The organism is Moheibacter stercoris (assembly GCF_040545805.1).
Taxonomy (GTDB): Bacteria; Bacteroidota; Bacteroidia; order Flavobacteriales; family Weeksellaceae; genus Moheibacter; species Moheibacter stercoris.
On sequence record NZ_JBEPMO010000001.1, the window covers coordinates 230,686 to 346,028 of the forward strand.

General features: G+C 36.3%; 98 protein-coding genes and 1 tRNA gene (2 of these 99 only partly in view). 58 read left to right on the plus strand and 41 right to left on the minus strand.

Annotation, left to right across the window (positions count from 1 at the left end):
• From ABID46_RS01045 to ABID46_RS01055, 3 genes are all read left to right on the plus strand, one after another.
• Nucleotides 1-1,058, plus strand: the 3' portion of a protein-coding gene (locus tag ABID46_RS01045; protein ID WP_354505886.1) for a M16 family metallopeptidase. It extends 256 nt beyond the left edge of the window; only the last 1,058 of its 1,314 coding nucleotides appear in the window; its start codon lies beyond the left edge, outside the window; its stop codon occupies nucleotides 1,056-1,058.
• Nucleotides 1,059-1,084: 26 nt separating this feature from the next.
• A complete protein-coding gene (locus tag ABID46_RS01050) occupies nucleotides 1,085-3,124 on the plus strand; it encodes a M16 family metallopeptidase (RefSeq protein WP_354505889.1) in 2,040 nt (679 codons plus the stop codon).
• 133 nt (nucleotides 3,125-3,257) lie between these two features.
• Nucleotides 3,258-5,330, plus strand: a complete 2,073-nt coding sequence (locus ABID46_RS01055) for a T9SS type A sorting domain-containing protein (protein WP_354505892.1) — start codon at nucleotides 3,258-3,260, stop codon at nucleotides 5,328-5,330.
• Nucleotides 5,331-5,387: 57 nt separating this feature from the next.
• On the opposite strand, the gene ABID46_RS01060 is transcribed toward ABID46_RS01055, so the two are convergent.
• The 4 genes from ABID46_RS01060 to ABID46_RS01075 form a co-directional block, all read right to left on the minus strand.
• Nucleotides 5,388-7,514 carry a S9 family peptidase gene (locus ABID46_RS01060; RefSeq protein WP_354505894.1) on the minus strand — a complete coding sequence of 709 codons (2,127 nt, stop codon included), beginning with the start codon at nucleotides 7,512-7,514 and terminating at the stop codon, nucleotides 5,388-5,390.
• Between the two features lie 12 nt (nucleotides 7,515-7,526).
• Nucleotides 7,527-7,877 (minus strand): arsenate reductase family protein, encoded by a 351-nt coding sequence (locus ABID46_RS01065; RefSeq protein WP_354505897.1) that lies wholly within the window; start codon nucleotides 7,875-7,877, stop codon nucleotides 7,527-7,529.
• Between the two features lie 73 nt (nucleotides 7,878-7,950).
• Entirely contained in the window at nucleotides 7,951-8,196 is a 246-nt protein-coding gene (locus tag ABID46_RS01070; protein ID WP_354505900.1) for a hypothetical protein, read from the minus strand.
• A 376-nt stretch (nucleotides 8,197-8,572) separates the two neighbouring features.
• Nucleotides 8,573-8,833, minus strand: coding sequence for a hypothetical protein (locus tag ABID46_RS01075; protein ID WP_354505903.1), 261 nt, complete (start codon nucleotides 8,831-8,833; stop codon nucleotides 8,573-8,575).
• A gap of 276 nt (nucleotides 8,834-9,109) precedes the next feature.
• Between ABID46_RS01075 and ABID46_RS01080 the strand changes: the two genes are divergently transcribed.
• Nucleotides 9,110-10,810, plus strand: coding sequence for a helix-turn-helix domain-containing protein (locus tag ABID46_RS01080; protein ID WP_354505906.1), 1,701 nt, complete (start codon nucleotides 9,110-9,112; stop codon nucleotides 10,808-10,810).
• 5 nt (nucleotides 10,811-10,815) lie between these two features.
• Here the strand turns inward: ABID46_RS01080 and ABID46_RS01085 are convergent, their stop codons facing one another.
• Nucleotides 10,816-11,553: a head GIN domain-containing protein gene (locus ABID46_RS01085; protein WP_354505908.1), complete on the minus strand. Its 738-nt coding sequence runs from the start codon at nucleotides 11,551-11,553 to the stop codon at nucleotides 10,816-10,818.
• A gap of 10 nt (nucleotides 11,554-11,563) precedes the next feature.
• On the minus strand, nucleotides 11,564-12,664 hold the full coding sequence (locus ABID46_RS01090) for an acyloxyacyl hydrolase (RefSeq protein ID WP_354505911.1): 1,101 nt from the start codon (nucleotides 12,662-12,664) through the stop codon (nucleotides 11,564-11,566).
• A gap of 61 nt (nucleotides 12,665-12,725) precedes the next feature.
• Here ABID46_RS01090 and ABID46_RS01095 point away from each other — a divergent pair, with 61 nt between their 5' ends.
• Together ABID46_RS01095 and ABID46_RS01100 are read left to right on the plus strand one after the other, a co-directional pair.
• On the plus strand, nucleotides 12,726-13,886 hold the full coding sequence (locus ABID46_RS01095) for a cystathionine gamma-synthase (RefSeq protein ID WP_354505914.1): 1,161 nt from the start codon (nucleotides 12,726-12,728) through the stop codon (nucleotides 13,884-13,886).
• Nucleotides 13,887-13,895: 9 nt separating this feature from the next.
• Entirely contained in the window at nucleotides 13,896-14,741 is an 846-nt protein-coding gene (locus ABID46_RS01100; RefSeq protein WP_354505917.1) for a GNAT family N-acetyltransferase, read from the plus strand.
• 8 nt (nucleotides 14,742-14,749) lie between these two features.
• Here the strand turns inward: ABID46_RS01100 and ABID46_RS01105 are convergent, their stop codons facing one another.
• Complete coding sequence (locus tag ABID46_RS01105) at nucleotides 14,750-15,709, minus strand: Gfo/Idh/MocA family protein (RefSeq protein WP_354505919.1); 960 nt, start codon at nucleotides 15,707-15,709, stop codon at nucleotides 14,750-14,752.
• Nucleotides 15,710-15,856: 147 nt separating this feature from the next.
• Between ABID46_RS01105 and ABID46_RS01110 the strand changes: the two genes are divergently transcribed.
• Genes ABID46_RS01110 through ABID46_RS01120 form a run of 3 tightly spaced genes read left to right on the plus strand, consistent with a single transcriptional unit; the run spans nucleotide 15,857 to nucleotide 21,903 of the window.
• A complete protein-coding gene (locus tag ABID46_RS01110; RefSeq protein ID WP_354505922.1) occupies nucleotides 15,857-19,492 on the plus strand; it encodes an MMPL family transporter in 3,636 nt (1,211 codons plus the stop codon).
• A complete protein-coding gene (locus ABID46_RS01115; RefSeq protein WP_354505925.1) occupies nucleotides 19,476-21,032 on the plus strand; it encodes a phytoene desaturase family protein in 1,557 nt (518 codons plus the stop codon). The genes ABID46_RS01110 and ABID46_RS01115 overlap by 17 nt, the downstream gene beginning before the upstream one ends.
• Nucleotides 21,016-21,903, plus strand: a complete 888-nt coding sequence (locus ABID46_RS01120) for a cupin-like domain-containing protein (RefSeq protein ID WP_354505928.1) — start codon at nucleotides 21,016-21,018, stop codon at nucleotides 21,901-21,903. Before ABID46_RS01115 ends, ABID46_RS01120 begins: the two co-directional genes overlap by 17 nt.
• On the opposite strand, the gene ABID46_RS01125 is transcribed toward ABID46_RS01120, so the two are convergent.
• Together ABID46_RS01125 and ABID46_RS01130 are read right to left on the minus strand one after the other, a co-directional pair.
• Entirely contained in the window at nucleotides 21,900-22,985 is a 1,086-nt protein-coding gene (locus ABID46_RS01125; RefSeq protein WP_354505931.1) for a mannose-1-phosphate guanylyltransferase, read from the minus strand. The genes ABID46_RS01120 and ABID46_RS01125 overlap by 4 nt on opposite strands.
• On the minus strand, nucleotides 22,982-23,578 hold the full coding sequence (locus tag ABID46_RS01130) for a SprT-like domain-containing protein (RefSeq protein ID WP_354505934.1): 597 nt from the start codon (nucleotides 23,576-23,578) through the stop codon (nucleotides 22,982-22,984). The genes ABID46_RS01125 and ABID46_RS01130 overlap by 4 nt, the downstream gene beginning before the upstream one ends.
• A gap of 51 nt (nucleotides 23,579-23,629) precedes the next feature.
• On the opposite strand from ABID46_RS01130, the gene ABID46_RS01135 reads away from it, so the two are divergent.
• From ABID46_RS01135 to recO, 14 genes are all read left to right on the plus strand, one after another.
• A complete protein-coding gene (locus ABID46_RS01135) occupies nucleotides 23,630-24,379 on the plus strand; it encodes an MlaE family ABC transporter permease (protein WP_354505937.1) in 750 nt (249 codons plus the stop codon).
• On the plus strand, nucleotides 24,379-25,164 hold the full coding sequence (locus ABID46_RS01140) for an ABC transporter ATP-binding protein (protein WP_354505940.1): 786 nt from the start codon (nucleotides 24,379-24,381) through the stop codon (nucleotides 25,162-25,164). The genes ABID46_RS01135 and ABID46_RS01140 overlap by 1 nt, the downstream gene beginning before the upstream one ends.
• A gap of 17 nt (nucleotides 25,165-25,181) precedes the next feature.
• Nucleotides 25,182-25,787, plus strand: a complete 606-nt coding sequence (locus ABID46_RS01145; protein WP_354505943.1) for an outer membrane beta-barrel protein — start codon at nucleotides 25,182-25,184, stop codon at nucleotides 25,785-25,787.
• Between the two features lie 128 nt (nucleotides 25,788-25,915).
• Nucleotides 25,916-26,626: a tetratricopeptide repeat protein gene (locus tag ABID46_RS01150; protein WP_354505946.1), complete on the plus strand. Its 711-nt coding sequence runs from the start codon at nucleotides 25,916-25,918 to the stop codon at nucleotides 26,624-26,626.
• Nucleotides 26,610-27,098 (plus strand): 6,7-dimethyl-8-ribityllumazine synthase, encoded by a 489-nt coding sequence (gene ribH / locus ABID46_RS01155; RefSeq protein ID WP_354505949.1) that lies wholly within the window; start codon nucleotides 26,610-26,612, stop codon nucleotides 27,096-27,098. The genes ABID46_RS01150 and ribH overlap by 17 nt, the downstream gene beginning before the upstream one ends.
• A gap of 64 nt (nucleotides 27,099-27,162) precedes the next feature.
• Nucleotides 27,163-28,947, plus strand: a complete 1,785-nt coding sequence (gene mutL, locus ABID46_RS01160) for a DNA mismatch repair endonuclease MutL (protein WP_354505952.1) — start codon at nucleotides 27,163-27,165, stop codon at nucleotides 28,945-28,947.
• Between the two features lie 3 nt (nucleotides 28,948-28,950).
• The gene (locus tag ABID46_RS01165) at nucleotides 28,951-29,703 is read left to right on the plus strand and encodes a rhomboid family intramembrane serine protease (protein ID WP_354505955.1); all 753 of its coding nucleotides are present in this window, start codon (nucleotides 28,951-28,953) and stop codon (nucleotides 29,701-29,703) included.
• A gap of 1 nt (nucleotide 29,704) precedes the next feature.
• Nucleotides 29,705-30,559, plus strand: a complete 855-nt coding sequence (locus tag ABID46_RS01170) for a rhomboid family intramembrane serine protease (RefSeq protein ID WP_354505958.1) — start codon at nucleotides 29,705-29,707, stop codon at nucleotides 30,557-30,559.
• Nucleotides 30,552-31,580, plus strand: a complete 1,029-nt coding sequence (locus ABID46_RS01175; RefSeq protein WP_354505961.1) for an endonuclease/exonuclease/phosphatase family protein — start codon at nucleotides 30,552-30,554, stop codon at nucleotides 31,578-31,580. Before ABID46_RS01170 ends, ABID46_RS01175 begins: the two co-directional genes overlap by 8 nt.
• 32 nt (nucleotides 31,581-31,612) lie before the next feature.
• Nucleotides 31,613-33,154 carry a helicase HerA-like domain-containing protein gene (locus ABID46_RS01180; protein WP_354505964.1) on the plus strand — a complete coding sequence of 514 codons (1,542 nt, stop codon included), beginning with the start codon at nucleotides 31,613-31,615 and terminating at the stop codon, nucleotides 33,152-33,154.
• A complete protein-coding gene (locus ABID46_RS01185; RefSeq protein ID WP_354505967.1) occupies nucleotides 33,155-34,507 on the plus strand; it encodes an exonuclease domain-containing protein in 1,353 nt (450 codons plus the stop codon). It abuts the gene before it with no gap.
• A 19-nt stretch (nucleotides 34,508-34,526) separates the two neighbouring features.
• Nucleotides 34,527-35,240 carry an LOG family protein gene (locus tag ABID46_RS01190; protein ID WP_354505970.1) on the plus strand — a complete coding sequence of 238 codons (714 nt, stop codon included), beginning with the start codon at nucleotides 34,527-34,529 and terminating at the stop codon, nucleotides 35,238-35,240.
• A 54-nt stretch (nucleotides 35,241-35,294) separates the two neighbouring features.
• Complete coding sequence (porZ, locus tag ABID46_RS01195; protein WP_354505973.1) at nucleotides 35,295-37,562, plus strand: type IX secretion system anionic LPS delivery protein PorZ; 2,268 nt, start codon at nucleotides 35,295-35,297, stop codon at nucleotides 37,560-37,562.
• A complete protein-coding gene (gene recO / locus ABID46_RS01200; protein ID WP_354505977.1) occupies nucleotides 37,562-38,275 on the plus strand; it encodes a DNA repair protein RecO in 714 nt (237 codons plus the stop codon). The genes porZ and recO overlap by 1 nt, the downstream gene beginning before the upstream one ends.
• Before the next feature lie 64 nt (nucleotides 38,276-38,339).
• Here recO and ABID46_RS01205 read toward each other — a convergent pair whose 3' ends face one another.
• Entirely contained in the window at nucleotides 38,340-39,113 is a 774-nt protein-coding gene (locus ABID46_RS01205) for a TrmH family RNA methyltransferase (protein ID WP_354505979.1), read from the minus strand.
• A gap of 1 nt (nucleotide 39,114) precedes the next feature.
• Nucleotides 39,115-40,122 (minus strand): aspartate-semialdehyde dehydrogenase, encoded by a 1,008-nt coding sequence (locus ABID46_RS01210; RefSeq protein WP_354505981.1) that lies wholly within the window; start codon nucleotides 40,120-40,122, stop codon nucleotides 39,115-39,117.
• Nucleotides 40,123-40,215: 93 nt separating this feature from the next.
• Between ABID46_RS01210 and ABID46_RS01215 the strand changes: the two genes are divergently transcribed.
• The 6 genes from ABID46_RS01215 (at nucleotide 40,216) to ABID46_RS01240 (ending at nucleotide 46,958) form a co-directional block, all read left to right on the plus strand.
• Nucleotides 40,216-42,414: a patatin-like phospholipase family protein gene (locus tag ABID46_RS01215; RefSeq protein ID WP_354505983.1), complete on the plus strand. Its 2,199-nt coding sequence runs from the start codon at nucleotides 40,216-40,218 to the stop codon at nucleotides 42,412-42,414.
• Nucleotides 42,415-42,423: 9 nt separating this feature from the next.
• Nucleotides 42,424-42,864, plus strand: coding sequence for an rRNA maturation RNase YbeY (gene ybeY / locus ABID46_RS01220; protein ID WP_354505986.1), 441 nt, complete (start codon nucleotides 42,424-42,426; stop codon nucleotides 42,862-42,864).
• A gap of 17 nt (nucleotides 42,865-42,881) precedes the next feature.
• Nucleotides 42,882-44,750 (plus strand): tRNA uridine-5-carboxymethylaminomethyl(34) synthesis enzyme MnmG, encoded by a 1,869-nt coding sequence (gene mnmG / locus ABID46_RS01225; RefSeq protein WP_354505989.1) that lies wholly within the window; start codon nucleotides 42,882-42,884, stop codon nucleotides 44,748-44,750.
• 24 nt (nucleotides 44,751-44,774) lie between these two features.
• Entirely contained in the window at nucleotides 44,775-45,638 is an 864-nt protein-coding gene (locus ABID46_RS01230; RefSeq protein ID WP_354505992.1) for a class I SAM-dependent methyltransferase, read from the plus strand.
• Nucleotides 45,639-45,765: 127 nt separating this feature from the next.
• Nucleotides 45,766-46,242 (plus strand): lipocalin family protein, encoded by a 477-nt coding sequence (locus ABID46_RS01235; RefSeq protein WP_354505995.1) that lies wholly within the window; start codon nucleotides 45,766-45,768, stop codon nucleotides 46,240-46,242.
• 26 nt (nucleotides 46,243-46,268) lie between these two features.
• Nucleotides 46,269-46,958, plus strand: a complete 690-nt coding sequence (locus ABID46_RS01240; RefSeq protein WP_354505998.1) for a YiaD family glycine zipper/OmpA-like lipoprotein — start codon at nucleotides 46,269-46,271, stop codon at nucleotides 46,956-46,958.
• Nucleotides 46,959-47,236: 278 nt separating this feature from the next.
• On the opposite strand, the gene ABID46_RS01245 is transcribed toward ABID46_RS01240, so the two are convergent.
• Together ABID46_RS01245 and ABID46_RS01250 are read right to left on the minus strand one after the other, a co-directional pair.
• Nucleotides 47,237-47,602: a GIY-YIG nuclease family protein gene (locus tag ABID46_RS01245; protein WP_354506391.1), complete on the minus strand. Its 366-nt coding sequence runs from the start codon at nucleotides 47,600-47,602 to the stop codon at nucleotides 47,237-47,239.
• Entirely contained in the window at nucleotides 47,572-47,847 is a 276-nt protein-coding gene (locus ABID46_RS01250; protein WP_354506001.1) for a GIY-YIG nuclease family protein, read from the minus strand. Before ABID46_RS01250 ends, ABID46_RS01245 begins: the two co-directional genes overlap by 31 nt.
• Nucleotides 47,848-48,035: 188 nt before the next feature.
• On the opposite strand from ABID46_RS01250, the gene ABID46_RS01255 reads away from it, so the two are divergent.
• From ABID46_RS01255 to ABID46_RS01295, 9 genes are all read left to right on the plus strand, one after another.
• Nucleotides 48,036-49,292 carry a tyrosine-type recombinase/integrase gene (locus ABID46_RS01255; RefSeq protein WP_354506004.1) on the plus strand — a complete coding sequence of 419 codons (1,257 nt, stop codon included), beginning with the start codon at nucleotides 48,036-48,038 and terminating at the stop codon, nucleotides 49,290-49,292.
• Nucleotides 49,293-49,304: 12 nt separating this feature from the next.
• A complete protein-coding gene (locus tag ABID46_RS01260) occupies nucleotides 49,305-50,018 on the plus strand; it encodes a hypothetical protein (protein ID WP_354506007.1) in 714 nt (237 codons plus the stop codon).
• An 81-nt stretch (nucleotides 50,019-50,099) separates the two neighbouring features.
• Nucleotides 50,100-50,381, plus strand: a complete 282-nt coding sequence (locus ABID46_RS01265; protein ID WP_354506010.1) for a helix-turn-helix domain-containing protein — start codon at nucleotides 50,100-50,102, stop codon at nucleotides 50,379-50,381.
• Nucleotides 50,382-50,385: 4 nt separating this feature from the next.
• Nucleotides 50,386-50,703 carry a hypothetical protein gene (locus tag ABID46_RS01270; RefSeq protein ID WP_354506013.1) on the plus strand — a complete coding sequence of 106 codons (318 nt, stop codon included), beginning with the start codon at nucleotides 50,386-50,388 and terminating at the stop codon, nucleotides 50,701-50,703.
• On the plus strand, nucleotides 50,696-52,264 hold the full coding sequence (locus ABID46_RS01275; protein WP_354506016.1) for a phage/plasmid primase, P4 family: 1,569 nt from the start codon (nucleotides 50,696-50,698) through the stop codon (nucleotides 52,262-52,264). The genes ABID46_RS01270 and ABID46_RS01275 overlap by 8 nt, the downstream gene beginning before the upstream one ends.
• A 22-nt stretch (nucleotides 52,265-52,286) precedes the next feature.
• Entirely contained in the window at nucleotides 52,287-53,738 is a 1,452-nt protein-coding gene (locus ABID46_RS01280; protein ID WP_354506020.1) for a DUF6965 family protein, read from the plus strand.
• Between the two features lie 210 nt (nucleotides 53,739-53,948).
• Complete coding sequence (locus ABID46_RS01285; protein WP_354506023.1) at nucleotides 53,949-54,572, plus strand: hypothetical protein; 624 nt, start codon at nucleotides 53,949-53,951, stop codon at nucleotides 54,570-54,572.
• 15 nt (nucleotides 54,573-54,587) lie between these two features.
• Nucleotides 54,588-54,863 (plus strand): hypothetical protein, encoded by a 276-nt coding sequence (locus ABID46_RS01290; protein WP_354506026.1) that lies wholly within the window; start codon nucleotides 54,588-54,590, stop codon nucleotides 54,861-54,863.
• Nucleotides 54,860-55,123, plus strand: coding sequence for a hypothetical protein (locus ABID46_RS01295; protein WP_354506029.1), 264 nt, complete (start codon nucleotides 54,860-54,862; stop codon nucleotides 55,121-55,123). Before ABID46_RS01290 ends, ABID46_RS01295 begins: the two co-directional genes overlap by 4 nt.
• Nucleotides 55,124-55,490: 367 nt before the next feature.
• Here the strand turns inward: ABID46_RS01295 and ABID46_RS01300 are convergent.
• A tRNA-Ala gene (locus tag ABID46_RS01300) sits at nucleotides 55,491-55,564 on the minus strand.
• A gap of 93 nt (nucleotides 55,565-55,657) precedes the next feature.
• Complete coding sequence (locus ABID46_RS01305; protein ID WP_354506032.1) at nucleotides 55,658-56,599, minus strand: 2-hydroxyacid dehydrogenase; 942 nt, start codon at nucleotides 56,597-56,599, stop codon at nucleotides 55,658-55,660.
• A 50-nt stretch (nucleotides 56,600-56,649) separates the two neighbouring features.
• On the opposite strand from ABID46_RS01305, the gene ABID46_RS01310 reads away from it, so the two are divergent.
• From ABID46_RS01310 to ABID46_RS01330, 5 genes are read left to right on the plus strand one after another with little or no spacing between them, the layout of a single operon-like run.
• Complete coding sequence (locus tag ABID46_RS01310; RefSeq protein WP_354506035.1) at nucleotides 56,650-57,075, plus strand: SufE family protein; 426 nt, start codon at nucleotides 56,650-56,652, stop codon at nucleotides 57,073-57,075.
• 12 nt (nucleotides 57,076-57,087) lie between these two features.
• Nucleotides 57,088-58,980 (plus strand): monovalent cation:proton antiporter-2 (CPA2) family protein, encoded by a 1,893-nt coding sequence (locus tag ABID46_RS01315; protein WP_354506038.1) that lies wholly within the window; start codon nucleotides 57,088-57,090, stop codon nucleotides 58,978-58,980.
• A complete protein-coding gene (locus ABID46_RS01320; RefSeq protein ID WP_354506041.1) occupies nucleotides 58,977-59,981 on the plus strand; it encodes a glycosyltransferase family 9 protein in 1,005 nt (334 codons plus the stop codon). The genes ABID46_RS01315 and ABID46_RS01320 overlap by 4 nt, the downstream gene beginning before the upstream one ends.
• A 3-nt stretch (nucleotides 59,982-59,984) precedes the next feature.
• Nucleotides 59,985-60,521, plus strand: coding sequence for a Crp/Fnr family transcriptional regulator (locus tag ABID46_RS01325; protein WP_354506044.1), 537 nt, complete (start codon nucleotides 59,985-59,987; stop codon nucleotides 60,519-60,521).
• Nucleotides 60,522-60,576: 55 nt separating this feature from the next.
• Nucleotides 60,577-61,122, plus strand: a complete 546-nt coding sequence (locus ABID46_RS01330) for a DinB family protein (RefSeq protein WP_354506047.1) — start codon at nucleotides 60,577-60,579, stop codon at nucleotides 61,120-61,122.
• On the opposite strand, the gene ABID46_RS01335 is transcribed toward ABID46_RS01330, so the two are convergent.
• The 3 genes from ABID46_RS01335 to rpiB form a co-directional block, all read right to left on the minus strand.
• A complete protein-coding gene (locus ABID46_RS01335) occupies nucleotides 61,111-61,797 on the minus strand; it encodes a LysE family translocator (protein ID WP_354506050.1) in 687 nt (228 codons plus the stop codon). The genes ABID46_RS01330 and ABID46_RS01335 overlap by 12 nt on opposite strands.
• Before the next feature lie 22 nt (nucleotides 61,798-61,819).
• On the minus strand, nucleotides 61,820-63,973 hold the full coding sequence (gene rnr / locus ABID46_RS01340; RefSeq protein ID WP_354506053.1) for a ribonuclease R: 2,154 nt from the start codon (nucleotides 63,971-63,973) through the stop codon (nucleotides 61,820-61,822).
• Between the two features lie 199 nt (nucleotides 63,974-64,172).
• On the minus strand, nucleotides 64,173-64,604 hold the full coding sequence (gene rpiB / locus ABID46_RS01345) for a ribose 5-phosphate isomerase B (protein WP_354506056.1): 432 nt from the start codon (nucleotides 64,602-64,604) through the stop codon (nucleotides 64,173-64,175).
• A gap of 518 nt (nucleotides 64,605-65,122) precedes the next feature.
• Between rpiB and ABID46_RS01350 the strand changes: the two genes are divergently transcribed.
• On the plus strand, nucleotides 65,123-66,313 hold the full coding sequence (locus ABID46_RS01350) for a phosphoglycerate kinase (RefSeq protein WP_354506059.1): 1,191 nt from the start codon (nucleotides 65,123-65,125) through the stop codon (nucleotides 66,311-66,313).
• A gap of 47 nt (nucleotides 66,314-66,360) precedes the next feature.
• On the opposite strand, the gene ABID46_RS01355 is transcribed toward ABID46_RS01350, so the two are convergent.
• Nucleotides 66,361-67,854: a hypothetical protein gene (locus tag ABID46_RS01355; protein ID WP_354506062.1), complete on the minus strand. Its 1,494-nt coding sequence runs from the start codon at nucleotides 67,852-67,854 to the stop codon at nucleotides 66,361-66,363.
• A 131-nt stretch (nucleotides 67,855-67,985) separates the two neighbouring features.
• Here ABID46_RS01355 and yiaA point away from each other — a divergent pair, with 131 nt between their 5' ends.
• The gene (gene yiaA / locus ABID46_RS01360; protein ID WP_354506065.1) at nucleotides 67,986-68,459 is read left to right on the plus strand and encodes an inner membrane protein YiaA; all 474 of its coding nucleotides are present in this window, start codon (nucleotides 67,986-67,988) and stop codon (nucleotides 68,457-68,459) included.
• Nucleotides 68,460-68,506: 47 nt separating this feature from the next.
• Here yiaA and gmk read toward each other — a convergent pair whose 3' ends face one another.
• From gmk to ABID46_RS01380, 4 genes are all read right to left on the minus strand, one after another.
• Nucleotides 68,507-69,076, minus strand: a complete 570-nt coding sequence (gene gmk / locus ABID46_RS01365) for a guanylate kinase (protein WP_354506068.1) — start codon at nucleotides 69,074-69,076, stop codon at nucleotides 68,507-68,509.
• A 190-nt stretch (nucleotides 69,077-69,266) separates the two neighbouring features.
• Entirely contained in the window at nucleotides 69,267-70,127 is an 861-nt protein-coding gene (locus ABID46_RS01370; protein WP_354506071.1) for a YicC/YloC family endoribonuclease, read from the minus strand.
• A 38-nt stretch (nucleotides 70,128-70,165) separates the two neighbouring features.
• Nucleotides 70,166-71,389, minus strand: a complete 1,224-nt coding sequence (gene hutI, locus ABID46_RS01375; RefSeq protein ID WP_354506074.1) for an imidazolonepropionase — start codon at nucleotides 71,387-71,389, stop codon at nucleotides 70,166-70,168.
• Between the two features lie 91 nt (nucleotides 71,390-71,480).
• Nucleotides 71,481-72,143 carry a YceI family protein gene (locus tag ABID46_RS01380; protein ID WP_354506077.1) on the minus strand — a complete coding sequence of 221 codons (663 nt, stop codon included), beginning with the start codon at nucleotides 72,141-72,143 and terminating at the stop codon, nucleotides 71,481-71,483.
• 129 nt (nucleotides 72,144-72,272) lie between these two features.
• Between ABID46_RS01380 and ABID46_RS01385 the strand changes: the two genes are divergently transcribed.
• Nucleotides 72,273-73,247, plus strand: coding sequence for an ABC transporter ATP-binding protein (locus ABID46_RS01385; protein WP_354506080.1), 975 nt, complete (start codon nucleotides 72,273-72,275; stop codon nucleotides 73,245-73,247).
• A gap of 2 nt (nucleotides 73,248-73,249) precedes the next feature.
• Here the strand turns inward: ABID46_RS01385 and ABID46_RS01390 are convergent, their stop codons facing one another.
• The 5 genes from ABID46_RS01390 to ABID46_RS01410 all read right to left on the minus strand — a co-directional run bounded on the left by ABID46_RS01390 (nucleotide 73,250) and on the right by ABID46_RS01410 (nucleotide 77,629).
• Nucleotides 73,250-73,954: a tRNA1(Val) (adenine(37)-N6)-methyltransferase gene (locus ABID46_RS01390; protein ID WP_354506083.1), complete on the minus strand. Its 705-nt coding sequence runs from the start codon at nucleotides 73,952-73,954 to the stop codon at nucleotides 73,250-73,252.
• Nucleotides 73,935-75,380 (minus strand): sensor histidine kinase, encoded by a 1,446-nt coding sequence (locus ABID46_RS01395; protein WP_354506086.1) that lies wholly within the window; start codon nucleotides 75,378-75,380, stop codon nucleotides 73,935-73,937. The genes ABID46_RS01390 and ABID46_RS01395 overlap by 20 nt, the downstream gene beginning before the upstream one ends.
• A gap of 7 nt (nucleotides 75,381-75,387) precedes the next feature.
• Complete coding sequence (locus ABID46_RS01400; RefSeq protein ID WP_354506089.1) at nucleotides 75,388-75,975, minus strand: riboflavin synthase; 588 nt, start codon at nucleotides 75,973-75,975, stop codon at nucleotides 75,388-75,390.
• Nucleotides 75,976-75,983: 8 nt separating this feature from the next.
• Nucleotides 75,984-77,138: a M20/M25/M40 family metallo-hydrolase gene (locus ABID46_RS01405; RefSeq protein WP_354506092.1), complete on the minus strand. Its 1,155-nt coding sequence runs from the start codon at nucleotides 77,136-77,138 to the stop codon at nucleotides 75,984-75,986.
• An 80-nt stretch (nucleotides 77,139-77,218) separates the two neighbouring features.
• Nucleotides 77,219-77,629: a BrxA/BrxB family bacilliredoxin gene (locus tag ABID46_RS01410; protein ID WP_354506094.1), complete on the minus strand. Its 411-nt coding sequence runs from the start codon at nucleotides 77,627-77,629 to the stop codon at nucleotides 77,219-77,221.
• A gap of 96 nt (nucleotides 77,630-77,725) precedes the next feature.
• Between ABID46_RS01410 and rnpA the strand changes: the two genes are divergently transcribed.
• Nucleotides 77,726-78,106, plus strand: a complete 381-nt coding sequence (gene rnpA / locus ABID46_RS01415) for a ribonuclease P protein component (protein WP_354506096.1) — start codon at nucleotides 77,726-77,728, stop codon at nucleotides 78,104-78,106.
• Here the strand turns inward: rnpA and ABID46_RS01420 are convergent.
• The 11 genes from ABID46_RS01420 to ABID46_RS01470 form a co-directional block, all read right to left on the minus strand.
• Nucleotides 78,045-78,260: a hypothetical protein gene (locus tag ABID46_RS01420; RefSeq protein WP_354506397.1), complete on the minus strand. Its 216-nt coding sequence runs from the start codon at nucleotides 78,258-78,260 to the stop codon at nucleotides 78,045-78,047. The two genes, rnpA and ABID46_RS01420, sit on opposite strands and share 62 nt — an antisense overlap.
• A 56-nt stretch (nucleotides 78,261-78,316) precedes the next feature.
• Nucleotides 78,317-78,916: a MarC family protein gene (locus ABID46_RS01425; RefSeq protein WP_354506099.1), complete on the minus strand. Its 600-nt coding sequence runs from the start codon at nucleotides 78,914-78,916 to the stop codon at nucleotides 78,317-78,319.
• Between the two features lie 171 nt (nucleotides 78,917-79,087).
• Nucleotides 79,088-80,845, minus strand: a complete 1,758-nt coding sequence (locus ABID46_RS01430; protein ID WP_354506102.1) for a BatD family protein — start codon at nucleotides 80,843-80,845, stop codon at nucleotides 79,088-79,090.
• Complete coding sequence (locus ABID46_RS01435; protein WP_354506105.1) at nucleotides 80,845-81,678, minus strand: tetratricopeptide repeat protein; 834 nt, start codon at nucleotides 81,676-81,678, stop codon at nucleotides 80,845-80,847. The genes ABID46_RS01430 and ABID46_RS01435 overlap by 1 nt, the downstream gene beginning before the upstream one ends.
• A gap of 18 nt (nucleotides 81,679-81,696) precedes the next feature.
• Nucleotides 81,697-82,707, minus strand: coding sequence for a VWA domain-containing protein (locus ABID46_RS01440; protein ID WP_354506108.1), 1,011 nt, complete (start codon nucleotides 82,705-82,707; stop codon nucleotides 81,697-81,699).
• Nucleotides 82,707-83,726, minus strand: coding sequence for a vWA domain-containing protein (locus ABID46_RS01445; protein ID WP_354506111.1), 1,020 nt, complete (start codon nucleotides 83,724-83,726; stop codon nucleotides 82,707-82,709). Before ABID46_RS01445 ends, ABID46_RS01440 begins: the two co-directional genes overlap by 1 nt.
• Nucleotides 83,723-84,736 carry a hypothetical protein gene (locus ABID46_RS01450; RefSeq protein ID WP_354506114.1) on the minus strand — a complete coding sequence of 338 codons (1,014 nt, stop codon included), beginning with the start codon at nucleotides 84,734-84,736 and terminating at the stop codon, nucleotides 83,723-83,725. Before ABID46_RS01450 ends, ABID46_RS01445 begins: the two co-directional genes overlap by 4 nt.
• Nucleotides 84,733-85,608 carry a DUF58 domain-containing protein gene (locus ABID46_RS01455; protein ID WP_354506117.1) on the minus strand — a complete coding sequence of 292 codons (876 nt, stop codon included), beginning with the start codon at nucleotides 85,606-85,608 and terminating at the stop codon, nucleotides 84,733-84,735. Before ABID46_RS01455 ends, ABID46_RS01450 begins: the two co-directional genes overlap by 4 nt.
• 41 nt (nucleotides 85,609-85,649) lie before the next feature.
• Nucleotides 85,650-86,654, minus strand: coding sequence for an AAA family ATPase (locus tag ABID46_RS01460; protein WP_354506120.1), 1,005 nt, complete (start codon nucleotides 86,652-86,654; stop codon nucleotides 85,650-85,652).
• Nucleotides 86,655-86,750: 96 nt separating this feature from the next.
• On the minus strand, nucleotides 86,751-88,505 hold the full coding sequence (locus ABID46_RS01465; protein ID WP_354506123.1) for a hypothetical protein: 1,755 nt from the start codon (nucleotides 88,503-88,505) through the stop codon (nucleotides 86,751-86,753).
• A 10-nt stretch (nucleotides 88,506-88,515) separates the two neighbouring features.
• Nucleotides 88,516-89,673, minus strand: a complete 1,158-nt coding sequence (locus tag ABID46_RS01470; protein WP_354506126.1) for an ABC transporter ATP-binding protein — start codon at nucleotides 89,671-89,673, stop codon at nucleotides 88,516-88,518.
• Between the two features lie 105 nt (nucleotides 89,674-89,778).
• Here ABID46_RS01470 and ABID46_RS01475 point away from each other — a divergent pair, with 105 nt between their 5' ends.
• The 7 genes from ABID46_RS01475 (at nucleotide 89,779) to ABID46_RS01505 (ending at nucleotide 109,771) form a co-directional block, all read left to right on the plus strand.
• Nucleotides 89,779-91,230: a helix-turn-helix domain-containing protein gene (locus ABID46_RS01475; protein ID WP_354506129.1), complete on the plus strand. Its 1,452-nt coding sequence runs from the start codon at nucleotides 89,779-89,781 to the stop codon at nucleotides 91,228-91,230.
• A complete protein-coding gene (locus ABID46_RS01480; RefSeq protein ID WP_354506132.1) occupies nucleotides 91,223-92,350 on the plus strand; it encodes a tetratricopeptide repeat protein in 1,128 nt (375 codons plus the stop codon). Before ABID46_RS01475 ends, ABID46_RS01480 begins: the two co-directional genes overlap by 8 nt.
• A gap of 169 nt (nucleotides 92,351-92,519) precedes the next feature.
• The gene (locus ABID46_RS01485; protein WP_354506135.1) at nucleotides 92,520-95,066 is read left to right on the plus strand and encodes a GEVED domain-containing protein; all 2,547 of its coding nucleotides are present in this window, start codon (nucleotides 92,520-92,522) and stop codon (nucleotides 95,064-95,066) included.
• A gap of 256 nt (nucleotides 95,067-95,322) precedes the next feature.
• Nucleotides 95,323-97,461 (plus strand): T9SS-dependent choice-of-anchor J family protein, encoded by a 2,139-nt coding sequence (locus tag ABID46_RS01490; RefSeq protein ID WP_354506138.1) that lies wholly within the window; start codon nucleotides 95,323-95,325, stop codon nucleotides 97,459-97,461.
• 131 nt (nucleotides 97,462-97,592) lie between these two features.
• The gene (locus ABID46_RS01495) at nucleotides 97,593-100,184 is read left to right on the plus strand and encodes a GEVED domain-containing protein (RefSeq protein WP_354506141.1); all 2,592 of its coding nucleotides are present in this window, start codon (nucleotides 97,593-97,595) and stop codon (nucleotides 100,182-100,184) included.
• 307 nt (nucleotides 100,185-100,491) lie between these two features.
• A complete protein-coding gene (locus tag ABID46_RS01500; protein WP_354506144.1) occupies nucleotides 100,492-102,360 on the plus strand; it encodes a GEVED domain-containing protein in 1,869 nt (622 codons plus the stop codon).
• A 370-nt stretch (nucleotides 102,361-102,730) separates the two neighbouring features.
• Nucleotides 102,731-109,771: a GEVED domain-containing protein gene (locus ABID46_RS01505; protein WP_354506149.1), complete on the plus strand. Its 7,041-nt coding sequence runs from the start codon at nucleotides 102,731-102,733 to the stop codon at nucleotides 109,769-109,771.
• Nucleotides 109,772-109,925: 154 nt separating this feature from the next.
• Here the strand turns inward: ABID46_RS01505 and ABID46_RS01510 are convergent, their stop codons facing one another.
• On the minus strand, nucleotides 109,926-110,456 hold the full coding sequence (locus ABID46_RS01510; RefSeq protein ID WP_354506152.1) for a TlpA family protein disulfide reductase: 531 nt from the start codon (nucleotides 110,454-110,456) through the stop codon (nucleotides 109,926-109,928).
• Between the two features lie 117 nt (nucleotides 110,457-110,573).
• Here ABID46_RS01510 and gltX point away from each other — a divergent pair, with 117 nt between their 5' ends.
• The 4 genes from gltX to ABID46_RS01530 all read left to right on the plus strand — a co-directional run bounded on the left by gltX (nucleotide 110,574) and on the right by ABID46_RS01530 (nucleotide 114,637).
• The gene (gene gltX / locus ABID46_RS01515; protein WP_354506155.1) at nucleotides 110,574-112,082 is read left to right on the plus strand and encodes a glutamate--tRNA ligase; all 1,509 of its coding nucleotides are present in this window, start codon (nucleotides 110,574-110,576) and stop codon (nucleotides 112,080-112,082) included.
• A gap of 68 nt (nucleotides 112,083-112,150) precedes the next feature.
• On the plus strand, nucleotides 112,151-113,296 hold the full coding sequence (locus tag ABID46_RS01520; protein ID WP_354506158.1) for an AI-2E family transporter: 1,146 nt from the start codon (nucleotides 112,151-112,153) through the stop codon (nucleotides 113,294-113,296).
• A 9-nt stretch (nucleotides 113,297-113,305) separates the two neighbouring features.
• Entirely contained in the window at nucleotides 113,306-113,818 is a 513-nt protein-coding gene (locus ABID46_RS01525) for a DUF6973 domain-containing protein (protein WP_354506161.1), read from the plus strand.
• A 231-nt stretch (nucleotides 113,819-114,049) separates the two neighbouring features.
• Nucleotides 114,050-114,637, plus strand: a complete 588-nt coding sequence (locus tag ABID46_RS01530; RefSeq protein WP_354506164.1) for a Crp/Fnr family transcriptional regulator — start codon at nucleotides 114,050-114,052, stop codon at nucleotides 114,635-114,637.
• On the opposite strand, the gene ABID46_RS01535 is transcribed toward ABID46_RS01530, so the two are convergent.
• On the minus strand, nucleotides 114,634-115,343 hold the final stretch of the coding sequence (locus ABID46_RS01535) for an ATP-binding cassette domain-containing protein (protein ID WP_354506167.1). Its footprint extends 1,177 nt past the window's final position; only the last 710 of its 1,887 coding nucleotides appear in the window; the start codon falls outside the window, past its right edge; its stop codon occupies nucleotides 114,634-114,636. The genes ABID46_RS01530 and ABID46_RS01535 overlap by 4 nt on opposite strands.

The following is a 115,343-nucleotide window of genomic DNA, read 5'->3' on the forward strand; positions in this document are numbered from 1 at the left end:
AATGGTTCAAAATCGTTTCAAGTAACGGAGGAAAAAACAACGCCAATACAAGCGATGATAGAACTTATTACTACGAAGTATTCCCGTCCAACAATTTACAATTGGGATTGTGGATGGAATCTGAGCGTTTCATGCATCCTGTCATCAACCAAATTGGAGTTGATACACAAAATGAAGTTGTAAAGGAAGAAAAACGTTTACGCGTTGACAATCAACCTTATGGGAATTTATTGAAAGCGGTAAAAGAAAAAATGTTTACCAATCACCCTTACCGTTGGACAACAATTGGGGAAATGGAACATTTAGATGCTGCTACTTTGGAAGAATTCCAAGATTTCTTTAAGAAGTTTTATGTAACCAAAAACGCAGTTTTGGTCGTTGCTGGAGACTTCCAAAAAGACCAAGCCAAAAAATGGATTGCAGATTATTTTGGGCCAATCCCAGCGGGTGAAGCACCTAAAAAACTTCAGTATGAAGAAGCGCCAATAACCAAAGAAATTCATGCCACTTGGGAAGATCCAAACGTTCAAATCCCAATGTTGGTAAGTGCGTACCGTACGCCTTCCATGAAAACGCGTGAAGCTCGAGTTTTGGACATGATTTCCACTATTTTGAGTGACGGAAAAAGCTCTCGTTTGTACAAACGTTTGGTTGACCAAGAGAAAAAAGCATTGGAAGTAGCCACTTTTAACTTCTCTCAAGAAGATTATGGAACCTACTTTATCTATGCTTTGCCTGTAGGTGAAACGCCTATGAGTGATTTGTCTAAAGCTTTTTCGGAAGAAATCAAAAAGATTCAAACGGAATTGATTTCAGAAAGAGAATTGGAAATGATCTTGAACAAATTTGAAAACGATTATGTGAATTCAAATGCAAATGTAGAAGGAGTAGCGCACAACTTAGCGACCTACTATTTGTTGTACAAAGACGTGAATTTGATTAACAATGAATTGGATATCATTCGTTCTGTAACCCGCGAAGAAATTCGTGATGTCGCAAGAAAATACTTGAACGATAACCAGAGATTGTTGTTAGAATACGGTCCTGAAAAAAAATAATCGCATAATCCTACAAAAAAATGACAATGAAAAATTTAGTATATCTATTCATTATGGTGTTTTTAGCTACTGGAGTAAATGCACAAATAGACAGATCGCAGCCTAAACCAGGACCTGCGCCAAAAGTAAACTTGGGAAAACCTCAAACTTTTGAATTGGCAAATGGCTTGAAAGTGATGGTGGTTGAAAACCATAAACTTCCTCGCGTTACCATGACGTTAAGTTTGGACAATCCTCCATTTCCAGAAGGAAATAAAAAAGGAATTGACGACTTAACAGGTGCTTTGATCGGAAACGGAACAAGCAAAATTTCTAAAGAGAAATTTCAAGAAGAAGTTGACTTTATGGGAGCTAGAGTGAATTTCCGTTCTTCTGGAGCTTCCGCTTCAACTTTAAGCCGATATTTCCCAAGAGTTATGGAATTAATGGCTCAAGGAGCAATTGACCCTAATTTTACACAAACTGATTTCGACACAGAAGTCGCTCGTTTTCTTGACGGATTAAAAGCGGAAGAAAAAAGTGTTGCTGCCAATGCACAACGCGTAGAAAACGTTTTGGTTTTTGGAAAAAATCACCCTGCGGGAGAATATACCACTGAGGAACGTTTGAAAGGTTTGACGTTGGCTGATGTAAAAGCGCATTATGCAAATTATTTCGTTCCAAACAATGCCTATTTAATTGTAATGGGCGATGTGAAATTCAACGAAGTAAAAAAATTGGTCGAAAAGAATTTCAACAATTGGAAAAAAGGAACCCTTCCTGCTTCTAAATATGAAGATCCAAAACCTTTGGCTAAAGCCGAAATTAATTTTGTGGATATGCCCAATGCCGTTCAATCTGAAATTGCTATTTTGGGATTGTCCAATTTGAAAATGACAGACAAAGATTATTTTGCAGCTATTATTGCGAACCAAATTTATGGGGGTGATTTCAACAGTTATTTGAACATGAATTTACGTGAAGCGAACGGATGGACCTATGGCGCTCGTTCAAGCATTAGAGGAAACAAATACGTTGGGAAATTCAAAGCGAATTCTCAAGTTCGTAACGAAGTTACCGATAGCGCAGTTGTGGAAGCAATGAAAGAATTGAATAGAATTCGTACCGAAAAAGTAACCGCAGAAATGTTGGCTACTGTAAAAGCTTCTTTAATTGGAAATTTCGTGATGGATGCAGAAAAACCAGAAGTAATAGCTCGTCAAGCTTTGTTGACCCAAACACAAGGTTTACCTGCTGATTTTTACGAAACCTATATCCAAAAAATCAATGCAGTAACGGCTGATGATGTTCAAAAAGCAGCGCAAAAATATTTCTCTTACGACAATGCGCGTATTTTGGTAGTAGGAAAAGCTGCAGAAGTTTTACCAGCCTTGGAGAAATTACCATATACAATCAATTATTTTGATCGTTTCGGAAATCCAACTGCAAAACCAGAACAAAAGAAAGTGGACGCTAGCGTAACAGTTCAATCGGTTTTTGACAAATACATTGCAGCAATTGGTGGAGACAAAACCAAAGCAGTTAAAACGATCGTTGCCAATTATGCTGGAGAAATCCAAGGAATGAAATTGAACATCAAAACCATCAATACCGTTGAAGGAAAAAGCGTTTTGGATGTAACGATGATGGGACAATCCATGCAAAAAGTTGTTTTCAATGGTAAAACCGGATATTCTGTTACACAAGGACAGAAATCTGAGATGAAAGCAGAAGAAATTGCAGATCAACAATACGATGCGCAACCTTTTGCAGAATTGACGTTGGCTAAGAAAGCTGGAGTAAAAGTTGGAGGAATTGAAAACTTCAATGGAAAAGAAGCTTATGTAATTGTCGATGGGAAAAAGAAATATTTCTACGATGTTGCAAGCGGATTGAAATTAGGTTCTTCTGCAGAAGTAGAAGCTCAAGGACAAAAAATGGTTCAAACTTCTATTTACGATGGATACAAAGAAGTTCAAGGAGTGAAAATTCCTGAAAAATTGATATTGAATATGGGAATGGATGTAACCTTTACATTGGTTGATGCAAAAATCAACGAAGGTGTTACAGACGCTGATTTCCAATAAAATTTAAATCGTTCTAAAAACTTATAAAGCACTCGGGATTACTCGAGTGCTTTTTTTTTTACTATAATTAACTTAAAATTAGTTTCTAAGAAACTTTTATAATATTAGTAATATTAGCATTTAAATAAAAAAAATGAAAAAATATTGTTTACTATTACCAATTTTCTGCGGATCTCTTTTACATGCTCAATGGAATTTCGTCACGCCTTTGAAACAATTAGGTGAAATCACCCATTTAGAAACCACCCCAAATGGACGTTTGTATATTATGGATCGGTACCGAGATTACATCGCGAGTACAGAAGATGGAGAGGTTTGGAAAAAAAATTACCAAGGAAGTGATTTTAGGGACTTACAATTCTTGGACAACGACCAAGGTTTTATTTTGAAAGACAATCGACTTCTGGTTAGTTCCAATCGCTTTTTACCTGGATCTATCAATGAATATTCGTTTAACCATCCTACAGGTCTAGCGCTTCATTTCCTAAATGAAGATATCGGTTTTATTAGCTGTACAAGTGGTGGAGTAAGAAAAACACTTGACGGTGGACAAACTTTTACCAGCATTTCAACAACTTCTACAACTGAAAATCTTAATGATATTTTCTTCATCGACGAACATATAGGGTTCGTTTGTGGAAACCAAGGTAATATTTACAAAACTGAAAATCAAGGTGATTCTTGGACAATTGTAGCAAATCACACTACACAATTTAAAAAAATATATTTTATAGATAGTCAGATAGGATTTGCAATAGGATCTGCACGTTTATTCAAAACAAACGACCAGGGTCAAAGTTGGGAATTGGCTTTAAGCAACTCAGATAACCCAAATTTCTATGGAGTAAATGATGTAAAATATTATCAAAATAAAATTCTCGTCTCCACAGATTCCGGTCGTATTTTTAGTAGTTCAGATAATGGCGAAAATTGGTCTGAACATAGTGTATTCACTAGTGGTACTACAAAATGTCTTGGAATTGGAGAACTTGATGGTAAAATTCTTGTAGGTGTTAGTGGCAATATTTCGGGAGTGAAAATCTTTCAATCAACAGATCTAAATAACTGGACTGTATTTGAGGATTCGGTCCGACCAACAGCTTTGCAAGATGTATCATTTTCCGATGAAAACAGAGGTGTCGCTGTCGGTGTGTTTGATCCTGCAAGACACGCCAACGGAAGCGGAATTTTAACGACCACTGACGGAGGTTTAACTTGGGAAGATACCTCATGGAATACCAATACCAATTCTTTTAAAGCCGTTGATATGAGTTCAAATGGACATGGAATTGTAGTAGGCCACTCGTCTAATTCCAATTATTCCTATACCTACGATTACGGCCAAAATTGGTATGCACTCAACACCCAACCTTTTACTTCTTTAAGCGATGTCTATTTGAAAGCAAATGGTGATTTTATCGTAGGAACTGATCCTGGTGGAGGAGTGAACGATGGTTTGATTCTTAAAACCTCATCCGGTTGGACACAATTCGATGAAATGAAACAAATTGTCAAAATTGAATTTTATACAGACGAATTAGGATTTGCAGGAAGTAAATACGGCGATTTATGGAAAACAATTGATGGTGGAAATTCATGGACAGAATTAACCAATTTCCCAACCAATAACGAAATTACGCGAATAGATATACTAGACCCTAACACAATTCTAGTGGCTTCCAATGGATTTTATTTGTCAGAGGATGGAGGAATTACTTGGAACGCTACTTCCTATCCTTATCCATTCGAATTTCACTATTTCGATAACTTAAATGGTTTTGGTTTTGATGATGAAGGGCTTTTGAAAACGAGCGATGGTGGAGATACATGGGAATTAATTCTTCCTCAGTCAGAATTATGGGGAGCAGGCGATTCAAAAAAGAAATATTATTTCGAAGATAAAATCATCAGCATCGGTAACAATTCAGACATTTCGATACTAAACATTCCCAATCAAATGGCGGTTTCAGAAGTTTCTACTTCCCCTCGTCTTTTAGTCGTTCCCAATCCAGTAGGTGCATATTTGGGCTTTTCTTCTTCAAAGGTTGATTTATCCAATGTTCAAATTTATAATCTATTGGGTCAAATTCAGAAGGTTAGCCTATCAAATAATCAAGTGAATGTTTCTTCTTTGTCTCCCGGAATATATTTTATTAAAGTCAATTTTGAAGGCAAAAGAATTTCAAAACGATTCATTAAAAAATAAAAAGATAGAAAAAAAGCCTGTTAATATTGCTAACAGGCTTTTCTATAACTACACGTTTTACTTCTTCAAATGCAAATCAAAGTAATCGGTCACTTTTTGCATCAAATGAACACGGTCTTTCCCACGAACATTGTGCTCATAACCCGGATACACAAAATAATCTACTTGAACTCCTTCTGAAACCGCATTTCGTAAGAAATCAATGGAATGTTGCCAAACCACAACCGGATCATCTGTTCCGTGGATTAACAATAATTTCCCTTTCAAGTTTTTGGTTTTATCCATCAAATTATTTTTCGAATACCCTTCTTTATTGGTTTCAGGCGAGTCCATATAGCGTTCGCCATACATCACTTCGTACAAACTCCAATCCATCACCGGTCCACCCGCAACGCCGGCTTGGAAAACGTCGGGTTTCATCAACATAAAGGAAGTCGTCATAAATCCGCCGTAACTCCATCCGTGAATTCCCATTCGCGAAGCATCCACAAAGGATTTCGATTTCAAGAATTCTACACCTTTCATTTGATCGGCCATTTCCACTTCACCTAAATTTCTGAAAATCGCTTGTTCGAATTCCAATCCGCGATTCGAAGAACCTCTTCCGTCCATCACCCAAACCACGTATCCATTTTGCGCCATATAATCGTACCAAAGATTTCCACTCGCTGGGAATCGATTCAAATTCATCTGTGCGTGCGGTCCATTGTACAAATACACAATTACCGGATATTTTTTCGATGCATCAAAATCAGTCGGATAAATTAATTTTCCATACAAATCGGTTCCGTCATCGGCTTTCAAGGTTACATTTTCAACTTTCGGCATTTGGTGCGCAGCCAACGGATTTTTAGCCGTCAACAAATTCTTTTTGAATTTTCCATCGGTTGAAAACACATCGATTTTACGTGGCGTCGTTTCGTTGCTCCAAACATCCAACACATAAGTTCCCAAATCGTTGGCCATTGCATTGTGGTAACCAGCATCGCTATCCAAACGATTGATTTTCCCGTTGGTCCAATTCACGCTGTACACGTGTTTTTCCATCGCTCCATCTTTGGTGGATGTGATGATCAATTCTTTCTTTTTGTCGTTTTTCGCCAAAATATCGTTCACCAACCAATTTCCTTTTGTGATTTGGTTGATTAATTTTCCATTTACATCATAACGATACAAATGCATAAATCCGTCGCGTTGGCTCCACCAAACGAATTCCTTTTCGTTCAAGAAATACAATTCGTTCTGAGGTTCAACATATTTTGGATGGGTTTCTTCGAATAAAGTTTTGATAAAATTCCCCGATTGAACATCGTATTGATTCAATTTCAAATGATTTTGATCGCGGTTCAAAACACCCACAAAAATTGATTTTTCATCGGGCGCCCAAGTCACCGAAGTCAAATATTGATCTTTCGGACCTTCCACATTTAAAAATATGGTTGATTTCGTTGTTGGATTGTAAACGCCCAAGGTTACTTGATGCGAAGTTCTTCCTGCAAACGGATATTTGATGTTTTTGTTTACCGCTGGAGTTGTGGACCAATTCACAATCGGATAATCCTCAACCATCGATTGATCCATTCGGTAAAAAGCCACGAAATTTCCTTTTGGAGAAAAGAAAACGCCTTTGTGGATCCCGAATTCTTCTCGGTGAACGGTTTGACCAACTACAATATTTTCACTTCCATCTTTTGTGATTTGGTGCGTCGAATTGGAATTCAAATCCACCAAAAACAAATTATGATCGGCTACATACGCGAATTTTTTACCTGTTGAATCGAATTCTTGGTAAACAAGATTTTCGGGTAATTTCACAAGAGGCGTCGCATTATTTACCTGGAAATTGTATTTGTACAATTCGTTTTCAACTTGAAAATAAGCTTCGTTGGCATTCATCCAACTCATGAAAGGAACCGCTTTCGGAGATAATTCGCCCAAATCAGCCGGACGCAAAATCGTATCGACCTTCATCGAAGGCAAACTCGTTTTGATCAAAGCATTTCCGTAGGAAGTTTTCACCGATTGGGTGAATGCATTTTGTCCTGGAATGAATTGAGTTTGCGAAAGAGATTCAATTCGCAGATTGGTTCCCAAGCCCAAAACGGCTTCTTCCATCGTAAATTTTTTGTTTTGTGAGAAGCCAAATTGACCTACCAAAACAATTCCTATTAGTATTTTATTCATTTATTACGTGTATTAATTGTTTAAATGTAAGGCTAAATCTTCCAAATTCTTCTTTTCATTTCCGATGAAAATTTGGGAACCGTCGATTACTACAGGACGTTTTAGAAAAGTATAATCACTCAAAATGTAGTTTTGGTAATCGGCTTCAGTAAGGGTTTGGTCTTTTAGGCCTAATTCTTTGTATTTTTTGGCTTTTCTGGAAAACAATGCTTCGTAACTTCCAGAAAGGGATTTCATTTTGTCTAATTCTTCGGGAGAAATTGCTTGAGATTTGATTTCGCGTTTTTCAAAATCTGAAAAATCAAGGCTTTTCATGATGCGTTTACAAGTGTCGCAAGTTTGGAGAAAATATATTTTTTTCATGGTTTAAAAATAACAAAATCGCTGCAATTTCTCAATTTGCAGCGATTTTAAAACTCTCTCTACTTTACTAAAACTAACTAATTGTTTTTGTCGATTTAAATAATATAAAAAAACTAATAATCATCGAAAATATATAGGCAAATAAGTGGTATCCAATTTTATTGTCATTGATGAATAAATACCCCCTTGAAAACCCTAAACTCTTAAATTGATCCAAACTTACAATCTCAATTAATAAATTGACAATTAAGAAAATAATGGTCATGATCAAGGTGATGCTCACGGATTCATTGATTTTGTATTTGGTTGAGTATTTCATTATTTCATTAAATTTTATTCTAAATTATCCTAAGGTTTATTGTTTTCGCATAGATGAATAATAAAAGGTGAAGGAAAAAGAAAGTTCAAGATGTCTTTAATACTTGTTGTAAAATGAAAATTCTAAGTGATACTAAATTTGCCCTAACTGTATCTAATTTGTGTTTTAAAGATCGTTGATAACGACAATCTTGTGATTGAGACTCCCAGTGAGTGATTATTTTTAGGATTCTTAATCCTTCACCTTTTTATTAATGTTTAAAATTTCAATTATGTACTTGATTCTAAATGAATCTCTTTCAAGAGACGTTTCCGTCCTAAAACTCACTGATTTTGATGTATTTTCCCTTTCCTATCAGCGTAATTATGTCTTTGTATTATCTACCAATTGAATTATCATTTGTTGGAGCTGGTTTTGCACCATTTCCTCCAATTTGTTTTGGTGGTGGATCATCTCCATTTTGAACATCCATGTCTGGTTCTGAATAATTGAAGGTATTTTCTACAGCTTCTCTATTTTCAAAATGTGCATCGTTTTGCCCCTTCAACGTTGCCTCTTGTAAAAACTCTGCATCGTCGTCTTGATGACAACTAACAGCAAAAAGAGATAGAATAATAAATGCTAAAAAATTTTTCATAGTGCTAATTTTATAATTTGATGAAATGTTCTCAAAATTAATTTTTTATATCTTGCGACAATATTTGTTGCTAAATTTTCTTCAAATGTATTTTCGTGAAGTCACGAAAGCAAATTTTTGACCTGCAGATATTTAAAACGTAGCTGCGGATTTATAAATTTGCACAGAATCAAAACCCACTTAACCTGTTTGTTTACAATCATTTAAATCAAGTGAAATTGATGTTAAAATGGAAATATGCAAAATTTCAAAAACAGTGTTTTATATTTCAAAATCATGCAGAAATTAAGGTTTTTAATCCTATTTATTTTCATTTTCAATCCAATTTTTCTGTATTGTCAACAAGCAGACTCTTTAAGTTCGATGCCAAATCGGTACTTAGTTGCCAAGTTAGACAGCCTTCAATTTGACAAAAACAACCCAATGGTCTGGGTATATTTGGGTGCTTACATCAAAAATGCCAAAATAAAAGAAGATTATAAAACACTTTTTTACGGATATAGAACAGCTGTTTTTCATTCTGAAGGTGACACCAAATTAGCCTATTCTGACAGCGCCCTTATGTCAGCAAAAAAAATAAACGATTCTGATTTTATTGGACAAGCTTATTATTTAAAAGGTCATATTTTCTACGAAAAGCGCGAATATAAGAATACACTCGATAATTATTTGTTGGCCAATGAAATTTTAAGTACTTCCAAAGATCATTTTACCATCCACCAAGTGAATTACGGAATTGCTGTGGTTAAATCCTATTTAGGATATTATTCAGATGCGCTACCTTTGTTACAAGCTTCAGCGGAGTATTTTCATAATCATAAATCGGCCGATGGAAATTTGTACTACATAAGATGTCTTTTTAGAAAAGGCGAAATCTACCAAAACATGGGAAATTTCGCAAAAGCCAAAGAAGTGAATTTGTTGGGTTTACAAGAATCCATTAAGTATGAAGAGAAAATTCAAGAACAATATTTCAACTTAGCAATTGGAGTCGATGAATTCAACGATAAAAATTATGCATTAAGCATTAAAAATATCGAAAAAGCTCTTCCTACCATGCAAGAAAACAGCTATTTTGAAATGGAGGGTAAGGCTTATTTCTATTTAGCAAAATCTTACCTTGAACTTAAACAAGAAGAAAAAGCGCTTGCCAATTTTGAAATGATTGATAGCCTATTTGTAAAACACAATTATTTAAATCAACAACTTCGTGGTACTTATGAATGGCTTATTGATCATTATAAATTAACATCCAACAAAGACAAACAGCTTTACTACATCAATCAATTATTAAAAGTTGACCAAGTAAATGCTGCCAATAATCAATATTTGGTTCATAAAATCAACAAGGATTATGATACCCAACGTTTGATCAAGGAAAAGGAACAATTGGAAAAAAATTTCTCCAATTGGCGTTATTACGCAATTGGCTTACTGATATTGTTTTTGTTAATCACTCTTTTGTATTTTCATAAATTCAGAAAATCACAACAATACAACCAAAAATTGCACCTTCAATACCAAGAATTATTGCGAAAAAACAGAGAAGAAAGAATTTCGGATAGTCAAAATTTAGATAGTCCTAAAAAAGTGGTAAAAGAAATCCCAGAAAATATTGTGGAAGATTTGCTCAATCGATTGGAGAAATTTGAAAACAATCAAGAATTTTTGAATCGAAATATTGACCTTAAATCTCTCGCAGACAAATTCAAAACCAACACAACTTATCTGTCCAAAGTTGTCAATACCTACAAAAAACGAAATTTCAATAGTTACGTCAACAAATTACGCATCAATTACATGATTGAACTCTTGAAAAAGGAACCGAAATACAGAAACTATACAATCGAAGCCTTGAGTGAAATTGCCGGATTTACCTCATCTCGCCATTTTTCGGATACCTTCCATGCGGAAACGGGTTTAAGGCCAACCTATTTCTTGGAAAAAATTCAAAAAGAGGAGAAAATATCTTTGTAATTCGTTTAGGGATAAACGATATGCCCCGTGTACATTTGTTCGACTTCCACAATAGGAGGCAGATTTTTTAAGACTAAATTTCCCGTACTCATAATCTTTCCTGAAATTTTTTCTACTGGAAACACTATCATATCATTGGTCGAACGATGATAAACCGAAATTTCTTTTGCCCTAAAATTTCCTGCTTCCAAACGGCCATTGGAACCCCAAAAGCTTACTTCTAACAAATCCGTGGTTCCTTTTATTTTGAAGACAGAGGAAATATTATCGTTGATTATCAATTTTTGATTCTGAATCTCCATTTCAAACAAACTTGCAGGTGTGTCTTCCACAATTCCAGATTCCAAAATCAATTCGGGATAGGTCAAAATTCCTTCTGAGCGAATGGAATATTGAGAGGACGAATAGATCTTTTCCAAAACGGGTGTCGAAACAAAAACTTTGGCAGTATGATAATTTCGAAGCATTTCACATCCGCTTTGGTTGCTAATTTTCAATTCCCCTTCAACCACTTCCAATTCAATATCATCCATCAAATTTTTTCCTGCTGTTACCCGAATGATTTGTTCTGGACTTTCCTTTACAATCAATTCGATACCTGTCGAAATGGAAATTTTGGAAAAATCCTCAACCCAAACTTCTTGGGTTTGAATCTTACCCTCTTTTTTGAAACAGTCTGTTCCTTCATCTGAACAACTCATCAAACAAAGTAAAAACAATAGGCTAACAAATAATTTGTACATGTTAATTGGTTTAAAATCGGATTCCTACAGAAAAATCCATCGATTCAGCTTTGGAAAAATGGGTTTTCAAGCCCGTTCCAGCAAATAAATTTCGATAGAAATAATACTTTAAGCCCAAATGCTGATACAAAGCAGTATGCGACTTATAATCATCGTAAATATAGGCGCCTAATTGCGCTTCAAAAGAAAGCCTATTGATGAACAATTCATATCCGGCAAATAAACCCAAACGTTTTGAGTCCGTATCGGCATCAATTCCTTTTTCTGGAAACGAAATGGCCATCATTTTGATTTCCTTCTCCAACATCCTTGACAAGAAAACATCCAATCCCAATTGAAAAGCACTCGAACGGGAAATTCGTTTGTCAAGATGAGCCGAAATATTGAGAAACGGATATTGGCCACTTCCAATAATATGGCTTTCATGAACACCCGAACGAACTGCAAGATTATAGCGGATTGGTTCTGTATATGCAGAGTCTTTGTTCACTCGTGGATGATAAGTTCTTTCGTTTTTGTGATCAAAGGTATAAGTCAATCCGATATTGGCTCCAACCGTATTGGCGCTTGTATTGGGTGTTTTGATCGTTCCGTTGGAGTGGTGAATCAAAAACAATCCTGACTTCAATCCCAATCCTTCCCAAATATTTTCCTTTTGGTAATTCAACATGAAAAAACTTGCCGGCATAAAATGCGAACCAAAAGCAGCGTTTCGGTAGTTTTTTTCTTTGTCATAGGGATTGGTATTGTAAGCCACGCCCTGCCCTATTTTCAATTGAAGATTTCGGTTCAGAAAATAAAAACTATAATGTCCATACAATCCATATAAATCTCCTAAGGTTTCATTTTTATTATTTTGGTAATGAAACGTCACGCCAAAATCGGGATAATTCATTCTCGATTCCCATTCCTCATTTCCAAAGGTCTTTTGGTTGGCCGAAATAAAAATCCCTTCTGGATGTTCGGTGATTAAATGCCTGATTTTTTCACTATGCGGCAAAATACTTCCATAGTAATAATTGACATCTACCGAATATTGGGTAGGTGTTTCTTGCGAAAGGATCAAACCGCCAATCGATAGAAAAATCAAGAAGGTAATCTGTTTCAACATAATAAATTGGGCTCAAAAATAAGACAAAACTTAAAAAGGCAGTATGTTTGCATAGACAATAATGACATCAAAAAATATCGAAATGAAATTCAATACAAAAACCATCCACGGCAATCAACAACATGACCCAAGTACAGGAGCAGTGATGATGCCGATTTATCAAACCTCAACCTATGTTCAATCAAGCCCTGGAGTTCACAAAGGATATGAATATTCCAGAGGTGCAAACCCAACAAGAACTGCGTTGGAAAATGCATTGGCAAGTATTGAAAATGGGACGCATGGTTTTGCTTTTGGATCGGGATTAGCCGCAACGGACTCTGTGATGAAATTGATGAATCCTGGAGATGAAATCATTGCAATGGATGATTTGTATGGTGGTTCTTATCGAATGTTTACCCGAATTTATCAACGTTACGGATTGAAATTTGAGTTTGTGGACATGACAGACGTTTCCAATATCGAACAAAAAATTACCGAGAAAACGAAGTTGATTTGGGTCGAAACTCCAACCAATCCCTTGATGAAAATTGCCGATATTCAAGCGATTTGTGAATTGGCAAAAGGAAAAGGAATTTTGGTTGCGGTAGACAATACATTTGCCTCTCCTTATTTGCAAAATCCATTGGATTTGGGAGCCGATATCGTGATGCACTCTGCTACGAAATATTTGGGGGGACACTCTGATGTTGTTGCAGGTGCTTTGGTCGTGAAAGATGAAGAATTAGCCGAAAAAGTTCATTTCCAATTGTTTGCAGGAGGAGGAATTTTAGGTCCTCAAGATTCTTACTTGGTTTTAAGAGGAATCAAAACCTTGCATGTGCGTATGCAACGTCATTGTGAAAATGGGAAAAAAGTGGTTGAATTTTTACAAAATCATCCTAAAATCGGACATGTGTACTATCCAGGATTGGAATCTCACCCAAATCATGAAGTAGCCAAAAAACAAATGCGTGATTTTGGAGGAATGGTCTCTTTTACCTTCAAATCTGGTAACGCTGAGGAGGCAAAAAAATTCTTGGAATATGTACGTGTATTCACCTTAGCGGAAAGTTTAGGAGGAGTTGAATCTCTTGCCAACCATCCAGCGACGATGACGCATGCTTCGATCCCTGCCGATGTACGTGCGAAAAATGGAATCACCGATGATTTGGTCCGTTTAAGTGTTGGTATTGAAGACATTGACGATTTATTGGCAGACTTAGAAAATGCGCTTAACTAAAATAACTATATGGTTGAAATCAAAAATTTAAAGGGAATTTCCACTTCCCAAATTTTAGAAATTTTTAATGAATCATTTTCCGATTATTTGGTTCCAATGAACTTAAATTTGGACCAATTGGAATCAAAACTATATACAGAAAACATCAATTGGGATTTCTCAATTGGTGTTTTTTTGGATCAAAATTTAGTAGGATTTATTCTCCATTTTGATGATTTCGAAAATGGAAAAAAGGTTCTATACAATGGCGGAACAGGCGTTATTCCCTCTCAAAGAGGAAATCGTTGGACGCAAAAAATGTATGATCAATTTCTTCCGATTTTACATGAAAACGGAATAGAAGAAATTGTTTTGGAAGTGCTCGCAGAAAACGAAAAAGCCGTAAAAGCCTACCAAAAAACAGGATTTGAAACGGAACGAATTGTCAAATGTTTCAAAGGTCCAATTCCAAAAGATCTACAAGAAAATAAAGAAATTGAAATTCAGGAAATTTCCACTCCAAAATGGGATACTTTTCAATCCTTTTGGGATGTTTTACCAACTTGGCAGAATACTCCATCGGTTTTGGATAGAACGTCAACAAAAAAGATTCTTGGTGCCTATTTAGAAGGAAAACTTGTCGGTTATTTGGCATTTAACCCAACAACCAAACGTTTGAATCAATTGGCTGTTGATCCACATCACCGAAGAAAATACATTGCAGAAACTCTGTTAGGTCATGCTGGAAAAGATGAAACTGCGGATTTTGTGGTGCTCAATGTCGATGAAGATGCGGTTGGACTCATTTCACTTTTGAACAAAATGAATTGGACCAATACAGTAGATCAATTGGAAATGCGTTTGAAAACGAAATAATCAGTTTTTTAACGTGCAATTTCGTGCGCTCCTTCAATAAATTCGACCAAACGAACAGCATATTTACCATCCAAAGCAGAAGCTCTATTAGTTTCTAAAGCCGAGACGATTTCTTCAATCGCTTTCGGATGGAAATTTCGTGTTTCAGTAGAATGATTGGATTCAGAATCGATTGCTTCTACATTGAAGAATTTGACTTCATTCAAATATTGATCTCCGATTTCGATGGTTCCTTTTTCAGCCAAAATTTCAATTCCACTTTTGAAATTTCGTTCATAAGTAGACGTTGTAAAAATCATACTCCCAACGGCTTCATCTGCTTGAAAATCCAATTTTCCACTATCGGCAAACTCGGTAATTCCTTGATGGTTAAAATTATAGAATTTCGCATTAGTACATTTGGTTTCCTCAAACCAATAATTGACAATGTCGATAAAATGCGAAAATTGCGTAAACAAAACGCCACCATCCATCGCATTGCTTCCATGCCATTCTCTAGTGTTGTAATAATTTTTATTTCGGTTCCAATAGCAATGGATATTCACCATATAGATTTTTCCCAAGGCTTTGTTTTCCATCAATTCTTTAACCCAACGAACAGGTGGTGAAAACCTCAATTGCATGGAAGAAAAAACGCGTTTTCCTGTCGCTTCTGCTACTTCCAAAATTTCTTTTGCATCTTGGGAATTCAAAGCGATCGGCTTTTCAATCAACACATGCTTCCCTCCTTTTAGACATTGAATTGCATGTTGTTTGTGCAGTCCATTTGGCGTCGCAATCACGACTACATCGGTTTGAGCATCTTTCTCTAAAAATTCTTCCAAAGACGAATAAAAAACGGTGTTGGATTCATCTGAAGAACTAGCAACATCAATGATCGAAATCAATTGAGCACCTTCTGTATCTTCAATCGCTTGTTTGTGGACTTTGCCAATATGGCCGTTGCCTAATAGAGAAAAATATAGCATTTGTTGATTTTAATAGCTTAAAATTCCGTGAAATTTCAGCAAATATACTCGTATCTGGAAAATTGAAAGTAGTCAATTTGCCCAAACTTTCAATTCCCTCGGAAAACTTCAATTTTATATCTTTGTTTGAATTTGATACACTAAGAATTGGAATCGTTTTTCATCAAGGTCTACCATCAACTGAAAAAGCAGAAAGTTCTGTTTTTTTCGGTTTGCTTATTGGTATTTGTATTGTTGGGCTACTGGGCTTCGCGGATGAAGTTCGAGGAAGACATTTCCAAATTGATTCCTTCCAATGAAAATTCGGAAATCGTTTCAAGGGTTTTACAAAATGTCAATTTTGCCGATAAAATTCTCTTCAACATTCAAAGCGATTCTCAAAATAACCTAGAAGCACTTCAAGCCTATACAGATTCAGTTGCTTCGAAGTTTCAAGACGATCCCAATGTAGCAAAATTACAAGCCAAATTTGATGAAAATCAACTGATGGAATTGATGAATTTCGTCTCGTTTAACCTTCCCTATTATTTAGATGAGGCAGATTATGCGCAAATTGATTCTCTTTTACAACCCGATTCAGTAAGTGAAAAATTGGAAGAAGCCTATTCCAACATCCTATCGCCATCGGGATTTGTGACCACCCAAATGATTCGCGAAGATCCTTTTGGAATTAATTTCCTTGGACTGAAAAAATTTCAACATCTACAAGCTGCCGACGGATTTGCCATTGAAAACGGATATCTCACCCATGAAAATGGAAAAAATATCTTTCTGTTTCTAACGCCAAAATCAGGTGCCAATGAAACGGCCAACAATGCAACATTGGTTGAGAAAATAGAACGAACGATTCAAGAATTGAATCAGGAATTTGCGCAACAAACCATCCATGCAGAATTTTTTGGCTCAACGCCTGTTTCAGTTGCCAATGCCAAACGAATCAAGTCTGACATCATTTTGACTTTGTCCATTTCCTTGATTTTGTTGTTTGCTTTGTTTCTGTATTTCTACCGTAAACCTCACATTCCACTAATTATTCTTGTTCCAGCCATCTTTGGAAGTTTACTAGGAATGGTTGTTTTGTACTTTTTAAAGGGAACTATTTCAGCGATTTCCATAGGAATTGGATCTGTTTTATTGGGATTAACCTTGGATTATTCCCTGCATATTTTGAGTCATTACCGAAGCACGGGAGATGTCTCCAAATTGTTTAGAAGTACGGTGAAACCCTTGTTGATCTGCGCCATTTTCACCGCAGCCGATTTTTTGGTTTTGTTGTTTTTGAAATCAGATGTTTTAAAAGATTTGGGTGTTTTCGCCGCAGTGAGTGTTTTGGGTGCTGCCGTTTTTGCGTTGATTTTCATTCCTCAAGTTTATTCGCCCAACAAAGAATTACAAGTCAAACAAAATACCATTATCGATCGATTGGCGGCTTATGATTTTAGTCGAAATAAAATCTTCATGGCCATTTCCATTCTTTTAATTCTCATCAGTCTTTTCACTTATCGTCAAGTCGGATTTGAAAATGATTTGAATAAGTTGAATTATATGCCAGAGCAACTAAAAATGGCAGAGAAGAATTTGGACGAATTGAATAATTATTCGGCAAAATCCATCTATTTGGCTTCTTATGGAAAAGATTACGACGAAGCTTTGGAGGCGAATTCTGAGTTGTTTCAAAACTTGCAACAAGAAGAAAAAAACAAAGAAATTTTAAACTTTAGTTCCATTGGCGGAATTCTTTTATCGGAAAAAGAACAAGAAGAAAAAATTGCGAAATGGAAAGAATTTTGGAATGAAACAAGAATTGAAAACCTACGAAATCAACTAATTTCAGAAGGCAGGAAATATGGGTTTAAAGAACACACTTTCCTCCCATTTTATGCGAAATTGGAAGAATCTTATCATCCCTACAATCTGGCAGAAAATGAGGTTTTGAATAATCTGTTTCTCAACGAATTTGTCAAAGAAGAAAACGGATTGGTGACCATAACTTCAGTTTTGAAAACCGACCAACCCAATTTGGAACAACTCATCAAGAAATTTTCCTCGATAGACAATACCTTGGTCATTGACCGAAAACACCTTCAAGAAACCTTTTTGGCCAATTTGGAAACCGATTTCAACAAATTATTTTTCATTTCTTCTATCGTTGTTTTCCTCATTTTGTTTCTCTTTTTCCGATCGGTTGAATTAACCTTGATCACGAACTTACCGATTTTTGCGGGCTGGTTTGCGACACTCGGTATGATGGGACTATTTGGACTAGATTTCAATGCGTTTAATATTATCATTACCACCTTAATTTTTGGTTTGGGAGTGGATTATTCCATATTCGTCACAAGAGGATTAATTGAAAAATACACCTATGGAAAAGATGAAATGCCTGCATTTCGATCGGGAATCATCATGTCGGCCTTGGCAACGATTTTATGCTTTGGCGTTTTGGTATTTGCCAAACATCCTGCGATTTATTCGATTTCATGGATTCCGATTATCGGATTATTGGTTGTCGTTTTGATGTCGTTCACGCTTCAGCCTTGGCTCTTCCGATTTTTCATTCAAAAACCACAAGACAACGGAAATACACCACGAACAATTTTCAATATCTTGATGACGTTCTTGACGTTCGGTTATTTCTTTGTGGTCGGATTTATTCTCAACATCTTGGCTCAATTACTCATACCGATTATACCGATTAGCCAAAAGAAAAAACTTCAGGTATTTCATTCGGTCATGCAGAAATATTTCTGGGGATTGATTCATGGAACGCCTTTTATTCCGATTGAAGAAATTGGAAAAGAAAATTTGGATTTCAAAACGCCCAAAATCATCATCGCCAATCATACATCCCAATTGGATACACCCACGATGGGAATGTTGAGTAAAAAAGCCATTTTCATGGTCAATAACCGTGTTTTACAATCGAAATTCTTTGGGAAAGCGATACAAATGGCGGGATTTTATACCTCATCTGAAGATTACGAAACGGGAACCAAAAAAATGGAAGAAAAGATAAAAGATGGCTATTCCATCATCATTTTTCCAGAAGGAACACGTTCCAAAACTTCTGCCATACAGCGTTTCCACAAAGGAGCTTTTTATTTGGCTGAACAATTGAAACTAGACATTCAACCGGTCCTTATCAGAGGAAATGCCGATTTGTTGCCCAAAGAAGACAATATCCTTAAAACAGGGAAAATGACCTTGGAATATTTGCCCATAATCCGTCATGATGATCCTAGTTTTGGAGAGAATTATTCACATAGAACCAAACGAATTGGTCAATATTTCAAGGAAAAATTCATTGAGTTAAAACGTAAAACCGAAGACGAAAACTACTTCAAAAAGAAGTTATTGTATAATTATATTTACAAGCCTCGATACATTCAAAAGTCTGCTCTGGCTGAATTTGAGCAATACAAATCGATCTATCATCAGATTTTATCTATTGTTCCGATTGAATCAAAAATCTTCCATTTTGGGTCGGGATATGGGGTTTTGGGCTTTTTGCTTGTGTACGATTCTGCGAAACGAACGGTTGCCGGATGGGACGAAGATTCTGATAAAGTTCAAATTGCACAAAACAGTTTTACCGTCAATCGATTTGCCATTTATTTTGTCAAAGAAGTTCCCACTTATTTCAAACAGTTTGGTCATATCATTTTACAAAATTCGAAAGAATATGATCGATTCAAATCTTTCTGTAATTTAGAGGAGTGGGAAGAGATTTTCGACCAGAAAGAAATCAAAATTTTGAAACGAAAAGATGCAAGAAGATTTTGATATAATCGTCATGGGAAGTGGACTTGGTGGTCTTGTCTGTGCCAATATTTTGGCGCGCGAAGGCCTCAAAGTTTTGGTCTTGGAAAAAAACCAACAATTTGGCGGAAATCTACAAACTTTTTCACGCGAGAAAACCATTTTTGATACGGGTGTACATTACATCGGTGGATTGGATCAAGGTCAAAATTTGCACAAATATTTTCATTATTTGGGAATTGCTGACAAATTGAAATTGCAACGAATGGATCTTGACGGTTTTGATTGGGTAAGTTTCGATGAAGATGAGAAGGAATATCCCTATGCGCAAGGAAAAGAGAATTTTATTGCACAATTGGCTCAGTATTTTCCAGAGGAAAGAAAGGCAATTGAAGAATATGTGCATAAAATGGAAGAAATCTGCAATAGTTTTCCGATGTATCATTTAGAAACGGGCGAAAATGCTATTTCCAATGAATCCTTGATGGCGCTGAAGGCTTCTGAAGTCATCCAAAATCTTACACCAAATCCAAAATTGCAAGCCGTTTTAGCGGGAACCAACTTTTTGTATGCGGGCGTTGCCGACAAAACACCCTTTTATGTCCACGCATTATCCATTAATTCTTACATTGAAAGTGCTTGGCGTTGTTTGGGCGGAGGAAGTCAAATTTCGAAATTATTGATTCGAGAAATTCGAAATTTAGGCGGAAAGGTTCTTAAACATAAAAAAATTGTTTCGATCCAAACCGATTCCGAAGGTGAAATTCAATGGATTGAAACGGCAGATGGCGAAAAATTTAAAGGCAAAACCTACATTTCCAATATAGATCCAAAGAAAACTTTGGAAATGATTCAGGGATTTTCGATTCGGAAATCCTACAAAAAACGAATCATGGAATCGGAAGATACCATCTCCTCCTTCAGTTTGTACATAACCTTAAAACCGAATTGTTTTCCATATGCGAAACGGAACAACTACCATTTCAAAGATTTGTCAAAAGTTTGGGATGGAATCCATTACCAAGAAGAAAATTGGCCAGAAGGCTATATGATTTCCATGAGTGCTAAAACCGATCAGGATGAATGGGCAGATGGAATCAGTGTCTTGACGTATATGCGATTTGAAGACGTTCAAAAATGGGAAAATACATTCAATACGGTAGTAGAAAAAGACTTTCGTGGCGAGGAATACGAAGAATTCAAAGCAGAAAAAACCGAAAAATTACTTGTTGAACTGGAGAAAAAATTCCCAAACATACGCGAATGCATCCAATCGACCTATGTCGCGACACCTTTGACGTATCGCGACTATATTGGTAGCACAAGCGGTTGTATGTACGGTTTTGCAAAAGATGCACAATTTCCACTCAAAAATTATTTATCCACCAAAACCAAAATCAAAAATTTATATTTAACGGGCCAAAGCATCAGCATGCATGGAATTTTGGGCGTCACCATCAGTGCAATTCTAACTTGTTCTGAATTAATTGGCAAACAATATTTACTCAAGAAAATCAATCAAGAATATTCCAAATTAAATCTATCCAATGAACAAACCAAATAATACTTTTGATCTAATTGAAGTTGAAAAAGTAAAAGGAATTTCAAAACAGGAATTCATTGAGAAATACTACAAAAAGAAGAAACCCGTATTGATTGAGGGTTTAACCGATTCTTGGAACGACAAATGGCGATTTGATTACATCAAAGAAATTGCAGGTGAGCAAATCGTTCCTTTGTATACGAGTGAACCAACCAAAGGCAAGAAAAATTCATTGGATCCTGTTGCCAAAATGAAAATGAGCGAATACATTGATTTGCTTAGAACGCAACCCACAGATTTGAGGATTTTCTTTTATATGGTCAAAGATAATTTGCCTCAACTATTGAAAGATTTTGAATTTCCAGACATAGGACTTCCCTATTTCAAACGAATTCCTGCCTTGTTTTTTGGGGGTCAAGGCGCCAAAGTTTTCATGCATTACGACATCGATTTGGGCGACAATCTCCACATCCATTTTGAAGGTCGTAAACGTGTTCTTTTATTTGGCCCCGACCAAAATACCAATCTTTACAAAGTTCCGTTTTCGATTTGCAATTTGGAAAGCATTGATATGTCCAATCCCGATTTTGAAAAATATCCGGCATTGAAAAATGCCAAAGGTTTGGTTGCCAACATGAATCATGGCGATGCGCTTTACATTCCTGGCGAATGGTGGCATTTTATCACCTATGTCGATGGTAGTTTTTCTATGTCCTTACGCAGTTTACCTCAAGACCCAAGAAGGTTTGCCGGAATGTTGTACAATGTCTTTTTTATGCGCCATGTCGATTTTTGGATTCGCAAAATTAAAGGTCAAAAATGGATTGATTACAAAGACAAATGGGCCTATAACCGTACCCATAAAAAATTAGGAATCAACAAACGAGCTTAGACAAACTTTTCTCCTTTGTTCAATTTCAAATCACTGACAAATGCTTTGATGGCTTGATCTTTATCCATTGGGCAAATCAACAATGCTTTTTTGGTGTCAACAACAATGTAATTTTCCAATCCGTCGACGATAATCGCTTTATTTTGAGTGGTGTAAATCAAGGAATCATTGGTGTTGTAGGAGATGATATGTTTCCCTCTTTTCACATTTTGATCTTCCAATTTTTCGGAATTTTCATACAAGGATTTCCAAGTACCCAAATCGGACCAACCAAATGAGGATGGAATGACAAAAACATTATTGGCCTTTTCCAAAATCCCGTTGTCAATGGAAATCATTTGAACAGTCGAATAAATTTCTTTTACTTCTTTTTTGCCTTCTTCTGTCAAAAGCGAAGTTTGTATGTGGTCAAAAGACTCATACATTTCGGGTAAATATTTTTGAAACGAATGAAGAATGGATTTGGCTTTCCAAATAAAAATTCCTGCATTCCACAAAAAATCCCCAGATTTCACAAAAGCCTCAGCAAGTTCAATCCCAGGCTTTTCTGTAAAAGTTTTCACCTTTTTGATTTCGGATTTGTTCTTTGCGTCAGTTAAGTATTGAATATACCCATAACCCGTATCAGGTCGTGTTGGCTGAATTCCCAAGGTTACCAATACTTCTTCCTTTTCGGCTTGGTTTAGCGCCAATTCAATTTTTTGAACAAAAACAGTTTCATCCAGAATCACATGATCAGAAGGAGCTACCACAATATTGGCTTCTGGATTGATTTCATGAATTAATTTCGCCGCATACAAATTACAGGGAGCAGTATTCATTCCACTCGGCTCCGCAATGACTTGCGAAGCTGAAATTTCTGGAAGTTGTTCCAAGGTCAAGGATACATATTCTTCCAAGGTGACAACATAGATTTGTTCAAGAGGAATAAATTTTTTCAATCGATCAAAGGTTTGTTGAAGAAAGGTTCTTCCCGTTCCTAAAATATCGTGAAATTGTTTGGGATATTCGGTTGTACTCAATGGCCAAAATCGGCTTCCAATTCCGCCCGCCATGATGACTCCAAAGTAATTCTTGTTCATTCTGCTAAAATTTCATCTACAATTGCTTGTCCATTGACCCAATACATTTTTCCTGTAGGGATCTCTTTGCAAATATACCGTATTTTTCGCTTGGCGCCTTTTTCAAAAATCCTTTTTCCCAATCGAAATTTTTGATTATCCTTTAAATTTTCAACCAAATATCCGATTTGTTCCTCTTCCATAAATAACAATTGTCTCAAATTTTTATCGGCAGCCATACTTGCTTTTGGATTTCGAGCATGTTTGAGAATAAGCGGTTGTAATTCGTCCGAATATACACCAAGTGATTCAACCAACAATTGTCCAAAAGTTTGCTTCCATTCCACTCCATGAGATTTCACGTTATGAGAATAAGTAGAACGAACCAAAAGATGGGCAATTTCGTGTGTCAAAACAAAAAAGAAAGCTTCAGGTTTAAGATCTCGGTTGATGGTTATTTGATGAGATTTCGTTTCCCGTAGGAATTTATAATCGCCTAATTTTGATTTTCGATTGGACTTAATTTTAATTATTACGGGTTTGGTTTCCAGCCATTGGTATAAAAATTGAGAAGCATTTTCTGGTAAAAATTTTTCTAACGGACTTAGATTCATTTGGGAAAGTTAATAAAGTTCCTCTGAAAAAAAAGCCTAATTTTGCACCGTATGTTAAAATTACTTGGATTTATCGGGTCCTATTTTTTGTTCCTGAAAAAAGTATTTAAAAAGCCTCAAGGCGCCAAAGTTTTTCGCAATTTGATTATGCGTGAAATCTATGACTTGGGGATGAGTTCCGTTGGATTGGTTGCCTTCATCTCTCTATTTATGGGAGCTGTAACAGCTATTCAGATGGCACAAAACTTTCAAGGAGCCGACATTCCTGTTCCCAATTATTACATTTCCTATGCAACCAAAGTCGTCTTGATTTTGGAGTTTTCACCAACCATTATTTCCTTGATTTTAGCGGGGAAAGTTGGATCTTATATCGCATCCAGTATCGGAACTATGCGTGTTACAGAGCAAATTGACGCTTTGGACGTGATGGGAATCAATGCGCCTTCGTTTTTGGTGATGCCCAAAATTATAGCTGCCGTTTTTTTCAATCCAATTTTGATCATGATCAGTATCGGAATGGGATTGATTGGTGGATATTTAATTGGAGAAGCAACCCAAATGTGGACACAATCTGACTATATTCAAGGTCTTCAAATGCCGATGGCAACCAAGCTTTTCGTCTATACATTTGTAAAAACCATTTGTTTTGCTTTTGTCATTGCAACCGTTCCAGCTTATTATGGCTACCATGTCAAAGGAGGTTCATTGGAAGTTGGTAGATCGAGTACAGCAGCCGTTGTTTGGACGTCAGTTATTTTGATCATCTTAAACTTAGTACTAACCCAAACCATTTTGAGCTAATGATTGAGATTAAGAACTTAAAAAAGCAGTTCGAAGATATAGAAGTGCTCAAAGGAATTTCCACCGTTTTCGAAACTGGGAAAACCAATTTGATCATCGGTCAATCGGGTTCTGGAAAAACAGTTATGTTGAAATGTTTGACAGGCTTGATTACGCCAACTTCGGGTGAGGTTTTGTTTGACGGAGAAGATACTACCAAATTCAATTACGAAGAAAGACAACGCCTACGAGGTGAAATTGGAACCGTATTCCAAGGAAGTGCATTATTTGATTCCATGACGGTTTTGGAAAATGTTCGCTTTCCATTGGAAATGTTTTCAAAACTTTCCATGCGTGAAATGAACAAGCGTGCGGAAGAAGTTTTGGACCGAGTGAATTTGACCAAAGAAGCCATGAAAAAGTATCCATCTGAAATTTCGGGAGGAATGCAAAAAAGGGTAGCCATAGCACGAGCTGTGGTGAACAAACCCAAATATTTATTTGCCGACGAACCCAATTCTGGATTGGACCCAAAAACCTCTATGGTGATTGACCAATTGTTACACGAATTAACTGTTGAATACAATACAACAACCATTATCAATACCCATGATATGAATTCCGTAATGGAAATTGGAGAGAATATTTTGTTCTTGAAAAATGGATTCAAAGAATGGGAAGGAGATAAAAACGAAATTTTAACGGCAGATAATGAAGCGGTGATTGATTTCGTTTATTCATCTAAACTTTTCACCAAATTACGTGAAGTTTTATTGGTTGAAAAAGCAAACAAAAACACGAAATAAATAAATTTAAATAGATAATGAAAAAATTATTTTTAGTAGGATTTTCATTTTTCGCCATGAATGCAATGGCGCAAAACATCAACTTCGGTTTAAAAGCTGGTTTGGTCTTCAACGCTGACAAAGGAGCTGTAAAAGCATTCAATGGAGTGATTGAAGAAAAAGGAAAAGGTTCTGTTGGATACCAAGGAGGAGCCATGGTTCGCATCAAAGCAGGTGGATTATACGTTCAACCCGAATTGTTGTATACAGCTTTCAAAAATGAATTTGAAGATGGTGGTGAAACAATCGATGTGAAAAAAAGTCGTTTGGACATTCCAGTAAACGTTGGGAAAACATTTGCAATGGGATTGGTACAAGTTCAAACAGGTCCCGTATTTTCTTTGAATTTTGAAGATACCATCGATTCAGACGGAATTAACTTTCCAGATGCAGATGATCGCGATAAAATCAGTTTAGGATGGCAAATTGGTACCGGAGTCAACATCAAAAACTTAAACGTTGACTTACGTTATGAGTTTGGATTAGGAAAAACTGTATCCAAATATGTCATCAGTGAATTTGGCGAATTTCAAACAGAAAATCGCTCCAATATGTTGAATCTTTCCGTGGGTTATTTCTTTTAATCACTCCGAAATATAAACTTCTTAATCCTCAATTTGTTGAAAAACATCTTGGGGATTTTTATTTTTTTAAGGGAATTTGGGCGAAATGCTAAAAAGTTCTATTTTTGCAGACTTGAAATTAACACGAAATGGCGAAAACCAATAAAAAACAAGAATACACTACAGAAAAAGTTCTTGATAGTTTAAATGAAACAGCATACAAAGCTGAAAATTTCTTTGAAAAATATTCCAAAATCATCATTGGGGTTTTAGGCGCATTGACCATCATCGCAATTGGATATTTTATCTATTTAAAAACGGTTTTAGAACCAAAATCTGAAAAAGCATTCATCGAAATGGCTCAGGCCGATGAATATTTCAAACAAGATTCTGTCTTATTGGCGTTGAAAGGTAGCCCTGGAAGTTTCCAAGGATACGAGCAAATCGTGGATAATTACGGTGGAACGAAAGGAGGGAACATCGCTCGTTACAAAGCGGGAGTTGCTTACTATCGTTTGGGTGATTATGCTTCAGCAGTAGCAAGTTTAGAAAAATTCTCAACCGATGATGAGATTTTAAATGCTCAAAAAAATGGGATGATTGGAAATGCATTGGTGGAATCAGGAAAATTAAACGAGGCACTTCCTTACTATGTGAAAGCTGCAGAAGGAACCAATGTTGAAGTAATCGAAACCATGTATTACACAAAAGCAGGTAAATTGGCAATCCAATTGGGTCAAGATGCTGACGCCTTGAAATATTTCCAAGTTTTGGCGAACAAATATCCAAACGCTGGAAATGGTGAAGTAGACAAATTTGTAGAAAGATTAAATTACGCAACAGGTGGCAACGGAAAATAAAAACCTATCTGTTTACGATAAAACAAAATTACCCAATGCCGGAGCGTACCGTTTCGGCATTGTTGTTTCTCAATGGAACGATGATGTAACGCATGGCTTACAAAAAGGTGCTATTGACGCTTTACTTGATCTAGGAGCGAAGGAAGAAAACATTTCGAACTTTGAGGTGCCAGGAAGTTTTGAGTTGATTTACGGCGCTAATCAGCTTTGCAAGTCAGGGAAATTTGATGCGGTGATTGTCATCGGATGTGTCATTCGTGGCGAAACAGCTCATTTTGATTATGTTTGCCAAGGTGTCACCCAAGGAATTAAAGACCTCAACGTTCAACAAGATATTCCCGTAATTTTCTGTGTATTGACCGACGAGAACAAACAACAATCTTTGGATCGTTCGGGTGGAGCACATGGAAACAAAGGAACCGAAGCAGGCGTTACAGCTGTGGTTATGGCCGATTTCCGTCAAAAAATCTGATTCTTTTAAAAAGAATATCGCTTCTATTTTTTCCTTTTTCGGAGTTCGATTACCTTTGTAGATTATGATTTCTACAGGTGATGTGATACAATTGTTGCCCGACCACGTGGCGAACCAAATTGCAGCAGGCGAGGTGGTTCAGCGTCCGGCTTCCATTGTAAAAGAGTTGATTGAGAATGCAGTAGATGCAGGAGCTACCGAAATTGATTTAATTGTCAAAGATGCAGGTCGAACTTTGGTTCAAGTCATTGACAATGGTTCGGGAATGAGTGTTACCGATTTACGACTGGCGTTTGAACGTCACGCAACTTCCAAAATTCGAACAACCGAAGACATTTTTCAAATTCAAACCAAAGGTTTTCGAGGTGAAGCATTGGCTTCCATAGCGGCAGTAGCGCAAATTGATGCTGTCACCAAAACCGATTCGGAAGAAGTTGGAAACCGATTAATTATCGAAGGAGGTCAAGTTCGTGACCAATTACCCGCAGCACATCCTAGAGGAACTTCTTTGTCGGTGAAAAATTTGTTTTACAATGTTCCCGCGAGACGAAATTTCCTCAAATCCAATCAAGTAGAACTTCGTCATATCCAAGAAGAATTCTTGCGTGTTGCCTTGGCGCATGAAAAAATTTCCTTCCGATTTTTCCACAACGATGCAGAAGTCTACATCTTAAAATCGGGGAATTTAAAACAACGAATTGTTCAGATTTTTGGGCGTAAAATTGAGGCTCAATTGGTTCCGATTTCAGAAGAAACAGAAATCGTGAAAATTTCTGGTTTTGTCGGAAAACCCGAATCAGCCAAAAAACAAAGAGGCGAGCAGTATTTCTTTGTCAACAACCGATTCATCAAGTCGCCGTATTTGCACAAAGCAATTACCGAAGCATTTGAAAATTTATTGCCCAATCAATACGTTCCTTCATACTTTTTGTATTTGGAAATTGATCCTTCCAAAATCGACATCAACATACATCCGACAAAAACGGAAATCAAATTCGAAGACGAATACGCCATTTTCGCCGTTTTACGATCGGCAGTAAAGCATTCTTTGGGACAATTCAACATCATGCCTTCCTTGGATTTCGATCAAAATCCAGATTGGGCATTTATACCGTCGGCACCTAAAAATGGCTCTATCAAAGTGCCTGAAATCCGTGTTGACAAAGACTATAATCCGTTTGAGACCAAACCAACTCCATCACAAATTCGTCCTGTTCACGAATTTTATCAGTCTTTTACCGAATTTGAAACCGAAAACAACCATCCGGAATTTTTGTTAAATCAAGAGGAAATTGCTTTTCAAGAACAAGCGGTCATGCAATGGATGAACAAATATTTGGTGACGCAACACCAAGGAGAATTATTGATCATCGATCAGAATCGCGCACATCAATTGGTCATTTTTGAGAAATTGAAACAAAATGGAACTGGAAATGCCTTGAGCCAACGCTTGTTGTTTCCAGTAGAAATTTTGTCCAATGAAACCGAAATTCAATTGCTCAAAAACATAGAAATGGATTTGGTGAAATTTGGTTTTGATGTTGAGTTTCATGGTGAAATTATCTCTGTCAATGCCTTGCCAACCGAGGTTGATACTGAAAAAGTTCCAGAGATTTTTACTGATTTCTTACACGAATTGGAAACGCATGATCAAGTGCAATTCGATGTAGAAATTTCCAAAATTATCGCGAAAAACACAGCGATTCGCAAAGGTGAAGCCTTAATGCCCGAGCAAGCCAAACATTTGGCACAGCAATTGTTGCACTTGCCCGAGCCCAACTTTTCTCCCTACGGGAAACCCATATTTGTCCAATTACAAGAAGTAGAAATTTCGAAAAAATTAAAATAAACTATGTTCAATCAGCCCATTCCCGCCATCACAAAAAATTTATTGATCATCAATGGATTGTTCTTTTTAGCCGCTTTGGTGTTTGGTTCAAGAGGAATCGATTTGGGTGGAATTTTAGGTGCGTTTTATCCAGAATCTGTCAATTTTAGACCTTGGCAAATCATCACGCATATGTTTATGCATGCGCCTTTTCCCAATCTTTCGCATATTTTGTTCAATATGTTTGCCTTGTGGATGTTTGGGTCAACAGTAGAACAAACTTTGGGAGCTAAAAAGTTCTTAATCCTTTATTTTGCAGCAGGTTTGGGGTCTTTTATCTTATTCAATTTCACCAATTATTTACAAATTCAAAACTTAAAAGAAGTAGTTGAATCTTCAGGAGTAAATGTGTCTGCGTTTATCCAAACTTTGGTATACAATTCGTCCAGCATTCCAATGCCTAACACTTCCAATCCCCAAGCTGTAAACGAATTAGCAGCTTATTATTTAACGCCAATGGTCGGAGCTTCGGGTGCTATTTATGGAATTTTGGTAGCTTTTGGTGTTTTGTATCCCAATGCCAAATTGGCTTTGTTGTTTTTTCCTGTTCCTGTTAAAGCGAAATATTTTATTCCAATTATGATTGCCTTGGAGTTCTTCTTGGCTATTCAAAATTATGCTTGGAACCCTATTGCACACTTTGCCCATATTGGAGGTGCAATCATCGGATTCATCTTAGTTCGAGCGTGGAAGAAAAATTTACATAGAACCTGGTAATATGAAAGAGATTGTAAATCAATTAAAAACTCAATTTAAAACAGGTGATATTAGCATCAAACTTATTTTCATCTGTGTAGGAATATTTATTTTAACAGCCCTTATCAATTTAATCGCATTTGACAAAACACAGTTTTCCATAAGTGAGTTCTTTGCGGCCAAAGCCAATTTAGATGATTTTTTCCGTCAGCCTTGGGGAATTTTTACCTATTCAATATTTCATGGAAATCTTTGGCATTTGCTTCTCAACATGTTGATGATCTTTTTTGTTGGAAAATTGTTTTTACGCTATTTCAGAGGAGAAGATTTCTTAACTTTTTACCTCTTTGGATCCATTTTAGGAGCAATTTTTTTTATGGGATTTGCACCGATATTTGATTACGGAAAATCACTTGTTGGTGCTTCTGCTGGGATTTATGCCATCTTCTTTGCATTGGTTGCCTATATACCTAAAACCAAAGTTCAATTGATGTTTTTGAACTTCAATATACCACTGGATTATGTTGGGTATGCTTTAATTGGATTTGACATTTTGATGATCCTTACAGACAATACCAATGTTGGAGGACATGTTTCGCACTTAGGTGGAGCTGCATTTGGATTTTTGTACATGAAACAATTTGAGAAAGGAAATGATTTTCTAGGAAAATTCATACGATCCTTATTCAGCAAAAAGAAATTAAAAGTCGAGAAAGGAAGAAAAACACCTCCTCGAGATGATTATGAGTTCAACGCGCAAAAGGTCGCCAAACAACAAGAAATCGACAAAATTCTGGATAAAATTTCACGTTCCGGATACGAAAGTTTAAGCAAAGTAGAGAAAGACATTCTATTTAAAGCGGGAAAAAATGGGTAGAAAAATGTTCCAATTGAAGGGCTTTGACACGGTGTTTTTTATGTCGCATATGCTGTTTTTGCTTGTCTGTTATAGCATTTATTTAGCGCCACATATTGCACCGTCAACTTTTCCTTATTTGGGCATCATTCCCATTGTTTATCCGATTCTTATTTTCCTCAACCTCTTGATGATTTTCATCTTATTTTGGAGAAGAACGTCTTATGCCATTTTGTTTTTATTGATGTCCATTGGTCTCTATTTTCCCTTAAATAAAACCTATCAGTTTTTTGGTAAAACACCCAATTTGGAATCCAATTTCAAAATTATCACTTGGAACGCACAGTATTTAAGGGAACCTGGTGCAAATGAATTCTTTGCCAAAGAACAACCCGATGTATTGATCATGCAAGAAGTCTACACCAAAAATGAGGGTTTCAAGGAATTAAAGTCAGAAGTGTTTTCAACTTATTACCACGAAAACAATCAATTAACCCAAATCTTCAGCAAATATCCCATTATCGAATTTCAACAAATTTTATCGGCTGAAAACAACAATGTAGCCTGTGCTTTTTATGCTGATTTAGATGTGGAAGATGATACCATCCGTATTGTCAATGTCTATTTAGAATCCATGTTCATCGACAAAAAATTGGTTCAACAAAGCGTGGAAAATTTTGAACAAACCGAAGAAAAATCCAAAATTATTGGAGGCAAATTGGCCAAAGGATTTCTATTGCATGAGAAACAACTCAAACAAATCCTTCCATTTGTGCAACGATCCAAACATCCTGTGATTTTTGGAGGTGACTTAAATGCCGTTCCCAATTCTTATGAATACCAACAAATTTCGTATTATTTAAATGATGCTTTTTATGCTGTTGGAAAAGGATCTGGAACAAGCTTTCACGATTTTAACTATCCGATGAGATTGGATTATTTATTTCACTCCGAAGAAATTCAGCCTGTGAAAGTTGAGGTCAAAAAGGACCAAAAATTATCCGATCATTACCCGATTATTGGGCATTTCAAATTACCTTAAAATTGTATCTTTGAATCAAATCACAAAAATCTATGTCAAATAGAGAAGAATTTATTCAGGAAATTCAAAATTCCTATCAGTATAAAGGAGACAAAATAATATTAGGAAAAGCAAAATTGGACGGTGAAGTTGTCAACGAAGCCGAAATTTCCATTGCGCTTAAAACCCTAAATCGTCACGGTTTAATTGCCGGAGCAACCGGAACCGGTAAAACCAAAACCCTACAAATTTTGGCTGAACAATTATCTGCCAAAGGAGTTCCGTCTTTGTTAATGGACATCAAAGGAGATTTAAGTGGAATCGCGATGCCAGGTAAGGCAGATGACAAAGGAATTCAAGAAAGACAAACTTTACTAGGATTGAATTACCAACCCGAAGGTTCGCCCGTTGAATTGTTGAGTTTGAGTCATGAAAAAGGAGCGAGGCTTCGTGCGACTGTAACGGAGTTTGGGCCGATTTTGTTCAGTAAAATTCTTGAATTAAACGAAACCCAAACGAGCATTATATCCATCATTTTCAAATATTGCGACGACAAAGGATTGCCATTGGTAGACTTGATGGACATGCGAAAAGTTCTCCAATTCGTCAGTGAAAATCCAGAAGGAAAAAAAGAATTGACCACACATTATGGTACAATTTCACCTGCATCTTTGGGAACGATTTTACGAAAAATTGTAGCATTGGAACAACAAGGCGCAACTCAATTTTTTGGGGAACCATCCTTTGATGTAAACGACCTGATGCAAGTGAAAAATGGGCGAGGAGTGGTCAATGTGATCCGATTAACTGATATCCAAAGTAAGCCCAATTTATTTTCAACTTTCATGTTGAGTTTGTTGGCTGAAATTTATGATACATTACCGGAAGCGGGTGATTTGGACAAGCCAAAATTGACCATTTTCATAGACGAAGCACATTTGATTTTCAATGAAGCGAGCAAAGCTTTGTTGGATCAAATTGAAACCATGGTAAAATTAATCCGTTCAAAAGGCGTTGGATTGTTTTTTTGTACTCAAGTGCCAGGAGATGTTCCCGATGCGGTTTTGAGTCAATTAGGGTTGAAAATTCAGCATGCCTTGAGAGGTTTTACAGCAAAAGACCGCAAACAAATTCAAAAAGCCGTTGAGAATTATCCGATTTCCAAATTTTATCAAGCAGACGAAGTCATCACTCAGCTAGGAATTGGTGAAGCATTTGTGACAGCATTAAACGAAAAAGGAATCCCAACGCCTTTGGCCTATACCCATATGCGTTCACCCAATTCTCGCATGGACGTCTTGACCGATGGTGAAATTCTAGCCTTGGTGAGTGGCTCTCAATTGGTAAGCAAATATGCCAATGACATCGACAAAGAATCGGCGTTTGAAATTTTGTCTCGCAAAATGGAAGAATCAGCTGCTGTAGCTGCTTCAACAGCAAATGAAAAACCTACTACCAAGACTACGAGCAGATCGAGAAAAGAAAAATCTACGATCGAAACTATTTTAACTGATTCTACTACGAAAAGTTTTATCCGCACAATTGGAAATCATTTAATTAGAGGATTTTTTGGTTCGCTAAAGAAAAAAAGATAGGTGTACGCAATTTTAGACATAGAAGCCACAGGAGGCAAAAAAGGGGAGGAGGACATCATCGAGGTGGCGATCTATCGTTTTGATGGAAAGAAAATTACCGACCAATTAATTTCTTTGGTGAAACCCGATCGAAAGATCGATGCCTATGTTCAAAAATTGACACAAATCACACCCAAAATGGTGAAAACGGCACCCAAATTTGCGGAATTGGCCAAGAGAATTATCGAAATAACTGATGGTGCCATATTGGTCGGACACAATGTGGATTTTGACTACAGGATGTTGAAACAGGAATTCAAAAAATTTGGGTATAGTTATTATCGAGAAACCATTGATACCGTACCCTTAAGTGAAAAATATTTTCCCGAAGCTGCTTCCTATTCTCTTGGTAAATTAACCAAAGAATTGGGAATTCCTATTTCTGACCGCCATCGAGCAGCAGGTGACGCAAGAGCAACTTTGGAATTGTTCAAACTATTGCTAGACAAGGATTATCATAAAAATATTGTCAAAAAGGAAAACAAAAAAAACGAATCTACGAGTACCAAATTTTTATCGTATTACGAAGAATTACCGAATTCCATCGGGATTTATTATGTTTTTGATAAAAATAAAAATGTCATTTTTTTATCAAAAGCTACCAATTTGGCGTTGAATGTCCGCAAGATGTTGATGGGCAAATCCAATTTGAGCAATAAAATCAGGATGGGAATTGATTCTATTAAATATCAAGTAACTGGAAATGAATTGATTTCATGGATCAAAGAAAATCATGAAATCAAACGATTAAAACCGTCCTTAAACGAAACCAATCGAAAAATTGAATTTCCATATGGGCTCTATATTGAAATCAAAAATGGCTATAAAGCACTGATTTTACAACGATTTCGGAAACAAGAAAATGGAGCAATCATCAAATTCACTTCTTTAAGTTTAGGACAAAAATTGCTTTCCTTGATTACAGAAGAATTTGAGCTATGTCCAAAACTAAATGAAATATCCAAAACCGAAAAATGCCTCAGTTATGAAGTAGGAGAGTGTTTTGGTGCTTGTGAAGGCATTGAACCTGTACAAGAATACAATTCTAGAGTGGACCAATTCATGGAAAAAATTCAACTAGAAGGTAAAAGTTTTTTGATTATTGGAAGCGGACGAGACATTGGAGAAAGTTCTTTTGTTTGGGTTGAAAATGGAGAAACCCAAGGATACGGATATTACGAATTGAATCATCAAATCAAAGGATTGAAACGAATCAAAGAACGGATGATTCCCATTGAAAATGATCCCGATATTAACCAAATGATCAAAGGTTTTTTGTTTACAGAAAAATACAAGGACCTGATTAATTTATAACCAACTCAAGAGAGAAAAAATGACTGAAAACGAAGAAAACGACCGAATAAGAGAGAAATTTAATCCTAAAAGTTGGAACGAAGTCAAGTCCAACGATTCTTGGGCATTGTTCAAAATCATGTCCGAATTTGTTGTCGGATATGAAACCATGGCCAAAGTGGGTCCAAGTGTTTCGATCTTTGGCTCTGCGCGTACACAACCCGATTCTGAATATTATCAAATGGCAGAAGAAATCGCCTATCAATTAACCCAAATTGGATTTGGAGTTATCACTGGAGGCGGTCCTGGAATCATGGAAGCTGCCAATAAAGGGGCGAGAAGAGGAAAAGGAAAATCTGCTGGAATTGGGATCAGACTTCCATTTGAAACCGGATTAAACACCTATGTTGACAATGATTACAGCATGAACTTTGACTATTTCTTTGCGCGCAAAGTTATGTTTGTAAAATACGCCCAAGGTTTCATCGTTTTGCCCGGTGGATTGGGTACACTTGATGAATTATTTGAAGCATTGACTTTAATACAAACTCATAAAACAGGGCGTTTCCCAATTGTTTTGGTCGGTACCAAATTTTGGTCAGGCTTGATTGATTGGTTAAAAGAAACCGTTTTAAAAGAAGGCAATATTTCTGATAAAGATTTTGATTTATACCGATTGGTGGACACACCAGAAGAAGCAGTTGGTCATATCAAAGCATTTTACGATAAATACATGGTTAAACAAAACTTCTAGCGCTTCGATACTAAACAGATAGAAAAAGCGTTGGTTCAAAAATAGGATCCTACAATGGCTGCACAACAAATATGGCGTCAAATGAATTTGGTAAACTTTTTTACTCTATTACTTATAGGTATTTTTATTCATGCCCAAAACACGAACTTGAGATGGAATGATCATTTTTCCTATTCAAGTATTCATCATATTTGGGAAATCCATGACCAAATCATTTGTAGCGCAGACAATGGCTTATTTAGTTATAGTCCATCTTCAGGTGAAATTCAAAAAATTTCAAAAGTCAATGATTTGAATGATGTAGGAATATCGGCTTTTCATTATAATCCAGAATTGGATATTTTAATGGTTGGCTACGAAAGTGGAGAAATGGATATGTTGGGACCAGATGAAAACCATAATCTTCTAGAAATTCCATTGCATCAAGCTTATACAGGCAGCAAACGCGTAAACCATTTATCTTCCGCTGGTTCTACAGCGATTATTTCTGGCGAATTCGGATTGGCTTCCTTTAGTTTAGAAAATTTTGAATTCCTGGAAACAACTTATTTTTCTGTTGCTGGAGTTTATTTTGGGGTGAAAGAAACTGCTATTCTCAACAATGTTATTTATGCGGCTAGCGACAGAGGTATTTATACGCATGAATTGAATGAGTTCATTGCGAATTTTGTGTCTTGGAATCAGGAAACTGCGATTCCAAATTCAGAATTTCAGCAAATTGTTTCATTTCAAGGAAATATTTTCGCTTCCACTGGAGATAATGTATATCGCTACGATGGAAATAACTGGACGATGTTTGGAAACTTTCCCAATTTAAGAGATATCACAACCAATGGAAATACACTAAGTTTTACCACTCCACAAAATGTGATAACCTACAACGAATCCTTCGCTGTCATTGATAACGTAGGTTTTGAGCATCCAATTAGAACAGGATTAAAAATAGGAACAACTACGTACGGAGGATCTTTAGAATTTGGTTTGCTAAACGGTCAAAACAGCATCATGCCAGACGGACCATTTGACAATAAATCTTGGAAGGTAACAGCTTTCAAGCAAAACCTTTGGATTGCACCAGGTGGAATGGTCAACTATAACAATGTTCAACAAAATAAGAACGGTTTTTACCACTTCGATGGAACCATCTGGAACCATGTAAAATCTGAAACTTTATTCGACGCAAAAGATATCCTCGATGTTGAAGTGAATCCAAACAACATCAAAGAAGTTTTTGCTTCTCCTTGGTTTGAATACACCAGTTGGCCTGCAGACCCTTCTAAACGTATTGGAATTATCCGTGTGGAAGACAATATAGGTCAAGAAAACATTATCAATACCAATAACACTCCGAATGGTTTTTGGCGAGTTGGAGGTTCAACTTTTGATGAATCTGGAAATTTATGGGTGGGACAATCCTTTGTGGGCGAAGAAGGATTAACCGTAATGAATAAAAGAAATCCCAATGGGGGATGGCAATCTATTAACTTAAACGCTATGACTTCAGATGCAGGAGCTAGAAAACCAGTGGTGTATCAAGATCATGCCTTTATGGCTTTGCCAAGATCGGGTGGAGTTAAAGTCACCAATATGACCAATAGTTATTCAATAACTGCCAATTCGAATTCAGGTAATTTACCATCCAACAACGTTCTAAGTGTTGCCATTGACAAAGATGGTTTTTTATGGATTGGAACCGAACTTGGATTGCGTATCCTTTATAATCCATTGGAAACCATCACGCAAGATTTCTTTCAAGCAGAACCGATTATCATTGAACAAAACGGAATTCCTGAAGCATTATTTACAGATGTTCAAATCAACGATATTGAAGTTGATGAATCCAATCAAAAGTGGATTGCAACCTCAACAAGTGGTGTTTACTGCGTTTCGGAAGATGGAACAGAAACGAAATACCATTTTACGACAGCCAATTCACCATTGCCTTCCAATAGCGTCAATGATATTGAAGCAGATCCTTCAACAGGAATCGTATATTTTGCCACCGAAAAAGGAGTGGTTTCCTTTCAAAGTGATGCGATAGAAGGAGGAGAATCTTTTGGTGATGTTTATGCTTATCCAAATCCCGTTCGACCTGGATTTACTGGAAATGTTGTCATCCGTGGTTTACCCAATGATGCAGATGTTCGCATTGTGGATGTGGTTGGAAACCTACTTTACAGAACCAAAGCATCTGGAGGATCAGCGGTTTGGGATACGAAAAATTCCAAAGGAAAACTTGTGGCATCTGGTGTCTACTTAGTGCTTATGACCAACCGAGATGCCTCGGAATCGAAACAAACCAAAATAGCTATCATCCGATAATGCTTGTCAGAACACCGGCAATCGTTTTGTCCTCGCATAAATATGGAGATTCGGCTCGAATTGTAAAATTTTATACGGCTTCGGTTGGAATTAAATCCTTTATTGCCAAAGGAGCTTATTCCAAAAAAAATCGTCAAAATTCCTTGTTCATTCCCTTGAATCAAGTGGAACTAATTTACGACGATCGACAAAAAAAGTCTTTAGATTTTTTTCGTGAGGCGAAACAAATTGCACATTACAAAGATTTATCGAGTTCGCCTTTTAAAATGACCATTGCACTTTTCATTGCCGAAATGTTGAATTTGGTTTTGCAAGAAGAAGAAGCCAATCAATCACTATTTGCTTTCCTTTCTGAAAGTCTTTTGGTATTCGATGACAAGGAGGATGTCTTTTCCGATTTTCATTTATGGTTTTTATTAAACCTTACGAAATATTTAGGATTTTATCCAAACATTCAAAACGGAGCGAAATATTTTGATCTCCAGGAAGGAATTTCTTCTCATGAAATTCCAACAGGATCTTATATTGCCCAAGATGATTTGATTTTGTTTGAAAAACTGATGAATTTGAATTTTCTAACCCAAACTGAAAATCAATTTAGTAAAAGCCAAAGAAATTCGATTTTGAACACGATTTTGAAGTACTACGAAGCTCATATTTTCGATTTCCGACACCCAAAATCGCTGGAGGTCTTAGTTCACGTTTTTGAATAAATCTTTCGGGAAATTTAATTTATGAAGGTCATTTTTTGGGTTAAAATGACAAATTTTTCAAAATTCAAGATTTTTGACGAACGGCTTCGTAAATACAAATGGCCGCCGCATTACTAACATTTAAGGAATCAACTTTTCCCTTCATCGGAATTTTAATTAAATAATCAGAATTCTCAGCCCAAAAATCACTCAATCCAAAAGCTTCAGTTCCCAAAACTATGGCAGAACTTTTTTGAAAATTTACCTCATACAAATTTTTGGTGTCATCTCTTAAAAAAGTAGAAAAGATTTGAACCTTATTTTTCTTCAACCAATCGACCAATTCATTTTTATCAGCCGAAAGAAATTGATTCGTGAAAATTGTTCCAACACTACTTCTAATAACATTCGGATTGTAAAAATCGACCAAAGCATCACATACCACCAAAAGATCAACCCCAGCGCCATCGCAAGTTCTCAAAACAGCACCTAAATTTCCTGGTTTTTCCACCGCCTCCAAAATAACGATCAAGGCATTTTCCGGAAGCTGTATATCAGTCAAAGATTTCGATTGACTTTTGTATACTCCTATGATTCCACCTGTTGTTCCACGATACGCAATTTTCTCAAATAGGGTAGGAGTGACATGAAATTCGTTTCCATTGGGAATCTTATACGAATTTAAAAACAATTCTTCGCAAACATAGCATTCAACCAATTGAAAACCAGCTTCCAAAGCCATTTCGTTTTCTTGAATTCCTTCCACCACAAATAATCCTTGCTTTTTGCGTTCTCTGGATTTTTCTTGAAGCTTCAATAAATTCTTAATTCGTGGATTTTGAATACTTTCAATGACCATTTTAGGCTGTAATAGAAGATTTGATTAAATTTTGAGTCACCAAATATTCCGCAATTTGAACAGCATTCGTCGCTGCACCTTTTCGTAAATTATCGGCTACAATCCACATATTGACAGAGTTAGCTTGAGAAAAATCTCGTCTTATTCTTCCAACAAATACCTCATCTTTTCCTTCTGCAAACAATGGCATTGGATACGTATTGGTATCGGGATTGTCTTGTAAGGTAACTCCATGTGTTTCATGCAAAACTTTTCGTAACTCAGATTCATCATAGGCTTGATGAAATTCGATATTGACCGATTCCGAATGACCGCCTTGAACGGGAACTCTTACAGCAGTTGCAGTTAAAGCAATACTACGATCATCCAAAATTTTCTGGGTTTCACGCGTTAATTTTAATTCTTCCTTGGTATATCCGCTTTCTTCAAAAACATCACAATGTGGTAAAGCATTTTTGAAAATTGGATAAGGATATTTCATTTTTGGTTGGGTTCCTTCAATCTCGCCATTTAATTGATCAACCGCTTCTTTCCCTGTTCCCGTAACGGATTGATAGGTTGAAACAACAACGCGTTTGATGTCATATTTTTGATGCAATGGATGTAAAACCATCACCAATTGAATCGTAGAACAATTAGGATTCGCAATAATTTTATCAGAATCCTTCAAAATATTCGCATTGATTTCTGGTACAATCAAAGGAATATTGGGTTCCATACGCCAAGCAGATGAATTATCAATAACCGTTGTACCTACTTTGGCAAATTCTGGAGCCCATTGTTTTGATGTATCTCCACCAGCTGAAAACAAAGCAATTTCAGGACGTGAACTTATGGCGTCCTGCATCGATTGAATTTTGTATTCATTTCCTTTAAACAAAATAGTTTTTCCAACCGATTTTTCTGAAGCTACAGGAATTAATTCCGAAATGGGAAAATTTCTTTCTGCCAAAACTTCCAACATCACTTTACCAACCATTCCAGTTGCGCCTATAACTGCTACTTTCATTTCAAATTTTTTATCAAAAATAGAACATTTCCACTAATCTGATCAAAGATTTTAACCGATATAAATCATTGTGTTGTTGTACATTTGTGAAATATGAAACGATTACTTTCAGCACTTACCATACTATTTATATTATTTCCATTCTTCTTGACTTATGCTCAAAAGTCACGACCCAAAGTCGGCGTTGTGTTGAGTGGGGGAGGAGCCAAAGGCTATGCTCACATTGGAGCTTTGAAAAAAATCGAAGAAGCGGGAATTAAAATTGACTTTATTGGTGGAACTAGTATTGGCGCCATTGTAGGTGGTTTATATGCCTCTGGTTATTCTGCTGATGAATTAGAAGAAATCATGTATTCATTGGACTTAACGAGTATGATTATGAATGAAAAATCGCGCAGGGAATTGCCCTTTTTTGACAAATCCTATCGCGAAAAATACATTTTAGAATTGCCTTTTGATAATTTCAAGTTGGGATTACCCAATGCTATTTCTAGTGGGCAAGGTACCGTAGATGAATTAACCTATTTGTTTCGGCATGTCCATGATATTACAGATTTCAACAAACTTCCAATTCCATTTGTCTGTATTGCTACAAAATTAAGCAACGGAGAAGCTGTGGTTTTTCGAAACGGATATTTACCTCAAGTTGTTTTGGCTAGTGGTGCTTATCCAACCCTTTTAGAGCCCGTCATAATCAATGGTGAAAAATACATCGATGGCGGTGTCCGCAATAATTTTCCCGTACAGGAAGTAATTGATATGGGTGCAGACATTATCATTGGTGTTGACTTACAAGAAGGGCTACTAGAAGATGAAGAATTGAACTCCGCAACCAAAGTAATTGAACAAATTATATCTTATGGAATTAATGAAAAATCTGTAATACAAGCCGAAAAAGTAGATCTAACGATAAAACCCAATATCGAAGGATTTTCAGTTACAAGTTTTGATTTAAAGGATGAAATTATAGAATCTGGGAGACTTGCTGCTGATTTGGTCATGGATGATTTGATTAAAATTGCGCAATTGCAAGGAAATGTTCCAATCGAACACGAGCCCGTAAAATCCTCTGAATTTATATTGATCACAGATTTAGAGATCAATGGTCTGGAAACCTTTACTCGAGGATATTTAAAAGGAAAGTTAGCCCTTGATCCACCTCAATTAGCGAGTTATTCGCAAATCAGAGATGGTATAAAATCTCTTTATTCTTCGGGTAATTTCAATAAAATATATTATCGAGTCAAAGAAAATGAAGAAGGCCATAAAACGCTTTCACTCGTTGTTCGAGAAAATCCTTCTAGACAAAGTTTAAAATTTGGGTTACATTATGATGATTTATTCAAAACTGGATTGCTTATAAACTTTACCAAACGTCATTTATTTTTTGATAACTCGACGTTCTCTGCGGATTTAATTCTAGGAGATTTTCCACGTTACAATGTCAATTATTATATTGACAATGGTATTTATCCTAGCATTGGACTGTATTCGGGGTTCAAACAATTTGATGAAGAAACACAACTAAGAACCTTTAGTGATGTTTATGGAGATGCTGCTTTTGAATACAAATTCAATGAATTTATCAACCGCTTTTATGTGCAATCAACCCTATTTGAAAAGTATGCTATTGGAGGAGGTTTGGAACATCAATATTTGGATATTAAAACGAATAATTTACCCACGAGCGACCCCAATCGTCGGATTGAAGACAATTATTATTTGAGCACTTATGGTTTTGTCAAAGCTGACAATCTAGACAATCCCAATTTTCCAACGAAGGGAATTAAATTGGATGGGATTTTCAAGTATATTTTCAGCTCCAATAATGATAATTTTAATGAAACATCATTGATAACTTTGGATTTCGAAGCCAATAAAGACATCAGAAAATGGTTATCAATAAAAGGATTTGGTTCTTTTGGAACGTATTTTAGCAATTATCCGCCCGTATCTCAAAAATTTCAATTAGGTGGATATATTGAACAAGAATTCATGAATTATACACGATTTTATGGATTACCATTTTTGACCGATTCAGGCGATAATAAATTAGTAATTGGGGGAAGTTTGCAAGCAAAATTTTTGCGCAATCACTATGTTTCCACTTTTGCAAATTTCGCCAATGTGGTGGACAATTTTGACGAACTAAATATCATCAAGTACCAATATACCGGATTTGGATTGGGCTACGGATATGATTCACCTTTAGGGCCAATAATTGGGCTATGGACCTATTCTCCACAGACAAAAATCGGATTATTCAATGTATCTCTCGGTTTTTGGTTTTAAATTTGCAAAATGATTTCATTTTTTTACGAATCGGACTTTAAATTAAAGCAAGCCAAGTGGTGGAAAGAAAAACTTCAAGAAGTTGTCAAAGCTGAAAACCACGAAACGGAAGAGGTAAATTACATCTTTTGTGACGATGAATATTTGCTGCAAATCAATCAAGATTTTTTGCAACACGACTATTATACCGATGTAATCGGATTTCAATATTCAGAAGACGGCCCTCTTGTGGGAGACATTTACATCAGTGTAGAGCGAATTCAAGACAATGCCGAAACCAATGGTGTAAGCTTCGAAAATGAGTTAGCTCGGGTGATGATTCATGGTATTTTGCATTTCATGGGCTACAAAGACAAAAGCCCAGAAGAGGAAGAAAAAATGAGAAAAGGGGAAGAAAAATATTTGCCTTTTTTTGCCAAATATCCAAATGTTCCACGTGGAACATTTTAAATAAAACTTGAAAATATATGTTTCAAACAGCGTATGATGTGATTGTTGTAGGGGGTGGACACGCCGGAGCAGAGGCTGCAGCAGCAGCAGCAAACCTTGGATCCAAAACTTTATTGGTCACCATGAATTTGCAAGCAATTGGACAGATGTCTTGCAACCCTGCTATGGGAGGAATCGCCAAAGGACAAATAGTTCGCGAAATAGACGCATTAGGAGGAATGTCGGGGATTATCACCGACAAAACCATGATCCAGTTCAAAATGTTGAACATGTCCAAAGGTCCGGCCATGTGGAGCCCTAGAGCGCAATCAGATCGTATGCGTTTTGCAGAAGAATGGCGTTTAAGCCTTGAACGAAACCACAACGTAGATTTCTTCCAAGATATGGTTTCGGGCCTTCTAATTGAAAATAACAAAGTCGTAGGAGTCAAAACTGGAATGGGAATGACCATTCGTTCCAAAGCGGTTGTTTTAACCAATGGAACCTTTTTAAATGGCTTGATTCACGTTGGTGAAAAGCAATTTGGTGGAGGTAGAATGGGAGAGAAGCAAGCTACTGGAATCACCGAACAATTAACATCGATTGGTTTTGAATCTGGAAGAATGAAAACAGGTACACCGCCACGTGTAGATGGTAGATCTTTGGATTTTTCCAAAATGGAAGAACAAGCTGGAGACGAAAATCCAGGGAAATTCTCTTATACACAAACACCAAAATTAACCAAACAGAGAAGCTGCTACATCACCTATACCAATCAAAATGTTCACGATTCTTTACGTGAAGGATTTGACAGATCACCCATGTTTAATGGCGCAATTCAAAGTACGGGGCCAAGATATTGTCCTTCAATTGAAGATAAAATCAACCGATTTGCAGAGCGTGAACGTCACCAAATTTTTGCGGAACCAGAAGGCTGGGATACGATCGAATATTACGTTAATGGATTCTCAACTTCTTTACCAGATGATGTGCAAGCCAAAGCGATTCGCATGATTCCAGGCTTCGAAAATGCCAAAATTTTTCGACCTGGATATGCCATCGAATACGATTATTTTCCACCAACCCAATTGAAGCATACATTGGAAACGAAATTAATCGACAACTTGTATTTTGCAGGCCAAATCAATGGAACAACCGGATACGAAGAAGCGGCGAGTCAAGGGTTAATGGCTGGAATCAATGCTCACTTAAAAATTCACGAAAAAGATCCTTTTATTTTACAGCGAAATGATGCCTATATCGGAGTTCTAATTGATGATTTGATTACCAAAGGAACAGAAGAACCTTATAGAATGTTTACCTCAAGAGCTGAGTATAGAATTCTTTTACGACAAGATAATGCGGATGAACGATTAACGCCTCTGTCACATGCCATAGGTTTATCAACTGAAGATCGCATGAAACGATTGGAAGAAAAATATACCAAAGCTGCCCAAATGGTAGAGCATTTGGAAACGACTTCTATATTACCCAATCAAATCAATCCAACCATTGAAGAAAGAGGAGGAAGTCCTTTGAATCAAAGTGTAAAAATGGTCAATGTTTTAACTCGACCAGAAGTACAATTGAGCGACATTACGAAGTTAGAATCCATTCAAGATTATATCTCTCAAAACGAATTAGACGAAGAAGAATTGGAACAAGTAGAAGTCCAAGTAAAATACAAAGGTTATATACGCAAAGAAAAAGACAATGCTGACAAATTAAAACGACTTGAAAACTTACGAATTCCAAAAGATTTTGATTATTCACAAGTAAAATCCATATCAACAGAAGCTCGTCAAAAATTTGAAAAAATCAGACCAGAAACAATTGCACAAGCCTCTCGGATTAGTGGAGTTTCACCATCGGATATCAGCATCCTTTTAATTTTTATGGGTCGATAATTATTTTATGTTCCACGTGAAACAATGATAGAAAATCTTGAAAATAAAAAGGTTTCAGCAAAATCTACACTTCGTGTAAAAGATTATTTTTTAACGAATGAAGAATTTGACTTAGTTCCTCATTCCCAATATGGATTTTTAAAAACTCAACCTCAACCCAAAAATTTAGATCGGTATTATGAAAGTGAAAACTATATTTCCCATACAGATTCTCAAAAAAATTGGTTTGATAAACTTTATCAGTTTTTAAAAAACTATAACATTCGCTATAAACTCAATTTGCTTCCCAAAGACACCAAAACGATATTGGATTTTGGATGTGGGACAGGAGAATTTTTAGCTCATGCACAAAAAAGAAACTTGACTGTTTTTGGAATTGAACCCAATCCAACTGCTCTAAAAATTGCCCAAACAAAATTGGGTAATAATAAAATTAGGGACATAGGTATTGAGGAAATTTCAGAACAATTTGATGTCATTACTTTGTGGCATGTTTTGGAACATATACCCGATTTGGAAAATTTTATTCCTGAATTAATTTCCAAATTAAAGCCCGATGGAAAATTATTCATAGCGGTTCCCAATTACCAAAGTTATGATGCTTCTTTCTACAAAAATCATTGGGCAGCATATGACGTTCCAAGACACCTTTGGCATTTTTCTCCAAATTCAATGCAAAGGCTGTTTTCGGATTTTGGTATGAAAATTGAAAAAACTTATCCGCTTTGGTTGGACAGCTACTATGTAAGTTTGTTATCAGAAAAGTACAAAAAAAGCCAACAACCCTTAGGATTGCTAAGAGCCATAGTTATTGGAACAATTTCTAATTTACGTGGAATTCGTTCCAAAAATTACTCTTCAGTCATCTATGAGATAGGCAAAAAATGATTTTAAAGGCTTTTATTGAACGATTTTCTATTTAAATGAACAAAGACATTGGAAAACTCGAGAAATTGCCTTAAAATCAAAATATATTGGTCAAATTTTAATACATTTAAATCAAAATAAACAAACTATGAAAAATCTTGTTATAGGTATGTTTACAATTGGAATGATTTTCACCTCTTGTAACAACACAAAAGTTTTAGCAGATAATGAAAAATTGATGCGTGGAGATTGGACCATCACCGATGTTTCAATTGATGGGATCAATGAGTCCTATGTAGATATCACCGTTTTTGATCAGGCAAAATCTCAATGTTTCGAAGGTAGTTCTTGGCATTTGGTTCAAAACAATGCGACAGGAAATTATTCATTAAATGGAGGAGGAGATTGTCCAAATGAAACAACAAAAATCAAATGGTTTGTAACCGAATCTAACGGACAATATTATTTCAACTTCAAGAAAATATATGAAGGCGAAAGACCAAAAAATGTGGTTGACGGATATAAAATGCGTGTAGCATCAAACACTGGATCTTCTTTAATTTTGGAGCAAGAATTAATGTTTGAAGGAAAACCTATCAGTGTTTTCTATACTTTCTCAAAATAATAGCTATTAACTGTAAAATAAACAAAATGAAAAATAAAGTAACTGTATTGGCATTATCAGCCGGATTATTATTGGGTAGCTGTGAAGCAATTCAAAACACAAATCATACCCAAAGAGGAGCAGCAGTAGGAGCAACTTCTGGAGCTGTAATTGGAGGTGTTTTAGGCAACAATGTCGGCAAAGGAGATAATGCAGTTTTAGGTGCAATTGCTGGAGCTGTAATTGGAGGTGTTGCAGGAGGTTTGATTGGAAACCGAATGGATAAACAAGCAGAAAAAATTGAAAATACTTTACCAGGAGCAGAAGTTGTCAGGACTGCTGAAGGTATTCAAGTAATCTTAGACGAACAATCAGATGTTCGTTTTGAATACGACAAATCGGATTTAACGGCTCAAGCGAAAGCTAATTTGGACAAATTAATCCCAGTATTCAATGAATATCCAGATACGGATATCTTAGTTGTTGGATTTACCGATAGCAAAGGTTCTGATGCTTACAACCAAGGATTGTCTGAAAGAAGAGCGAGTTCTGTTGTCGCGTATTTAAAAGCGAAAGGAATCAATTCTTCCCGTTTAAAATCTATTGGTCAAGGGGAAACCAATCCAAGAGGTGATAACAATACCGAAGCAGGTAGAGCGCAAAATCGTCGTGTAGAATTTGGTATTACCGCAAATGACAAAATGATTGAAGACGCTAAAAACGAAGCAGGTCAATAAATTGAATCATGTTTATAATTTAAAAAGGCGATCCTATTGATCGCCTTTTTTATACTAAAAATTTTAATTAATTGTATTTCAATAGTTAAACAATCAAATTATTTCTAATTTACTTATGTTCCTTAGCTGAAAATTAGCTCATTCTAAAATGAACTAATCCGTTTTGGGTTTCAGCTCTATTTTGATTTAAAATGAAGTTTTCCAAAGTACTTGCAGAATTTCGGGCAAAAAAATACACCTTCAAAAAGAAGATGTATAAGTGGAGAAGATGGTCCCGATTATTCGGGAGAACCCAAGACCTTCCCAATCAAATATTCAATGTATTTTCGACTTTTATTGGATTTTATTTCCCTTTCTCTTGATAAAGATTTCTTCCTACTTGAAAATTCCTCTTGGTAAACCAATTTCCAATCTTTCGATGATTTTGTATAAGGACTACGGGAATTCAAATGATCTTCCATGCGCTTAGTTAAATCTTGGGTTTGACCCACATAGTATTTATCTAAACTTTTTGAATATAGGATGTATACATAAAAATCGGGGACATTGTGGAGAAGATGGTCCCGATTATTCGGGAGAACCCACGACCTTCCCGAAGCAAGTTCGGGACGCTCTAGCCCTTCCCAATCAAATATTCCATGTATTTTCGACTTTCATTGGATTTTATTTCCCTTTCTCTTGATAAAGATTTCTTCCTACTTGAAAATTCCTCTTGGTAAACCAATTTCCAATCTTTCGATGATTTTGTATAAGGACTACGGGAATTCAAATGATCTTCCATGCGCTTAGTTAAATCTTGGGTTTGACCCACATAGTATTTATCTAAACTTTTTGAATATAGGATGTATACGTAAAAATCGGGGACATTGTGGAGAAGATGGGAGCACAATGATAGAAAACAAATAAACTTACTTCAAATTAAAAACCTAATTTATTGCTGATTTATAGGCTTTTATAGTATTATTGTTTACTACTTCATTTTAATAGTTTGATTTAAATTGATTTTTTGTGTGCATTTCTTTAGATAATTGCACACGGTTTTGTATTTTTGTGTAGTTCAATATCAAATTACACAAAATGGCTACTGTTACATTTTCTTACCGTTCAAAAAAAGATACTACATTTTTAGAAGCAAGATTATCTTATCGTATAACAGGCAACCCCAACCCGATAAGTTTTTACACCCGTTCAAAAATAGAAGTTTCAAAAGATTTTTGGAGCGACTATGCCAAAAACACAAAGTTTAAAGATGTGGATAAAATCAATCTTAAAAAAGAGATTGACGACCACACCCACGATTTAAAGAATTACATTCTTGATGAATTTGACAAAACCGATTTAAGTCAAATAAACAAAGATTGGTTTAAAAACATTGTGCATCTCTATTACAACCCACCTCAACCCGAACCCGAAATAAAGGACACCAAACCCACCAATCTAATTGAGTACATTGATTTTTATCTTGATTATAGGAAGCACGAAATAAGACCAACGTCAATAAAGAAATACAACGTTATCAAACATAAGTTGGAGCGTATGCAGTCCGACCGCAAAAAACTGATTTTAATAGCAGATATAGACGAAAGTTTTAAAAATGAATTTGTAGAATACCAAAAAAATAACGGTTACTCACAAAACACCATCCAAAGAGAATTGGGTATTATAAAAACCTTTTGCAAACACGCCCGATATTTAGGACTTGAAACAAGCCCACAGCTGGACGGATTAAGGCTGGATAAAGCAAAAGCCGAAAAAATTTATCTGACTTTTGAGGAACTGGAGGCAATAGAAAATCAAATCTTTGAAAACGACTACTTAGACAATGCCCGTGATTGGTTAATCATTTCGTGTTATACAGGGCAAAGGGTTTCAGACTTTTTGAGGTTTAAAAAGGATATGATACGCATAGAAAATGGTAAAAGCCTTTTGGAGTTCACGCAAAAGAAAACAGGCAAGGTTATGACTGTACCTCTTCATCGAAAGGTTTTGCAGATACTGGAAAAGAGAAACGGAGAATTTCCACGTCAAATAAGCGACCAACGATATAATGAGTACATAAAAGAAGTATGCCAACTTGCAGGACTTGACCAACCAACGCAAGGCGGTAAACAGGAAACCACCGAACACGGTATAAGGAAAGTATCGGGCAAATATCCAAAATGGGAGCTTGTAACCTCACACATTGGCAGACGTTCGTTTGCTACTAATTTTTATGGAAGAATTCCAACCACTTATTTGATTTACATAACTGGACACAGTAGCGAAGCGATGTTCTTAAACTACATAGGTAAGAGCAACAAAGATTTGGCAATGGAAATAAGTAACTATTTTTAAAATTAAGAGCAAATGAATAATTATTATAACGAACTTTCACAGTTAAGTATTTTAGAGCAGGAAATTAACCGATTTGCAACCTCTTTACAAAACAAAAAGGCAGGTTGCTTTATTCATAGATTTGAAGAGTTGTTGAATGTGTTGCCAAATGAATTTCGTAACCAAGTCAATTTCAGAAATAAAATACAGGACTACATTAAAAAATCTAATTACGAAAAAGATGTAAAAGATTATGTTTTACAAGTGTTTTTATCTTTTTTTGAACCTATTGAAATTAAAGTACCAAACTCATTAAAAAATGTAGTTGAAGAGAATGAAAGCTATAATAAAGCTATGATTGAGGGGTATTTGAATTTTGAGAAAGCAATGATAGAACACCACAAAGAAATATCTTATACCTCTCCACCCGAAACCGATAAGCCCGATGAGGTTACAAAAGAATTGCATAACCATATCTTTAAAGGCAATGCGTTTGAAGTGTTTGAAAAGTATCATAACAATAAATCGTTAGCAGAAAATAGCAGAACGGATTTAAACCTATTATTTCAATTATTTAAAAATGATAATCTTTTTGTTGAAACCGTTGAGCTAAAGCATTACATACAATGGTTAAATAAAACTTACGGTTATGGATTAACGGAATTAAAAAAAGTTGATATAAATTCAAGACCAAACATACAAAGAACAAACGATTACAAAGAGTATAAAAGAACGACCTTAAAATAACCTTGAAATAGGTCAAACTATACCGCACCACAGGTCAAACCCCGTCCAACCTTTGCGATGTAATTAAAAAACATTGCAAAAATGACAAATTCAATTTTACTTCAAAATGTAAGCCCCGAAGCATTAGCTGACATAATCAAAGAGGGCGTTAAAAGTCAATTAGAGGACTTTAAAAAGAACTTACAAACTCACAACCCAGATGAGTTGTTGACCCGTGAAGAAACTTGTAAATTTCTTCAAATCGACAGTTCCACCCTTTGGCATTGGACAAACAAAGGAAAGGTTACCGCTTACGGAATTGGAAACCGCAGGTATTACAAAAAAGCGGAATTACTGGATTGTTTAAAACCCTTAAAAAAATAGAGCGATGAGTACGGGAAATACACAACGCTCAAATATTCTTTTTGCAGGGAATAAGAGCAAAGGTAAGCATTTTCAAGCGCAAATGAAAAGGGTATTTGTAGCCCTTTACAGACAGCCTAAAACTATGTTAATGGTTTCTATTGAAACAGGCATTTTGAGGGCTAATATTTGCCGTTACGTTGCTGAATGGGAAAAAGAAAACCTTATTTGTATAGTACGGAAAGGCATTTGCCCAATTTCAAAACACCGTGCAGGGTTTTACACCACCAACCCCGATTTGTTCCCTATTGTTGAACCTTCAAATACTAAAGGCAATGAGTAGAGCAATACCGACAAACATTTGGGACAATGAGGATTTGAACCCAATTACAGCGGACGTAATACAAAACCACGTTGAGGAACTAAAAAGCAAAAGCGAAGCAACCCCACACGCTGAAATATTAAACCAACTTATTGAACAGTTTGAGCCGTTGGATTTTGAAGTATTGGCGTTCCCACAGGCTGAAAAGTTACGGGAACAACTGAGAAAAGGAGAACCCGGAAGCGAACAGGCAAAGGATATACAAAAGCAGTTGGATAAACTGAAATTAAACCTTAAACATTATTTGGTTTTATCAATTGAAAACGCCTTACAGTTTGCTGAAAAAAACCGTTGGGGCTTGTGTAAAAACCACGATTTTATTTACCTGTACAACGGTACGTTTTGGGCTGAAATTGACAAAGAAACATTCCAAAAGTTTTTAGGCGAAGCAGCCGAACAAATGGGCGTTGCTAAGTTTTCAGCAAGGTTTTACCAATTTAGGGAACAGCTATTTAAACAGTTCCTTGCAACGGCATATTTACCCACACCCGAAAGCAATAAAGATACGGTACTGATTAACCTACAAAACGGAACATTTGAAATAAGCCCACAGGGTACGAATTTAAAACCGTTTGACCGTTCGGACTTCATTACCTACCAATTACCATTTGAATACAACCCACAGGCAAAAGCACCATTATTTGAAGCGTATTTAAACAAGGTATTGCCCGACCCTGAACGCCAAAGGGTATTGGCTGAATATTTAGGCTTTGTATTCATTAAGCACGGGAGCAATGCACTAAAAGAGGAAAAAGCCTTAATACTGTACGGTACTGGAGCAAATGGGAAAAGCGTATTTTTTGAAGTAGTAAACGCCTTATTGGGAACTGATAATGTAAGCAGTTATTCATTACAGAGCCTTACAAATGATAACGGGTATTTTCGAGCGAAGTTGGCTAATAAGTTGGTAAACTATGCAAGTGAAATAAACGGCAATTTGGAAGCCTCAATATTCAAACAATTGGTTTCAGGCGAACCCGTTGAAGCCCGTTTACCTTATGGGCAACCATTCATTTTGAAACAGTACGCAAAACTAATTTTCAATTGTAATGAATTACCCAAAGACGTTGAACATACAAACGCCTATTTCAGACGGTTTTTAATTATTCCTTTTGATGTTACCATACCACCACACGAACAGGATAAAAACCTACATACAAAGATTATTGAAAAGGAACTTTCAGGCGTATTCAATTGGGTATTGCAAGGGCTTAACAGATTACTGGAGCAAAAGAAGTTTTCAGATTGTGAAGCAGCCCAACAAGCCGTTGAACAATACAAAATTGAAAGTAACAGCGTACAGATGTTTTTGAATGAAAACGAATACAAAGGAAGCCCGACAAATTACAGATTGATTAAAGACCTGTACCCGGAATATAGAGCCTTTTGTATTGATGACGGAATGACACCTTTCAAAAAGACCAATTTCATAAAACAGTTACGGGCTTTGAGTTTGGTTGTAGATAGGGTTTCACAAAACCAATTAGCGGCATTTATTGAAGCACCGGGACTAAGTTTTTAACGCAAATAAAAAGGTTTTTTCAATGAGTAACTTTAGTAACTTTAGTAACCAACCCCACCGATACAGTTTAGAAAAAGGCAGTAAAAAACACCATTGCCCCGACTGTAATAAAAAGACGTTTGTACTGTACATTGATACAGAAACAGGCGACTATTTACCCGAACAGTACGGACGTTGCGACCGTGAAAGTAAATGTTCGTACCACCTCAACCCATATTTGGACGGGTACGCAAAAGCAATTTGGGAGCAGGAACAAAAAGTTACTGGAGTTACTAAAGTTACTGTTCTAAAACAAAAATATTTTCGCACTCAATCCAAACCACAGCCCACACCTGAACCCGTATTTTTTGACTTTGATACATTCAAACAAACATTACAGCCCGAACGCTATGAAAAGAACACGTTTATACAGAACCTATTTTACAGGGTGCAATTTCCCTTTGAAGTTGATGAGGTCACAAAGGTTATTCAGTTGTACCGATTGGGTACGGTTGCAAATGGTTACAGAGCAGGGGCAAATACTTTTCCTTTTATTGATACAAAGGGCAATGTAAGAGCCGTTCAGGTAAAACAATTTGACGAACAAAACCACACCACAGGCACGGACTTTTTACACTCAATAATTGAAAAACACCACACCCGAAACAATAAGCCGTTGCCTGAATGGCTGGAAGCCTACATAAAACAAGACAAGCGTATAACGTGCCTATTTGGGGAGCACCTTTTGAGCAAATACCCAAACAATCCCGTTGCATTGGTAGAAGCACCAAAAACAGCCGTTTACGGTACGTTGTATTTTGGTTTGCCTGAAACACCTGAAAGCCTTATTTGGTTAGCGGTTTACAATAAAAGCAGTTTTTCATTTGACAAGCTGAAAGCATTACAAGGGCGTTTTGTTTATGTATTTCCCGACCTTTCAAAAGACGGAAACACGTTCAAAGAATGGGAAACTAAAGCCAAAGAATATGAAAGCCGTTTGCCGGGAACACGTTTTATATTTTCAGACTTACTGGAGCGGAAAGCAACACCCCAACAAAGGGAACAAGGGGCGGACATTGCAGACGTGTTAATTTTAAGAGATTGGCGAGATTTTAGGAAACAACCTATTCAGAAACAACCACCACAGCTCGAACCTGAAAAAGTTACTAAAGTTACTAAAGTTACCCACCAACAAAACATTATTTTTTCACACGTTGAACCATTGCCAAAAGTTGAGGTATTCCAACCTAAACCAATAAGAGAAAAGCCTGAAAGTTGGAGCAATGATATTGCAGAACTTGAAAGCTACTTTGCGGGTATTGAGCTACCAACCCAACCCGTAAAGCTGAACAGGTGCAGCACAATAACGGATTGTTCACTATTCATTGAAAGCCACTTTGCCGCCGTGAAAGCGAACAACGGCAAACGAACATTTTTACCGCACCTGAACCGATTGCAGGAATTAAAACAAACATTAACCATAAATTCAAATTGATTAAGAGTGGAAAACCTAATTAAAATAGCACCCCGATTAAACAAATTAACGGTCATCAAGTTAGCAGAGTATTTCCGACTATGCGAACGAGGGTTTGTATTTTCGAAAGAAGAATTTTGGGAGTTTATCGGAGCAGAGGAATGCCGAGAAATAGGCAGGGAGATATTTTTAGAAAAGCATAAAAATTAATTAATTATAAATTTTATTAAAATGAGTACAAAAAAAGTATTGGTATTTGAAAACAAGGTTAAAATTCAGAATCTTGAAAAGGAAGTTTTGACAGCAACGGACAAACTAAACGAATTTACGGAATTGGTCGCAAAGATTATCAATCGGGATATGACCGATGATGAACTTCAAGAATTAAATCGGAGCGGAAAAAACTTTGCGTTAAACGAATTGAAGAAAGATTTTCCTTTCCCGAAAGCGGAGGACGAATTTAATTTAAACGCTATGGGTTTGATAGCTGAATTTAGGCAACTTGAGCGATTTGAAAAGACGCACGGCAAAGAATGGCGACAGTTTGAATTTAAAGCCAAGAACGGCAAATTTGAACCTGAAAAGATACAGCCTATCATTGAAGCAGAGCGGTTTTATGCCGACACCAAAGAAAAACAACAAATTTTAGCATTTGCACAGGAATTAGTTGAGGTTTGGGATAAAGCGAAAAGATTAAATTTAGACCCTATTTTTCGGGATTTTGTCGGAGCGTTTGAGCCACTAATTTACTCAATCAAACCGACTGGCGAGGATATTAAAATAATGATTGATGAGCGAGGCATTTCGTCCGTGTTTAGAAGAATGGATCTGGAAAAAAGAAAATTAACCCATTAAACAAATAGTAAAGAAATGGTAAGAAATAAAAACGGAACTGTAAAAAAGGGAACTGTCCTGAACCCGAAAGGACGCCCAAAGGGAACACCGAATAAAACGACAGCAGAACTAAAGGAATTAATCAAAACCTTTGTAGAAAGTGAAATTGAGGAGGCAGAAAACCTATTGATAGAATTAACGCCAAAGGAGCGTTTGGACATACTTTGTAAACTATTACCTTATGTATTGCCTAAGCAAACCGAGTTAATTAGCGATTCGGATAGAACCGTAACCATAAATTTTAAGGAATGATGAGTTTGAGAATTGAAAGTTTTGAAGATTTGATTGATTTTATCGAAACATACGATTTGCCTTTTGATAAATACATTGAGGTTGTAATTGCTTTTAATTATGGTGGAATGGTATTATGGCTTGATGATAAAGAACCAAAAAACAAAGAGAGGTTAATTGAAATTCTTAAATCGTATGAAGAAACCCACATTAAAAAAGGTTATCCATTGCCAATCTTTTTAAACCTAAACGAATGGCATAAAAATTATAGTATCAGCTAAATAACCGAGGTTTATTTGTGAATGAGAGGTTGCCACAGAGTTGGTAGCCTTTTTTAATTAGTAATTTCGGAAAGAATTTCGTAAATTTGAGGATTAACGACAAGTTACTGGTCGTTTGTCAATAGATGTATTCAGGGAGCGTTAATGCGTTCCCTTTTTTTTCGCAGATAATGAAAAAATAATTTTGTAACTTAGCATTATTGAACGTGTAGCACGTTTGATATTGAACAGAACAATGAGGGTATTTTTATATCCTCTTTGTTGTTTAAAAACACCTCCTGAAATTCTATGTGTGCATTTTGTGTGCATTTCTACAATAAGCAAAAACGCAAACACCTATCAATTAAGTATTTGCGTTTTATAATTGTGGAGAAGATGGGGCTCGAACCCACGACCTTTAGACTGCCAGTCTAACGCTCTAGCCAACTGAGCTACATCCCCAAAAATATTAAAATCAGTATAACCACTACCTTCCCGAAGCAAGTTCGGGACAGTCTAGCCAACTGAACTACATCCCCGAAAATCTTTACAATGTTAGGAATTATTTTTCCATTCTACAATTTTGTCAAGAATAACCTTTGCTAATTTTTCTTTGCTTTCGACCGTCCATCCCGCAATATGAGGCGCAAGAATCGCACGATCTGAATTAAGTAAATACTGAAAATCCTCTGGTAAATCTGCCAATTCCATGTTTTCAAAAGATGATGTCTCGTATTCATGCACATCCAAACAAACTCCTTTCAGTTTTCCAGACTTCATTGCATCTACCAAATCTTTGGTCACCACCGATTTTCCACGAGCTGTATTGATGAAATAAAAAGGTTTTTGAAACTTATTGATAAAATCGGAATGAATCATTCCCTTGGTTTCCGGTGTTTGAGGTGTATGTAAACTAAGAATATCAGCTTGTTGAAATAGTTCCTCCAAAGAAACTTGTCGAGCATTCTGATCGCCTTTATTGGGTAAAATATCATAACAAATCACTTCCACTCCAAATCCTTTTAATCTTTGAGCAAAAGCTTTTCCCATGTTTCCATATCCAATGATTCCGACCGTTTTACCCATCAATTCATCGCCACGGTTTTCTTCTCGTAACCAAATACCGTTTCGGACTTCACGATCAGCAATTCGTAAACGATGCATCAACATCAACAACATTCCTATTGCATGTTCGGCTACAGAATCTCGATTTCCTTCTGGAGCATTGAACAAAACGATTCCACGTTCAGCAGCATATTCTTCATCTATATTTTCCAATCCGGCACCAACACGTCCAATGAATTTTAATTTACTTGCTTTTCCTAAAAAGGATCGATCCATTGGAATACGACTTCTGATGATGATTCCGTCAAAATCTTGAATTTTTTGGAGAATTTCTTCTTTGGGAGAATGATAATCTTCCTCCACTAAAAATCCGGCGTCACGAAGTCCTTTGTTCAACAATTCGTGATTGGAATCCAATGCTAAAATTTTCATTTGTTTGAATTGAAAAACAAATTTACAGCTTATTGCTTTATCTTTGTACAATGACCATACAAGAGATTCAAAACGAAATAATCGAAGAATTTTCCTTTTTTGATAATTGGGAAGAACGTTACGAACATTTAATTGAATTAGGAAAAAGTTTAAAAACTTTGCCCGAAGAAAAGAAAACCGACGATAAGGTGATCAAAGGCTGTCAATCAACCGTTTGGCTTGATGCCGAAATGAAAGATGGGAAAATTGTTTTCGAAGCCGATAGCAATGCCATTTTACCCAAAGGTTTAGCGGCTTTATTGGTCAAAATGTACAATGACCAAAAACCAACAGATATCTTGGATTCCAATACGGATTTCATTGAAAAAATTGGTTTGCAAGAGTTTTTATCTCCCACAAGAGCCAATGGACTTTTATCCATGATCAAACAATTCAAATTTTACGCAATCGCTTTCCAAGCAAAGAATAACAACTAAAATTAAGTTTCGATGGAAGGATTTTCAATGTTTCAAGCCTTCATTTATTTGTTAGCAGCCATCATTTGTGTTCCAATTGCCAAACGTTCTGGTTTGGGTTCTGTATTGGGATATTTAATAGCTGGAGTTTTAATTGGTCCCTTTGTTTTAGGTCCTTATTTAGGGTTTGGTTCAGCCGATGAAGCTCAAGATATCATGCATGCTGCCGAGTTTGGTGTTGTCATGATGCTTTTCCTAGTTGGATTAGAATTAGACCCAAAGGAATTTTGGAAAATGCGTAAAAAAATTGCCGGAATTGGAGGAATCCAACTACTGGGAACAATTTTGCTCGTTGCTCCTATAAGTTTTCACTTTTTAGGATCCAATTTTGGAACTGCCATCGCTGTTGGTTCTGCCATTGCCATGTCATCAACAGCGATCATTTTACAAACTTTATCAGAAAAAGGCTTAACCAAAACACCAACAGGAGAAGCTAGTTTTTCTGTTTTGTTGTTTCAAGATATCATGGTCATTCCCTTATTGGCGATTTTACCTTTATTGGCTTTAAATACAACCATTTCAACTTCTCATGCACATGATACCTTATTGGATGGAGCGCCTGGATGGATGAAAACCTTGGCCATTTTGTCTGCGATTGGGATTATTTTCTTCGTCGGAAATTACATTGTCAATCCATTCTTCAAATACATTGCAAGATTACAAGTTCGGGAATTGTTCACATCCTTTGCTTTAATGCTGGTTATTGGTGTTTCGGTTTTGATGACCTATGTTGGATTAAGTCCAGCATTGGGAGCATTTATGGCAGGAGTTGTATTGGCGAATAGCGAATTCAAACATCAATTGGAAACCGATATTGAACCATTCAAAGCATTGTTATTAGGCTTATTTTTCATTGCGGTCGGTTCTACCATTAATTTTCGATTGATTGGAAATGAACCTTGGACAATTGTTTCCTTGACACTTGGAGTAATGGCAATAAAAGGAATCGTCTTGTTCATCGCGGGTTGGATTTTCAAATTAAAATTAAATCAAAACATCCTCTTTGTACTCTTGTTATCACAAATTGGAGAATTTGCCTTCGTGATTTTAAACCTTTCCAACAACCTTCAATTGATCCCGAGACATTGGCATGATTTGCTTCTCGCTACAACAGCGATTACTATGGCTATTACGCCGATTTTGTTGATGATCAATGAAAAATGGATTGTTCCAATCATGGGAATGAAAAAAGATAAAGCTGGTTTATTGGAAGATGATTTGGACTTTGATTTCGGTTCAGAAACAGATAAAAAAGTTTTGATAGCTGGCTATGGAGACTTTGGAAATACAGTAGGTCGAATTGTTAAATATTGTGGCTATAACATATCTGTTTTGGACAATGATAGCGAACGTGTTGATTTGTTACGAAAATTAGGGTACACGGTTTATTTTGGAGATGCCACCAATTTGAACACCTTAAAAGCAGCAGGAGCAGATTCGGCAGATATTTTAATCGCCGGAATTGATCCACCCGAAGTCAATGCACAATTGGTTCATTTAGTCAAAACAAATTTCCCTAAAATGAAAGTAATGATTCGTGCTCGAAATCGATTTGATGCCTACAAATACATCAATGAAGGGTACGAAAAAGTGTATCGAGAAACCTTTTATACAGCGATTCAAGTCGGTATTGAAACCTTAGAAGAATTGGGTATGAGCCATGATGACGCAGTGCGACAAGGCGAAATTTTCAAAGTGGCAGATCGTGTTTCCATGATGAAACTATCTCAACACAGCAATAATTTGGAAGAATACATCGAAGTTTCGAAAACCGAAATTGAAAATGTACGACTGAAAATTCGCGAAGGAATGAACATTGAAGAAGTATTAGAAGAAGGAATCAAAGAAATCAATGTACCCAAATGATTTCCTCTACACAACATAAAATTTTGGTCATGCGTTTTAGCGCATTTGGCGATGTTGCCATGACGCTTCCTGTATTAAGAGAAGTTTTGGAGCAAAATCCAAATGTGGAAATCTATTTTTTATCGCGAGATAAATTCCAGGATTTGGTGAAAGAAATTCCTCAAATCAAATTTCTATCAGCCGATTTGGAAGGGGAACACAAAGGAGTTTGGGGATTATTTAAATTGTATAAACAACTCAAATCGCACAACTTTACAGCTGTAGCTGATTTGCACAATGTCTTACGTACCAAAATTTTGAGAAGGTTTTTTGGATTTCAATCGATTCCTATGGCTTTTTTGGACAAAGGACGAATCGAACGAAAAGCCTTAATCCGTAAAGAAAACAAAATCAGAAAGCCTATCAAACCAATGGTTGAACGCTATGCAGATGTTTTCAGAGAATTGGGAATACAGGTGAAATTATCACATCAATTGCCAGAAAAATCAGAATTAGCTAAAAAATCAGTTGGAATCGCGCCGTTTGCAATGTATGAAGGCAAAATGTATCCGATTGATAAAATGCACTCAGTGGCTCTAAAATTGGCTGAAAATGGAACAAAAGTCTATTTGTTTGGAGCGAAAGCTGAAGCGAATGAATTAGAATCTTGGCAAAAACTTCATTCCAACATCGAATCTATTGCAGGAAAATTGAGTTTAGAAGAAGAATTGGATCTCATCCGAAATCTTTCCTTGATGATTTCCATGGATTCTGCCAATATGCATTTGGCTTCTTTGGTAGGGACAAAAGTTGTTTCACTTTGGGGAAATACACATCCTTTTATGGGCTTTTTGGGTTATGGACAATCCATGGACGATGTAATTCAAGATGAAATTTTTCAAGAAAGGCCAACGTCTGTTTTTGGAAAAGAATCTTCCAAAGTTGTGAAAGTCGATTTCTTCCAAAATATTTCGCCTGAAATGGTGGTAGAAAAAGTAAATTCCCTTCTTCAAAATTCCTAAATCATGGAAACCAAAGAACAAATTTTGCAGCTTATTTTGAAAGAAAATTTGTTTGAAAAAACCTTGATTTTAAAACGAAATGAAATTTTTAAATCCATCGGATCTGTTGACACAAACCTTTATTTTCTAGAAGAAGGATCGATGAAAGTTTCCATTATAGATGATGGCGAAGAAAGAATCATTCGATTTGGATACCGAAATAATTGGTTGGTGGCAATTGATAGCTTTTTGACCAATCTTCCTTCACCATTTGAATTCAAAGCTTTAAAACGAACAAAAATCCATGTATTGAGTAAAAATCAATTTGAGGAAATTTTAAACTCAAATTCTAATTTTATGCAAACTTGGAATGATATATTACAAGATTTGGTTTTGCAACAAATGGAAAGAGAAATTGATTTGTTGACTCATTCGCCAAAAGATCGTTACGAAAGAGTATTGAAGCGAAGTCCACAATTGTTTCAAGAAATTTCCAACCATCAGATTGCAAAATATTTACGCATGTCGCCCGAAACATTATCTCGTTTGAAAAAGTCTTGATTGAAATCAAGGTTTCCAAATTACTTCTTTCCGAATTTTGTCTAAATTTAATTGTATGAAATTCAATTCGGTGCAACTTTTAGAAGAATTAAAAGAATTAACAGAAAATCATGTATTGTTGGTCAACAAGTGGAAAGAACTTCCTAGAGAAAATTGGGTACAACGACCCAATGAAAATTCATGGAATGCCTTGGAATGTTTGGAGCATTTGAACTACTATGGAAATTTTTATCTTCCCGAAATTGAACAGCAAATGAAAAGTTCAAACTTTTCCCATTCAGAACATTTTCATTCTGGAATTTTGGGTAATTATTTTGCGAAATCGATGCTTCCTAAATCAAAAGGAGGGAAGATGAAAACCTTCAAAGAAATGAATCCAATAGGGAAAAATTTGGATCATTCTGTAATCGAACATTTCATTTCTCAACAAGAAAAATTAAGAGAATTATTGAATTTAGCTCATCAGAAAAATTTAACAAAAATCAAAACTTCCATCAGTATTTCGAAAAGGATCAAACTTCGTTTGGGTGATACATTAAGAATTGTGATTTACCATAACGAACGTCATTTGCAACAAGCAGAAAAAACTTTATTCGGTTGATTTTGGCTGATGAGAAACACCTTTTTGAATTCGATCTTCAATACGTTGATCGATTTTAGCAAAGACGCCAAAACCTTTTAAAATCACGATAATTCCAAATCCCATTAAAATAAAACCAATCGTTTTTTTGAAGTAAAAAATTCGACGAATGGTAAAACTTTCTTTTACTTTTTGAGCCAAGAATATTTTGCCCAAATCCAAGATAAAAAAGGTTATTAACACAATGGAAATGAAAAGGAAACTATCTTCTTGTCTTGGATATTGAATCACAATTGTACTTACGATAAAAAACCAAAAGACAATGACCCCAATGTTTAAAATATTGAGTAAGAAACCGTTAAAAAAAGTACGTAAATAATTCTTGTTCACCACATTAACATTTCTCATCTTGAGATTGGGTTTGGTGATGAACATGATGAGTCCATAGATTAAAATAAAGAATCCGCCAAAAATGTAAATTGAGGGATTGTTTTGAATGGCCAAGGCCAAATCTTTACTTCCAAAATAGGCAACAGAAATGCATAAAATATCGGCTGCAATCACACCCAAATTTAATACAATAGCGGCTTTCCAACCTCTTGAAACACTCGTTTCTAAAAGCAAGAAAAAGACGGGACCAATCAATATCAAACTGAGTAAAATCCCTATTAATATGGCAGATGTAACCAAATCCATTTGGCTCGCAAGTTAGCAAGAATTAACCTAATAATTCGAAATCTAATTGCTTATTTCGAAGATCGGCTTTGGCAACTTTGATTCGAACCTGATCGCCCAACTGATAGGTAATTCCTGTTTTTCGACCTACAATGGAGTAATTCTTTTCATCGAAATAAAAGGAATCTTCGTCCATATTTCTCAATCGAACCATTCCTTCACAACGCGTCTCCGGAATTTCGACAAAAATTCCATATTCTTGAACGCCTGTGATATAACCATAAAATTCCTCTCCTACAAATTGCTCCATGTATTTAACCTGCATGAATTTGATGGATTCTCTTTCTGCCTCTGCAGCCAATTTTTCTCGCGATGAACTATGGATACATTTTTCCTCAATTGGAGCTGCCGCAGGAGATTTTCCACCATCTAAATAATGTTGCAACAAACGATGCGCCATCATATCGGGATAACGACGAATGGGTGATGTAAAATGCGAATAATATTGAAACGCCAAACCATAATGTCCAACGTCGTTTTCAGTCGAATATTTCGCTTTGCTCATGGTTCTAACCGCCAAAGTTTCAATCAGATTTTCTTCTGGTTTTCCTTTGACATCGGCCAACAATTGATTCATGGATTTCGTTACCGACATACGATCTCTTAAATCCAACGTATACCCAAATTGTTTGATGAATAAGCGTAAATCTTGCAATTTATCTGGATCTGGATCATCGTGAATACGATAAACAAAGGTATTATTGTTCGGTTTACCATTCGTAGTAGAAACGAATTCGGAAACCTTTCGGTTGCATAACAACATGAATTCCTCAATCAAATGATTGGAATCTTTGCTAATCTTGAAATAAGTGCCAATTGGATTATCGTTTTGATCCAATTCAAATTTGACTTCGATTTTATCAAAGGTAATCGCACCTGCATTCATTCGTTCTTTGCGAAGAACTTTGGCCAAACGATCCAAGGTTAAAATTTCTTCTTTGAAATCGCCATCGGCACCTTCAATGATTTCTTGTGCTTCTTCGTAGGTAAAACGACGATTGGAATGAATCGCAGTTCTTCCATACCATTCGTTCACGACTTTCGCTTTTTCATCCATTTCAAAAACGGCTGAAAAGGTATATTTATCTTCATTTGGACGAAGTGAACAAGCAACATTACTCAAATTTTCGGGTAACATAGGAACCACGCGATCGACCAAATAAACCGAAGTTGCCCGATTGTAAGCTTCTTGTTCCAATAGTGAACCTGGACGTACATAATGCGTCACATCGGCAATATGAATCCCAACTTCCCAGTTTCCATTTTCTAATTTTCGTAAGGATAAAGCATCGTCAAAATCTTTCGCGTCTTTTGGGTCAATGGTAAAGGTTACCACATCACGCATATCGCGACGATTGGCAATTTCAGACTCATGGATTTCAACATCCAATTCTTGTGCTTCTCTCTCCACTTCCTCAGGGAAATTAATCGGTAAGTTGTATTCCAATAAAATGGCATGCATTTCGGCATTGGTTTCATCTGGACTTCCTAAAACTTCCACAATTTCTCCAAAAGGATTTTCGGCTCCAATTGGCCAATCTTTCAATTCTACTACGACTTTATCACCCGTTTCGGCATCTTTGAATTTTTCCTTTGGAATGTAGAAATCCACATGGATTGAACGAGAATTCATCACCACAAACCCAAATTTTCCGCTGGCCTGTTTTTCAAAAATTCCGGTGAATAAAGTTTTGAATCGTTTCACGACTTCCACGACTTCGCCTTCCATTCGCTGTCCTTTTTTCTTAACCGGATAAGCATAAATTCTCACCAAATCTCCTTGCAAAGCATTCTTCTTTTTGGATTTTTGGATCATGATATCTTCCTCAATTCCATCAACGGTTACATAGGCAGTTCCGCTTTGTGAAATATCAATGGTTCCTACCAAATAATGCTTTTCGGCATTGACGCTAAATTTTCCGCGTGCAGATTCTTTGATTTTTTTATCGGCCAATAAACCTTGGAGATCTTTGATTAAAATTTCTCGATCGATGATATTGGTAATTTTTAAGCTAGAAGCAATTTGTTTGTAATTCTGAGCCCGATTGGGTTCTTTGAAAAGTACTTCTAAGATTTTTTGACTGTATTTTCCAGAAGTAGTTCGTTTATTTTTCGAATTATATTTTCTTTTCGACATGTATTCTATATTAATGTTGGTATCTATCAAAAAAGAATTTTAAATGATAGATATAAAACTAATTATCCCAACCCTAAGTATTCTTAAGTAATTCTTAAATTTAGATAATTATCATTTGCTTTAGCAAGAATTCGACCAATTTCTAACAAATCCATAAAGGAGTAACGATTCCAAGGTAAAGTAGGAAAGAAATTTCGAGTTATGAACAAGAAATTTTTTCGACTCTCTTTTCATGTCTTCCTCCTTCAAATGGCGTTTTCAAGAAAACTTCAATCATTTCAATGGCGTATTCGTACGCAACAAAACGAGCTGGAAGCGCAATGATGTTGGCATTGTTATGTTGTCTTGTCAAACGAGCAATATCTGTATTCCAACAAAGAGCAGAACGCACACCTTGATGTTTATTGGCCGTCATATTCACACCTTGACCACTTCCACAAATTAAAATTCCAAAATCTACTTCTGCGTTTTCAACAGCTGCAGCAGTCGGATGAGCAAAATCTGGGAAATCAACAGAATCTGTTGATAACGTTCCAAAGTCTTTCATCTCAATACCTTGCTCTGTTAAATACTGAATAATTCTGGTCTTATATTCATATCCTGCATGGTCAGAACCGATCGCTATTTTCATAATTTTTATGTTTATTAACAAGTGTTTTTATAAAATTCAATAAGTAATTCATTTTCAAGGTTTCCAAATTGTAAACTAAATGTTAATAAATTCGAATTACTTTTTATATGTTTTTAACATTTCTTCTTGCTTTTCTCAAATCCAATTTTGATTAGAATTTTTTTCATTCAAAGCAAGGAAAAGTTTTGATTTTGGCACGGATGTTTTGCACAGAGTTATTGATAGTTTTAACAAGTCAATTTATGCAGAAAATCCACTGTTAACAATTAACAATAATTGTTGATAACCTCCTAAACCATTCATTCAAAAACAAAATTACGAATAAATCATTGTTAATACTCTACCCATAAAATAAAACCAACTTTAGTTATCCACATATTAACAGGGTATATATATAAATCAGTTTTTCTTTTTTTAAAAATTTAAATAAATAATATGATGATTATATAATTGTGAACAACAAAAAATGGCGATGACGAATAAATCTTCTATTTTTGCTCTCATCAAAATTCAATGAAATGAAAACAATCGACGACTTTAATTTTCAAAACAAGAAAGCATTGATCCGCGTAGATTTTAATGTTCCGCAAGATGATCAATTAAATGTAACGGATGATACACGAATTCAAGCCGCTAAACCAACCATCGATAAAATCTTAAAAGACGGAGGATCAGCGATTTTGATGACGCATTTAGGTCGTCCAAAAGGAGGAGTTGAAGATAAATTTTCATTGAAACACATTGCTTCAAAAGTTTCAGAGGTTTTGGGTGTTGAGATTCAAGTTGCTGAAGATGTAATCGGTGAAGATGCCAAATCAAAAGCGGTAAATTTGAAACCTGGAGAAATTTTATTATTGGAAAACGTTCGTTTTCACGCAGAAGAAGAAAAAGGAGATAAGGAATTTGCAAAAGAATTGGCTTCTTTGGGTGATATTTATGTCAATGACGCCTTTGGAACTGCTCATAGAGCGCATGCTTCAACTGCTATCATTGCCGAATTTTTCCCCAATGCGAAATGTTTCGGTTATTTAATGAAGCAAGAGCTTGAAGCGATTGACAAAGTGTTGAAAACAGGTGATGGACCTGTAACCGCGATTTTAGGAGGAGCAAAAGTTTCCTCAAAAATTACCATTATTGACAATATTTTACCAGCTGTTGATAACTTGATTATTGGTGGAGGTATGACCTATACGTTTATCAAAGCACAAGGTGGAGACATCGGAAATTCTTTGGTAGAAGACGATAAATTAGATTTAGCAATGGACATCATCAAAGCTTGTGATGAGCACGATGTGAATTTGTATTTGCCATTGGATAATGTGATTGCTGATAAATTTAGCAACGATGCCAATACGAAAATTGTAGCCGTAAACGAAATTCCTGACGGATGGATGGGAATGGATGTCGGGCCAGAAACGAATTTGGAATTTGCCGAAGTGATTGCAGAATCCAAAACCATTTTATGGAACGGTCCTTTGGGCGTTTTTGAAATGGATAAATTCGCTAAAGGAACTATTTCTTTGGGTGAAGCCATTGCCAAAGCGACTGAAAAAGGAGCTTTCTCTTTAGTGGGAGGTGGTGATTCGGTTGCCTTTGTGAAACAATACAACTACGATGAAAAAGTGAGCTATGTTTCAACAGGTGGAGGCGCTATGTTGGAATCTTTGGAGGGAAAAGAACTTCCAGGCGTTGCAGCAATTATGAACTAGAATGGTTTTTTATTAGATAATGCTTAAAATCCTGAATGTGAAAACGTTCAGGATTTTTTTATTGGAGTTGTTAATAAAAGTGAATAAGCCGTTTCTTTGCGAATTTTCGACTCCAAATACACATAAAAACACTGAACAAACGGATCATGCTGTGTTTCGCTTTGAATGAAATGTTCGATTTTGTTTTGAAAGGATTTTAGAGTGAGTTTATCTGGATTCAGAAGGATTTCCTCTATGAACTTCAGAAACGTTAGAACACGCGCTTCTTTTACCTCCAAAAGGTAGTTTTTGTAGCGACGTTGGAAACTTTTGATGCGTGACAAGGCCAATTCTATTTCTTCCTCTTGTTCATACACCAAGATTTCCAGTAATTTCTTTCGGATGGTCCAAAGCATACCCAATTTCTTTTCAAAAAAGGCATCACTATGATTCAATTGATGCAATTCCTTCCGCAAATTAGGCAAACGAAGAAATGCCATGCATAAAATTTTGGTCATTTTTAAGTCTTGAATTTCCTCAAAAGCCATTTTTGTTTGAGTTTTCAACAATTGATCAATTTGTTCGATGGATTTTTCGGCTTTTCCTGTGAATAAATTATTCAAACTGGTTAACAACATCCATTTCCCGATAAATTTGCTGGATAAATTCTGTTTTTTCGTTTTCCAGGAATTTTCCATTTCTGTTAAATATCGGAGCGAGCTTTCAAATTGATGCGTTCGAAAGGTATAATTCGCTAAGAAATAAAAAATTTGAAGATGTTCTTCAAGATGTAAATCTTTGTTTTCCTGTTTGGATTCTAAAAATTTTAAAGCTTTTTTGAAAAAGGGTTCAACACGCGTAAAATCTTGTTGAATATGGGCAAATTCGTTGGCAATAAACAGGATTTGACTCAAGGAGCGATAACTCATGATTTGGCGTAAATCCAGATTAAATTTCTCCAAGGATTCAATAATTAAGGCTTCGAAATCAATGATTTTTTTGTTCAAATGCATTTCATTGATCTGAATTCTCACGAAATGATAAGCGAGTTTCAATTGAGATTCAAATGCAATTTGTTGGATGTTTTGCTGAATTTTCTGTTGAATTTCTTCGAAATCTTCCGTTTTAACAAAGCCATCATTTTCCAATTGGGTTTGATAAATTTCATGAAGCAAACTGTATTGTTCCAATTTCAATGCTTGTTTTTCTGCTTTTTTCAAAAACCTATGCGCTAGTTGAAAAAATTGATGTTGAATGAAATACCTTGAAACTACCAAATACCGTAGCGATTCATGCATTTCTTCTGCATTCTTTTCAAAAATTCGGTTGCTTAAAAATTCTACTAAATTTTCCGATAAACGCTTGCGAAGCGCATGATAGGCATCTCGATTTTTTGCATTCGGATATATTTTTTTTATACCTTTTATATCATCAGTTTCAAGCATTTTAAATAAATCAATGTTTTTGGCATCATGTCGTTTATTCTTTGCTTTTAATTCTTTTAAAAACGCAATTTTATCGCTTTTATCAAGTATTGATATGATTTCCGAAAGCTTATCCATGAAGAAGTTAGTTTGTATAAACTTAAAATAAATCTTATTATAAATCGTCAGTTTTCAATAATAATTTAGTTTTTATTTGATGGAACTCAGCGGAATTTTGTCCCAACAATAACCCTTAAAAAATTATAAGTATGGAACCGCTAAATGAAACAAATTCAACAGAAAAAACAATAAAAGGATTTTTTGATAACACAAGAAATCCTTTGAAACCAACACCAGCATTTATAGGTGCATCTTGGTCAGCTTTACTCTTGGGAACGACCAGTTTTATCATCGGATTGTTCAATGCCGATATGATGCTAAATGAGAAAGGCTATTATTTTACCTTGTTATTATTCGGATTATTTTCTGTGATTTCGGTGCAAAAATCCGTTCGCGACAAAGCCGAAGGATTGCCCGTTACCGAATTGTATTATAGCCTAAGTTGGTTTGCCGTCATTGCTTCTTTGGTTTTGTTAACCATCGGTTTATGGAATGCCGACATGGAATTAAGTGAAAAAGGATTTTATGGTATGTCGTATGGATTGAGCGTATTTGCCGCGATTGCTGTTCAAAAAAATACACGCGACGCCAAATTAATTGATGATAAAAACCTAAAACTTTAGCGGTTCCTCCGTGGTTATCCAATTGGGTGGCCGCGGAGTTTTTTAATTTATTGCTGCAAGAATTCCTCGACCAATCGAGCGAATTCTTGTTTGCTTTGTTCCAAATCGGAATTGATCAAAACTACATCAAATTTTGGCGCCAAAAGAAGCTCTTTTTCGGCCTTTTCTACGCGCATTTGGATGATCTCCTCGGCATCTGTATTTCGACCTCTTAAACGCTTTTCTAATTCCTCTACAGAAGGCGGCATGATAAAGATGGACAAAGAATTTTCGGGATATAATTTTTTCAAATTAACACCGCCTTCTACATCGATATCAAAAATGACGGACTTTCCATTGGCCCAAATTCGTTCAATTTCTGACTTTAAAGTTCCATACAAAATATCGGTATAGACTTCTTCCCATTCAGCAAATTCTTGGTTCTCCACTTTTTGTTTGAATTCTTCGGAAGAAATAAAATGATAATCTTTTCCATGAACTTCGTTTTCTCTTGGCGAGCGAGTCGTGCAAGAAATTGAAAATTCCAACTCATTGGAAACCTCCAAAAGATGTTTGACCAAAGTGGTTTTACCAGCGCCAGAAGGAGCAGAAACGATGATTAATTTGCCTGAATTCATGGTGCAAAAATCCGTAAAATTTAAGGTTTAAACAAAAATAATCTTTGTCATTCCCAACAGAGTGATGAATATTTTATAGAATGTAGATTTCTCCTTCGTCGAAATGACAAAAGGTGAATTTTTATAGAATGAAAAAACCCTGTTAGGTTTTCAAAATCTAACAGGGTTTAACTAGATATTTTTTCAGATTTTATAAAATGTTTAAAACCTGTTCTTTCACTTTTTCTAATTCATCTTTCATTTGAACCACAATTTTTTGCATTTCAGAATGATTCGATTTAGATCCAAGAGTATTGATTTCACGACCGATTTCTTGGCATATAAAGCCTAATTTTTTTCCTTCGGAATCATTGGTTTTCAAAGTTTCGATGAAATAATCACAATGATTTTTCAAGCGAACTTTTTCTTCTGTGATATCCAATTTCTCCAAATAGTAAATCAATTCTTGTTCGAAACGATTTTGATCATATTCAGCTGCTAATTCTTCTAAATTTTTGGTAAATCGTTCTTTTAAAGTTTGAATTCGTTCTTTTTCAAACGGAACGACTTGCACCAATAAATCTTGAATGATGCCAATTCGTTGAATGAATTCTTGTTCCAAAACTTTTCCTTCCGAAACACGGAATTCATTTAAATTTTGAACGGCTTCGTCCATCAATTTCACGACTTTGTTCCATTCATCTTCGTCCAATTCTTTGCTGGAAAAAGCCATCACATCTGGCAATCGCATCACAATCGAAAGCAATTCTGAATCACTTGCATCCGGAACAATTTCTTTGAATTCGTTGATATAAGCCTTGATGATATCAGGATTGATTTGTTGGGCTTTACTAACGGAATTTACTTCGGTTTGAATGGAAAAATCAACTTTTCCACGTTGTAATTTTTCGGATAAAATTTTTCGGATTTCCAATTCTTTCTCTTTGTAAAGGAAGGGCAATCTCGTATTTAAGTCTAAGGTTTTGCTGTTAAGGGAACGGATTTCAATGGTAATTTTCTTGTCATCGCATTCTACCACTGCTTTACCGTATCCAGTCATGGATTGAATCATATTCTCATTTTCATTTGGTTCAAAAGTAAGGAAAAACTTTATACCAATTCACCCTTTTTCCACACGCTATTGGGCTTCATTTGTCCTTGATAATAGATAATATCGCGGAAATCGGATGTTGGAAAACCAATAAAATCAGCCTGATAACCCGATTGCAGAATTCCTCTATCCGAAAAATTCAAAGCTTTTGCTGCTCGAAAGGTTAAAGCGGCTAAAACTTCTGCCATTGAAAGTTTTTCAAAAGTTGCCAAAATAGAGGCTTGTGTTAATAAATCACCCATCGGGGCTGAACCTGGATTCCAATCAGAAGCAATTGACAAACAAGCGCCAGCATCCAAGAGTTTTCGTGCGGGTGTATAACGCATTCCAAGTCCAATCGAAGCGCCCGGTAATGCAGTTGCAACCACATTGGATTTTGCTAACATGGCGATTTCTTCATCTCCAGAAAATTCCAAGTGATCGGCACTTAAAGCGTCAAATTCCACAGCTAAATGACTTCCACCTGGTGTGAATTGGTCTGCGTGAACCGTTATTTCAAATCCTTGTTTTTTGGCTTCAGCTAAATACACACGACTTTCTTCCACTGAAAAAGCCGATTGCTCGGTGAAAATATCTATACGTTTGGCGAGATTTTTTGCTTTCAAAACAGGGAAAACTTCATCGACTAAGATTTTCAAATAGTCTGCATTGGAACCATCAAAATCTTTGGGTTTCATATGCGCTCCCAAAAAGGTAGGTACAATATCTGCTTTGCAGTTTTCTTTTACTTGTTGAATAACTTCCAACATTTTGATTTCGTCTTTCATACTCAACGCATAGCCCGATTTTATTTCCATCGTAGTGGTTCCCATTTTCAACAAATGGTTGGCTTTTTCAAGAGTTGAATCCAATAAATTTTCTTTGGATTCTTTGCGTGTATTGGTTACGGTAGACCAAATTCCACCACCACTTTCAGCGATTTCCAAATAGGTTTTTCCGTTTAAGCGCATCGCAAAATCCTTGGATCTTTTGCCACCAAAACAAATATGGGTATGACTATCGATCCAACCTGGAACAAGAACCATCGGTTGTTGAATTTCTTCTAATTCGATAGACGGATGAGACTTTCGTAAGTTTTCAAAACGATCAATTGCTTTAATTTTTCCATTTTCAACAAGAATTCCAGCGTTTTCTAAGATTTCTAATTCTTCATCTTTGATCGCACCTTTTAAGGACAATCCGTTAAGCGTTATAATTTGTGAAAAAGGACCAATTAATTTCATTTTCGATTCGATTTTAAAAGTCAAATTTAGTGTTTTTCAAAAAGAAAAGCCCCGAATCATCGGGGCTTTATGTATGCTAAGAAGTTTTTTCTTATTTAGCGTTTGCAGTAATATCAACTTGTAAGATTACTTCGTCTTTGATGACAGAATCGCCACCACCTTTGTAAACGATACCGAAATCTTGACGGTTGATAGCAAATTCTTCAGATTTGATTGTAACAGTTCCAGCTTCTTCTTTTACATTAGCTTTGAACGTGATGTTTTTCTCAATATCTCTGAATTTCAAGTTTCCTGAAATTTCTGTGTTGAAATCACCAGCGTCTAATTTTTTCGCTGAAGTTACGTGGAAAGTAGCTTCTGGGAATTTTTCAACGTCCAAGAAATCAGCTGATTTCAAGTGTCCGTCTAATTTAGCTTTTGTATCTGGATCTTCGTTTAAATCAGCACTTTCAAAAGTTGTTTGATCAGCAACAAAATGACCAGCTTCTAAAACACCATCTTTTACAGTTACTTCACCAGATTTCAATTTAACAGAACCATAGTGTCCTTCTTCTGGTTTGGTAGTGTCTTGGTAGAATTTTCCACCTTTCCAATTTGTAGTACTTACTTCTGTATTTACAGCATAAGTTACAGATTCTTCACTTGCAACTGCAGTTTCTTGTGCGTCAGTTGCCTCAACAGTATCTTTTCCTCCTCCACAAGAAGTCAAAAATACCATTCCGATTAAAGTTAAACTTAAAAATGCTTTTCTCATTACTTTTATTTTTGGGCAAAATTATCTCAAAAACCTTGCCTAGAACGTTAACGTATGATAGTAAATTGAAAAATTTTGAAAATAACCATTTAACCACTTACCTTTGAATTCATCAGAATTCCTTAATTTATGCTAAAAATTCACCAACTAAGCTTTCAATACCCTTCATCCAAAAAAATATTGGAAGGAATTGATTTCGAAGTGAATAAAGGAGAAATTCTGAGTATTTTAGGCGAAAGTGGAAGTGGAAAATCAACCTTGGTTCGCTTGATTTATGGACTGGAAGATGTTTCCGATGGTGAAATTCTTTACCAAGATCAATTCGTAACCGGACCCAAACATAATTTGGTTCCAGGACATCCACTCATGAAATTTGTTCCACAAGAATTTGACTTGCTCAATTCTATTACAGTTGGAGAAAATGTGGGCAAATATTTGAGCAATTTCAACTTACCTTTAAAAAAAGAAAACATTGAATTGGCGTTGGAAACCGTCAATATGCAAGAATTCATTCATGTTTTTCCTTCTCAATTAAGTGGAGGTCAACGACAAAGAGTTGCGATAGCGAGAGCGATTGCTACGCAACCTGAAGTTTTGTTGTTGGACGAACCCTATAGTCATTTGGATCAACCTTTGAAGTTTGAGCTTCGCAAAAAAATATGGAATTGGGCCAAAGCCACCAATTGTACCTTGATTTTAACAACGCATGATGTCAATGATGCTTTGGGCTTTTCCGATCAAATCCTTATTTTAAAAGAAGGAAACCAAATTCAAAAAGCTAATCCAGAAACAATTCGAAATTTTCCCCAAAATAGCTATGTGGCAAGTTTGTTAGGAGAATTTTCCCAATTGAATTCAACCGATATGAAGGACATATTTGGGATCGAAATTCCAGAAAATGAATGGGCAATTGTTTATCCGGAAGAGGTTGAGATGAAAAATCAAGGAATTGAATTTGATATTACAGACGTTCGTTTTCGCGGAAGAGATTATTTAGTGGAAGGGATGAGAGGCTCAACAAAACTTGCCTTTTATGCGAACTTGAAGCCTGAAAATTCTCCTGTTCAATTGAGGATTTCCAATTACCGAACGGTTAAAGACTAAACTTACATTTTTAAGTAAAATTCTTTGGTAAGTTGTATGTAATCCTCGGTATAAACATTTCGTTGGATTTCGATGACCAATTCTTCAAGAAAAGTTGATTGCTTATTTCTCGTTAATTCAATCAAACTTCTTTTGATTTCTGCTGTAGCATTTCCTCTAATTTGTGTGATACTTGAAGGAAATAATTCTTGTTTTTTAGCAAATTCAACAAATTCATTTTCTTTGTCAAAAGGAATAATAAATGTAGCTTTTCCTTTTGGAGTTAACAATCGATTGGTATGAAGCAATAACTCATTCAAAGTTAAATCGGATTGTTGTCTGGCGGTATTTCTTGCAGAAATTTCCTTATGAGTCAGGTCAAAAAAAGGCGGATTGCTTACAATGAAATCAAATTGAATATTCGGCTCAAAATTTTGAATGGAAGAATGAATCAGATTCAATCGATCTGAAAAAGGACTCTGCTCAAAATTAAATTTCGCTTCATTTGCGGCATTTTCGTCGATTTCAAGCCCAAGAATCTTTGCAGTAGGAAATCGTTGCGCAAGCATCAAAGAAATAAGTCCTGTGCCCGTTCCTATATCGAGAATGGATCCGGAATCTTTCGCATTTGCCCAAGCGCCCAACAATACTCCATCGGTTCCGATTTTCATCGCCGATTTTTCTTGGGAAACTTCAAATTGTTTGAATCTAAAAACTGTTTTTGACATAAGGGATTTTCATGATGAATTCTGTTCCACGATTTTCTTCGCTGATGTAACGAATTTCACCGTTATAATCTTCCACAATTTTCTTTACCATGGCCAATCCTAGACCCATTCCTCCTGTTGTCGTAGTAAATTTGGGTTCAAAAATTTTGTCCCCTAAGTGAGGAGGAATTCCAATACCATTGTCTGAAATTCGTATAATTACTTGGTTGTTTAATTTTTGCAAATGAACCTGAATGTCGGGCTCGCGGTCAAAAGGTACTGATTGAATCGCGTTTTTAACCAAATTGGTCACAATTCTGATAAGGTAAATTTTATCAAAACTCATATGCAATTCATCGATCGTTGGTTTGAATTGGATAACTTGATCAGGAAAAATTTCCAAAGCCGTTTGAATCGTTTGAACTATCTCAATGACTTCATCTTTACGCGCTGGCATACGTGCGAAATCGGAAAAGGCTTCTGCAATTGCGGACATCGTATCGATTTGGGTGACCAGTGTATCGGAAAGATCTTTTAATTTTTCTCCGGCTCGTTCATCATTTGGGTCGTATTTACGCACATAATTTTGGATCATCATGCGCATAGGTGTCAACGGATTTTTAATTTCATGCGCCACTTGTTTGGCCATTTCTCGCCAAGCTTCTTCACGTTCGGTTAAAGCCAACAAATTGGATTGATGGTTCAATTTTTCCAACATTTCGTTGTAAGAATCTACCAAAGGTTTGATTTCATCGTTTTGCTCATATTCAATCGGACGATTGTGAATAACCACATCGGTTTGTTTGATTTTAGAAGCAATTAAACTTAATTTCCCTGTGATTTGTTTGGCAATAATCCATGAAAATAAGGCACCAAAAATCAATACAAAAACCATGATTCCCATGAAATAGCGTAACAAATTATGCAATTCATCTTGAAACATTTCATCATCTATTCGATAGGGAATGTTGACAATTGCGACAGGCTGATTTTGATAATTGTTGATATATCGATAGGTTGTCAAATAGGTTTTTCCATTGTCTGACTCAACTGGAACTTCTAAATATTCGAGGTTTCGACTCAAACTATCCATGACACGTTGAGGTAAAACGCGTTCCGTTATTCCTTTGGTTTCTGTGGAACGAAATAAATTTCCTCTTGTATCAAAAACGTTGATGTTGATTTTATGAATGTCATAAATCCCCAAAATGGAGTTTTCTAAAATGTGAAAAATATTTTCATCGGTTGCCAATTCCGGATAACGATCCAATTCGTAATCAATGGAGGCCATGACCGCTTTTTCTTTGTCTTTTAATTGCTCTTCGGCAAATTTGAGACGTTGTTCACGGAAATTGTAAATCGTCACCAACAATACCGAAACTGCTGTTAATAAAATAATTAAAAACAGAGCAAGGAAGATGCGTTGGGACAAATTGAAATTTTTCACAAATAGTTTATTTCCTCATCAATCGTTGAACATATTTTCCAATGATATCGAATTCTAAATTTACGGTATTTCCAATTGATAATTCATGCAAATTGGTATGTTCCCATGTATATGGAATAATGGCAACAGAAAATTCGCTTGGTTTGGAATTGACAACCGTCAAACTAATGCCATTGACACAAATCGAACCTTTTTCAACCGTCACATTGCCCGATTTCTCCTCGTCATAATGGAAAGTCAAAAGATAACTTCCATTTTCATTTTCGATTGAAACGAGTTTAGCCGTTTGGTCAACATGTCCTTGCACAATGTGCCCATCCAAACGTTCGTTTAGACGCATGCAGCGCTCCAAATTGACTTTGTTGCCAACTTCCAAAGTTCCTAAATTCGTTTTTTTCAAGGTTTCATCAATCGCCGTGACTTTGTATTGGTCGTTGGAAATTTCCACAACCGTCAAACAAACGCCATTGTGCGCAACACTTTGGTCAATTTTAAGTTCGTTTGTAAACGAAGATTGAACCCAAAAATGCAAATTGGTTCCTTCTGATTCTATCTTTCGTAATTGTCCTAAATCTTCTATTATACCTGTGAACAAAATCTTGTTTATTTATGTTGAATAATTAATTTTTCGGTCGAAATTTTTCCGTTTTGGATGAGTTGAAACAAATAAATTCCATTGGGCAAATGAGTCGTATCGAGTTGAAACTTGTTACGATTGAAACCTTGATTCAACAAAACTTTCCCGTTTAAATCCGTGAGTTGAACCTGAACATTTCCAGAAAAGGTATGGTGAATTTCCACTTTATCTCCAGCCGGATTGGGAAGGATTTGAAAAGAAATTTGCTGATTTTCTACCGTAGCCATGTTGTCATATGCTTTGGCAAAATAACTTATTGCACCAAGAGATCCTTTGGCAACTTCCAAAATGAAATCCAAATCTACACGATCCATTGTGTCTTGGGAAGAATGTGGATATGGCGATTCATTGTATTCATACAAACCTGTAATCACATAACCTTCTTCTTGAAATGGAACATAATCAGAACCATAAGCGTTTGAGATGTTTGTTTCCAAATTCGAATACAATTCCATCAAGTTTTTCAATTCGTTTGTTGCGGTATGAGAAGCAGAATTATTGGAATTAGGCTGACTTTCATCGCGCTCGCAGTTGATTTTATTGTTCACTTCCCCTGCTACACCCCCAACTTGATCGATGTTGAACACCAATTTGATGTCCAAATTTTGTGGAATTACAATGTCTTCTACATATTTTCGACTTCCTACCAAACCCCATTCTTCAGCAGTAAAATGAATGAATTTAATGGAATATTCGGTAGGAATATCTTTTAAAATTCGGGCCATTTCCAACAAAACTACAGTACCACTACCATTGTCATTTGCTCCTGGACCATTTAAGGTATCATAGTGCGCATCTACCACGATATAGGTGTTGGGATAAGTCGTTCCCGTTTTGGTCACAATTAAGTTATATCCGGTTTGACCAAATGCATTGACCGCTTGTTGTTCAATACTTGTATAGCCCCAAGATTGATACAATCCTTTTAGCCAATTAAAAGCATTATTGGCAGCATTGGAACCTAATTCTTTTTCTCCAAAGTTGACAAATGAAGTCAGATTTGTTTCAATCCTAGATGCTTGAACTTGATCGACCAATGTTTGGTGAAAAGGATTATGCGATTGAGCAATTAAAATGGAACCAAAAAAGAGAGAGGCAAGAAAACTCTGTGCTAATTTCATGAAATTTTAAATCTATGTTTTGAAACTAAAAACCCCTTAATGTTAAATGATCAAGGGGTTTTCTGAGTTTGTTTACAAGTTTAAACGAATTCCTCGTAGGCTTGCATTAAATTTTCAGCGATTGCTTGTGCAGAATGTCCCTCGATGTGGTGACGTTCCAACATATGAACCAATTCACCATCTTTGAATAAGGCAACAGCTGGAGAGCTAGGAGGGAAAGGTTGTAAATATTCTCTCACACGACTCACAGCGTCCATATCAAATCCGGCAAAAACGGTAGTTAAGTTGTCTGGAGCTTTTTCTCCTGACAAAGACATCAACACACCTGGTCTTGCAGCACCTGCGGCACAACCACAAACGCTATTTACCATCACCAAAGTAGTTCCGCTTTTTTTCATTGCTTCATCTACTTTTTCAACTGTTGTTAAATCTTCGAACCCATTCAAAGTCAATTGCTCCTTCATGGGAATTACAATATGTTCTGGATACATTTTTTAAATTTTTAATGATGTACAAATTTACGCTTTCTTTCTTATTTGGCAGAATGAATTACCTTTGAATTAATTATAAGGTTATAAAGTAGATTGATGAAATTCTCATTAGGCAGTGATAAAAGATTAAAAAGTCAAAAAAAAATAGACCGACTTTTTACCGAAGGAAAGAGAATTCAAAAATTTCCATTGCGCGCCGTTTTTTTTGCGGAAGAATCCGAAACTCCTAAAATCCAAATTGCGGTAAGCGTTCCCAAGAAATTGGTCAAAAAAGCAAACAATCGAAACTTGATTAAAAGACGTATGCGAGAAGCATTTCGCTTGAATCAATACCAGTTAAATACCAGTCAAAATCTGGATATTATGTTTATTTATTCTACTTCAGAAATAATGGATTATGCGAAAATAGAGAAATCTATGAAGGTTTTGATCGATTCTCTAAATTCCCTTTCAAACGATAATATTTCAGAAATATAGCGCACAAAATAAGTCCGCAAACTCCTGCACAAAGTCCAATCAAATAAGGTCGATTTTCATCGCCCAAAAAAGGCAATTGAAAGTCAAAACTGATGATGTTATAGATAAAAGAGCCCAAAATAATGACCAAGGCTACATAGACAAATGTTTTCATTTTTTTGTTTTAAATCGTTTTTATTCCCCTTTAAATATGGTTAGATTGGCTTTTTTCTAAAAATTTTGGACAAATAAAGCGCCAATGTTGGCAACAAATAATTTGACAGCGATGGATAAAAGGATGATTCCAAATACCTTTTTCAAAACCGACATGATTCCTGGTCCCAATAATTTCTCTAGTCTTCCTGCGTTTCTCAAAACCAAATATACGATAATCATATTGAGAATAATGGCAATGATAATGTTAATATCGGCATATCCTGCGCGTAAAGAAAGAACAGTTGTCAAGGAACCTGCTCCGGCAATCAACGGAAAAGCAATCGGTACAATCGAAGCCGATTCGGGTTCTGAATCTCTATGAATTTGAATTCCAAGGATTAATTCCAATGCGATGATGAAAATGACAAAGGCACCCGCGACTGCAAAGGATTCTACATCAATTCCGATGAATGTCAAAATTTTGGTTCCAAAAAATAAGAACGATATCATCAAAACACCCGCAACAATCGAAGCTTTTTCAGATTGGATAAATCCCACACGGTTTCTAATGTTGACGATAATGGGAATACTTCCTAAGATGTCAATTACGGCAAATAGAACGGCAAAACAGGTTCCAATTTGTTTAATATCGATTTTCGCAAAAATATCTCCCATAGCATTCAGATTTTTTGCAAAGGTATAAACCGAAATCTAAACAAGCCCATTCTTTGCCTAAAATTTGGAAAATAAGCCCATTAAGTAAGGAATGATTTGATTGTCAATAGATTCTTGAAATTAAGAAAGATTCTAATTAGAACTTAAATTCTTTTATTGTTTTTGTCTGAATTATTTGGACAAAAAGGCTTTCCAAAGTTTTTCAGTTTCTTGGTATTTTCCTTTTAAATCAAAGGATTCTCCAAAATAAGCATACTTGGATTCTTTACAAGACAATAAAAGATTTTTCCAATCAGAAGCCAAGTTTCCATAACTATGTGCTAGTTTGGATTCAACTGAATTTTCTGTGAATTCCGACAAATTGGTTTGACTAAAGTACATTCCCATTTGGGTCAAAATATCCTCTTGAAGCGATAAAAAGGCAGATTGATCACCTTTTTCTGCCAAGCTTTTCAATTCAGTCAATTTGGTTTGAATCTGATTTTTAAACTGATTCTTAGAATCTTTTTCGGTTTGTTTTGCAGATTTCTTGTTCTCTTTTTTCTTTCTTCCAAATAAGAAAAATCCGCCAAGAGATAATCCAACAATTCCCAAAACAACCCAGATCCAATTTTGATCTTTCCCGACTTTTTCCACCACTTGATTTTTTACTTCCGCAATTTTCGCAGGAATCACAATGTTATCAAATGTTGAGGTAGTATCCGTTCTTATATGATCATGTAGCTCATCCAAACTGTCCTTTTCCATTGGAAGTGGCGGCTCTGGGCCATTTACTTTCAATTCAAAAGCTTTTGTTTTAAGCGTCACATATTTCTCTTGTTCAGGATCGAAATAATTGAAGGAAACCGGACCGATTTTATAATCTCCTCCATAAGCAGGAACCAAAACATGATTTTGAACAATTTTACCTTTCATACCCGAAGGTCGAAGTTCAATCACTTCTTTTTTGGTTGGCGCAAAGGTTTCAATGTGCTCTGGCATTGGAACTTTTGGTGGTTTCAGGGTGTTTAAATTTCCAGACCCAATGATTTCCACTTCCAAGTTTACGGCTTCGTTGGACTTGGTTTCTTTTTTGGAAAGAGAAGCATTGAGGTTATAATTTCCAACCGCTCCACTAAAATTTTCGGGTTTTCCAGCAGGAAGTACTTTTACTTTCAAATGGATAGGATCGGAGGTTAATTCTACATTTTCTGCTCCATAATATCCGGAAATTAAGACTTGAATCGAAAACGGATCGATTTCAATTTCCCCTGTTTTTTGTGGAAATACGATATATCTCGCCAATTCTTGCGAAACAAATGTCTGTCCGTTGACCAATTCTTGACGAACGCTATTGCTTACTTTTTCGCTGACATATTTGGCAATTAAATTCGAAAAATCAGGTTCTTTGTAATTGCGTAAACGATTCAGAATCGAATAATCTCTAGCGTAAATTTTTACGGTTAAAACAATTTCTTGATTTAAGAATGGATTTCTTTCCGTGACTTCTGTCGTTAAAAATGCGCCTTGTAAACGTTTTCCTGGCTCTGATTTGGGTTTTAAACCTTTTTTAACCGTAATGGTTATGGGATTGGTTTTGTATCGTTTTCCACCAATGGAAATGCTTGCGCTTCCAATGGTATATTCGCCTTCTTGATCGGCCACCAAAACAACTTCAATTCCAGACAAATTATGCACTTCTCCGTTGTTGATGCTTACGCTATTCAAACTAGATTCGCCTAATTGATGCAAACCATCGAAATTGGGCATTTTTAATTGTTGATCAATGCTCAAATTGGTTTCACCATAGGTCAACACAAAACGCACAGAGAAACGCTCGTTGACCGAAACTTCTGTTTTACTCGCTTGGGCTTGGAATGAGATTCCTTGTCCCCATGCGATGCAAGCGGTAAAAAGAACCAAAATAAAATGTAAAATGCTTTTTAACATCACCAATCCTTATCTGTATTCACGCGAACTTTTTCTGCTTTTTGGCTTATAATTCGTTTCAATGTTTCTTGCTCTTGTTGTCGGAGAGCTTCCAATAAATTTTCTTGGTATTCTAGATTGGATGATTGTGGAGAAGAATTTCCTTTTCCATCTGATCCTTTTGAAATGGTATTCTGTTGAGGTTGTTGACCTTGACCTTCTTTGTTTCCATTTTGACCACCTTCTTGTTGCCCATCGTCATTTTGAGGATTTTGACCTTGTTGGTCTTGGTTTTCCTCATTTCCGTCTTGGTCAGATTGATTTTGATCTTGAGAATCTTGGTTTTGATCCTCATTTTGGTCGTTTTGATCTTCTTGATCTTGATTATTTTGATCTTCGTTTTGGTTTTCTTGTTGTTCCTCCAATAACTTTCGAGCCAACGCATAATTGTAACGCGTTTCATCATCATTCGGATTTTGAATCAAGGCCTGTTTGTAATTAGCAACGGCTTGTTCATAGTTTTTCTCATCAAAAAAGGTTTTCCCGATGTTGTGAAAAGCCATATGTTTTTCGGCTGATGATGAAGATTGATTCTGAATGACTTTGTCGAAATGTGCTCTTGCTTCGTTGTATTTTTTTTGTTCAAACAAAGCATTTCCCAAATTGAAATTGGCTTTGATGGAATTTTGATCTTCTTTCAAAGCTTGACGATAGTTCAGTTCGGCTTTGGGAAAATCTTTTTGTTGATAATTTTGATTGCCTGCAATGATATAATCTTTCGCAACAGTCGATTGAGCCGAAAGGCTTGAAAATAGACTCACGAAACAAAATAAAAACAATATATGTTGGTTCATAGGCATTCAGGGACAAAACTAACCCTTTTTGTTGTTAAAAACTTTATGTTCAGTTGTTAAAGTATCTATAAAAATCAAAAGCAAAGAAATCGCTAAAATCCACTGAAAAACGTGCTTTTTGTCACGACTCATCGCTGTGTCTTGGACATTTTTTTCGAGCGAATTTAAGTAAGTATGCAATTGTTTCAAAGTTTCTTCTGTTTGATTTGCCAAAATATAGGTTCCATTGGCTGATTTTGCCAAAGATTTCAAGGAAGATTCTTCCAATTTGGAAATAACCGTTTCGCCATATTTGTCCAATTTATATTCTTGAAAACCACCAATGTGCATTGGGATTGGACCTCCAGCTGTTGTACCAATTCCCAAAGAAACAATATGGATGCGATTATCCTTGGCTAATTTTTCGGCTTTGCTCACACTATTTTCATTGTCTTCTCCATCCGATAAAATCACCAAAAGCTTTCCTGTAGAAGGTGTATTTCCAAACATTTCTACTGCTTTTTGAAGAACATTGGAAAAAGAAGTTCCTTGCTGCGAAATCAAATCGGGACTTGCGCTTGCTATATAGGATTGAATGGCCGAATAATCATTGGTCAATGGCGAAATGGAATAAGCATCTGCCGCAAATACAATCAAGCCAACACGGTCGCCACCCAAACGATTGACCGATTCTGAAATAATCTTTTTGGCGCGTTCAATTCGACTTGGAGCAACATCTGCTGTGTTCATACTATTGGATAAATCCAAGGCATAAATGATGTCAACTCCTTCTCGTTGCACTTTGATTTCTTCTTCTCCATACAAAGGATCCATCAAAGCGATGATGGCGAAAAATAGTCCAGCAGCAATCAATCCAACTTTTATCCAATAGCGAGATTGGTCGTTGGATGGAAATATCTTTTGAATCAATTTTGAATCAGCAAAAGATAATTTTACACGCTCTCTCCATCGATACACATAGATCGACAATCCGATGAATACCGGAATTGCCAAAAGCCAAATGCTATTTTCTGGTTGTGCCCAATCCATCAGGTTAATTCTTTGAATAAAGTTCGACGTAAAATCAATTCCAGCAATAACAAAATCAATCCCCAAGTCAAGTATTTCCCAAATAATTCGGTGTAATTGTAATACTTGATTTCGTTGATTTCGGTTTTTTCCAATTGGTCAATTTGTTTGTAAATTTCCCCTAAGGATTCATTATCGGTCGCCCGAAAGTATTGTCCGCCTGTATTACCTGCGATGTATTTCAGCAAAGGTTCGTCAATTTCCACTAACTGCGGCGTAAAAATTAATTCTCCTGTAAATGGATCTTCAGCTGTTGGGAAAGGCGCTCTACCATTGGTTCCAACGCCAATTGTATAAACTTTTATATCACGATCAACAGCAATTGCTGTTGCATTTTGTGGCGAAATATAAAGCAAATCGTTGGTATAGTCGATAGACTCGACTCCATCGGTAATCAAAATGATGATTTTGCTTTTGGCTTTGCTGTCTTTTAAATGGTTGATCGCCGTAGCCAATCCGACCCCGATGGCTGTTCCATCTTCCAATTCACGTGTTTGTAATTTGCGAATTTCCTCTACCAAAACGCGATGATCGGTTGTCAAAGGAACTTTGGCAATGGCTTCACCCGAATACGCAACCAAACCAATTCGGTCGGTTGGTCGTTGTAGGGAAAAGGTTTCGGCAACTTTTTTCAAAGCTTCAAGTCGATCGGGCTCCAAGTCTTTGGCCAACATACTCAAAGAAGTATCGACCACCATGATGATGTCAATTCCTTTGTCAGACTTGACGGTGGAGGTCATTTCTACCATTTGAGGTCTCGCCAAGGCAATAATCATGAACGTCAAAGCCGCAAGTCGCAAAACAAAAAGTAAGGGCTTTAATTTGCCTAAAATGCTTTCAGAATTTTCAAATGGTTTGAGTGTGGAAATTTTAACCGCAGGCGGACTTTGTTTCTTTCGAATCCGTAGAAAAATCAACAACGGAATCAAAAGAAGCAGCAAAAGCAACCACGGATTTTGAAACTCAAAATTTCCCATCATTCAATTTTTCTGTATTTCAAATTGGGTAAATCTTCTTGAACGGAATCATCTTCCAATTCCAAAGGTTTGATTTTTTCGACCAAATCGGCCACCCAATTTCGATAATATTCGTGTTTTTCCTTTTCTGGCATTGCTTTCGCGAATTTAACCAAATCAGAATCAAACAAGAATTCTTTCAATTTTTGAACATCTTCGCTTGTCAATTGGTCTGATTTTTTAAAGTGATCCACCAAATCATCTGACAACAATTCCAAGGAAGAAAAATGATAAACGCGACCCAAATAGCGACGCAACAAATAGGACAATTCCGAATAATACGGATTGACCAAATTTTTATCTAAATATTTCTTTTTGTCTAAATTTTTCAAGGCATCCACCGCTTCTTCATACGGCGTTTTGATGGTATAGGACTTTTCGTCTGATCGTTTTTTGTTTCGCAAGAAAAGAATGGTCAAAACCAAAAGCACCAAAAAAATCAAAATGGCCGCGACGAAATACATCCAATACTTGTCCCAATAGTCTTTCCAAGTGTATTCTTCGCCCATAATGGGTTTGATAGGAAAGCCTTCCATGTCTTCTGGATTTAGTTCGACTTCTTCCACTTTTATCGTGAAAGAATTGGACAAAATCGTATCGGAATCGATGACAATTGGCAAAGAACGAATGAGAAATTCTCCCGAATCAAAACTTGTCAAGGTCAATTCTTGAACCAATACTTTTCGTTCGTTTTCAAAAACAGTATCAATTTTTTGGTCTAAAATTTCCACATGAAAACTCAAGGTATCTTTCAGTTCGGGTAAGGAAACTCGTTGATTGGGCTGAATAGGAATGCTAATTCGGTAATGAATCGGTTCGCCAATTTTGATGTTGGCGGTGTCGATTTCGGCTTTGATTTGTGCATTTGCTTCGAAAGAAATTAGACAAGAAAAAACCATCAACAGGCTGAAAAGGAAAGATTTTATCTTTCCAACTTCCAACTTCCAACCTCCAACACTTCCTACTTCTTTCATTTCACTGAATGTTTTTTGAAATAGTTCAACAAAGGTTTGATGTAATCTTCATCGGATTGAATGCTCAAATATCCAGCACCTGCCGTATGAAAGTTATGGGAAATTTGATTCGTTTTCAATTCGAAATAATTTCTGTAGTTCGCACGCACTTGAGCGGAAGAGGTATTGATTAATTTTTGAACACCGGTTTCATTATCCACCAAAGTAATCAAGCCGACATCTGGAAAATCCATTTCCTTTTCATCGAAAATTCGGATTCCTGTTACATCGTGCTTTTTGGCTGCAATGCGCAGATTTTTGGTGTAATTTGACTCATCTATAAAGTCTGAAATCACAAAAACATTGGCTTTTCGCTTGAAGGTATCCATCAAAAATCGCAAGGCAATTTCTAGGTTATTTTGCTTGTTTTTGGGTTCATAATTAACCAATTCGCGGATGATCCGCAAGACATGTTGCTTTCCCTTTTTTGGCGGCACAACAAGTTCCACTTGATCGGTAAACAAAACCAATCCTACTTTGTCATTGTAGGTGATGGCAGAAAAGGCAAGGGTTGCACAGATTTCGGCAATCGTATCGGATTTGAACTGTTTTCTCGTTCCAAACTGTTCCGAAGCACTAACGTCGACCATCAAAATCATGGTCAATTCGCGTTCCTCTTCAAAAACTTTCACATAAGGATCGTTGAAATGCGCCGTTTTGTTCCAATCGATGTTTCGCACATCATCACCGTATTGATAAGGTCGAATTTCAGAAAAAATCATCCCACGACCTTTAAATGAGCTATGGTATTCGCCCATAAAAAGATTATTGGCTTTGCGACGGCTTTTGAGTTCAATTCGCTTGACTTTTTTGATGATTTCTTTGGTATCCAATTTGACGTTTGGTTGAAAAATTCGTTGAAATTTTGTTTTTTCTATGGAATTGGAATCGCGTTCAAAATATCGTCGATAATTTTATCGGCAGTGATATTTTCTGCTTCGGCTTCGTAGCTCAATCCAATTCTATGACGCAAAACATCTTTGCTCATTGCTCGAACATCTTCTGGAATCACATAAGCTCTTCTTCTCAAAAAGGCATAGGCACGCGCTGCCAAAGCCAAATTGATGCTACCACGTGGAGATGCTCCAAACGAAATAAGTGGCGATAATTTGCTTAAATTATATTCTTGTGGAAAACGAGTGGCATTGATGATGTCTAGAATGTATCGTTCAATTTTTTCGTCCATATAGACTTTTCGAACGATTTCTCTTGAACGAAGAATTTCTTCCAAACTGATGACTTTATCAATTTTTGGGAAATTATCGTCGATGCTATTTCGTAAGATGATGCGCTCCGCTTCTTTGTCGGGATAAGTAATCAAGGTTTTCAACATGAAACGGTCCACCTGAGCTTCTGGAAGCGGATAAGTTCCTTCTTGTTCCACTGGATTTTGCGTTGCCAGCACCAAAAACGGATTTTCCAAACGATAGGTTTCGTCACCAATTGTTACTTGTTTTTCTTGCATAGCTTCCAACAATGCCGATTGAACTTTTGCAGGAGAACGATTGATCTCATCTGCCAATACGAAATTGGCGAAAATGGGACCTTTTTTGATTTTGAAATCGTTTTCCTTGATGTTGTAAATCAAAGTTCCTACAACATCTGCCGGCAATAAATCGGGTGTAAATTGGATGCGAGAAAACGATCCACTTACAGCTTCTGAAAGGGTTTTGATCGCCAAGGTTTTGGCCAAACCAGGAACACCTTCCAAGAGAATATGGCCGTTTGATAAAAGTCCGATTAAAAGACTTTCGACCATTTTTTCTTGACCGATTACTTTCTTATTTATTTCATTGGAAAGTCGATAAATCGCTTGGCTTTCCATCTCTATTTCTTCGCTTAATTGACGAATGTCAAAAGAAGATAATTTATTCTGCATATGTAAGAATTAAAAGCACGCTAAGTTGCAAAATTTGTCAATGCCATTACGCTAATTTAATGGTAGCAAATTGTTAAAGTTTGTTAATAGAATTCTTTATTCATCAGCCATAGCTTGCCATTTTTTAAAGACGGAAATTAAGAAATAAATCCCAATAAAAACAACCAATAAGTTGGTGAAAGCAATCAATGTAAAATTGTCTGAAATCCACTCCACATGCGGATGTTGAATGTATTGATTTGTCAAACCATCATGGACATAGGTTGGCGGATAAAGATTGTCCATCCAATTGGAGTATAAAGAAATTACAATAGGAAGGATGGCACCAAAAGTCCAAACCACCCAATTTAAATTGACGCCTGTTGCTAATTTCCACTTGGATTGACTAATACCAATCCCAGTAATAATCCAGAACAAGGCAAAAAACGCCAATAATAGTCCAAGGCCTAAATTGAGTTCATAAAAAATCATCGCTTGTAAGAAGATGAAAAAAGTACTCAAATACACAAAAAACACAATAATTGAACCCACCAAAGAGACCACCCAGGAACGCATGGACGTCATACGAAATGTAAAAATGAGCAAAGTGAAAAATAAGCTGACATATAGCCAAGTTATGATTTCGTGTAGTTCTATAATTCCCTTTTGTGCATGGTAAATGTTGTTTATACTAGTTGTCAGGCCTGCTTCATAGATATAATCTTTATAGTAAGTTTTGTTATCGGCTCTGTTGTAACGAGTAGATTCTTGCAATTCATAATCCACAAAATAATAAGGCGGATTGTATACGTAATCGATCCAATCTTTGTCTTTGAATCGATATCCAACGTTCAATTCGTCAGCTAATTTTAGGTAACGATCCATTAATTTTTGAATGGAATCTTTTTGATTATTTAGCAATAGATTATGCGTTTGTTCGGCGTAATATTTTGGATTTCGAATGGAGTCAAAATCATAAAATAGTTCATTACAATAATTGTAAATGCTTTTCAAATTATACCGTACAGACTGATAAGAAGAATCTGAAGGGTAGTTTTCGGTATATTCTGTAATTTCAACAGCTGCTTCATACGTAGAATTTGATTGATATACAACGGGTTCAGATGTTTTATAATCATGAGTTGGAGTCCAGTTTTTGCGTGATGGAAAATGTTCTAACAAAAGAAGATCAAACTCAAGATTTTGGTTTATTTGATTGTCTAAACTATCCTTGTATATTTTATAATTGGCAGTATCAACCTTTTCCCAAAAAGTATTATTTCGGACTTGATTGGCGACAAATTTTTTCAATAATCGATCTTCGTTGACCAAAGAATCAAACAACGGCAAGGGCAAACAACGAGAACTTTGCGCATAACTATTGGAGTTTTGGTCATTGTCTGCGAAATAAAGCTGTAGTGTAAATGGCGCCACCCGATTTATTAAATCTTTGTATTCCTTAATTTCGGTTTTGGTTTTCACATTGGCAATGCGTGTTTCCAAACCTTTGTTGAAAGAAACATAGGTTCCAGTAAGAAGAAAAAGGATAGAGAAAATAATCAGAAATTCTTTGTAGAGAGAAAGATTTGATTTCGGATATAAAGATTTGAAGGCGTTTTGTTTGAAATATTGATTCAACCAAACAACCAATATCAAAATCGCACTTAAAACCCCAAACCAAACATAAACCGACGTGAAAAATCGTTGAAAAATCATAGTTTCTTGAAGTTCCACAGGATTTTGGTAGGAGAAAAAGCCGAAAAGAAAGAAAATCACATTATAAACAACCAATAAAAGTAACATCCAAAGCCATTTGGTATTCCAAACAACAGGGTGATTTTCTAATAAATATTTGTCTAATTTTTTGAACATGAGGATAGATTTAGTTGATGAAGAAACGACGACTTGAATTGGAAATATCTCGGATGTAGGTCAAAGGAATGTCTGACTCTCCGAACTGTTTCAAAACCTCATTAAAAGAAGTTTCTGGGTTGAAAAACAACATATAATTTCCACCGTTGAAATGAATTTTTTCCAAACCGAATGACGCTAATTTCTCTTGCAAAATTTCTCTAGAAATTTCCGATTCCAATTCCAAAATCAATTGATGACTCGCTTCATCGATTTTAATGGAACTATCGTTGACCAATTTTCCTTTTTCGAGGTAAATAATTTTGTCTGAAATTTTTTCAACTTCATACAATTGCTGCGAACTCAAAACCACTCCAAATGGTCGATACAAAGATTCTGACAAAGATTTCAAATCTTCCAAAATCACTTGTTGAGCTAAAACGTCGAGGTTTGCCAAAGGTTCGTCCAACAACAAAACTTCGGGTTGTCGAAGCAAGGTTCTGGTCAGTTCAAATCGCATTTTGTATCCAGACGAAAGCCTCGCCCAATTCAATTCTTTGTATTGCCAAAGTCCCATTCGAGCCAAAGCCGTCAGCGCCATATAGTAATTGTCTTCTCCCAAAACTCCATGATTGGTCAAGGTAAATTGTAAGTTGTCGAGCAAACCGCCGCGCAAGACTTCAATCCGTTGAGGGATGTATACCAATTTCGTTCGCAAATCATAGTGATTGTTGAAATTTTCTCGGAACTGATAGTCAATATTTCCCGAGTCGGGTTTTAATTCACCTGCGAGAAGCCTTAAAAGAGTCGTTTTCCCATTTCCATTTTCGCCGACAAGTCCGACAATTTTACTGGGTTGAATGCTAACATCCAAAGGACCCAATTTAAAATTTCCTTTGGCATATTGTTTCGAAATATTCTTGGCATTGATGATATTACGATTGGAGTTGGGTTGATTTTTTGGTCCAACTTGACGAATTTTCTCCAGTAAATTCATCGCTTTTGCAACATCATTTGTTGAATCATCTGGATTTTGATGGCGCCAATCTGTATAGGAAATTACCTCTTTCAGAATTTCGGTATTTCCTGTATCCAAAGCAGAATCAATCAATTTACGAAACCCTAGATTTAGATCTCCATTCTGGTAAAAATCGGAAACTTCTGCAAGTCGTTGGTTAAATAGATTCATAGTGTAAAAATTAGCTAAATCTAAGAAAAACTATTGAGTATTATTCTCCAAATATGATTCATTCACAACCTCAAATTCTATATATTTGTGAATGTTAGCTGAAAAATGAAGAAGATTCAATTAGGATTTATAACGTATTTCATTTTTATTGGGTTCTTTGCCAATGCGCAAATCAATGAATCTGAAAAGTTATTGGTACAAGCAGAAGAAGTTTTGCTTTACAATCCTCAAGAGTCCAATAAAATAGCTGATTACCTGCTGAAACAATCCAATTCAGACGATAAAAAATCTGAAGCCTATTACATACGTTCCTTTTCTCATTTCATCATGGGAAATTTAGATCAATCCTTGTCCGATGCATATGCGGCAAAAAATTTGGGTGATAAAAATTCCGAAATTCAACAAAATAGTCAGCAATTAATCAATGAAATTCTGAGAATTTTAGAGTTAAATGTTAAGCACTTTTCCTTTGCCGACCCGAAACGTCCGACTCAATTGGAAAGCATCTCAAATCACTACCATAAAGGCTTGGATGACATTTCTAAGAACCAATTAGATAAAGCCGAACGAGAAGCAAAGGCCTTGCTTTCGAAATCAGATGTATTAGATTTTCGGAAAGCTTTGGGTTATTTGATTTTGAGTGAAATTCAATTTGAACAAAAACAACACGATTCTGCCTTGATTTATGGACAAAAAGTGCAAGAATTTGCCCAGTTTTCTCAGAATCCTTTTTTCGAATATGAATCTAGTCTTCAATTGGCGAAAAATTATTTGGCCTTGAATCAGATGGAAGAATATCAAATTCAGAGTCAAATTTTGAAAGAAACCAGTATTCGAATTCAAAAAATTGAAACCCATGCGGCAAATGTGGCGCATCAATTATTTGTTCAAGATTTAGAAGAAAATCAAAGAAAATCGGAGCAAAAATTAAAATATTGGATGGGCCTTATTCTGACAATGATTTTGATTGCAATGGTGGTTTATGCAGTGTTTTATATACGATATCGAAGCAAAAAGAAAACCTACACACTTCTCGCAAATTATCTCAAAAAACAGGAAAACCAACTTTTGGAACAAGAGAATGTTTTGGAATTGGAGACGGAAGAAGAGGTAGAAGATTCTCTTGAAATCGAAGAAACGTCAAAACCCAAACCCATTCAAATTTTAAAAGAAAGTGAAAAGCAAATTTTGCAAGGTTTGCGCAAATTTGAGGCTTCACAAAAATACACCAACAAAGACATGTCCTTAAGCGTGTTGGCGGGGCAATTGAATACCAATACCAAATATTTATCTGAAATCATCAATCGACAAAAAAATAAAAACTTCAGCTCATATATCAATGAATTAAGGATCAAGTACATTACGGAGAAATTACGAAATGATCCAAATTATTTGAATTACAAAGTAAGCTATTTGGCAGAAGAATGTGGCTTTTCTTCCCATAGTACCTTTACAACCGTTTTCAAATCGGTGGTTGGGGTTTCGCCTGCTATTTTCATCGAATTAATCAAAGAGGATAATCAGAATCAACTCGTTAAAAAATTGGAACATGTGTAGTAGAAAATCAATTTTTTGGAGGTTTTGTGGGTTGATCTGTTTGCTTCAGTTTTCAGTTCTAACTGCACAGTCCAAGGAAGATAGTTTGTACAATCAGGCGGTAATTGATGTGTATGACAACCCCGATAAAACAATTGAGTTTGCCCAAAAATATTTAAAAGAAAATTCAAACAATCCCAAAAAGCAAGTTCAAGCCTTGTTGTTGATATCCAATTCTTATGCTTCTAAGAGAGATTATCAAAAATCTTTGGAATATGCGCTGAAAAGCAAAGAGATTAAAATTTCGGAGGATCACAAAGTCTTGGAAATGCAGATATTGAACAAAATCGCAGCTCAATATCATCAATTGGGTGTAAATGATAAAGCGCTGGAAGTATTGGACGAAGCAGATTTGGTTGCGATAAACTACCAACACCAAGACTCCATTCGCTTTTTGATAGGAAACAATTATGCGATTCGTGGATTTATTTACCGCGATCAATTGAGTTGTGATATTGCGATTGAATATTTAAACAAAGCCTATCAAGAGTTTTCTTCGTCAGAGGAAAGTCCAAGAAGCATGGCCAATAAAAGCGTGACAGCCTATAACATTGCCAATTGTTATGTGAATTTGAATCAAATCGAATCGGCAAAATCCCATTTTTTAACGGCTAAACAATTGGCTCAACAAGCAGACGCCAATAGTTTAACTTCTTTTGCTATGAAGGGATTGGCCGAAATTTATACCTTGGAAAGTCAATATGAAAAGGCGATTCAAGAATTAATTTTAGCTGAAAAGTTAGCGGATAAAGTAGGGGATTTGGTTTTGAATAGAGGAATTTACCAAGGACTTTCTGCCAATTATTTAGCGATTAAAGATTGGGAGAATTACCATAAATTTAATGTAGAATTTGAAAAACTTTCAAGTCAGATTAAGGAAAATGAACGAAGTACGATCAATACGATTTTGGATCATTTTTCGCAAGAAATGAATGAGAAAAAATCAAAAACAAGACTTTATTATTTTGCAATTCTTACAGGATTAATTAGTCTATTTTTGGGATTGTTTTTTTGGATTTTTAAACGACAAAAATACTTCCAATCTCAATTAAACTCCTTAAAATCTCAGATTAAAATCTAAAATTCCTTCCCGCTAAAAAAATAATTGGGAAATTAATTAAGTATCTTTAATACAGCATTTTGTATATTATTTTTTCTTTTGAATTTCATGAATTTCAAAAGACTAAAGATATATATTATAGTATTTGGAAGCCAAATGCTTTGTAGATTTGGGTATTAAAAATTTTACAATGAGAAACATTTACTTTTCGAAAATGAAATTGGCCATTTTGGGATCTTTCCTTTTGGGAGGATTCGGGAGTGCTCAAGTTCAGTTCAAAGAATTATCTGGTTTTGCCACGTCTATTTATGATATTAACAATCAAGGGATCGGACTTTTGGGCAACGGATATTATGATTTTGCCACCAATACACCTTCAAGTCCAGAGTCAGGTGTCGTACAAACTGCCTCTATCAATGAAGCTGGACAAGTTTTGGGTTTAATGGTCAATGATTCTGACCAATTTGTACCAGCCTTTAGAAATGCGGGTGTTTGGACGATGTTCTCTTCGGAAGCTTTCACTCCAGGAACAGAATATACCCTGTATTCAATTTCTGAGAATGGAGTTTATGTGTGTGGACAAACTGCATGGACACCAGAAGATGGAGCTTGGGGATTTATGTACAATACACAAACGCAAGAATTCAAATTATTAAATAGCACAAGCTATGAATATGGAGCAGCCTATTCGGTAAACAACAACGGAATCGCAGTAGGTTGGGTTGATCATCCAGATGCTGGAACTCAACGTTTACCAGCTATTTTCCATTTTGATGGGACGATTGAATTGATCAGTGAAGATTTAGGAGAAGCAAATGGAATCAATGACAACAATATGATTGTAGGTCAAATTTTAAGTCTTCCATTTGTGTACGATATGGACGCAGATGAAATGTCTACTTTTACCGTTCCAACAGGATACGAAACAGGAGCTTTTACAGACATTTCTATGAATAATATTGTAGTAGGATATGCTGGAACTTATATTCCTGGTACTGGATTTTATAGAGAACCTTTGGTTTACCATGCGGAATTAGGAGATAATCCACTTTTATTGAAAGATGTATTGAATGATCATTCGATCGATACTTCCACTTTATCTGGAACCGCTTACTCAATTTCACCAGACGGAAATTATGTAGCTGGATTCATCAGTGGAGCTGCTATGTTTGCTTCTGGATGGGCAGTTTATTTCGATGATTTATTGGTAGAAGGTGGTGGAGGAGACGAATGTTCTCCAGTAAACGTTCCATATTACCAAGATTTCGAATCAGCGGTTACACCTGAAATGCCAGAATGTACAACAGTTGAAAATGCTGGTGCAGGAAACAATTGGCATACGTATAATGGGCCAAACGGAGGATTTACCGGAACTTATTTACGTTACCAATGGAATTCTTCAAATGCAGCAAACTCTTGGTTTTATACCCAAGGAGTGAACTTAACAGCTGGTACTGCTTATAAAGTTAGCTATGATTATGGTTCGGAAGCTGCAGCTGCTTATCCAGAAAGCTTAAAAGTTGCTTATGGAACAGAGAACACACATACAGCGATGACCAACGTATTGGCGATTCATGAAAATTTCTTAACAGCTGAGGCTGCCATTACCAATGTAGTTGAATTTACACCAACTACTTCAGGAGTTTACTATTTCGGATTCAATGCATTTTCAAATGCCGATATGTTCTATATGTACTTAGATAATATCAAAGTTGAATTAGCAGAAGAAATCGCAGAAGAATGTGAGTGGACGATTACGGTTGAAGGACCATTTTTTGGTGACGAAATTAGCTGGGAATTCAGAGGAGCAGACGGAACTGTTCTTCTTTCGGGAGGCGAATATGACGATATCGGATTCAGTGATGTTCAAACGATTTCAGCAGCTGGACCAGTAGAATTCTACATCGAAGCATTTGGAAATTTTGATGACAATGAAGTTTCATACGAAATCAAAAATGCAAACGGAATCCAAGCATCAGGATCCTTAGATGGTGGAGACGATGCAACACATTCAGATATGAATTGTGATGATGAAGGAGAAGACCCAACGTATTGTATTCCAGATTTAGATTGTACAGATGGAGATGTGATTACCAACGTTGTATTCCAAGAAATCAACAACCCAACATCTTGTAGCCCGAATGGATATGGTGATTATACATCTATGATTGCCAATGTTGAAGCAGGAAATTCTTATCCAATTAATGTGACAGTTGGAAGTGGATGGGCATATGAATCCGTATCAGTTTGGATTGATTACAACAACAACATGGTATTTGAAGAATCAGAATTTACCTATGTAGGAACAGGTTCAGGATCAGTAGTTTCAGGAAATATTGCCATTCCAGCAGGAACTGCAGATGGCGAATACAGAATGAGAGTACGTGTAGCAGCAGTAGGAGAAACATCTGCAACTTGGGATATGGCTTGTGATGAAGATCAAGGTTTTGGAGAAACCGAAGATTATACAGTTAACGTAGGAACTTTAGGGTTGCCATCATTGGCAAACAATAGCTTTGCGTACTATCCGAACCCAACAACTGGATTGGTAAATATCAGTTCTGCAAAAACAATTGAAAACGTTCAAGTTTACAATTTAGTTGGACAGGAAGTTTTAACGACTTCAAAAGTTGCAAATGGTCAAATAAATGTTCAAATGTTACCTGCTGGAACTTATGTTTTCAGAGTGGCATTGGAAGGTGGTCAAATTGAAACATTCAAAGTGATTAAAAAATAAAAATCCAAAAATTAAATTCATTGAAGCCTCGAGAAATCGGGGCTTTTTTTATGTGAAATTCTCTATTGATTCGTACTTCAATATAATTTAGAATAATTCTAAGAAAAAATGTGATTTGTTCTGAAATCTTTTATAGATAAGGGTTGCGAAGTATTTATTCATTTAACTAATTAAAATATAACTATATAAAAGATTTGTTTTTTCCAGTTTGTGGAAAATTTTAATAATTTCATCGATTATTTTTAAAACATAACAGATGAAGAAACATTTACTCATGTTGAGTGCATTCCTATTTTCTATTCTAGGAAATGCACAAATTTTAACCGAAAACTTTGATGATATTACGACGCTGTCCTCAAGTGGATGGACAATGACCAATCAAAGTACAACAGTTGGTACCACCAATTGGTTCCAAGGAAACACTGCTGTATTCGATAGCCATAGTGGTGATCCAACTTCTTATATTGGAGCTAACTATAACAACACAACTGGTTCTAGCACCATAAGCAACTGGTTGATTACTCCTACATTAAATGTAAAGGATGGCGATCAATTAAAATTTTGGACGAGAACTTCCTCTGGTTCAATTTACAATGACCGCTTAGAAGTTCGTTCTAGTACTGGAACGATGACTTTGCCATCGGGTCCGACTGGCGTTGGTAGTTTTACAAATTTATTATTATCCATCAATGAGAATCTAGATTTATCCTATCCAGAAGTTTGGACAGAATATACCGTGACTATCTCTGGAGTGGGTTCAACTCCTGTTGCGATGAATCTAGCATTCCGTTATTATGTGACAAGTGGAGGTCCTTCTGGAACTAACTCTAATTTTATTGGGATTGATACCTTGTCCGTAGTTGAAGGAGAAGGTGGTGGAGGAGATGAATGCGCTCCAGTAAACGTACCATATTACCAAGATTTCGAATCAGCGGTAACACCAGATATGCCAGAATGTACAACAGTTGAAAACGCTGGATCTGGAAACAATTGGCACACTTACAATGGAACAAGTGGAGATTTCACAGGAACTTATTTACGTTACCAATGGAATTCTGCCAACCCAGCAAATTCTTGGTTCTATACGCAAGGAATCAACTTAACGGCAGGTACAGCCTATAAAGTTACTTATGACTATGGAACTTATTCTGCAGGAACTTTCCCAGAAAGCTTAAAAGTAGCTTATGGAACAGAGAATACGCATACAGCAATGACCAACGTATTGGCTACTCACGAAGATTTTGTGACAGATTTACAAGTAGAAACCAATGTAGTTGAATTCACAGCTACTACTTCAGGAGTTTATTACTTCGGATTCAATGCATTCTCTGACGCAAATATGTTCTACTTGTATTTAGATAATATCAAAGTTGAATTAGCAGAAGAAATCGCAGAAGAATGTGAGTGGACGATTACGGTTGAAGGACCATTTTTTGGTGACGAAATTAGCTGGGAATTTAGAGATGCAGACGGAACTGTTCTTCTTTCGGGAGGCGAATATGACGATATCGGATTCAGTGATGTTCAAACGATAACAGCAGCTGGACCAGTAGAATTCTACATCGAAGCATTTGGAAATTTTGATGACAATGAAGTTTCATACGAAATCAAAAATGCAAACGGAATTCAAGCCTCAGGATCCTTAGATGGTGGAGACGATGCAACACATTCAGATATGAATTGTGATGATGAAGGAGAAGATCCAACGTATTGTATTCCAGATTTGGATTGTACAGATGGAGATGTGATTACCAACGTTGTATTCCAAGAAATCAACAACCCAACATCTTGTAGTCCAAATGGATATGGTGATTATACATCTATGATTGCCAATGTTGAAGCAGGAAATTCTTATCCAATTAATGTGACAGTTGGAAGTGGATGGGCATATGAATCCGTATCAGTTTGGATTGATTACAACAACAACATGGTATTTGAAGAATCAGAATTTACCTATGTAGGAACAGGTTCAGGATCAGTAGTTTCAGGAAATATTGCCATTCCAGCAGGAACTGCAGATGGCGAATACAGAATGAGAGTACGTGTAGCAGCAGTAGGAGAAACATCTGCAACATGGCATATGGCTTGTGATGAAACACAGGGGTATGGAGAAACAGAAGATTATACAGTTAACGTAGGAACTTTAGGGTTGCCATCAATGGCAAACAATAGCTTTGCGTACTATCCGAACCCAACAACTGGATTGGTAAACATCAGTTCTGCAAAAACAATTGAAAACGTTCAAGTTTACAATTTGTTAGGACAAGAAGTTTTAACGACTTCAAAAGTTGCAAATGGTCAAATAAATGTTCAAGCTTTGACAAGCGGAACGTATATTTTCCGTGTTTCTTTGGAAGGAGGAATTGTTGAAACCTTCAAAATCATCAAAAAATAAAGTAAAGATACCTCTAGCAAAGCCCCGAGAAATCGGGGCTTTTTTTGTTTTTAGAAAGGGGTGAAAATTTTTTTTCAAAGGAAAATAAAAATCACTAACTTGGTAATACATTAACATTAAATATTTTACACATGAAGAAAATTTTACTTTCTATGGTTTTGTGCGCCTCCTATTTTGGAGTAGATGCACAAAGTCTATCCAATCATTCATCCATGAATGATTTGTTAAACAGAGTTGAGTCCTTGGGGGCTCAATCAGGCTCTGTTTATGATCATTTCACGCACAGTGAGGTGGAACAATTGAGAAACTATTATCAATCTCAAAATGCTTGGAATGTAAACATAGGTCAACCTATGTATGGTACAGATGGAATCAATAGTACCACGATGGCCTATGGAGCTGAAACGGCAGCCTATAATAAGTTTGTAAGTTTTGATATTAGCAATTTAGCTGTTATAAATCAGATTAATAACCATTCTGGTTCAGTCAACTTTGAGGGAGCGGGAGCAATTGCCCACGATAACCCAACTGTTGGGTATGCCATGAATATCATTGGAGAACTCTACCGAATTGATGTTCCAACAGGGACCTATACCTTGGTTGGAAATTCAGGGGTGGCCAATATCAATGGAATGGAGTTCAACCCTGTAAACGGAACACTTTATGCCTTATCAAGCACAGGTTTGTATACCGTAAATACAAATACGGCAGCTCTTACTTTTGTTGGAAATTTAAATAATTCAGGAGGACTTGCGGTTGCTTTGGCTATCGATGGTTCGGGAATGGGTTATACCTATGATTTAGTAGACGATTCTTTGTATTCTGTTAACTTGGCTACGGGAAATGCAACCTTGATTGGAAACATTGGATTTGATGCCAATTTTGGGCAAGGAATGGCTTGGGACGCTGCATCTAATACCATTTATATGACAGCATTCAATAATACTACTTTTTTGGCAGAATTAAGATTGGTTAACACCACATCAGGAAACACTACCAACTTGGGTTCAATTAATGGTACAACCTTGACGCAAATTGCTTGGGTTTCTTTCTTGGAAGAAGGAGGAGGTACTTCCGGGAGTTGTGACTTAGTGGGAGACACCACAGGAGGACCAATTTGGGACAGACCATTGCAAGATGGTTCAGGAATGTCTTCTGTGGGTCAAGGGGTAACCTATCATGTATATGGACCATTTACCGTTGACACTGCAGGAACCTACACCATTAGTTCAGCACAAACTGGATGGGATGGAATGATTTTCGTGTATCAAAATGCATTTGATCCAGAAAATGCTTTGGTGAATTACTTAACAGGTAATGATGATTCTGGTGGAGTTGGAAACTCTCAAGTAACACCAACTTTAGCTGTTGGTACAGAGTACTTTTTGATCACAACAGGATTTGATCCTTTAGATTATGGACCATTTACCAATACCATTACAGGACCTGGAACTGTAACTTGTGACGGTGGAATTGATCCTCCAAGTGATTATTGTGGACCAATTACCTTTGAATTTGGAGTAGAGCCAATTACGCATGTTATTTTTGCAAACATTGACAATGAGAGCTCTGCAGCAACTTCTAGTCCAGCACATGAGGATTTTACATCCATTGTTGGAAACGTAACCAAAGGAGAAACCTATGAATTACGTGTAGAAGGAAACACTGCTGGAAACTGGCAAAACTATATCACAGCCTTTATTGACTGGAATCAAAATGGAATTTTGGACGATGCAGGAGAAGTTTACGAAGTAGGAACTATTACCAATTCAACAGGTAATGATGCAATTTTTGCTGCCTTGAACATTGAAATTCCAAGTTCAGCAGTTGAAGGACAAACGAGAATGAGAATTTTCAAAGTGTATGATTTACCATTGGATTTCAATTTAGATCCATGTGCGATGGACCAAAATTATGGTCAAGTTGAGGATTATACCTTGAACATTAGCTCTGAAGGTGGAGGAGAAGATGGCTGTTCAGTCGAGTATGTGGGAACGATCCAAGATGGAATTGGAAACTTACAAACTTTACAAATTGCGAATGACTTTCCAGTTGCAGCAGATACAGAAATGTTGGTTAGTAAAGTAACCATGAAAATATTTGCAGACATCAATACAGCAGACTTATATTTCTATGAAGACAACGCAGGAATGCCAGGAACTTTAGTAGATCAATCTTTAAATATTACTCCAACAAGCAAAACATTTATTTCAAATGTATTTGGTTTCAATGTATACGAGGTAGTATTTGATTTACCAACACAAATATCACTTCAGGCAGGACCAACTGGAGATTTATTCTGGGTTGGAATATCTACTACAGCAGGAACAGAAGGAACTTCCAATTACTTAGAAATGGCAGATAGCAATACCAATGCCTTGGCAATGGTTAGTACAGATGGAGGAGTTACATGGGTTGCAAATTCATTTGGACAAGATAGCGCATTCAAAGTTGAAGGAGAATGTCAAACTTTAGGATTACCATCATTGAACACATATGATTTTGCTTATTATCCGAACCCAACAACTGGATTGGTAAACATCAATTCTGCAAAAACCATTGAAAACGTTCAAGTTTACAATTTGGTTGGACAAGAAGTTTTAACAGCTTCAAAAGTTGCAAACGGACAAATCAACGTCCAAATGTTACCGGCTGGAACATATGTATTCAGAGTAGCATTGGAAGGAGGACAAATTGAAACCTTCAAGATCATTAAAAAATAAGAATTTATTTATCATTTAGACAAGAGCTCCGAGAAATCGGAGCTTTTTTTATTGTAATTTTTTGATCTTAAAATTTCCCTTCTTCGAACTTAAATTTTAGAAAATTTAGAATGAGGTAAAGCGCTGAAAATTATATTTTAAGCGTTTAAAACGAATAGTATTTCTACTCTTAAAATCCTTTCAAATGCATTGATAAAATTCAAAGTAAAACCCCTCAAATTCTTTCTAGTAAAGAGTTTCCTTGATGTTGTCTATAAAAAAAATTAATATATTCACGCCCTCATTAACACAAAACAACAGTAATTAAATGAAAAAAACTTTACTTGTTTTGTTAGTAACCGCAATTAGTGGTTCTTACGGTTTTAGCCAATCAAAGGTTGCCGTGAAAGCCATTGAATTGAAAAATGCTAACATAAACACACAACAACAAGGCATTAACGGAATTCCAACAGGAACACCCAATTGGTCGTTTGTTAATTTTGACCAAGGAGTAAACAACATCAATGATTGTGAGGCGGTAAATGTGCCTTATCACCAATCTTTCGAATCAGCAGTTGTTCCAGGAATGCCAGAATGTACAAGCATTGAAAACGCAGGAACTGGTAACAATTGGGAAACGGCTAATCAAGCAAATGGTCAATTTACAGGAACGTATTTACGCTACAGATGGAATTCATCTAGTGCAGCAAATGCATGGTTCTTTACCCAAGGAATCAATTTAGAAGCAGGAAATGCTTACAAAGTTTCGTACGAATACGGATCTGCAGTTGGCGCATTATTTGCTGAAAATTTAGCAGTTGCATATGGTACAGACAATACGCACACAGCGATGACCAATCCAATTGCTTCACATGAGGGAATTTTGTCTAGCTATAACAAATTAACCAACGAAGTAGAAATTACACCTACTGAAACAGGGGTTTATTATTTTGGATTCCAATCATTCTCACCTGCAGATATGTTCTATTTGGTATTGGACAATATTAGAGTAGAAGCAGTTGGTGAAGATGGTGGAGAAGAAGATCCTATCTATTGTGAGCCAGAATTGGATTGTACAGATAATGATGTTATCACGAATGTAACCTTCCAAGAAATTGACAACACGACAACTTGTAGTGCAAACGGATACGGGAATTATACTTCAATGGTTGCCAACGTAGTAGCGGGTGAAACTTATCCAATCAATGTTACAGTTGGAAACGGATTTACTTATGAATCAGTATCAGTTTGGATCGATTACAACAACAATGGAACTTTTGAAGAGTCTGAATTCACCTACGTAGGAACAGGATCAGGATCAGTTGTTTCAGGAAGTATTGCCATTCCAGCAGATGCTACAGAAGGAAATTATAGAATGCGTGTACGTGTTGCAGCGGCTAACTTTGGTTTAGCAACATGGGATATGGCTTGTGATGAAGAACAAGGTTTTGGAGAAACAGAAGATTATACAGTAGCAATTTCTGTAGAAGGTGGAGAAGAAGATCCTATCTATTGTGAGCCAGAATTGGATTGTACAGATGGTGATGTAATGACGAATGTAACCTTCCAAGAAATCAACAACACCACAACTTGTAGTGCAAACGGATACGGAAACTTTACCTCAATGGTTGCCAATGTAGTAGCGGGTGAAACCTATCCAATCAACGTAACAGTTGGAGATGGATGGGCTTATGAATCGGTATCAGTTTGGATTGATTACAACAAAAATGGTGTTTTTGAAGAATCTGAATTTACCTATGTAGGAACAGGATCAGCAAATGTTGTATCAGGAACTATTGCCATTCCAGCAACTACAACAGAAGGTGAATATAGAATGAGAGTTCGTGTTGCGGCTGTAGGAGAAGCTTCTGCAACTTGGGATATGGCTTGTGATGAAGAACAAGGTTTTGGTGAAACAGAAGATTATACGGTGAATGTAGGAACTTTAGGATTGCCAAGTATTTCTAATTCTGCGTTTGCTTACTATCCGAATCCTGTAAAAGATGTATTAACAATTACATCTCAACAAGGAATTCAATCAGTTCAAGTATTCAATTTGGCAGGTCAAAAAATGATGTCAAATTCAAACATTTTGAATGGAAAATTAAACGTTCAATCTTTGCCTTCTGGTACCTATATTATCAAAGCAGTAGCGGAAGGAGGACAAATTGAAACCTTTAAAATCATCAAGAAATAATCGGAAAAACCGACTAATTTTCAATACAAAGGGCTCTGTTTTCAGAGCCCTTTTTAATTTATATCTGTTCTAAATAAGAACGAAAAAATTTCTTTATTTACCCACTTTCCAATCTAGATTAGCCCAGTCACTACCCGGGTAAAATTGAAGTAAGTATGTCATTTTGAGGGAAATATTTTGTCCGCTTTACGGACAACTATACCTATGGGTAGTCAAGGGGACATTCTTGTCCGACGTTGAATTTATAAAATCGAAAATTAGAGTGTCGCTTAAAATATTGAAATAGAATTGTATAATCGTTAACAATCTTTTATTAGAGGATTCAATCTTTTATTTTAGCCACCAATTAACTCAAGTAAAATTTTAGTAAATGAAAAAAAGTTTATTGATTTTTCTTCTTTCAGTCGTCTGGGGACTTGCGGGTCTAACCCATGTTTCGGCCGAAAGTAAGATTCGATCATTTTCAAAAAATGTCGAGACAAATTGGTCGAGCATTGAACTAAATCCATTTATGATGGATTGGACCCCTTTGGGGAATTTTCTACAAGGGAATAATTTCAACTTTGCTGGCGCAGATTTCTTGAATCCGCCTACCCAAAATTGTTATTTCGGGGAAGGAGGGATTCCTAATTATTTCGAAGATGCATATGAATTAAATGGAGTAAATTTTAGCGCTAGTAGCTTTATTGTTCCTGCTGGAAAAACTTTCGAGTTGAAACAATTGAATTTGGCTCTTGTTACTACAAATGACATAAGCACACTGTCTATCAAAATATTCAATGATAGTTACGGGATGCCTAGTAATGAACTTCTTTCCATCAATGCTGCTCCAAATGAGACAACTCTTTTGGGTACATTGGGTGGGGACTTTTCACTTTTTGACGTTCAATATAATTTATCCAATTCTTTAATGTTAAATGCAGGTAGATATTGGGTTGCAGTTGCGGGTACCGATAGTGTAGGAGGCGTAATTTATTGGGAAACCACCATGTCCTTTTCCAATGGAGGTTCTGTTTATGGAAACTCAGGTAATTGGTTTGGCTATTTTGAAGATTATGTATTTTATGTTGGAGGTAATTGTTCCGATACAGGTGCGTGTAATGCGGTTAGTATTCCTTATACAGAAGACTTTAATGGAACCTATCCTTTAGGAACACCAGATTGTACCAAAGTAGAACACGTAACACCAAGTACTCGATGGTTTCATAGTAATGATGTTAATTCACCGTTTACTTCGGGACATTTAGCATATCAATATCATAGCACAAATAATGGAAATACTTGGTTCTTTACAAAAGGAATTAACTTAACAGCAGGTAATACCTATAAAATATCCTATCAATATGCTAATTATGGTAGTAGTGATTTTCCTGAAAGTATGAAAGTTGCGATGGGATCATCTGCCTCAATAGGAGCTATGAACACCGTTTTAGCAGATTATCCGAATATTGTCAATACATCACCGGCAACAGCCAATATTGTATTTACAGTTCCGTCTACTGGAGTATATTATTTTGGGTTTCATGCTTATTCGCCTGCCGATAGATACGTATTAGTATTAGACAATATTTCTGTTGATTTAGCATCTGAAGACGAAGAAGAAGAATATTGTGAACCTTTACTAATTTGTTCTGATGGTGATTTAATTAGCAATGTAAGTTTCAAAGAAATCTACAACACAACAGGCTGTAGTCCAAATGGATATGGTGATTTCACGTCTATGGTTGCAACAGCAGAAGCTGGAGTATCTCATCCAATCAGTGTAACTGTTGGAGGTGGATGGGATTATGAATCTGTATCAGTTTGGATTGATTACAACAACAATTTCCAATTTGATTCAAATGAATTTACCTATATCGGAACAGGTTCAGGTAGTGTTGTAATAGGAAGTATTAGTATTCCAGATGATGTAGCACCTGGAAATTATAGAATGCGTGTGAGAGTTGCGGCTGATGTTGGTGGAAACGCAAGTTGGTCTATGGCTTGTGATTCTTCACAAGAATATGGTGAAACAGAAGATTATACCATTTCAATCATTGCGAATGACGACCCATCTTATTGCGAGCCTATATTATTTTGTGGAGGTGGTGACATGATTACCAATGTGAGTTTCAAAGAAATTAACAACCCAACTGGATGTAGCACCAATGGATATGGAGATTATACCTCTATGATTGCAACAGCAGAGGCAGGTCAATCACATTCTATCAGTGTTTCTGTTGGAGGTGGTTGGGTAGAAGAAGCTGTTTCTGTTTGGATAGATTACAACAACAATTTCCAATTTGATTGGGACGAATTTACTTTTATTGGAACAGGTTCAAATAGTGTTGTAACAGGAAACATTAGTATTCCAGAAACTGTAGCACCTGGAAATTATAGAATGCGTGTTCGTGTTATCGGTGATAGCCCAATATATGCGACATGGGATATGGCTTGTGATTCTTCCCTATATTATGGTGAAACAGAAGATTATACCCTTAACATTGTTGAACCAAATGATCCAGGTTGTTTAGAAGGAACGACTCAAAGTCCAAATACTACCGTGGAGTCTCCTTGTTATGGTGAACCATTCCATATTCCAAATGTTATTTATGGATCCTATTCAAAAATAGCTGTTAATCAAGGAACAGAATATATATTCTCTGTATCAAGTTCAACGGATTTCATCACCATTGGAGATGAAAACGGTACAACAGTTTTAGCCTATGGGTCAGGTTCTGTTACTTGGACTGCTCCTGAAACAGGAGTTATCCGTTTCTATACCCATAATGACGAAGATTGTACAGGTGATGGAAATGTTGTTCAGCGCTATGTTCAGTGTGGAACAATTCCTGTGATCACCGAACCAGACTTCCCATGTTTCCAAGGAGATGGGTTGAATTCAAATAACTTTGAATATGGTTATGACATTTATGGAGCTTATTGGGCTACTGCAGACGATTTTACAGTCGCAACAGGAGAAACATTTACTGTTCAGCAAATAAGAATGAACGTATACTCTAATTCTAATATTACCAATGGTACTTTTGCAATCAGAGAAAACACAAATAATAGTCCTGGAGATGTAATTCATACATTTAGCGGCACTCCATCTTCATCGCGTATTATAGGTTCTAATTCAGTATATGATTACGATATTCATGAGGTAACCTTTGATTTATCAACACCAATTGAACTTTCAGAAGGAACCTATTGGTTAGTTCCAACATTGACAAATGTATCCAATAATGGAATTTTTTGGGAAGTAACCACTACAGGTTCAAATGGAAATCCAGTGATGGAAAGTGCTAGTGGCTCTGAGAGTTGGAATGTAATATCAAACGGAATTTATCAAGCCGTATTCTTCATCTCAGGTGTTTGTGAAGAAGTAGAAGAAACAATTGAAATCACTGTTCCAGACTTCCCTTGTTACCAAGGAGATGGATTGAATTCCAATAATTTTGAAAATGGACTTGGAATTTTTAACACCTCTTATTTGATTGCAGATGACTTTGTCGTTTCAACAGGTGAAACTTTCAATGTTCAACAAGTTCGATTGAACGTATTCTCTGACTATTTAGTTACTAATGGTAGCTTCTCCATTCGAACAGATGCTTCAGGAGTTCCAGGAGCAGAGGTGGCAAACTTTTCAATGGCTCCATCTTTCTCTCGTATTATTGGAGAGAGTTATGGGTTTGATATGCACGAAGTAACCTTTGATCTTGCTACTCCAATTGAATTAGAAGAAGGAACATATTGGTTAGTACCAACGCTTACCAATAACGTAAATTCAGAAGTTTATTGGGAAATGACTACTACTGGTTCTCTTGGAAATCCAACAATGGGAAGTGACAATTCAGGTAGTACTTGGTATACTGTGTATGGTGGTATTTTTCAAGCCGTATTCTTCATCTCAGGTGTTTGTGAAGATGTGGATGAACCAATCGAAATCACCGAACCAGACTTACCTTGTTTCCAGGGAGATGTTTTGAATCCAAACGGTTTTGAAGAAGGACATGCTGTTTTTGGTAATTATAGAAAAGCAGATGATTTTGTCGTTAGCACTGGTCAAACATTTGATGTTCAGCAAATTCGATTATTCCTTTATTCCAATAGCGAAATTGTTTCTACAACTTTTGACTTTCTTTCCAATAACAATGATCAACCGGGTACAGTTATAGAATCGGTCACAATGGCGCCTTCTTATTCAAGAATCATTGGGACAAATCATGGTTATTCAATTCATGAAGTTCATTATGATTTAGCCAATTTTATCGAATTTACAGAAGGCCGATATTGGTTAAGTGTATCGGCTCAAAATGCTGAAAATACATCTGTCTATTGGGAAACGACTACATCTGGAACAAATGGTATGACAAATTATGTTAGCCAAAACCATGGAAACTCCTGGTACAATTTAAATTTACAATCGGTTTTCTTTATTGCAGGAGTTTGTGAAGATGTAGAAGAACCAATCGAAATCACGGTTCCAGACTTCCCATGTTATCAAGGAGATGGTTTAGAGTCTAACTTAGAAAACGGATATGGCATCAGTGGAAACTTCAGAACTGCAGATGATATCAACGTTCCAATAGGTGAAATTTTCACTGTTCAACAAATCAGAATGAATGTTTTATCTGCTACAGAAGTTAATAATATGACTTTCTATTTCAGAGAAAATTCAATATCCAATCAACCAGGAGACATCGTAGAAACCATCACGATGACGCCAACCTCTAGTCGTTTATTAGGTGCGTTTAATCAAACCTTGCAGCAATACGAACTAACCTTTGATTTGGCGACTCCTGTTGTCTTAGAAGCTGGAAAACATTGGTTAAGTCCTTTGGCTACCAACCAAACAAACACTTCAGTATATTGGGAGTTTACAACCACAGGATCTTCTGGGTCAACCATTCAAGTGAGTGATGTGGGTGGAACTGTTTGGTCAGAATATACACAACAAGCCGTATTCTTTGTTGCGGGTCTTTGTGAAGATGCGCCAATCGAAATCACCGTTCCAGACTTCCCTTGTTTCCAAGGAGATGGGTTGAACTCCAATGGTTTTGAGGATGGAACTCCTGTTGGTCAAATGAGTACAACAGCGGATGACTTTGTAGTTGCTGCGGGAGAAACCTTTAGTTTACAACAAATTCGTATGAACGTGTTCTCTTATGCAAATATTACTCTTGCTAACTTAGACATCCGTTTGGACAATGCAGGATTACCTGCTTCAGTTCATGAATCAATTTCTATGGCTCCAAGTTCATCTCGAATTATTGGAAATCGTTATGGATTTGATATCCATGAATTAACCTTTGATTTGGCAACTCCAATTGTATTGGAAGAAGGTAGATATTGGTTATCTGCAAATATTCAAAATGCTGATAATTCAAATGTTTATTGGGAGTATACTTCAACTGGAACTCATGAAGAATTCCTTAAAATCTCAACAGATGGAGGAAATAATTGGCATACTCCATATAATGGGGTACAAGCCGTATTCTTTGTAGCAGGTGTTTGTGAGGAAGTTCAAGAACCAGGATGTTTGGACACGCCTAATGATTATTGGCCAACTTATTTAGTTGAACCAGCTTGTACAGGAATTCCATATGTTGTAACAGATGAAGGGTTTACAGGTGAATATTCTCGCGTTCAATTAACCGCGGGTACGGAATATGTTTTCTCAACCAATGTTGATACAACTTTCATTACGATTGCCAATGAAGCGGGAGATACAGTTTTAGCCTATGGTACTGGTTCAGTAACATGGACGCCTGCTACGACTGGAGTATATCGTTTTATTACACATTTAAATGAAGATTGTGATTATTCTTATAGTGAAATTTATCGCTACATCACCTGTGGTGAGATTGTTCCACCACCAGCAAACGACGATTGTGCAAACGCAATAGCAGTCGCTTGTGGAGATAGCGTAACAGGTTCTACTGTGACTGCAACCAACTCTGGAGGAAACTCTGCAGGAGATGTATTCTATACATTCACAGGAACTGGAGTAGCGCAAAACGTTACCTTGTCATTATGTGATTCAGAATTTGATACTGTATTAAGAGTTTTCACAGATTGTACGTTGGCAACAGAAATCGCATTCAATGATGATGAGTGTGGAAGTCGTTCAGAATTGACTTTTGAATCAGATGGTACATCAACCTACTACATCATGGTAGAAGGATGGGGCTCCAATACCGGAAACTATGTGTTGGATGTAAGTTGTGAAGACTTAGATGAAGAAGAGCCAACAGAAGGATGTTTAGAAGCAGAAAATGGAGCTTATCCATCAACAGCTTACACACCATCATGTTATGGAATTCCAGAAAGTATCACAGGCGGTGATTGGGGATGGTTTGGAGAATATTCATTGGTAAATGTAACAGCAGGAACCGAATATATTTTCTCAACTGATGTTGCAACAGCATTCATCACGATTGCAGATCAAGACGGATTAGTAGCCTATACAACTGGAACAGGTTCTGTAACTTGGACGGCTACGGCTACAGAAACCATCCGTTACTATACGCATGAAAATGATGACTGTTTAGCTTCTATGAATTGGGTTGATAGAATGGTTCAATGTGGAGAAATCGTTCCACCACCACCATACGATCCATGTGCACCAATTCATGAAGGAATTGCAACCAATGGAGTAGGATTCGTAAACAACGGAACTAGCAACTACATGGCAGCAAATGATTTCAATGTATTGGCAAATACTCAGTTTGAAGTGGAGAAATTCACCATCAACGTAGTAACCTTAGGTGGAGAACCAACCACATTTGATATGATGTTCTTCGAAGGAGAAACTGCTGTAGGAGCACAATTTGGAGAAACATTAACAGGAATCACTCCATCTTCGATAACAGAAAATGGAACATTTGGTTCGACAGGTTATCCAGTGTATTCAGTAGAAATTACTTTACCGACTACCATTATTTTCCCAGCAACTGCAACCGCAGACAAAAAATACTGGGTGGGTATTTCAGGAGCGCCAACAGGATCAGGAAATCCAGTATTCTGGGTATCATCTGATTATGTGTACACCGATACATTGCCGACGTATCAGTCTGCGAACGGAGGAGCAACCTTCGAATTATTCGTAGCAGATTCAGGAGCCAATGTAGAAGGAGACATGATCATCGATGGAGAATGTGCTACTTTAGGCTTGTCTGACATGTCAGGAGCGAAATTTGCTTACTATCCAAATCCAGTAGATGATGTATTGAGTATCACATCATCAAAAGGAGTTGAGAAAGTAGAAGTATTCAACCTAGCAGGTCAGTTTGTAATGGCAAACGGAAAAGTTGCGAACGGTCAAGTAAATGTTTCGACATTGACACCAGGTACGTACGTATTCCGAGTGACATTAGAAGGAGGTCAAGTGGAAACCTTTAAAATCATTAAAAAAGGAAGTAAATAACCTTTGATTTTCATAAATAGTAATAGCCCCGAGAAATCGGGGCTTTTTATTTTAGATAACTTTCCAACAAAGTTTCGCAAATCAATGTTGAACAAAAGTTTTGTTCAAAAAAAATGCCCCGCTAAGCGAGGCATTTATTATTATTTAGATAGTTTTATTCTTCCGCTGGAATTTGAAGCAATTCAATTAAAGCCTCCATCATGACCGCATCATCCGCATGAATCGCATAATAATGCGCAATCTTTCCTTCCTGATCAATCAACATATAACGAGGGATCCAATTCAACCCAATGTATTCTGTAAACTTATTTTTCCATTCGGTGTTGAACCAATAATGTTCACCTTTCATGTTGAATTTATCGATGGACTTTTTCCAAGCATCTTCCTTACGATCAAGAGACAAAAATAGATACACCAATTCTGGATATTCTTTTTGAACTTCTTCTAATTTTGGCAATCCTTTGATACAATCTGGACACCAAGAAGCCCATAAGTCCACAAAAATTATTTTTCCTTTGTGTGCTTCTAAAACTTGACCAACAGTCGTTGGGTTTCCTTCTAAATCTACCATTTCTTGACTTAAGGAAACTTCATCAAATTCCGTTTTCATTTCGGTTGGAACCTCTTGCGCCATCAATTGCATCCCCATAAACAAAGAGGCAATGCCCAAAAACCAATTTTTCATATTCTATTTATCTAATGATTTGAACCATCCAAATTACAAAAACTTCGCCAAAATTCTTCCGTCAAAGTTTTATCCAAAGGCTTCAAAGTTCCTATCTTCGCATAAAATTTGAGAAAAATGTCTGAAGTAAGAGTTCGATTTGCTCCGAGTCCCACTGGACCTCTGCATATTGGCGGGGTTCGCACCGCTTTGTACAATTATTTATTTGCCAAACACCATGGCGGAAAATTCTTGTTACGAATTGAAGATACCGACCAAAATAGGTACGTAGAAGGAGCAGAAAATTACATCATCGAATCTTTGAAATGGTTAGGATTAACGCCCGACGAAGGAGTTGGGTTTGGAGGTCCGCATGAACCCTACAGACAATCAGAAAGAAAAGAAATTTATGCGAAATATGCACAAGAATTAATCGATTCTGGAAACGGATATTATGCATTTGATACCCCAGAAGAATTAGATCAATTCCGTGCAGAAGCAGAAGCCAAAGGTCAAACCTTTATTTATAATTCGCAAAACCGCGATCAACTGAACAATTCTTTGAAATTGTCAGCCGATGAGGTTCAGGCGAAAATCGAATCGGGACAACCTTATGTCATCCGATTCAAAATTCCTGAAAATGAAACCATTTTATTGGACGATTTGATTCGTGGGAAAATTTCCATCGATACCAATACCTTGGATGATAAAGTTTTGTTCAAATCAGACGGAATGCCAACTTACCATTTGGCCAATATTGTGGATGACCGTTTGATGGAAATTACGCATGTAATCCGTGGTGAAGAATGGTTACCTTCAATGCCTTTACACGAATTATTGTACAAAGCATTTGGATGGACGGCACCAAGATTTGCCCACTTACCTTTGATTTTGAAACCAGAAGGAAAAGGAAAGTTGAGCAAGCGCGATGGCGACAAACACGGCTTTCCTGTTTTCCCATTGGAGTGGATTACCGAAGAAGGAACGGCAAAAGGTTACCGCGAAGAAGGCTATTTGCCAGATGCCTTGGTCAATATGTTGGCTTTGCTTGGTTGGAATCCTGGAACCGAACAAGAAATCTTTACCATGGACGAATTGATTGCTCAATTCAACCTGGAAAAAGTAAGCAAATCGGGCGCGAGATTCAATCCAGAAAAAACGATTTGGTTCAATCATCAATATATTCAACAAAAATCAACCGAGGAAATTCTACCGGTTTTTCAAGCGGAATTAGCCAAAGAAGGAATTACTGCCAACAATGATTTTGATGCAAAAATTGTCGAATTATTGAAAGAACGCGCCAACTTCATTCGAGAAATCGTTCAACAAGGGAAATTTTTCTACCAAGCGCCAAGTTCCTATGATGAAAAAGCGGTTGGAAAGGCATGGAAAGAAGATTCCGCAAGCTTATTGGGTGAATTCATTCAATCCTTGGAATCCTTAGAGAATTTCACACATGAACCGATACATGATGTCGTTCAGAATTTTGTTCAAACCAAAGAAATCGGATTTGGAAAATTGATGATGCCTGTTCGTTTGGCGATGGTTGGAAGTCTTCAAGGTCCAGATGTTCCTGTGATTATGGAATTGCTTGGAAAAGATGAGGTTATTGCTCGATTGAAAAACATCATTCTAACATTGGGATAAATAAGATTCTAATTACATCTTAAAATTTAGATTCAAAAGAACTATCTTTAGATACTAACTGCTGTGAAATGAAGGAACTCTACCGCGAAAGGAGTATCAAAATTGCTTCCAATTTGTTGATGCTTGTATTGATTGTGTTGATTTGTTACACCTTACAAAGCATCATTATCCCAATCTTATTTTCGATTATTTTCTCTGTATTGATGCTACCCATAGCAGAACGCTTGGAAAAATGGGGGATCAATCGCGCGATGGCATCCATATTTACTTTGCTTATTCTCATCATATTCTTTGTTGGAATTGGGTATTTAATCATTTCACAGACCATTAATATAGGGCAGGACGCTTCAGATATTGTCAACAAAATCAAATCTTTGGGTATTCGAATTTTGGAATGGACGTCCGATAAATTCAATATGTCTCAAAATGAATTGGTAAATAGAGCAGAAGCAGAATTGGCCAACAGTGCTTCCAGTATTGGTGGATATGTAACTTCCATCATCAATTCCATCGGAAACTCATTATCCTTTGGGATTTTGGTTCCTTTGATGATTTTCTTTTTCTTGTATTACCGCGAATTTTTCAAGGAATTTTTCTTCCGCGTATTCTCAAGTACACCCAAAGAAGAAATTGAAAACGTATTGTCCAAAATTTATGACGTTTTGCAAAATTACTTGGTCGGATTACTTACCGTAATGGGAATTGTTGCTGCATTGAATACGATTGGTTTGATGATTCTAGGAATTGATTACGCTTGGTTCTTTGGCGTTTTGGCCGCCTTGCTGACGATTTTTCCGTACATCGGAATCTTCATTGGATCTTTGGTACCTGCTTTGTTTGCTTTGGCAACCAAAGATAGTGCTTGGTACGCGGCAGGAGTGATTTTATGGTTTCAAGCAGTTCAAACTTTGGAAGGAAACTTCATTACTCCAAAAGTGGTGGGTGGAAAAGCCAATTTAAATCCGTTGGTATCGCTTTTATCCTTCTTCTTAGGTGGAATGTTGTTCGGAATTGCTGGGATGATTCTAGCGCTTCCATTAATGGCCATTTTAAAGGTTGTATTTGATTCCATTCCTGAAACAAAAGCCTATGGGTTTTTATTAAGCGAGCCCGACGATTCCTATATTTTGACCGATAAACAAATTCAAAAACAGCGTAAAAAGAAAAAAGAAATAGAAGCTGAGGAGCCTAAGGAAATAGGAGAGAATGATTAATTTTGGTATGTGAAAAAAATTTTCTCCACACTTAAAAACTTAACCGTCAATCTGACTTGGAAAATGGTTCGCGCCTTGCTTTCCAAACCACAATTGATTTTACCAACGGCTTGGGCTACGATACAATCCATCGTATATTCAGAAAACTACTTTTATGAAGCCCATGGTGGTAGAGGCATTGCCAATGCATTTAGACATGCTGCATGGAATCTTCTGATTGCTAAAAATGCTTCCTTTTATACCAACGAGCAAAAAGCTGTGGAATGGGCGAAATTCATCACCGACATGCATGAAGAATGCTTTCCCAATGAAGCTTTTGATAACCAGATGGATTTGCATAACAACCGAATTGGGCGTGAAGTTTACCTTGAATTACGCGCCAAAGACATGAAGACAACCAAGGAAATGATGCAATTCTTGAAGGAGAAATCTAAATCTGGAGTGGGTTTAACGGATGAATCGGAATTTGCAAATCATCCCAATGAGATGGTTTATTATCTAGAAAATAAATCCAAGGGATAAAAAAATCAGCAAAACCCTATAGTTGGGGTTTAAGTATTTTCTTGTTTAGGGAAAAGTAAGTCGTCGTATAGGATTTTGCTTGATTAGTAAGTTTGTTCAAAAATAGGAGCAATTTTAGGAATAAAACTGAATTTAGATTCATTTCGTAAAATTTAGTAAATTAGTGCTGAAAAGGAGCAAACTCTCAAATACTACCTTACTAAACTTAGTTTTTAAATCTAATGCTTTCTAATGGAGAGAATTGCGCAATTGCTCAGAAAAATGTCTGATGCAGCAGAAGATGAAATACAAGAATATTTGTCCTTACATGATCCCGTACGCTATAAAAAGGGAGATATTTTACTGGAAAAGGGACAGATAGAAGAGTATTTGTATTTTATCGAATCGGGAATCATTCGTTGTTTTATAGCCAAAGAAAAAAAGGATGATGTGAAGGAAATAACTTTTAGTTTGGTCTTTTCTGGATGGTTTTTTAGTGCCTATGATTCGTTTATTACCCAAAAACCCGTTCGATATACGGTTGAATGCTTAAGTGATGTTGAAATCTTTCGGATTAGTTATGCATCCATCCAATCCATTTACCGAAAAACTGATTTTGGCAATGAAGTAGGGCGCCATGCAGTTGAACTCTTGTATATCAACAAAACCAAACGAGAAATTTCGCTCTTATCTGATTCTCCAGATGAACGCTATCAATACCTTTTGGATCATTACCCAAAAGAAATCATGGATGTTCCATTGAAGCACATTGCGTCTTATATTGGTGTAACTCCGCAGGCGTTGAGTAAGATTAGAAAACGGATCTTTAAACGTAATTAAAGTTGAACCATTAATTCTTCCCATTCCATCATCAATTCCTCCAATTTGTTTTTGGAGTTTTCGTAAAGTTTGAGATCATCTTGTGAAGGAGTTGATTCAAATTTCTTTTCCAAATCAGCAATTTTAGATTCCACTAAGGCAATTTCTTCCTCAATCTTACTGAGTTTGTTTTTAATTCGCTTTTGTTCTTTTATTTCGTCTTGTGAAAGTTGCACTTTCTCTACAATAGGAGTTGTAACGCGTTCTGGCTCAACTTTTTCGATTTCTCTAAATCCTTTAGCTTTACGTTCAGCCAAATAGTCGTTGATTCCACCTAAAAACTCTTTCACTTCTCCATCTCGGAACTCAAAGACCTTATTGGCCAATCCGTCCAAGAATTCACGGTCATGCGATACCAAAATCAATGTTCCGTCAAAATTTTGCAAAGCCCTTTTCAAAATTTCCTTGGACTGAATGTCTAAGTGGTTGGTAGGTTCGTCCATTACCAAGACATTGAAAGGCTTTAACAATAGCTTCGCCAATGCCAGACGGTTTCGTTCACCTCCCGATAAAACGGAAACCTTTTTCTCAACGGTTTCTCCACTAAACAAGAAAGCACCCAAAATATCTCGAACAATTTTTCTCGTTTCCTCAGTAGCAGCATATTCTGCTTCTTCCAAAACAGTCCATTTTTCATTCAAAACATCAGCTTGATTTTGAGCAAAAT

Excerpts from the sequence above, each read along its gene's own strand:
- ABID46_RS01120 (WP_354505928.1), top strand. The coding sequence starts at position 21,016 with ATGAACAAACCAAATAATACTTTTGATCTAATTGAAGTTGAAAAAGTA.
- ABID46_RS01390 (WP_354506083.1), bottom strand. The coding sequence starts at position 73,954 with ATGTCAAAAACAGTTTTTAGATTCAAACAATTTGAAGTTTCCCAAGAA.
- ABID46_RS01505 (WP_354506149.1), top strand. The coding sequence starts at position 102,731 with ATGAAAAAAAGTTTATTGATTTTTCTTCTTTCAGTCGTCTGGGGACTT.
- ABID46_RS01080 (WP_354505906.1), top strand. The coding sequence starts at position 9,110 with ATGCAGAAATTAAGGTTTTTAATCCTATTTATTTTCATTTTCAATCCA.
- ABID46_RS01165 (WP_354505955.1), top strand. The coding sequence starts at position 28,951 with ATGTTCAATCAGCCCATTCCCGCCATCACAAAAAATTTATTGATCATC.
- ABID46_RS01305 (WP_354506032.1), bottom strand. The coding sequence starts at position 56,599 with ATGAAAATTTTAGCATTGGATTCCAATCACGAATTGTTGAACAAAGGA.
- ABID46_RS01490 (WP_354506138.1), top strand. The coding sequence starts at position 95,323 with ATGAAGAAACATTTACTCATGTTGAGTGCATTCCTATTTTCTATTCTA.
- ABID46_RS01325 (WP_354506044.1), top strand. The coding sequence starts at position 59,985 with ATGGAAACCAAAGAACAAATTTTGCAGCTTATTTTGAAAGAAAATTTG.
- ABID46_RS01450 (WP_354506114.1), bottom strand. The coding sequence starts at position 84,736 with ATGAAAGAAGTAGGAAGTGTTGGAGGTTGGAAGTTGGAAGTTGGAAAG.
- hutI (WP_354506074.1), bottom strand. The coding sequence starts at position 71,389 with ATGAAATTAATTGGTCCTTTTTCACAAATTATAACGCTTAACGGATTG.
- gltX (WP_354506155.1), top strand. The coding sequence starts at position 110,574 with ATGTCTGAAGTAAGAGTTCGATTTGCTCCGAGTCCCACTGGACCTCTG.
- rnpA (WP_354506096.1), top strand. The coding sequence starts at position 77,726 with ATGAAATTCTCATTAGGCAGTGATAAAAGATTAAAAAGTCAAAAAAAA.
- ABID46_RS01180 (WP_354505964.1), top strand. The coding sequence starts at position 31,613 with ATGTCAAATAGAGAAGAATTTATTCAGGAAATTCAAAATTCCTATCAG.
- ABID46_RS01410 (WP_354506094.1), bottom strand. The coding sequence starts at position 77,629 with ATGTATCCAGAACATATTGTAATTCCCATGAAGGAGCAATTGACTTTG.
- ABID46_RS01290 (WP_354506026.1), top strand. The coding sequence starts at position 54,588 with ATGGTAAGAAATAAAAACGGAACTGTAAAAAAGGGAACTGTCCTGAAC.
- ABID46_RS01275 (WP_354506016.1), top strand. The coding sequence starts at position 50,696 with ATGAGTAGAGCAATACCGACAAACATTTGGGACAATGAGGATTTGAAC.
- ABID46_RS01295 (WP_354506029.1), top strand. The coding sequence starts at position 54,860 with ATGATGAGTTTGAGAATTGAAAGTTTTGAAGATTTGATTGATTTTATC.
- ABID46_RS01095 (WP_354505914.1), top strand. The coding sequence starts at position 12,726 with ATGACATCAAAAAATATCGAAATGAAATTCAATACAAAAACCATCCAC.
- ABID46_RS01175 (WP_354505961.1), top strand. The coding sequence starts at position 30,552 with ATGGGTAGAAAAATGTTCCAATTGAAGGGCTTTGACACGGTGTTTTTT.
- yiaA (WP_354506065.1), top strand. The coding sequence starts at position 67,986 with ATGGAACCGCTAAATGAAACAAATTCAACAGAAAAAACAATAAAAGGA.
- ABID46_RS01385 (WP_354506080.1), top strand. The coding sequence starts at position 72,273 with ATGCTAAAAATTCACCAACTAAGCTTTCAATACCCTTCATCCAAAAAA.
- ABID46_RS01100 (WP_354505917.1), top strand. The coding sequence starts at position 13,896 with ATGGTTGAAATCAAAAATTTAAAGGGAATTTCCACTTCCCAAATTTTA.
- ABID46_RS01425 (WP_354506099.1), bottom strand. The coding sequence starts at position 78,916 with ATGGGAGATATTTTTGCGAAAATCGATATTAAACAAATTGGAACCTGT.
- ABID46_RS01520 (WP_354506158.1), top strand. The coding sequence starts at position 112,151 with ATGAAGGAACTCTACCGCGAAAGGAGTATCAAAATTGCTTCCAATTTG.
- ABID46_RS01135 (WP_354505937.1), top strand. The coding sequence starts at position 23,630 with ATGTTAAAATTACTTGGATTTATCGGGTCCTATTTTTTGTTCCTGAAA.
- ABID46_RS01230 (WP_354505992.1), top strand. The coding sequence starts at position 44,775 with ATGATAGAAAATCTTGAAAATAAAAAGGTTTCAGCAAAATCTACACTT.
- ABID46_RS01270 (WP_354506013.1), top strand. The coding sequence starts at position 50,386 with ATGAGTACGGGAAATACACAACGCTCAAATATTCTTTTTGCAGGGAAT.
- ABID46_RS01190 (WP_354505970.1), top strand. The coding sequence starts at position 34,527 with ATGACTGAAAACGAAGAAAACGACCGAATAAGAGAGAAATTTAATCCT.
- ABID46_RS01085 (WP_354505908.1), bottom strand. The coding sequence starts at position 11,553 with ATGTACAAATTATTTGTTAGCCTATTGTTTTTACTTTGTTTGATGAGT.
- ABID46_RS01255 (WP_354506004.1), top strand. The coding sequence starts at position 48,036 with ATGGCTACTGTTACATTTTCTTACCGTTCAAAAAAAGATACTACATTT.
- ABID46_RS01265 (WP_354506010.1), top strand. The coding sequence starts at position 50,100 with ATGACAAATTCAATTTTACTTCAAAATGTAAGCCCCGAAGCATTAGCT.
- ABID46_RS01260 (WP_354506007.1), top strand. The coding sequence starts at position 49,305 with ATGAATAATTATTATAACGAACTTTCACAGTTAAGTATTTTAGAGCAG.
- ABID46_RS01445 (WP_354506111.1), bottom strand. The coding sequence starts at position 83,726 with ATGATGGGAAATTTTGAGTTTCAAAATCCGTGGTTGCTTTTGCTGCTT.
- ABID46_RS01050 (WP_354505889.1), top strand. The coding sequence starts at position 1,085 with ATGAAAAATTTAGTATATCTATTCATTATGGTGTTTTTAGCTACTGGA.
- ABID46_RS01495 (WP_354506141.1), top strand. The coding sequence starts at position 97,593 with ATGAAGAAAATTTTACTTTCTATGGTTTTGTGCGCCTCCTATTTTGGA.
- ABID46_RS01330 (WP_354506047.1), top strand. The coding sequence starts at position 60,577 with ATGAAATTCAATTCGGTGCAACTTTTAGAAGAATTAAAAGAATTAACA.
- gmk (WP_354506068.1), bottom strand. The coding sequence starts at position 69,076 with ATGAATTCAGGCAAATTAATCATCGTTTCTGCTCCTTCTGGCGCTGGT.
- ABID46_RS01335 (WP_354506050.1), bottom strand. The coding sequence starts at position 61,797 with ATGGATTTGGTTACATCTGCCATATTAATAGGGATTTTACTCAGTTTG.
- ABID46_RS01115 (WP_354505925.1), top strand. The coding sequence starts at position 19,476 with ATGCAAGAAGATTTTGATATAATCGTCATGGGAAGTGGACTTGGTGGT.
- ABID46_RS01315 (WP_354506038.1), top strand. The coding sequence starts at position 57,088 with ATGGAAGGATTTTCAATGTTTCAAGCCTTCATTTATTTGTTAGCAGCC.
- ABID46_RS01435 (WP_354506105.1), bottom strand. The coding sequence starts at position 81,678 with ATGAACCAACATATATTGTTTTTATTTTGTTTCGTGAGTCTATTTTCA.
- ABID46_RS01065 (WP_354505897.1), bottom strand. The coding sequence starts at position 7,877 with ATGAAAAAAATATATTTTCTCCAAACTTGCGACACTTGTAAACGCATC.
- ABID46_RS01355 (WP_354506062.1), bottom strand. The coding sequence starts at position 67,854 with ATGGATAAGCTTTCGGAAATCATATCAATACTTGATAAAAGCGATAAA.
- ABID46_RS01210 (WP_354505981.1), bottom strand. The coding sequence starts at position 40,122 with ATGAAAGTAGCAGTTATAGGCGCAACTGGAATGGTTGGTAAAGTGATG.
- ABID46_RS01055 (WP_354505892.1), top strand. The coding sequence starts at position 3,258 with ATGAAAAAATATTGTTTACTATTACCAATTTTCTGCGGATCTCTTTTA.
- ABID46_RS01140 (WP_354505940.1), top strand. The coding sequence starts at position 24,379 with ATGATTGAGATTAAGAACTTAAAAAAGCAGTTCGAAGATATAGAAGTG.
- ABID46_RS01475 (WP_354506129.1), top strand. The coding sequence starts at position 89,779 with ATGAAGAAGATTCAATTAGGATTTATAACGTATTTCATTTTTATTGGG.
- ABID46_RS01405 (WP_354506092.1), bottom strand. The coding sequence starts at position 77,138 with ATGAAATTAGCACAGAGTTTTCTTGCCTCTCTCTTTTTTGGTTCCATT.
- ABID46_RS01105 (WP_354505919.1), bottom strand. The coding sequence starts at position 15,709 with ATGCTATATTTTTCTCTATTAGGCAACGGCCATATTGGCAAAGTCCAC.
- ABID46_RS01460 (WP_354506120.1), bottom strand. The coding sequence starts at position 86,654 with ATGCAGAATAAATTATCTTCTTTTGACATTCGTCAATTAAGCGAAGAA.
- ABID46_RS01090 (WP_354505911.1), bottom strand. The coding sequence starts at position 12,664 with ATGTTGAAACAGATTACCTTCTTGATTTTTCTATCGATTGGCGGTTTG.
- ABID46_RS01060 (WP_354505894.1), bottom strand. The coding sequence starts at position 7,514 with ATGAATAAAATACTAATAGGAATTGTTTTGGTAGGTCAATTTGGCTTC.
- mnmG (WP_354505989.1), top strand. The coding sequence starts at position 42,882 with ATGTTTCAAACAGCGTATGATGTGATTGTTGTAGGGGGTGGACACGCC.
- ABID46_RS01480 (WP_354506132.1), top strand. The coding sequence starts at position 91,223 with ATGTGTAGTAGAAAATCAATTTTTTGGAGGTTTTGTGGGTTGATCTGT.
- ABID46_RS01380 (WP_354506077.1), bottom strand. The coding sequence starts at position 72,143 with ATGAGAAAAGCATTTTTAAGTTTAACTTTAATCGGAATGGTATTTTTG.
- ABID46_RS01075 (WP_354505903.1), bottom strand. The coding sequence starts at position 8,833 with ATGAAAAATTTTTTAGCATTTATTATTCTATCTCTTTTTGCTGTTAGT.
- ABID46_RS01240 (WP_354505998.1), top strand. The coding sequence starts at position 46,269 with ATGAAAAATAAAGTAACTGTATTGGCATTATCAGCCGGATTATTATTG.
- ABID46_RS01500 (WP_354506144.1), top strand. The coding sequence starts at position 100,492 with ATGAAAAAAACTTTACTTGTTTTGTTAGTAACCGCAATTAGTGGTTCT.
- ABID46_RS01465 (WP_354506123.1), bottom strand. The coding sequence starts at position 88,505 with ATGTTCAAAAAATTAGACAAATATTTATTAGAAAATCACCCTGTTGTT.
- ABID46_RS01145 (WP_354505943.1), top strand. The coding sequence starts at position 25,182 with ATGAAAAAATTATTTTTAGTAGGATTTTCATTTTTCGCCATGAATGCA.
- ABID46_RS01280 (WP_354506020.1), top strand. The coding sequence starts at position 52,287 with ATGAGTAACTTTAGTAACTTTAGTAACCAACCCCACCGATACAGTTTA.
- ABID46_RS01205 (WP_354505979.1), bottom strand. The coding sequence starts at position 39,113 with ATGGTCATTGAAAGTATTCAAAATCCACGAATTAAGAATTTATTGAAG.
- rpiB (WP_354506056.1), bottom strand. The coding sequence starts at position 64,604 with ATGAAAATAGCGATCGGTTCTGACCATGCAGGATATGAATATAAGACC.
- porZ (WP_354505973.1), top strand. The coding sequence starts at position 35,295 with ATGGCTGCACAACAAATATGGCGTCAAATGAATTTGGTAAACTTTTTT.
- ABID46_RS01320 (WP_354506041.1), top strand. The coding sequence starts at position 58,977 with ATGATTTCCTCTACACAACATAAAATTTTGGTCATGCGTTTTAGCGCA.
- ABID46_RS01125 (WP_354505931.1), bottom strand. The coding sequence starts at position 22,985 with ATGAACAAGAATTACTTTGGAGTCATCATGGCGGGCGGAATTGGAAGC.
- ABID46_RS01470 (WP_354506126.1), bottom strand. The coding sequence starts at position 89,673 with ATGAATCTATTTAACCAACGACTTGCAGAAGTTTCCGATTTTTACCAG.
- rnr (WP_354506053.1), bottom strand. The coding sequence starts at position 63,973 with ATGTCGAAAAGAAAATATAATTCGAAAAATAAACGAACTACTTCTGGA.
- ABID46_RS01440 (WP_354506108.1), bottom strand. The coding sequence starts at position 82,707 with ATGGATTGGGCACAACCAGAAAATAGCATTTGGCTTTTGGCAATTCCG.
- ABID46_RS01420 (WP_354506397.1), bottom strand. The coding sequence starts at position 78,260 with ATGAAAACATTTGTCTATGTAGCCTTGGTCATTATTTTGGGCTCTTTT.
- ABID46_RS01350 (WP_354506059.1), top strand. The coding sequence starts at position 65,123 with ATGAAAACAATCGACGACTTTAATTTTCAAAACAAGAAAGCATTGATC.
- recO (WP_354505977.1), top strand. The coding sequence starts at position 37,562 with ATGCTTGTCAGAACACCGGCAATCGTTTTGTCCTCGCATAAATATGGA.
- ABID46_RS01130 (WP_354505934.1), bottom strand. The coding sequence starts at position 23,578 with ATGAATCTAAGTCCGTTAGAAAAATTTTTACCAGAAAATGCTTCTCAA.
- ybeY (WP_354505986.1), top strand. The coding sequence starts at position 42,424 with ATGATTTCATTTTTTTACGAATCGGACTTTAAATTAAAGCAAGCCAAG.
- ABID46_RS01285 (WP_354506023.1), top strand. The coding sequence starts at position 53,949 with ATGAGTACAAAAAAAGTATTGGTATTTGAAAACAAGGTTAAAATTCAG.
- ABID46_RS01370 (WP_354506071.1), bottom strand. The coding sequence starts at position 70,127 with ATGATTCAATCCATGACTGGATACGGTAAAGCAGTGGTAGAATGCGAT.
- ABID46_RS01530 (WP_354506164.1), top strand. The coding sequence starts at position 114,050 with ATGGAGAGAATTGCGCAATTGCTCAGAAAAATGTCTGATGCAGCAGAA.
- ABID46_RS01215 (WP_354505983.1), top strand. The coding sequence starts at position 40,216 with ATGAAACGATTACTTTCAGCACTTACCATACTATTTATATTATTTCCA.
- mutL (WP_354505952.1), top strand. The coding sequence starts at position 27,163 with ATGATTTCTACAGGTGATGTGATACAATTGTTGCCCGACCACGTGGCG.
- ABID46_RS01510 (WP_354506152.1), bottom strand. The coding sequence starts at position 110,456 with ATGAAAAATTGGTTTTTGGGCATTGCCTCTTTGTTTATGGGGATGCAA.
- ABID46_RS01070 (WP_354505900.1), bottom strand. The coding sequence starts at position 8,196 with ATGAAATACTCAACCAAATACAAAATCAATGAATCCGTGAGCATCACC.
- ABID46_RS01235 (WP_354505995.1), top strand. The coding sequence starts at position 45,766 with ATGAAAAATCTTGTTATAGGTATGTTTACAATTGGAATGATTTTCACC.
- ABID46_RS01170 (WP_354505958.1), top strand. The coding sequence starts at position 29,705 with ATGAAAGAGATTGTAAATCAATTAAAAACTCAATTTAAAACAGGTGAT.
- ABID46_RS01430 (WP_354506102.1), bottom strand. The coding sequence starts at position 80,845 with ATGTTAAAAAGCATTTTACATTTTATTTTGGTTCTTTTTACCGCTTGC.
- ABID46_RS01310 (WP_354506035.1), top strand. The coding sequence starts at position 56,650 with ATGACCATACAAGAGATTCAAAACGAAATAATCGAAGAATTTTCCTTT.
- ABID46_RS01485 (WP_354506135.1), top strand. The coding sequence starts at position 92,520 with ATGAGAAACATTTACTTTTCGAAAATGAAATTGGCCATTTTGGGATCT.
- ABID46_RS01150 (WP_354505946.1), top strand. The coding sequence starts at position 25,916 with ATGGCGAAAACCAATAAAAAACAAGAATACACTACAGAAAAAGTTCTT.